This is a genomic window from Ruegeria sp. N7, assembly GCF_056531345.1.
Genome location: NZ_JBQFLR010000017.1, coordinates 1 through 88,868, shown reverse-complemented (window position 1 = coordinate 88,868; position 88,868 = coordinate 1). Strand labels below are relative to the sequence as shown.

Sequence of the window (88,868 nt, the reverse complement as noted above, 5' to 3'; positions counted from 1 at the left end):
ATTCTGGGGCATAATAGCCAGTCGGATTGGACTGTAACTGATAATGTCTTGATCAAGCCCACGGAATACGACCAGCACTTTACCTATCAGGCCACGGCGCAGACGGATGGGTACAATCAATATATCGTCATACCGGGAAGCCAGGCAGATTTGTTGGGTGCAGGTTCTGACCTCGCAAACAGCATTTCTGGCACTTACTTCGATTGGCTGAATGGTAACGGATATTCCGGGACCAACACCGGAGCGAGCCAACCCAATATCGGGTTAACCCCACCACCTGATACCGGAGGCGATCAAACCGATACCGGGACGAACCAGCCCGAGGCAGGAGGCGACCTAACCGATACCGGAGAAACTCAAACCGAGACAGAGACGAGTATCCCTGCCGCCGAGCAGCCTCAAACCGGGGCTGAAACCGAAGTCGGAGACCCCATTAACATTGTCGAACCTCAAGGAGAGTTGGTTGTCGACATAAGCAATCAGGACAACCCGGGTGACACCGCACAATCGCCTGCTTCAGAGACCGAGGATACAAGCACTGATCGGTTTGTGTGGAAAAACTCGGGTTTCGGCCCAAAAATGTTCAAAAAGGGAAATCAGGCTGCAAAAATCGATGACGATGACGGCGGGTCCGACAGCAGTTTCATTCAGATGTTTTTGAACCGTGCTGATACCTCACATGAGACTGGAACGGCTTCCGATTCTGAGGGCAGCGGTTTTATTGCCGACAGCACCGACTCTCTGACAACCGGGGGTGATGTGGAATTCTTCGACTCTTGGGCTTCGAATCTATACGCGGATTTGTTTGCCTAATGGCGACAGCCGCCCCCGACTAGAATAACTGTTAATCAAAGCATGGGCGGACCTCTAATTTGAGGCCCGCCCATGCCTTTTTCAGGCCAGCACACTGCAGGACATGCAAAAAGGGTTTGGATAGCACTTGGGAGTTTTTCGCCCCGTATTGTGGCACGCCTTTCAAGACAGGGAGACCCGCAACCAGAATGCAGCAGCTTGGCATTTTATTGTGAAAGAGTATTTATCTCGACACATGATCCTGCATCGGCATCATATATGACAGACAGACGGGCCATGACCTTGCTTACGAGTGAACTTTATTCAATTACAGGACCACGAAATGAAACCTGAGAAAATGCCGGTGACCGCAGCAAGCTATCAAGCTTACCTGAACAGCCCGTACAAAAGCAGCAAGCATTCGACTTACTTCGATGTGTATGACAAGCTTTTCTCTCCCTACATCGGCAAGCCAATTACCTTCGTCGAAATCGGGGTTCTCAGTGGCGGCTCTTTGTTCATGTGGCGCGAGTTCTTCGGGCCGCAGGCCCGCATCATTGGTGTTGAACTGAACCCCGGCGCAAAACGCTGGGAGCAGGAAGGTTTTGAAATTTTCATTGGCAGCCAGAGCGACCCGGCCTTTCTGGAGAAACTTGCAAAGGAGGTTGGTGAAATCGACATCGTCTTGGACGATGGTGGTCATACCTATGAACAACAGATCATAACAACCGAGTGTCTGCTGCCGCATATCCGCGATGGAGGCATGCTGGTCGTGGAAGACACGCATACATCCTACATGGAGGGCTTTGGCCCCAAGCGCCGTTCCTTCGTAAAATACGCCATGAGCATGGTAGATCGTGTAAACCGGCGCTTTTCCAAACTCCTCACAGATGCTGCGGAAAAGCGGGTTTGGTGCATCCGTTTCTATGAATCCTTTGTTGTATTCGATGTGAACCTCAAGGCGACCTCTGTCGTGTCCGTACCAACCGACAACGGCGGGGAAGACCTGAACGCAAAAGACTTCCGCCACGCGGACAATCAGGCCTATGAAAACTTCCTGAAAGCGTCCAAAAGCCTGTCGGCCCTCAAGGTCATCCCCGGTACACGATCCTTGGCCAAGCTGGCCCGACATGCGATATCGCTGCCATCGAACCTGAAGCATGCCCGGAAACTGAAAGAATTTTTCTGAATTTTGACCGCCTTTCCGGCTGAGCGCGTCGCTGATTTGGGATCAGCAACGCTCCAGATCCGTCAAGTCGGGGCGCCGAAGATGCTGCGTTTTGCCACCGGCAAAATAACCCGCTGCAATAGTCAGGAGAACGCCCGCTTCATCCCTTTGGTGATGGGCTTTTCCACCAGTGAAAAAACCAGGCATCCCGCGGCGACGCTGCTGGCCAGACACAAGATGGACAGAACGTCACCATTCACAGGTCTAAGGACAATCGAAGACACTTTATAAAAAGCGGGAATGGTGAGTATCTGGACAAGGTAGATGCTGTAGGATGCATCCCCGAGATAAACCAAAAACCGATTTGAAATCTGCGTCGCAAACAGCAGCCCAAAAACGATAAAGAACGACGGTACACCCCAGATAATGACACGGTTTGTTGGGTCGACCTCAAGTTCACTCGACAGAGAGGCGCATAAAAGAAGCATCCCGAAAACAAATATCAAGACCCCTGTCTTTTCCCTGATTTCAAACCCTTTGTTGTAAAAATACGCGACAGCCATCCCAAACAAGAACTCAAGCGATATAAAATCACCGGACGCCAAGGATACCCCGGCTAGAACCAGGCTGACAACCAGGAAAACATGGATCCACGACCTCAAGAAGAGAGACAGTCCAAAAACAAAATAAAAGAGCATTTCCCATTCCAGGGTCCACCCAACATACACAATCGGCGGCTCACCGAGCACCAGAAGCGAAGAAAATAGGAGCGATGACAATATGATGGTTCCTGAAAGCTCCATGGACCTGAAGATTCCGGGAACAGCGTAATAAACCGCCACAACAAAAAGTGTGATCAGCCAATAAATTGGCACGATCCTTAGAATTCTCGATTTCAAGAACGCGCCTGTGTGCCGCTTTTTCTGCATTTGAGTGTGCAGCATGACAAAGCCGGATATCACGAAAAAAATATCGACCCCATTTGCACCCCACCCGGCCAGGAAGGATAAATAATCGGTGCTTTGTCCATATGTTGATGCCGTCTTGATGACATGGAGGAAAACCACATTTATGGCAGCAAAGGCTCGTAAGGCTTGAATATTATTGATCATCTGTTTCGAGTTTATTATCCGGATAAAATTCTGATCGAACTGGCACGTCACGGATTGAAATGCTGTGACTGCCTCGTCCCTCAGCATTCACTGATTCAAGAGTTATCTGTCCTCCAAGCGACAAATCGATGGTGGCGCATCCTGTCGCCAATGAACGGCCCCATTTCGGCGGTGGACCCCCTGTCCGATGGGCAAGAACCCCGCTGAAAGAATGCCGCGTTCCGACGACAAATTACTGTCACTGCAGTCAATATAAATACGCGTGGTCCCCTCTTCTGCCAGCGTGCGGCACACGTGCTTCAGAATTTCCACATAGTACCCCCGCCCCCGCATATCAGGAACGGTAAAGCAGTGAGAGACCAGAGCACAGTGCTCGGTCATCGGGAAGAAATATACGTTCACGTTTTGCCCGGAGCGGGTTTGCGCAATGGTTGCCGGAACCCCGTCGGAAAACCCGATCCAGACAGACATGCCTTCGTCTAGGTTTCCTTGGACATCCCAGTGGATCTTGTCCTGATTGCGTTTCAGAAAGTCTCTGCTTTGGTCATCAAAATCGGACCAGCTGCGAAAACACTGTACGGTCAATGTGTTTGACATGCCGTCGATCTTCCGGGCTTTGTCGCCACTCATGGCGAAGAGCAGCCTATGCTGTCCGACCACACGGTCCCTAAAAAGCATCCACATTGTCTTGAATCCACCAACAATCCCCACCCGGCGAAAGGATCGCAAGACAAGATTGAGTCGGTGGAAAGATGCCATCAAACGCCCCTGCCTGGTTTTTTCACCTGGACAGCAACAGCACTGGGCTTTCGTTCAATTTCAAGAAGTACGGGCCGCATCCTCTGCAATCTTCCAGAGTAACCAGCGACTAAGAACATACGTTCCACTAACTGCGAACAGGTTGATAAAAGTTCGTTTTCCGGCACTCTGGCAGCTAGGTGCACGGGCGCTCCAAGAGCGTGGGTTCTTTTGAAACTTGGGGTCTTCGAAGCAACTTCTGGACCCTGCATGGAAATACCAAAATTTCCGCGCTTTATCCGCAGGCAAAGTGCTTCCACCCAATCTCGTATTTTGAACGCCACGCATCACCTTTTCATTCTAGCACGAACCTTCCTCAATCAGTGTGGGATGTATAGTACTCTGTATCATCAGTTTGATGAATAGTCGGTCATTTTTTGTATCTCTTCGGAGGCGCGTGTCTAGCAGATCTCATGGCGGCCGCTGGAAATGTCACTATCATCGATGCACGCTGTAAGGTACTTAGTCACGATGAGGAGACACTGGGAATTGAAAATTTGCACGCCCATGCGAAACTTTTTTGAGCCCGGGCAAAAATCATGATCACCTGTGTCCTAACGCACGGGAAAAGGTACGCGTTATGACGCTGTTAAACATGGGCACACCCGCATTTCCGTCTCGAGGAAAGAGACCGGACCAAGGTGCTCCAACTTTGAGTGTCGTTGTTCCTATGTTCAATGAACAAGATGTTCTGCCGGTTTTGTTCAAGCGTTTAGAACAGTCCCTCGACCATCTTGGAGAAAGTTATGAGATCATCTGCGTGAACGACGGCAGCACAGATGCAACTGCCAGACTTCTGGCCGCCGCGCATGAACGCGACGACCGTATCAAGGTGCTGAACTTTTCTCGCAATTTCGGCAAGGAAATAGCCTTGACGGCAGGGTTGGATGCAGCAGCAGGTGAAGCTGTTGTTCCGATTGACGCGGATTTACAGGATCCGCCGGAACTGATCGAAAAATTTCTTGAAAAGTGGCGTGAAGGGTTCGATGTCGTCTATGCTATCCGGCGTCACCGCGACAGCGATACCGCGATGAAACGCTGGTCGGCACTGAAATTCTACCAGGTCATCAACCGGCTTTCAGGCGTACCGATACCCGCCAATACCGGAGATTTTCGCCTTATGGACAGGCGGGTGGTTCAGGCTGTAGGGCAGCTGCGCGAGCACAACCGCTTTATGAAGGGCCTTTTTGCCTGGGTCGGGTTTCGGCACACTGAAGTGGCATATGACCGCCCCGAACGTGCCGCGGGACAAACCAAGTTCAACTACTGGCGCCTTTGGAACTTTGCGCTGGATGGTATTACCGGTTTCAGCACGGTACCGCTCAGGATTGCAGGCTATGTCGGAATGCTGACTGCGTTGGCTGCGATCATCTACGGTACTTTCCTGATCTCGCGCACCCTTATTTACGGGGTGGATGTGCCTGGCTATGCCTCATTGATGGTTGCTGTGCTGCTGATCGGTGGCCTGCAGCTTGTCGTGCTGGGTGTGATCGGGGAGTATCTGGGACGGCTTTATGCAGAGGCTCAGAAACGCCCGCTTTATATTGTCGAAAGTAGCCTGGGATTAGGGGATCAGACTCACTTCCCCACCGATAGGCGACCCGATTAATCTGCAAACCGCATAGGTTCATCAAGCGCGGTCATATCCCCCAAGCCGGACCACCAGAAAGGTACCTCGGGATGGTCAATTCCCGGCATCGGGTTCGAAAAGCTCGGCGCTGGCTCGCAATCTTTTGATTTTGAGGGCCCGTTTATAATTATTCAGGACCTCACGTCGCACATCGGCAACGTTGGATTGCCCAACATCGGGCCATGTAATCAGCCAGACTCGAGCATCGGGGTTACGGCGCAGGGCCTCTCCATAATCCTGAACAATGAATTGCCCATCATTGATATAATAGAACAGTGGCGTATCAACCCAATCGCGGTCCCGCAGGAAAACAAGATCACTGCCCGTCATTTCTAGTCGCATGGCCTTCGCAATACCCTGATAGTCGTTAGGAGAGCCCGGCTTACCAGCAGCGTAGGGAATACTGGCTGCAAACACCAACACACACAGGCTGATCAACGCCAGCCTGAAACGGTGATCCTTGAACAGCCAGACTGCACCCGCCGCGCACAGGATCAGCAGATAAGGCACGAAAAGAAGAAAAGCCCTGGGGGCAAGGATAGAAACTTTGTAGGATATTGCGAACAAGATCAGCGGAGAGCCAACCGCGATCAGCAACAAAAGCAGTGTCCGTTCCTGAGGAAAATACAGTGTGTTCGAGGGCAATCTGGGCACAATAACTCCCCATATATTGCCCAGAACGGGGATGAGCAGCGCCAGAAAGGGTAAAACAGACATCGCCATCAGCGCTTCGGTTCTGCGATGGGCGATTGAACCCAGCCAAAGCATAAAACAGGCCGAACAGACCGCCGCCGACACCAAAACCCATATCGAGATTTTTTGCTGTGGCCCCATCACTGGCGCTTCGCGTTTTGGAGCTTTCAGGCTTGCCACTAAGAGCAACAAGCCGAATCCCAGAACCACCCATGACCAGACCGGTTCGGTCTGCAACGGCGGAGCTGCAAAATCATCTTTTGCAAACAGAAACCCAAAAGAAAAATATTCGAACAGAAAGTCAGGCGAAGGATCAGGAGCCGCACCTTTACGCGCACGATACACCGCATGGGTCAAAGCCGGGGCAGACAAGATAAAGGCAAACGCCTGCACTTGTAGCAACCGGGGGGCCTGCCTCAGACCGATCCGATGTCGGAGTCGCGAACCGTCCGCTCTTGGTAGAGGCAGGACCAGAGCTACCCAGAACACTTGGATCATGATCAGGGGCCAGAATAGCTCAACCGTCAGAACTCCCGCAATAACCGAGATTACATAAGAAATCTCGAGGCCCGGGCGCGGCTTGCGCGTTCTGACAAGACACAGCAAAAGCCACGTTGCCAGCAATGACAGGAAGGCTCCGGCGACGTACATGCGGGCCGTCTGGCTCCAGAACACATGAAAACCATGAAGTGCCAACAGTAATGCAGCCAGACATCCCACAGTCGACCCGAAGATGTTGCGGGCAATCAGAAAAATCAGTGGGATCGAACCTAAGGCAAACAATACGCCGGGAAACCGCAAGGCAAAATGTGACGTTCCAAAAACCTTAGTCCAGCCTAGCATGGATACATACCAGCCCATTGGATGCGGTTCATCATGGAAATGCCACCAGATAGTTTCGGCAAGGTTATGGCGCGGTGGCGGCTCGGAAATACCGGAAACCAAATCTATACCGGGGACATAGATTTCCGGATGGGACATACTGCGTAGCTCAATCCCCCAAAGTCGCAGTATCAGCGTCAGCAAAACTGCAACCAGCAACCCGAGAAAGACAGCACCTGTCCGATACTCTCGCATGCCGGGAAAAACCGAACCTTTTTCTGACATCTTCATAAACAATCCAACTTCTGGCGCGCTACGATGCCACAGAACCAATCAACTTGAGCTAAATTCCCCCTCCAGACCGCTCTGCCGAGGTATATTTGCGCCAACATGAAACATAATTGCATATACTTGGAAATTGTTTCGTTAAACTGCGAGCATCTACAGAATTAGTTCCTGCTAACCCAAAAATTGATATGAGTGAAAAGAAATGAGAACTTTGTCGTATTATCGACATAAGTAGAGTGGGTTCTGCAAAACTCCGCAAAGCGTTCGGGGCATAGTTGGATGGTCAGGTTTTCTTTTGGCGTTTTGACGGGGGTGGCGGGTGTCATATTGGGACTGCTTTTACCAGCCAGCCTTTTTACCCAAGTGCTGCGCGGCACAGATACCGTAACTGATCCAGCCTTTGCTCAGGGGATTTGGCTATTCAAGGCCGGGCTCATCATCATAGGAATATATCTTCTGTTATTGCGGTTTCTGCCGATTGGTCGCCCACTGTCCCCACAACGCTGTGAGATTTCCCCCGCCAGTTCAACTCAGACACTGATCTTTGGCCTTCTGTTGGTGTGCGCTACCGCTTTGCGGCTTTATCGGCTTGATACTGGCATCTGGTATGATGAAATTCTGACATCCGTAAATTACATGCCCCTCACAATCGGGCAGATCGTCAGCACCTATCACGATGCAAACAACCATGTCCTGTTTTCGGTGCTGGCCCGCCTGTCCTTGTCGGTCTTCGGTGACGGTGTCTGGGTCTTGAGATTGCCTGCGGTCGGTTTTGGCATTGCTGGCATTGCCGCTATTTACTTTTTTGCCCGCCGTGTCGGCCCGACTCGCGAGGCTCTGTTTGCGGCAGCACTGCTGGCGTTTTCCTATCACCACATCTGGTTCAGCCAGAATGCGCGTGGTTACACCGCATTGCTGTTCTTTGCCCTGCTTTCCAGCACTTGGTTTCTGGACGCCATGCGTCAGGGATGCCCCCGCAAATGGGGGCTGTATTGCCTTGCCGTGGTACTGGGAGCATATGCGCACCCAACCATGGGGCTGATGGCGCTTGCGCATTTTGCAATCTGGGGCACCGCCTGGTTCCAGCAAAACGAGCAATATAAGCGCTATCGCTGGAACGGGTTGTTTTGTGGTTTCATCCCGGTGGGTCTGTTTACGTTTCTGGTCTATGCTCTGGTCTTGCCCAGTATGGTCGGCGGGGCGCTATTGAATTCTGGACTGAAGGGCGAAGACAACGAGTGGACCAACCCTTTTTGGGCGTTGGCGGAACTGTTCAGCAGTCTGCAGATCGGGTTGGCCAGTGCTGGTGTTGTGATAGCCGCCGGCCTTGTCTTTACGATTGGTGCCATCAGCTTTGCCCGAACGCGACCGGCCGTTGTGGCGTTGTTTCTGATCCCGGTTGGAGTCGGGTTCATGGTGATGACCAGCATCGGGTATACTCTGTTTCCACGGTTTTTCTTTTTTGCCTTTGGGTTTGCAATCCTCATTGTGATCCGCGGGGCCTTTGTGACCGGCCAGTTGGCGGCGCACGCGGCGCAATTACCCACCCCGGCCATGAAATGGCTGCCAGCACTGTTGTGCTCGGTTATCTTGGCCGTATCTCTCTTGTCCCTCCGGCACGTGTATCTGCCAAAACAGGACTTCGGTAGCGCCATCGATCTGATTGAAGGCGACCGGCAGCCCCAGGACACGGTTCTTGCTGTCGGGATCGCAGGATTTCCGTTCAATGCATACTATGACAAGGGATGGGATGTCATCGAAACGACCGATGATCTGGATCGCCTGGCCTCGCAGTCAGGCAGAACCTGGTTGGTCTATACGATGCCGGTGCACGCCCGGACCACATATCCGAGAATACTGGAGAGGGTCAAAAAGGAATACGCTACCGTTGCGCGGTTCCGGGGTTCGCTGGGCGGGGGAGACGTGGTGGTCAACCTAGCAGATCCGACTAAGGCCCATGCCACAGAAAAGAGTGCAAGTACTGTAAAGGATAACGATTGAGATGTGCGGAATATGCGGAATCCTGCAGGTCGACCCGGCGGCTGATCACCCCGAAAAAGAATTGATCACGGCAATGGCAGCAACGTTGGCCCATCGTGGACCCAATGATGATGGCGTCTGGCTGGACGAGGACGTTGCGCTGGGTTTTCGGCGTCTTTCGGTGATTGACCTATCTTATGCCGGTCATCAGCCAATGACAAACGAGGACGGCACTGTGGTGATTGTCTTCAATGGTGAAATCTACAACTTTCAGGAACTGAAAGAGAAATACCGCCTTGAAGAGCGCAGCCATGTCTTCAAGTCTCGCACGGATACCGAGGTTCTGATCCATCTTTACGAGGAAATTGGACTCGACATGATTCCGGAACTCAATGGGATGTTTGCATTTGCGATCTGGGATACGCGCAGTAAATCATTGCACCTGGCACGCGACCGCTATGGGATTAAACCCTTCTTCTACCAGAAAGATAATCACCATTTTCGCTTTGGCTCTGAGATCAAGGCGATCATCGCCGATGACCGGGTTGTGCGGAAACCATCGATGCAGGCCCTACATGATTTCCTAACCTTCAACTACATTCCAGGAACCCAGACAGCCTTTGACGGTATTTCCGAAATACCGCCGGGGCATCACATGACTGTCACCTGCGACGGCGCAGTAACGACGCAGCGGTATTGGGATCTGAACTTCCACGTTGATCCCGGCATAACCGAAGAAGTGGCGATTCAAAGGTCTTATGACCTGATGGATAAAGCTTTGCAGCGGCGCCTGGTTGCAGATGTGCCGATTGGCGTGTTCCTGTCAGGGGGGCTGGATTCCAGTACACTGGTCGCACTCATGCACAAACATGTGGATGAACCGATCCACACCTATTCCGTCGGGTTCGAAGATCAGAGTTTCAATGAGCTGCCCTATGCCCGAATTGTGGCCGAAAAGTTTAACACCAAACACCGAGAGGTGACGGTCACGGCCGATATGGTGCGGGACATGTTGCCAAGGTACCTGAGCTTCATCGACGAACCATATGGGGACGGGTCTGCAATACCGACGTATTTCATCAGCGAACTGGCCAAGGATGAAGTGGTTGTCGTTCTATCGGGTGAAGGCGGCGACGAGGTCTTCGCCGGCTATGATACACACGCAGCCTACAACATGTACAAACAAGCCCGGAAGGTGCCCGGTTTCATTCGGAACGGCGTGATGAAGCCTCTGGTGAACTGTCTGCCCGTGTCGGACAAGAAACTCAGCTTTGAATTCAAGGCCAAGCGTTTTTTAGGCGGGTTGGATCTGCCGCCGGAAGAAGCACACCTGTGGTGGCGGATTGTCTTGGGAGAAGCTGAAAAACTAGACCTTTACGCAGATGGTTTGGCGGGCACCGAATCTTTGCAGCCTTCGGTGCGACATTTCCAGGCGGCTTACGAACACTGTGGTGCGGAAGAGATCCTGTCACGATTGATGTATATCGATTCAACCATTTTCCTGCCCGACGACCTGATGATCAAAAATGATCGGATGACCATGGCGCATTCTCTTGAGGCCCGGGTGCCCTTTACCGATCCGGAACTGACCGGTTTTATGGCTACAGTCCCTTCACATCTGAAAATGAAGAACCGGCGCAAGAAGCATCTTATGCGGCTGGCAATGGAGAACGATCTACCCGACAGCATTCTCAACAAAAAGAAAGTTGGGCTTGAAATGCCCTATTCCCGCTGGCTCAAGACCGAGCTCAAGGATCTAATGATGCGCTATCTCGGACCCGAGAATATTCGGCGCACAGGCTTGTTTCGGGTTCAGGCATTGCAGACGCTGATCGATGACCATCTAACCGGAAAACGGGATAATGGCCGCCCGCTCTGGGGTCTCTTGAACTACATGATGTGGTACGAGCTTTACATCGACACCTAGCCCGGTTTGCGAAACACCCAGAGCGTCGAAACCACATAGCTGACGACAAAAGACACTCCGATCGCAATCAGCAGGATGAACCAGAAAGGTAAAGCCGTCACATATCCCAGAACCGCCACTACAGTGAGGCGGGCCAGCAAAGATGACAAAACCGCAATCAGATACTTACCATATCCCCGGAGCGAGATTGTGCCTTCGTCGGTGTGCTCGTAGCTGAAGATATTATGCCCGCAGTAATTGACAAATGAGCCCAGCACAAAGCCGCATATCGAGGCAAAAATATAGGGGGCCGCAAAACCCAACACGAGCAGCAGCGCCAACAGATAATCCGCAGCCGTACCCAGAACACTGATGCTGAGGAACCTGAAGAACAAGCCTTTATCTTTGAGCTCTGAAATCATGGTTTTGAATCTTCAAAATGGTCATTGGCTGGACATAACAGGTCAAAATGGTTTCCATTTAAATAAACTATCAAGAGCAAAGTTAATCCGATGGAAATCTGAGAGCGGTGTATTGCTCAAATCTCCCTCGTTGAGTTCTTAGGGCGTATGACAGGATAAGGTGGTTGTGTTACAAAATAAAATCTTAACTCACTATCTGGCTTTAAACAGAGCCTAGGCGGGACCTTTGTGCTTACAAACGAAACACTCATCCCCTCAGAGCCGGTATGTCTCATAAATCCAAGCGACCCATGCTTTGAAAGCGTTCGATACCAGTCCGACAACCATAGACGCTTCTTGTACGATATATTGGTGCGATAAACCGACCTCGACCTGTATCGTCCTGTTTGCAAACCGGATAATCCGCTCCACATCGTCACGGAGGTGCAAGCAACTAGGGCGCGCGGGCAGTTTTGAACCTTTGTACCGAGGCACTAAAATGCTAACGTTCGTGACGATTGCAGGGCTATTGCCCCGCTGCCGTGTATTCATATGAGTTGAAGGTTGGGATGATCATCACCATGCGTATTTTAGTTCTTTTATCCGGGTTCTTTATCATGCCCACGGTCGCAATGGCTTATATCGGACCTGGTGCCGGGTTAGGCGCAATCGGCACACTTATCGCACTTATTGGCGCTGTGCTGCTCGCGATTGTCGGATTCGTATGGTACCCGATCAAGCGCATGATACGACGGCGGAAACCTGTAGACGGGGCATCCGACAATGACCCGAAATCAAACACGTGATCATAGCTGTCGGATTGACCGCCGTAGCTGCCTTTGTGCTAGCCCTAACCGTGTTGCGCCTCATACCGACAGCAATGTCAGCAATTGGTATTGCTTCTGGTGCCGCTGCGGCTATGCGCGACCCTAACCTGAACGAAGAAGCACGCGAAACAGCGGTGCAACGCGCATCGCTGCGCCTATTCGGTTGTTTCGGACAAATACTCTGGCGCTTTCTGACAATCCTCGCCATCAGCGCGGCCCCAATCCTGACGGCGAATGCCTTAGGGCTTGCCGAGACTGAAGCCGTCACCGCCTGGCTTTTGCGATGGGATGTGATCATCATCCTGTCTGTTTCTCTGATCGTGCTTTGGTATTTGAAGGGGCGAGTGTGGGCTTCGAGGTAAGATACAGCCGGTCCGAACGGATATTTCACCGGTTGGCTTTTACGAGCCCGTCGGTCCAAATGGTCGCAGCTGATATCGAAGACAGCACGCTGATCCGGCATTTTGAGGGCGCCAATGATCGCAACCCTGTGCTTATTACATCGCTGGCCCGTGCCGGAACAACACTGGTACTGGAGCTTCTGTCCCAACATCCGGACCTGGCCTCTCACACCTATCGCGACATGCCGTTTATTCTGGCGCCGATTTTCTGGGACCGGTTCTTTGGGCGCTTCCGTCGGGACGGAGAAACCCGCGAACGCGCTCATGGCGATGGGGTGCAAATTGGGTTCGACAGCCCCGAAAGCTTTGAAGAAGTGTTCTGGAAGGCACATTGGCCCGATCATTATCGACGTGCACAGCGTATTCCGCTTTGGCAACCACATCATCACGATACGGAAGCGACAGCATTTTTTCGCAAACACATGCAAAAGATTGTGTCCCTCAGACGCCCCGGGAACAGCGCCACGGCACGCTATATCTCAAAGAATAACGCCAACATCGCACGTATCGACCTTTTGACAGAGATGATGCCCGATGCTCATATTCTGGTTGTCTTGCGTCATCCGCTGGAACACGTGGCCTCGCTTTTGCGTCAACATCGAAATTTCGCCGTGCAACAGGCCGCAGATTCGTTTGTCACGCGGTATATGGCGGATATCGGCCATTTCGAGTTTGGAGAACTGCACCGCCCATTCGGATTTTCCGGGCTGTCAGAGCACACAACACCAGACACACACGATTATTGGCTGGCCTATTGGATCGCCGCATTTCGACATGTCGAAGAACGGTGCGAACACGTTCAGATACTACCCTATGAGGCGCTTTGTTCTGATCCCGAACCGGTCCTGCGACAACTGTGTCTGACGCTGGATCTGGATCCGGATGGATTATCCGGAACGACCGAGATGATCCGCCCACTGACACGCAAAACCGATCCCGGGCAGTTTTCACCGGCACTGGTCGCGGAGGCCGAGGCGATCTATGCCTCGCTTGCCACGCGCTCCGGCTACCCGCAGGCGTGTAGTGATCAGGAACAGACCCAGACGGACCGGTTGACATAATCTAGCGGATAGCGCCGTGCCTCTTCTACGAGCGCAGCCGAGCGGGTTCCGGCCACAAACACCATAGACCAGACAAGCTCTCCATCTGGGGTGATTTCGAAAACACGGCCAGACATGCTTTCGGTCACAAGGATATTCCCATTAGGCAAAGTCTGGTGCGTGCCCATTATGAAGCTGAAAAACAACTGATCCTCTGTCTTCGGATAAATCGTCTCGGTCAGACCGGTTGCAGGATCAAACCGAAGAATACGTGCCCCGGCGAAATCGCGCCCAGGCACCATGGCACCACCGCCATTATCAAAAACCGTGATGGTCCCGTCAGGCGCGATGTCCGGATCATGCTGCTGCACCCATGGACCGTGCTGCATCCAGATAATCTTGCCACTGGCTTTGTTAAGCACAGCCAGCGCGTTGAGATTACGCATGGACAGTAGTAAGTCGCCGGCTTCCGAGCCAGGAATTCGCACACTCAGTGCAGGGGTGACAACTTCGATATCATTGAGGTGTACGGGATCTAGATCTTCCGGATTAAGCCCGTAGATGATGTCAAACTCCTGGTGCTCGGCCAACCAGTCGATTGCCGGTTCAAGGATCGGGATATCTTCGATAACGCGGCCCTCCGGATCAATCCGCAGGGCTGAATCGGCATAATAATTGTCGGAATTCAGGATCGCCTCGACTGAGGCACCCGGAAGCATGTATTCCGAAGTCAGTGTTGAAGGATCGCGCTTACTTGGAATCCAGTAGCTTCCATCCGGGTTTTCTGTGATCGAGTGGTGGGTCATCTGGTCAACGGTCCAAATAACATCACCACAAGGGCCAAGACGGACAGTGCCACGCTCTGCGAAGTTGACAAGGACAGAGCCGTCTTTCTCCAGAGAAATCCCTTGCGTGTGATATCCTCCCGATCCATGGGGGATTGCGCTGGCAGGCACGATATGGGTCGGATCAGGCCAGATGGTGTGAAAATCAAGCGGCCACTCACGCAGAAGCGTACCATCCGCGTCGTAAACCCGCGCCTGTATGCCTTCGTCGAACATGCCCTGAACGATCGTAAGCCCGGCCCAACTGCGTTCAGTGTCATGCTTTACCAGGCCAACACCTTCATACCGGCGCGGCATCCACCGGGGGTCACGATACCACGGACCCCGGATCAGTTCTTCTGCCGTATCCTTAACCTCGCGGATTAAAGCTGTCGGTGGCAGGTTCAGAACTGCGACCGAAACGCCCGTCAGAAAAGCGAGTATCGCACCGCTTGCCAGAAAAATGACAAGCCCAAATGCATTCCTGCTCTCCATTACGACATACTCCCGTTAATTGACTGTATCGAATATTTCCCTCAGAGGGCGTGCATCCTCAATGTCATGTTCGATCATCCATGCCGTTTCGGACGCTGACAACTTATGCTCGATCCGCAAAGTCGAGAGCGGCAGGTCAGCCGTCTCGGCAAACCGATAGCAAAGGCCGTTCATCTCGGTAGCTTTAGCTTGCCAGTAAAACTGACTCGATCTTATCCATCGCCCGGCTTCATCCAGTTGGGCTGCAACTATCTGACCAGTACCGGGATCAATGTCGGCGCAGGTCTGGCCGATCAGAACGGCCATCCTATCCGAATAACAAATCGCACCGCGCGCATCCTCCCTCAGTGGAAAACAGATGGATTGAGCTGGCAAAGGTTTCAAATCTTCGAAACAGACAAACAATGTATCCTCGACCAAAAAAACCGATCCCTCTGCCGGAAATCCCATGCATGCCCGCGGTGGGGTCAACACCGACCCGGCGTAGTCAGTCGCACCATAGCGAACCTGAAAAATGGAGTTCATATCCACACCACGATGAAACGTACTTTGGGTTTGAAAATCGCCGAATTTCAAAGACGGGGACCAGGGCTCACCGACGGATCGGATCGGTGTAGATCTGACATCGAATTCATCCAGTGTCCGGGCCCGTTCTACGATAGCGTCCGCCAATTCAATGTCCCGCTCCGCCGTTTGGTTAAACAGGGGCCAGATATGTGATGAGGCAACAGCCTGACTTACGCCAAAAACCAAACACAAACCCATCACTCCAGCCTGCACCAGACGTGATACAGGCATCCCATCTATCGCTTGCGCGATAACCGTGGCCGAAGCCAAAACAGTGCCCGCGAAGATGAACCCGACAAACCCGATGCTACGCCCGATCAAATAAGGTTCCGGATAGAGAAACCAGATCAGAACCGGCAAGATGAAGAGCGCACCTAGCCCTCCGACTAACACGCGCAATCCCCCTATCCAACCACCAGCAGCAAGCCTGCTGGCGGCAAACACGGATATCGCCGCCGCACCCATAACCAAGATGCAGGCGGCAACTATGCTCAACAAAAACAGGTGCCTAAAAAAAGACGGCACCCCAAGGAGTCCACCGCTATGTATCAACCTCTCAATCCAGTAGAGGGCCGACAGCTTATCGGCAAGTACAGCAGTATCCACACCACCCGAGAAACGGAAATCTGCCTTGAGATCCAGAGCGTAAATCGTGGCGTCACGTTGCAGCTGATACAGGATCAAAGCGGCACCTGAGACGACCAGTACCCTCAACAAAAAAAACAGGCATTTCCGGTGATCAAACCGATCAACCCGGATCAGAACCAGGGCCGGGATAAGAAACCCCAACAAAACATAGCTTTGATAAAAACCAATGGATATGGCCAGCAGTTCGGCGGCTACGGCCATTCGCAGAAACAGTCCAGACCACGACCGTCCACCCGGGGGCTCAACCAATACCATGGCCCCAACGGATGCGAGAAGACCAAGACAAAACCACGGTGCCAGCGTTTGATAGTGCAAAAGCTCGGTCAGATAGATATGCGAAGACCCGGCCAGAAAAACTGCAAGGATAGAAGCTACGACCATGGCTGACCCCGTCATCGCAACAGCCTCACGTGCAATCAGAACGGCAGCCCCAAATAAAGCCGCAAAAATAATGAAAATCAGGGTGGCAATCGACGCACCCTGTTCAAAAAGAACCTCGTGAGCCCAATGCGTCGCCCAGCGACCGTGAACTTCAGCGAACACACGCTCAAGACCAGCTGCAAACCGCCATTCATCCGGATTGAAGCCAGATCTTGCGATGCCGATCCCGGCAGTAGACAGAAAAAAAAGGGCTGCAATGATCGCTGACACAAACAGAAGCCGTGCCGGTATCCTGACTTTGGTCATAAAGAAGTCCAATTAGGAACCACACAAACCAATGTCACCCTACAACACCTTTCTTCGAACTCCGACTTTGTTATTAGTGAATCTCCTGTCTTTTGTCATCCGACGCTCTGAAGACGAGCAATAAGGGAAGAAACTGTTTCCGAAACGCACACCATTGCACTGAAATTATTTTTTTATCCAATATCTGAGGTCAAAAACCTTAATCGTCGCGCGGACCGGAAAGAGTTATTGTAACGATGATCAAAGTACAAAAATCGGATACGGAAGAACGGATGGAACAGGCCATCGTCAGCTTGTCAATCGTAGTGCCCTGCTTCAACGAAGAAGCGGTTTTGCCGGAACTCATTCGCCGGGTCAGCGCCGTCGCCGAAACATGCGTTGGATCATCCTGGGAACTCATCCTGGTCGATGACGGGTCCACCGACTGCACACGGGACATGATTACAGAGCTTGCAGAAACCAGGCTCAATATCCGTGCAATTATCCTGTCTCGAAACCACGGGCATCAGAAAGCGCTTTCAGCCGGGCTGACGTATGTACGCGGTGCAAATATTCTGGTGTTGGATGCGGACCTACAAGATCCCCCCGAGCTTTTGCCCGAGATGCTGAAGCTGATGCAGAACGGAGCTGATGTCGTTTATGGGCAACGTCGGCAGCGGGCAGGTGAAACGGTAGCCAAGCGGATAACCGCAGCTGCGTTTTATCGCCTGCTGGATCAACTGACCGATGTCAACATTCCGCTCGATACCGGTGATTTCCGCCTAATGTCCCGCACTGTAGTCGATTACCTGAATACTATGCCGGAAGAAGATCGTTTTATTCGCGGCATGGTCAGCTGGCTAGGGTTTCGGCAAGTAGCGTTGTCGTATGACCGGGCAGAACGCTTTGCCGGGGAAACCAAGTACCCGTTTAAAAAGATGCTACGCTTGGCTGTTGATGCCATCACCGGGTTTTCCATTGTTCCACTACGCCTGGCGACATGGCTGGCACTTTTGACCACCGTACTAGGGCTCGCATTGATCGTCTGGGTTCTATTCCAATGGTTTACCGGGGATGTCGTCTCAGGCTGGTCCTCGGTGATGGTGGTGGTGCTGATGGTGAGCTCGGTTCAGCTTCTGACGATTGGTATTCTTGGCGAGTATATTGGCAGGCTCTATCTGCAAAGCAAACGACGCCCTCACTTTGTGGTGGAACGTGTCGTTTCAGGTCTGGACGAGCACTCGTGAAACCCTTTGATCTAAGAAGTATCCTGTCCTTCGGGGTTGTTGGTTTCCTCGCGACGGTCACTCATGCTCTCGTTGCGATTGCATTGATTGAAACCTGCGACCTGCATCCATTCTCAGCCAACGCATTTGGCTTTGGAGCTGGGTTTATAGTGTCATATTTCGGTCATCACCGATTCAGCTTTCAATCCAAGGCTGGTCACAGGCAGGCTATGCCACGGTTCCTGGCGGTTGCGAGCTTTGGCCTGTTTCTCAACCAGGTGATCGTCTACTTCATGGTCAATCTAGCTGGGCTGGACTATTTTCTTGTGCTTAGCGTGATTATCGTATCCGTTCCGGTGATTACTTATCTGACATCCCGCCGGTGGGCTTTTGCCAAGTAGCTTCAAGGATGTGAAGGTGTTGTCTAATCACGCGCGGCGCGCTGTCCAAAGGCCACACAAGAGGCCAACCTTCCACAATGCAGAAGCAGCCAACCCTGCCCACACCCGCCGCGCAAGCGACGAGAAAATAAGCACTCGGGGCAGAACGAAAACGGGGCAGGTCCGGTTCCAAAGACAATTTGACAAAATACGGATTTCGAAAATCACCGGGGTTTCGTCTTGGAGAGTATGACAGGATAAGGTGGCTGTGTTACAAATCACAAGTACAACTAAATATTGATTTCGAGTTGAGCGAGAGCAAACCCTCTGACACCACCGTTTTTTTGTACGTTTGCCCGTTGATGCGCTGGAGTGTTTGGAAGCGGCGATGCAATCGCTCAATGCAAAACTGCAATCAGATCATTTAGCAGCGTCGGGACCTAAAGGCAATGATCATTGCAACGCGTCGGAATCAGGAGCCGGAGGTGGCCATTCGTCATCAACTGGCTCACGGTGCCAGATCCGTTTTGATTAGGATCACCAGTCGTCACGATCAGCGCGAAAAACGATCACAGGGTCTGTCGGCACACACGGGACTGCGACAAAACTAAGCTGAAAGCGTAACTGATAGACTTGTTGAAAATGAATAAATTGACCCAATAACGCAGTTTCTCATCCAATCCAAAGTTGTTTCGAAAAACTGGAGCCAAAGCGCTCTGTCGCGAGCTTTTGGCGATTACAATCTCCCCTTCCCGTCTTAATTACGCGCATAATTGTAGCTTTTCGCTCACTACTTTTGATACATCGTAAATTCCTCTTCACACCCGATAAGTATCGCTTATCATGATTGATTGATTTCGCCGGAAAATGCGCACAGAATGTGCCTCATCTTGCGCCTTATCTTCCCACCGCCGCTCCCGCCCTCTCCGCTGAAGATCAGGAGGCGCTCACCGATCTTTATGTGCGCGGCACGCCAGCCAATACGCTGCGCGCGTATGAGCGCGACCTGCTCTACATCACCGCGTGGAAGGCTGCGCGCTTTGGCACGACTCTGGACTGGCCCGAAAGCGAAGCCACCGCACTGGCCTTTATCCTCGATCATGCGCGCGACCTGACGGGCGCGCCTGTGGACGATCGCGCCCGCCAGACGGTCGAGATGTTGATCGCGCAGGGGTTGCGCAAGTCGCTGGCCTGCCCGGCCCCCTCAACGCTGGACCGGCGCATCGCCTCCTGGCTGGCCTTTCACCGGATGAAGAACCTCACCAGCCCGTTTGATACCCCGCAGGTCAAGCAGGCCCGCGCCAAGGCGCGCCGCGCCGCCGCCCGGCCCCGAAATCCGCCCATCCCATCACCCGGGACGTGCTGGAGCAGCTGCTGGCCACCTGCCGCGGCAGCCGCCGGGATTGCCGCGACCGGGCGCTCCTGATGCTGGGTTGGGCCTCGGGCGGGCGGCGAAGGTCCGAGATCACCGGGTTGATGCGGGAAGATGTGTCCTTGAAAGAGTTCGAGACCAAGGGCCTAGTGTGGATCTCACTGCTGGAAACCAAGACCACCCAAAAGGGGGAAACACCGCGGCTGGTGCTCAAGACCCGCGCGGCACAGGCGCTGGTGCATTGGATCGAGGTGGGCCAGATCGGGGATGGGCCGCTCTTCCGCCCCATCTCCAAGGTGGATCGGGTGCTCAAGCGCCGGCTCAGCCCGGATGCGATCTACCAGATTGTTCGGCACCGGTTGAAACTGGCGGGACTGCCCGAAGGCTTCGCCTCGCCTCACGGGCTGCGCTCGGGGTTTCTGACGCAAGCCGCGCTGGACGGTGCCCCGATCCAGGCCGCCATGCGCCTGTCCCTGCACCGCTCCATGGCACAGGCGCAGAAATACTACGATGACGTCGATATCGCCGAAAACCCGGCCGCAGACCTGTTGGGGTGAAAGAAAGAGCGGTTTCGCGCGCGAAACATCAGGTACTGCGTGCGTGTAGCCAGGTTTTCAGTTCCATAAGAAATTCTTCAGACATCCCTTGGCCGGACAGGGTGACTTGTGAACCGTTTCGACTCTGTTTCAAGTGAATGTCACCGAATGTCTCTTTCGAGGCCGTCTCGGAAGCGGGCGATTTTGCATCCCTTGATGACAGGCTGTTTGCCGCGCGGGTCAGAGCCGATATCTCAGTTTCCGATGTCTCGGGCGCGACCCCTTGCAAGGCTTTGGCGATCAAAGCAGCCGCTTTCGACTCCTCCTTCAAAACCTTCGCAATCGACAATCCCAACCGCTCAGGGATGGCCGAGGCAAACCGTAGATGATCGTCCAGCGCGTGATAGATCGCGATGAAGGACCCGATCTTGGATCGTTTGGCCCGGCTGGCTGAGGCAAACAGCCCGCGCAGGGCGGCGGCTTCGTCCGGGTAAACCCCCTGCTCTGCCGCGCGTGCCACGATCCGGGCGCGCTCATAATAGCTCAGCCCGACGCGGATCTCATTTTCCTCGACCATGGCCACGTAAGCGTCAGATGCACTCTGTGGTTGCCTGAGAAAGGCACGCACGGTTTCAAAGCGGGCCTCGCCCATGTCCTGCGCCAAGGCCCGCAGCGCTGTCATCCGACGCCAGCCAGAGATCAGCCCATAACGCCCTTCCGGCAGCTCCACGACCTCAATCGGGGTTTGCTGACCGCGCGCTTTCAGGCTTTCCTTCAACGCCTCCATATCCGCGTCATCAGCCGCCAGCCGGTCGCGCACCAGATAGGTTTCCTCGATTGAATCCAGCGGCAGGTCCTGCACCAACCGCCCCTCGGCACGGGCCGCACACAATTCTCCGGACAGCTCCTCCAGTGCCGCCTGAGCCGCCGTGGCTCCGGCCACCTGTGCAACCGGAGGCGCAGCGCGGGGCGTATCCGCAGGGAACATGGGGTTCAACCCGGGGGCAGGGCGGGTGTCTTCCAGATAATCCGGCCGGGCAGGGGTCAACCGTTTGCGTTTTGCCATCACTTTCTCCTTTTCCAGCGCGGATCAGACCCTGTTTCGGGCGCCACTGATGTGTTTCGCGCGCGAAACATGATCACCTTAGCGCCAGTTCCGGCGTTCCCGCCGCTTCGGCCTGCTGCGCCAGTTCCTCACCTCGCCAGACGCCAATCAGCAGCTTCTTGAATGAGGCATAGGTGGCATCAAAGGTTTCCCGCCCGCGCACATAGGTCTCGCGGTTGAAATCGCGGTAATCGGCCTCGTAGATACCGTTGACCTGTTCCCCCGCCTGCCCGATCAGCGCCGTGTAGCCCTGCCAATGCGGCGACAGGGTGCGGCCCAAATAGGCTTGCATCAGCCCGGCCAGCTCGGCCTGTTGGCTGCCGTCATAGCGGGTGATGATTGTGCGCACTGCGTCCCACTGAAAGGCCATCTCGGGCCGCCCCAACGCGCGGGCCGCCATGTTCTCTCCGTCTTCGATGGACTGAAACGTGGAATGCAGCATGTCAAAGAACCGCCCGGTGGAGTCGAATTCCAGGAACGAGGCCCCCATGGGCACCAGCAGGATATCCGAGGCCGCAAGCCCATTGATCGTCAGATAGCCAAGGGCAGGGGGGGTATCGATGAAGATGATGTCATAGTCGTCCAGCACCCCATCCTCGTCCAGCGTATCGGTCAGCGCATCCCACAGCTTCCAGCTGCGGCCCTGCATCCGCCAGACCGGGATCTGGAACTCGGCCCAATACAGGTTCAGCTGCGCGCCAATCAGGTCGATATTCGGCCAATGCGTGGTCTGGATCAGATCGCTGCTGCGGACCTTCAGCGCTTCGGACAAGGTGTCGTCGATCGGGTGCGGTGCCTCACCCCGATCAAGCCGGCCCTGATTGTCGCGGCGCAGATGGGTGGCGTAATGACGGGCGAGTAAGGGGAACACCGTCTGCCATTCATCGCTCACCTTGCCGCCAAAGATCGACGTCATCGAACCCTGGCTGTCCAGGTCGATGACCAGCACCTTGTAACCGTCCAGAGCCGCCGACATGGCCAGATGCGCGCAGGTCGAGGTTTTGCCAACACCGCCCTTGAAATTGGCCACGGACACGATCTTGGCAGGTAGCCCGTTGGGCCGGTAAGGGCGGTACTCCTTGGCTTTGGACCCCTCCGAGGCAAAATGCGCCCGCAGCCGCAGAACCTCATCCAGCGTGAACCACTTGGCACCGCCTTCCGTTTCGGACTGTCCCTGCGGCAGATCCGGGTTGCCCTTCAGGACCCGGCGAAAATGAGCAGGCGCGACAGGGATCAGATATTTGGTGATTTCCCAGGTTGAAAACAGGCGCAGCTTTTTCTGACCGTTTTCTTCCAGCCCCCGGCTCGCCAGGTCGCTACGCCCCCGGGCACAGGCATCCGCGATTTGTGAAAACTCACCCGTGCCGGTTGGATTTCCAAGTTCAGCATAAGCCAGATCCGGATCGATATTGAAATAGGGGGGAAGCCCCTCGGAGGTTGCTGCTCGCATTGAAAACCTGCCTATGTGCTATGTTTTGATTAATATACCACAAAAGGAAGCATGTGGAAGCATTATGAGCATAAAACCGGATTTTCTAAGCAAAATTAAGGGGTAACTATCGATTGAAACACTGGTTTTGAGTGTCCGGCAAAAAAATATCCAGTTAGAATCCTGTTATCTTATTAGTTACGGAGAAATCCTGATGCTTTTAAGTATAAGAAAAAAAAGAGGTTTTTGTATTCTTGAGCATTCATAGTGAATCTGATCCCACGTTCAAGCGACTCTGATCCCACGTTGGAGTGACTCTGATCCCACGTTTCGGCGGCTTTACGCTTCCTGTGGATAACTCTACGGTAGGCGTCAATAAAACCACGAACAAAGATTCGGGCAGGACATATGGGCAGGGCAGTATGAGCGGGTCAGGGGCGTTGTTGCCCGACCGGCACCCAACGGGTGATTTTTTTGTATGCGATATCTTCGATGCGCTGCCCAAGACAGATATGGGCTCGATGGAGCATCCGATGTTTTCGCTCTCGACCCGGCCGGATCGCCGGATCCTCAATTACGAGCATAACGGGGTCGAGATCACGGTGACGCCCTCGGTGCGGGGGCTGGCGACGATCCACGACAAGGACATCCTGATCTTTTGCATCAGCCAGTTGATGGCAGCGATCAATGCGGGCCGGACGGTCAGCCGGGTGTTGCATCTGAAGGCGCATGATCTGCTGGTGGCCACCAATCGCGAAACCAGCGGCGATGGCTACAAGCGTCTGCGCGAAGCGTTCGAGCGGCTGGCAGGCACCCGGATCACCACCAACATTGTCACCGGCGAGAAGGAAACCACCACCGGGTTCGGCCTGATCGAAAGCTGGGAAATCGTCCGCCACACCCGGGCGGGCCGGATGGTCAGCGTCAGTGTGAAACTGTCGGACTGGCTGTTTCGCGCGGTTCTGGCGAAATCCGTGCTGACCCTCAGCCGCGACTACTTTCGCCTGCGCAAACCGCTCGAGCGGCGCATCTATGAGCTGGCGCGCAAACATTGCGGTCGTCAGCCCGAGTGGCGGATTTCGGTCGAGGTGCTGTTGAAGAAATCGGGCTCGGCCTCGCCCCGGCGGGTGTTCCGCAAAATGATCCGCGACATGATCGCAGCCGATCACCTGCCCGATTATGAGATGATCGAAGAGCCCGGCGACCTGATCCGCTTTTCGCGCCGTGGCCAGGTGGTCGAGGGACCGGACAAACCGATCCTGCCGTCACAGGCGCTGGAGGAAGCCAGGGCAATGGCACCGGGCCGGGATGTCTATGCGTTGGAGGCGGACTGGCTGGCCTATTGGGCCGCATCGGGCCGCCCACAGATCAGAAACCCGCAGCGGGCGTTTCTGGGCTATGTGGCCAAGAGGGTCGCCGGGCGGGATTAGGCGCTTAGCTGGAATAGGCGGGGTTTTGTTTCTGCACGCGTGTCTTCACGGCTTTGACAGCACCGATGACGATGAGAGCGGCAATGATGAACAGCCAGCCGAAGAGGACATAGCTGCCCAGAGCCATAAGGATGGACGCACCGGAGAACAAAGCAAACCCGCCGGCGCACAAGCCGACAAGAATGGCTATTCCGATAACTCCGATCATGTTCTCCAAGTCCTCCGGCTATGGTCTTGGTCTGGCCAGCCCTCAAGTGGTTGCAGTTCAGCCATTGGGCAGATGCCCATAATGATTTCGCGGTGAAATCATGGCAAAACTTTGAACTACAGAGGGTTAAAATTTGGTTATTTTTACCGGGAGGAGCTTTGCTCCACTACTCGTGCCACACCGCTTTATAATTTATTGAGACATGGGAGTGTCTGAGAGGATAGTTTCTCAAAACTTTTGCGACAGCAATATGGAACGCCCGCACCCCTGAAAATGTGCAAAGGTTCGCCTATGGCACCGCTCTGTCAATCCGCGGTTGCTTGGATGGAATGCCAGATGAGCGTGCGTTTCGGTCACCGAATGTCAGGGGGCTGAGGGGGTCACATCTTGACCAGCCGTCCGTCTGCCACCCTGATCCCCGCTTTTTCAAAAACATTGCGCGTATCAAAAACCAGTGTCGCCTCGCGCGCGACCAGACCGTAATCCGGGGCGCTGTGATCGGTGATCACGGCCACCGCCGCATAGCGTTTCAGGTTGTCCGCCGTCAGCGGCTGGGAGGTTCGGCCTGCAAGTTGCGGATATTCGCCGCCTTCGGGCAGGCGGGGGAAATAGGGGTCGTGATAGTCGACCTCGGCCCCCAGTTTTTCCAATTCGTCCAGCAGCACCAGCGCGGGGCTGCGGCGGGTATCCTCGACATCGCGCTTATAGGCGATGCCCATCAGCAGGATGCGCTGTCCGGTCAGGGGCTGCCCGGTCTCGGCGATGGCCGAGCCGTTACGCGCCGCCAGTTCGGCCGCCATCCGTGCCGCCAGCATGGATGGCACGGCGTCATTGCTGGTACGGGCCAGATTGATCAGCGGCGTATCAGATCCTGCATCCGCGGCGCGCCAGGCCAGATAGGCCGGAGACACCGGGATGCAGGCCCCACCAATTCCGGGACCGGGATAGAAGGGCATGAAGCCAAACGGTTTGGTGGCCGCGGCCTCGATCACTTCCCAGACATCCACGTCCATTGCTTCAAGCGCGGTCTTCAACTCGTTGACCAGCGCAATATTGACGGTGCGAAAGCTGTTTTCGACCAGCTTCACCGCTTCGGCTGTGGCGGCCGAGCTGACCGGAACGGCGCTGGTGACGATAGCGCGGTAGAAATCTTCGACCAGTTGCCGCGACAGCGGATCGTCGGCGCCCACCACCTTCGGGATGCTGTGCGTGTCGAACTTGTCATTGCCCGGGTCTTCGCGCTCGGGCGAAAATGCCAGGAAGAAATCACTACCCGCGCGCAGACCGCCCGCCTCAAGGATAGGCTGAACCAGTGTGGTGGTGGCGCCGGGCCAGACGCTGCTTTCCAGCACCACCATCTGACCGGGGCGCAGATGCTGCGCGATAGTTTCGGCGGCGGCGGCGACAAAGCGCATGTCCGGGTCTTGTGCATCGGTCAGCGGTGTCGGCACGCAGATCAGGATGATATCGGCCTCGGCCAGTGCCGCGGCGTCCTGCGTTGCGCGGAACCTGCCGCTGTCTACCGCTTGTGCGATCCGGTCTGACGCCAGATACGATATGACCTGATCGCCCTGATTGATCCGTGCCACCCGGTCAGGGTTGAGATCAACGCCGGTGGTATCGAACCCCTCATCATAGGCAGTCAGCGCCAGCGGCAGCCCGACATATCCCAGCCCAACCACAGCAACCCGCGCATCGCGCGCCGCGATAAGCTGCTTGAGGGACTGTTGGTGCGAGGTTTCGTAGTTCATAATCTATCCTGATCGTACAAAGTCACACTGAATTAAAATTAGCTTAGCAGATTGGAAACCTTCTCTCTTCATCGGATAGGACAGATCGGGAACGAAGCCAACCAATTTGTCGTTCCCGGCAAAGACCCGGAATGGGTGTTTCCAAAAACAAGGCAGTCTTGAATCAGCGCACCGATTGTTTCCGCATGTGCTCGATCCATTCGTCGAAGGAAACACGGGGTGCATAGCCGATCTGATCCTGTGCATGTCGGGTTGAAACCTCTGGCTGACCGGCAAAAAGCCTGCGCCCTGCCATGTCAGGCATCACGGGCCAGGGTTTCGCCAGCCGGGCCTGAACGGATCGTGCCCAGTCCGCGGCGGCCTCGACCCGGCGGCGCCCGACAAGGCGGCGCAGATGCGCGCTGAGTTGCCCCGCCAGAGAGGGGCCTGCGGGCGCATTGCCATTGGGCGGCGGGGGCGGGTTTGCAGCCGGATCAATCCGAACCTCTCCGCATCCGGCAAGGCGGGCATAGCCTTCGAAAAACGTCTTCCATCCCAGCGTGTCCGGGCCGCTGATCAGGTATCGCTCGACCCCGGTCTGGGGCGATGAGGCCGCGCGCAGGGCGGCCTGTACCACGTCATCGACATGCACGGCCGGACACTGCCCAGGTGGGTCGGGCAGGATGATGCCACCCCTGCGCATCATGGCCAGTGGCGCATTGGTCCAGAGCGCGCTGCCGGGTCCGTAGACGATGGTTGGCTGCAAGATGGCGGCGTCGCATTTCCCCTGTAGCAGTCTCTGTTCCATCACGATTTTGGCGCCGCGATAGCTTTGCGCATCTTCCGGTGTGATCGGGTTATGTTCGGCGATTGGCCCGTTGGGCCAGCTGTCATAGACCACAGCAGAGCTCAGATGCACGATGCGTTTGCAGGACCCGTCTTCGGCGGCTGTAATGAGCGCGTCAAAAGCCGCAAGGTTTTCCGCGCCGGAGGCCCTAAAATCATAGGCCAGATGAAACAGAACCGCCCCGCCACCCAACGCCTGCGTCAGGGTTGGGCCGGGGAGCAGCGGGCAAACCAGTGTCTTTACTCCGGCCTGTTCCAGTGCGGCAGCCCCATGGCGCGTGCGCAGCAATGCGGTCACGTTACATCCCAGCTTCAGCAGGGCATCAATCAGGCGCTGGCCGATAAAGCCGGTTGCGCCGGTCACGATCACGCGCTGGCCTGCAAGGCCGTAGCCGGGGCGGGGGTCCATGTGGTTTTCGATCATCTTCGCAGGTTCAACATTCCTGATGCGTTGTGCAACAATTCAGCCCGTTTTCCGAAACTGTGCAGGTCCGGCCTGTCAGCGCACCATAGCGCTATCTACCATTTGGTGGCCACAGATCCCTATGCTAAGCCTGTGGCATTAGAGTGGATTCTGTTGGTACGAGGGTTTTTCATGCAAATATTGATCACAGGCGGGGCCGGTTTTATCGGATCACATCTGGCCGAGCGTCTGATTGGCAATGGGCATGAGGTGACGGTGCTGGATGACTTGTCCACCGGATCGCTGCAAAACCTGTCTTCTGTTCAGGATCATTCCGCCTTTCACTTTGTCGAAGGCAGCGTATTGGATACCGGTCTGGTCGAAGAACTGGTCGGGGCTGCAGACGCGGTGTTTCATCTGGCTGCCGCTGTCGGGGTGAAGCTGATCATGGACCAGCCCAGCCAGTCGATTGCAACCAATGTCGACGGTACGCAGAATGTGTTGCGGGCTGCCCTGCGCCACAAACCTCTGGTCTTCATCGCCTCCAGTTCCGAGGTTTACGGGAAGGCGTCGAAATTCCCGTTCAACGAGGATGACGATCTGACGATCGGTGCGACCAGCGTTCTGCGCTGGTCCTATGCCTGCGCCAAGACATTGGATGAGTTCATGGCGCTGTCCTATGCGCGCGAGGTTGATCTGCCGGTGGTCGTGCTGCGATTTTTCAACACGACCGGCCCGCGCCAGACCGGGCGTTATGGCATGGTTGTTCCGAACTTCATCGAAGCGGCTCTGGCGGGTCAGCCAATTCAGGTTCATGGCACCGGCGAGCAATCGCGCTGTTTCAGCCATGTGGCCGATGTGATCGAGGCGCTTATGCGTCTGCTCGATGTCCCCGAAGCCCGGGGTCAGGTTTTTAACATTGGAGGTGAGCAGGAAGTGACGATCCGGGGGCTGGCCGAAAAGGTAATTGCCGCCACGGGATCCGCGTCCGAAATTCGCCTGGTGCCCTATGAAGAGGTCTATCCGGAAGGGTTCGAAGATATGGCCCGCCGCCTGCCGGATGTCTCGAAGCTGCGGCGGTTTACCGGTTTCAGCCCGGCACGGACGCTGGATGATATCATCGCCGACATCATGGCCGAGAAACGCGCCAAAGTCTACGCATGAAGAGCCGATCACGATGACACCGGGACAAAGAGTTGAAAAGTTGGTGCGCGACACCGCGACTGTGTTGCTGCCGGAACGGCTGCGCAAATGGATCCGCAAACAGCAAAGGTTGCACAAGCTGCAATCGACCCCCGTGGGGGCGGTGGATTTTGGCGGGTTGCGGCGGCTGTCGCCAATCAGTGCCGTTTTCGGGCAGGATCGCGACCTGCTCACCATTGAACGCTATTACATGGAAGAGTTTCTGCAAAACCACAGCGACGACATTCGTGGCCGGGTCCTGGAATTCGGTGATCCGGCCTATACGAAGAAATTTGGCGGTGACCGGGTCATGCAGGCGGATGTGCTGAGCTATGTAGAAGGTAACCCTCAGGCGACCATCGTGGCAGATATCACCGACGCGCCGCATATTCCTGACAACAGCTTTGACTGCATCATCATCACGCAGACCTTGCAGATGATTTTTGAGGTCGACAAGGCGATTGCCACGCTGGAGCGTATTCTGAAACCGGGCGGCGTGGTGCTGTGTACATCGCATGGTATGACCCGGGTGGCGCGCCGTGAAGGTGTGGATGACTGGGGTGAATACTGGCATTTCACCAGCCAATCCAAGCGCCGCCTGTTCCGGGCGGTCTTCCCGGTAGAGAATGTCGAGGTGTCGACCGTTGGTAACGTCTTTACCTGCATCTGCAACCTGCACGGCCTTGGGGCCGGGGAAATCGCCCCTGAAGAACTGTCCACCCATGATCCCAACTATGAAATGCTGGTTCTGGTCCGGGCAGTAAAGGCGAAGTGAGCGATCTTGTCATAGGGTCCGGGCCCGCCGGGGTTTCCGTCGCCCGGGCCTTGCTGGCGCGAGGGCGAAACGTCACGATGCTGGATGCCGGGGTGGAACCAGGGCCCGGGGTCACGGATCGGGTGCAGCAGATGTCCCGAACACGCGCCGAAGACTGGAGCGCCGAAGCACGCGCAGCCTGGATGGAGCCTCAGTTTCAGGCCCCGGAGGGGGAGGTGTGGCGCTATGGATCCGGTTATGCACTGGCCTCACCGGCCCGCACACTGGCTGACGGGGCGGATTGGTTTGCCTTGCGTGCTTCGCGGGCGGCGGGCGGGCTGTCCAATGTCTGGGGAGCTGCAGTCTTGCCATATCGGCAGGCGGATATCGATGATTGGCCCATAACTGCCGACGACCTTGCCCCACATTACAAAGCGGTTACGGAAGTAATGCCTGTGTCCGGGCAGAAGGACAGGTTGCAGCATCTCTTTCCCGCCTGTGACATGACAGGCCGAACACCCATTCCACCAACCGCGCAAGCCGAGATGCTGCTGGCCCGTTCTGAGCGTCAGGCGAAGGTATTGCAGGGGGTGGGGATGCATGTTGGACTGGCGCGTCAGGCAGTTGGCCCGGGATGCCAGACCTGTGGACTGTGCCTGCACGGATGCCCGTGGTCACTGATCTGGTCCGCGGGACAGACCCGCACGGCGTTGCAGACAGAGCCAGGGTTTACCTACCGTGCGGATCACGTGGTGCGGCAGATACGCGAGGAAGGCGACGAGGTTGTCGTTACCCTGGCAGATGGTAGCAACGTCCGTGGAAGCCGGGTGTTTCTGGCTGCCGGAGTGCTTGAGAGCGCCCGGATTCTGCTGACCTCACCCGGATTTCAGAGCAAGGAACTGACCCTGAAGGACAGCCAGCAGGCCTTTCTGCCCATGCTGCATCGCTGGCGTGCGCCCCGACGACCCGATGTTTTGCCTTATCAGACGCTGCCGCAGCTTTTTGCGGAACTGGACGACCCGGTCGTATCGCAGCGGCTGGTTCATGCTCAGATCTATACCTGGAACGAGTACTACGCCCGCGATCTGAAACAGAACTATGGCCGTCGGATACCCGGCAGTGGGCCGCTGCTTGAGGCCATGGCCCGTCGTCTGATCGTGGCCCAGGTTTTCCTACATTCCGATCATTCGCATAAGGTCGCTTTGCGCCTGGCAAAGGATGGCCGGTTGCAACCCGAACTGAAAAAAAACCCGCACACCGAGGTGACGATGCGCGCAGCGCTTGCGCGTTATGGCCGGGCTTTGCGGTTGCTTGGCCTGATCAGCCTTTCTTTTGCGGCACGGTTCGGGGCGCCAGGAGCCAGTTTCCATGTCGGGGGTGATCTGCCGATGTCAGATAGTCCAGGTCTTGGGGAAAGCGATGTTCTGGGGCGACCGCATGGCGCGACGCGTACTCATGTGGTTGATGCCTCTGTCCTGCCAACCATCCCGGCAACAACAATTACCTTCAGTGTGATGGCAAACGCCCATCGGATCGGAACGCTTGCGCCCTGAGACCGATATTCAGTTAAGGGGCAGCACCTTGCTCAACCCACTCCGCACGCTGCGCATCATTTTGCGGGCCGCCAAATAGGACCCGCCGCGCCCGGCAAGATGCGCCTTCCAGCGGGCGATGTTGTTGAAATAGAACATCTCGAGCCGGGGCAGGTCGTGCATATCATCCTCCGCTTTGGCCACGCCCAGCCTTGTGCCGACCGAGGTGTCGTAATGCTGCGCGATCTGTCTGAGAACGCCAGAGTTCGACGCGCCATAAGGTGGTGCGAAATGCCGGGTGGGCTGGCCAAGCCGGGCTGCAATGTCCTGACCGGATCCACTGACTTCCTCTTCCAGCATGAGCGCATCCAGCGTGGTGAGATCGGGATGAGTGACACTATGCGCGCCAAAACAGACTCCTTCAGCTGCCAGCGCCTCGACCCTGTCCCAGCTCATCAGCGGGCGGGCAGGGATATTGCCTCCGGCCCAACTGTCGCTGCCGCCCATCAGGCCCGAGGGCAAATAGACGATCGGGCAGAAGCCGTGATCGCGCAGGATCGGCCAAGCGGTATCGGCGAAATCCTGGAACCCGTCATCGAAGCTGATGATGACCACACGGGGGGCAGGCGGGTTGGCCAGCGCGTTCGGCGTCACCACCGGCAGGCCGGACGCCGCCAGCGCCTGCATCTGTGCCGCAAAGACGTCGGGCGCAATCGAGGTCGGCCCCGGCGCATCCGAGATCGAATGATACATCAGGATATCGGCCTGCCAGGCGGGCATGGGTCAGTCTTCCACCACATGGGTGGCAAAGACCTCGCGATATTTGTTCCATTTCGCGCGGTCGACATGGCCCTTGTCGTCGATGCAATCCGCCGCACCGTAAGCCATGGCAAAGGCGTGATGGGTATTATCGTGGGCAAACAGGCCCTGCCGTCCGAATACGAGCAATCCGTCCAGATCTGAGAGCCACTGATCCACCGTATCGAACCGCTCTTCATAGCCCATATCGTAAACCGGATAGGCGTGGCTCAGCCGCCGGGTTTCACAGCGGCGCACCGGAACCGTGACTGGCAGACCCAGCTGCCCCAGCCATTTGGTGAATTCCTGCCCCAGCTCCTCGTCGGACATGGACCACCATTTCTCATCCGGGTCGCAAGGCAGTTCGGCGCACAGCACGGTGACGCCCTTTGGCGTGCCGCTGGCGTTATAGTTCTTTGGCTCTGACATCCGGCTGATCGGGATCGACAGTTCCGGGAAGTAATGTGCATCGAACTCGGTGAACTGGTCTGTCTCCAGCACCAGGTACAGCAGGATCATGCCGCGGAATCGGATCGCACGGGCGGCTTCGACCACCTCGGGCGGGGGCGCGCCGATCAGGCGGGTCAGCCCGGTCAGCGGGATGGTCGACAGGATCAGATCGCCGGTCAGGCGCCGTTCGTCCTCGTCCTCGCGGATCGTCAGGCCGGTGATGCGGGTGCCGTCCCGCTCAATGGCAGTGATTTCGGTGTTGAACAGGAAAGTTGCCCCGTTGCTTTCCGCGCTGTCCCGCATCGCGTCCGAGATTTGCCCGAACCCCTTGCGCGGATAAAAGAACCGCCCGGCGGTTTCACTGCGCAGCCCCGGCAGCAGGCGCAGCATCTTCATCAGGATCTTGCCGACCGATCCGCTGCCGACCCGGCGCTCGGCCAGTTTCACGGCCAGCTTGTCCGGGTCCAGCCCCCACAGTTTGCGTACGTAGGGGAAATAGAAATTGTCCGAAATCGTCGGCCCCAGCCCGTCATAAAGCACGGTCGAGAATGTCTCGGGCCCGGTGCTTTTCTTGCGGAACGGCTTCAGCACCATGTCTCCGATCAGTGACAGGGCAAAAGGCTTGGGCAGGCGCATCAGCGCGTCAGTCAGTTTCAGCGGGAAGTGGATCCATTTCCCACCCAGCCGGATGCGCCCGTGGCGCGGGCGCAGCAGCAGATCGTCCCCCAGCAGGGCTTTCACATCGGCCAGAACCTCGGGCTCTGCCGCCGGGTGAAACCGGTGCGAGCCATAATCGCAGATCACGCCCTCAATCGGGAAGGAAGCTGAATTGCCGCCCGCGATAGCGGCGCGTTCGATTACCGTTACGCGGGCCTGCCCGGTTAACGCATGGGCCGCGGCCAGCCCGGCCGGTCCGGCACCCAGTATGATGATATGGGGCTTGTCGTCGCCGTTGGGTCGGGAAACATCCGTCACGTGTGCATTCCTTTACTGCTTCGGAAAGTTTGTGCCATGCCCAATCAGGGTCTGAGATGCAGCCGTGAGATCATGTCGGCGATCAACCCCAGGGACCAGATCATGATCGCGGCAAGGAATGCAAACACCGTGGTTCCGCTGAGGTTCAGATAGGTGAGGTCGATAAGGAACTTCACTGTCCCTAGGGCAAAAAACACCAACCCCAGAGGAATGAACACCCGAAGCGGGTTGAACAATGTGCTGATGCGCAGGATCAGGATGATGAAGTTAATGAAGTCAACCGGACGGATTTTCGATTTTCCCACCCGTTTGCCGTATTCGATGGGCGTATAGATCATCCGCTTGCCATTCGAGGTCATGCACAGCGTGATCGTGGTGGTGAACGAAAAGTTCTGCGGCAAAAGCGGCAGGAACGGGATCAGCTCGGATTTGCGGAACACACGCAGGCCCGAGTTCAGATCGTTGATCTTGCGCTCAGCCAGGAACGACGCAAAGGCGAACAGGAATTTCTTGGCCGGCCTGCGCAGCAGCGGCACGTTTTTCATCGCCGCCCCCCGGTCCCCCACCACCATGTCCTGATCGCGGCACATGGCCAGCATGCTTGGCAGATAGCGCGCAGGGTATGTGCTGTCGGCATCCAGAATGGCCACATATTCATGCTGCGCCATCCGCACCCCGCGCTTGAGGCTGGCCCCATAGCCGGAATTGACGTCGTTGAAGGTAACGGTGGCACCGCTGGCCTCGGCTTCGGCGCGGGTATTGTCCTGGCTTGCGTCATCCACCACGATAATTTCGTAAGGGATATTCAGCGGCTCAAGATGGGCGCGTACGTCCTCGACAGTATGGCGGACGGCGTTTTCCTCGTTATAGGCGGGGATGACCACGCTCAGGCTCATGCCGGCGGTTTCCGATGCGATCAGCTCTTCAGATGTGGTGCTGTTCGTCACCATCGGCTCTGCGACTTTGTTCATGAAAATGAAAACCTTTTATTCACTTAATAGTCCCAGCCCCAGCCCCCGCTGCAAGATTTGCGTGGCGCATGGAACGTAACGGGCATAATTCCCTGTATTGCGTATAGTATTCGAACACGTACAGACTGAACATAGACAATAAATTTGACCAAATTCGACCGTTAAGGCGTCAAGTTTGTAATTACGTATACTGCACGCAGCAGGTGCAAGTGTTTGAGGCATGTGTCGCCTGGAACATGGCGGGGTGCGGGCAGCAGGAAGGAAACGGATGTCAGGGCGGCAGAGTTTCAGCAGCGGAGTTGCCTGGATGTCGGCTGGTATCTGGGTCGAACAGGCGTTCAACTTCATCATTTTTGCCATTCTTGCCCGTATTTTAGGGGTCGAAGCCTTTGGCCTGCTGGCGATGGTTGCGGCCTTTGTGCTGTTTTCCGAATTTCTGGTCCGCGAAACGATTTCCGACATTCTGCTGACCCGTGATGCGCTGTCACCAGAGCGGTTGAATTCGGTTTTCTGGTTGCTGGCGCTGCTCGGGGGGGGGTTGACAATTGCGCTTTATCTGGGGGCAGGGCTGGTCTCGAAATTCTACAATGAGCCGATTGCGGGCGAATTGTTGATAGGATTGTCCCCAACAGTGCTGATGATTTCGCTGACGGCAGTGCCTGTGGCGATCCTGCGCCGGGAAATGAAGTTCCGTGTTCTGGCCATCCGCGCAGCACTTGGCGCGGCGGTCGGAGGGGTTGTGGGAATTGGCATGGCGCTGACCGGGTACGGGGTCTGGAGCCTGGTCGGTCAGCGGCTGGCGATGACAGCGACCAATATCGTGATGGCCTGGGGCGCGGTATCCTGGCGTCCGGCTTTTCACGCGTCGCGGGATCACATGCGCAGGATTTTGCATTTCAGCCACCGGATTCTGGGCCTGCGCGCGGCGGAACTGGCGGCGGTGCAATCCCCCGCGGTGATCATCGGCGCGATGCTGGGGCCGGTTCCGGCGGGGTATTACGCAATCGCCTGGCGCGTGATCGAGACCGCCTCGTTCCTGATTATCACACCGCTGCGCACCGTGGCGCAGCCTGCCTTTGGTGCGGCGGCGCGCGATGGTGGTCAGGTGACGGATTTGCTGATCGACGTCATGCGCCTGACCGGGTTTCTGGCCTTTCCGGCCTTTGCCGGGTTGGCGGTTCTGTCGGAACCGGCGCTGGTGCTGCTGTTCGGTCAGAAATGGGCTCCGGCGGCTCCGGTCCTGAGCCTGATGTCAGTGTTCGGCATGTATCTTTGTGCCGAAAAGGTGCAGCAGACCTTTTGTCTGGCGGCCGGTCAGGTCGGGCGTCTCGCGATCCTGTCCTGGGTCGAGGTGGCGCTGGCGGCGGCAGCGATTGTAGTGCTGGCCCCTTATGGCTTATCGGTTGTCACAGCTGGTTTCGTGGCGGTCTTTCTGCTGATCTGGCCGCTCAAATTCGCCAATCTGGGCCATATTGCAAAGCTGCCCGGCCCGGCTTTGATGCTGCAGCATCTCGCACCGTTTCTGCTATCTGCAGGAATGGCTCTCGCAGTGTTTGGAATTGTGCGGCAACTGGACGGGATGTTCCCGGCGCTGCTTCTACTTGTTGGCACAGTGGTGGGCATCCTGACTTATGGCTTTCTGGCTTTTCTGTTCCAGCATGACAGATTGCGCTTGCTGGCTTCGATGTTGAGACCGCAAGGAGGGCATCTGCCCGCAGCCGATGCCCAAGGGGCTGAGAGATAGATGAAATCGTTACGCATTCTGATGTTCACCACGTTTTACCCGCCATACTCCTTCGGCGGCGATGCTATTGGTATTCAGCGCATGGCCCGGGCGCTGGTGGCGCGGGGGCATGACGTGACGGTGGTGCATGACGAAGACAGCTATCTGATCCTTGGCGGAAAACCACAGCCCGAAGGTGCCCCTGATGGTGTCCGGCGGATCGGGTTGCGCAGCCGCAATGGTATGATGTCGAACCTGCTGACCCAGCAGCTTGGCCGCCCGATTGTCCATGCCGCCCGCATCCGCGAGATACTGGCCGAGCGGAAACCGGATATCATCTGGCACAACAACACCTCGCTGATCGGTGGGCCCGGCCTGTTGCCGATGGGCGAGGGGTTGAAGATCTATGAGGCGCATGAGCACTGGCTGGTCTGCCCCACCCACGTCCTGTGGCGGCACGGGCGCGAGTTGTGCGATGACCGCCAGTGCCTGCGCTGCGTGCTGAACTACAAACGCCCACCGCAGCTGTGGCGCTATACCGGTGTGCTGGACCGGGCATTGGATCACATGGACCTGATCATCGCCAAAAGCGAATTCAGCCGGGCCAAACATCGCGAGTTCGGCCTGCGGCAGGAGATGCAGGTGCTGCCCTATTTCCTGCCCGATCTGGACCAGGACGCTTTGCCGGAACCCGCCGCGCATGACCGTCCCTATTTCCTGTTTGTCGGACGGCTGGAAAAAATCAAAGGGTTGCAGGATGTGTTCCCGGCCTTTGATCGTTACCCGGATGCCGATCTGCTGATCCTCGGTGATGGCGATTACGCGGATGAGTTGAAGGCACAAGCCGCAGGCAATGACCGGATCAAATTCCTGGGCCGCAAGGCACCTGACGAGTTGAACGCCTATTACCGCGGCGCGCTGGGGCTGATCGTACCGTCGGTCTGTTATGAGACCTTCGGCATCATCCTGATTGAAAGCTTCCGGCTGGGCACGCCGGTGATCGCCCGGCGACTGGGTCCGTTCCCCGAGATCGTGGAGCAGGCAGGGGGCGGGGAACTGTTCGAAACCGAAGATGACCTGATCGCAGCCATGCGCCGTTTTCAGGACGGAGGTGTCGCGCGGGATCAGATGGCGGCAGCGGCGCGGCAGGGGTTTGAGGCGCTCTGGCGCGAAGATCAGGTATTGGGCCGGTTTGGCGCGGCTTTTGCGCAGGCCGCGCATCGTGCAGGGCGGGCCGATCTGACCCTTGCCTTGGAAGCTGGTGCTTTTGAGAACGGCGCGGCGGACTGACCGGGGGTTATCCCCGCCCGGCCAGTTGCCGATACAGCTTTTCAAACCCGCTATGCACATGGGCTGGCGAAAACCTGTCTTCTGCACCGCGCGCCGTGGCATTGGTGCTTAGCCGGTCATATTCGGCGCGGTCGGTGCAAAGATCGCGCAGCGCCTGAGACAGGGCATCAAGATCATCGACCGCACACAGGCGCCCGACATCGCCATCCACCAATTCACGCACACCGCCGCAATCGGTGGCGATCACCGGCAGCCCGGCGCGGAACGCCTCGACAATTGAAATCGGCAGGGCCTCCCACCGTGAGGTCAGCATATAAAGATCAGAGGCCGCGAGATAGGTGGCGACATCCGAGATCACCCCAGGGAAGCGGATGATGTCGGATACTCCGGCCTCATCGGCCCAGGCTTCGACTTGACCGCGCAGCACACCCTCGCCCCCGACAACGATCCGCAGGCCGGGCAGATCCTGCCGCACACGCCGGGTCACTTCGACCATTGCATCAAGGCCCTTTTGATGATCCAGCCGGGATAGCGAAAGAACCAGATGTGTCCCGCCTTCACCTAGCAAGTCCTGTCGCAGGGCTTTTGCTGTGGCAGAGTCGGCTGGTGGGTTGGGTTGGACGCCCAAAAGCATCACCCGCGCCTTGTCGGGATCGACGTGGCGTTCCAGCAGAGATTGCATAACCGTTTCGCTGGGGCAGATCGTCAGGTCCGCCTGTTTCCGACAGGCACGCGCCACGCTGTCAATCCGCCCCGGAGAAGACCCGTGATAGGTCATCACAATGGGGATCCCCATCCCCAGGCTGGCTAGACGGGCTGTCAGAAGCGGGGCAGTTTCATGTGCATGGATGATATCGACCTTATGTGCTTTGAGCGCGTGCCGCAGGGTCCGGGCTGAAAGAGCCAGCCAATAAAGCCGGGTTGCAAGACTAAGCTGACCGTTTGCAGCATGATCGCTGACACGGTCGAACCGTAAGGGCAAAAACAGGCTGCCATCATTGTGTGCGCTGGTTTTGCCCGGTGCTCCGGCCTTTATTACCCTGTGTCCGCGTGCCATCAGTGAGGCACTGAGGTCATTGATGTGGCGTTGAATGCCGCCACCAAAGGAGAAGAATGAACAGGTTTGCAGAATGCACATTCTGCGGGGATGCGTCTCCTTGTTGATCAAAAGTGGTGGAGCTTCGCTTACCACAGAGGTTGCCCTAGTCGGAATGTAACGGTTTTTGTGTCTGCATCCGTTTTTTGTAGGTGGGCAATAATGGTGTTTTCCGTGTTTGAGGGTAGTAGTTGGAAAGGTGCTATGACAGTCTCGCCCATCTGCGTGATCTCAAGTGATTGCACCTCTTTCCCATTGATTTCAATGGAGACGGTGTTGACATCGGGATCACTTATCCGCAGTTCGACATCAAGGAGTATGTCACGTCTGAGTGGTGCATGCATAAACATCCAGACCACCGAGGGTGGGGCATCGACAGCAAACGCACTGGTTTTGGCATGAGAACCAGGGCCGAAGCGGGTAACAGCGACCGCCAAAACACCCAGTACGAGTAGTAAATACACCCACCGGGTCCATCCCATACCACACCAGATACGTCTGAGCGGCCCATATTGCGTAGCTTCAGGGGCAAGTCGACCTGCAAAAATCAAAGCACCGGTGACAGCAAGGCCAGTCGCGATCAGCCCGAGTATGACCCACAGCGCCATCGAAAACGCCTCACCCCAGGTGCCAAAATGCAGCATGTCCATAAGAGGTTTCCAGTAGGCGAGCCCGCTAATCTCATCTGGGGTGTAAGCGCCCAGAACCTCGAGCGTCACCGGATCAATAGATACGTTACTCGGTCCAAAAAAGCCCGAATGCCCTGCGGCATGTCCGGTGAACCCGAACGACCCAGTTGGTTTATCAGGCAGGAACATGATGAAGGGCTCGAACCCGGGTAAGGCGTCACGGGCGCGGGCTTCGGCCTGGTTGATAAGGTCGGCGTCGAAATTTGTCGGCAGGATGGTTTCACGCGGCACTGGTGGCTTGGGCTGTGGTCGGGTGCTTTCAAACCCCAGACTGCCCAGCAGAAAATAGAAACTGGTCACAGCGGTCAAAATCAGCAGGGGTGCTGACCAGAGAGCGGTCAGCCGGTGTGTGCTGCCCGCCCATGCGCGCAACCCGCCCGCACGGCTGGGCCAGCGGAAAAACCCTTTCCAGAAACGCCGATAGGTGATGAGGCCGCTGATGATCTGAAACAGCAGGATCACAGATGTGGCACTGACCAGCATGAAAACAATCCGCTTCTCGGTCAGGAAGGTATCATGCAAGCCTCGCAGGATATCTCGAAATCCATTGGGTCGCGTTTCTCCGACGACGGCACCGGTTACGGGGTCTGTCCAGAAACTGACATTTTCTCCCCAGCCCGTGCGACCAAATGTGCGATCCGCAAACCAAGGCGTTGGACGCTTGATCATCAAGAAGATGCCACTCTCGGGATGGGCCGCTTTGATGCCATCATAGATCATGCCAAAGCTGGCCGTGCGCTCTTCCTTGTCGATCGTGTTCCAGATGCCCGGACGACCGATTGATTCAAGTTCGAACCCGGCGACCAGCAGTGTGCCGGTCAGAAACATGAATGCGAAGAAAAGCGACAGATGCAGCCCCAGCCAGGTGTGGAGTTTGAAAAGTGAATTGCGGATTTTGCGGTTCATCTGAATGTTTATCTGTCTACAATATCTGGGAACACTAAGCCGAGTAACCGTGCTGGAAACAATGGCAAGATACTCTTGCCGCAGAAGAGGGGCGAATTGGGCTTTTGATGTTGCGATGAGCACACGTTATTTCATGGTATTCCCGCAGGTTAGATGTTGTGCGAATCCCGAACTTCGCGGGATGATATAATTATACCCGGGTATTGTTGGGGTAAGCGGTGCTGTTTGATGTTAAATAGAGCTATGAAAACAATTTCCATTGTCTCGCCATGCTTCAATGAAGAAGACAACGTGGCGAATTGTTATGAAACCGTAAAGTCGATTTTCGACAAGGAACTGCCGGGCTACAGGCGCGAGCATATTTTCATCGACAATGCCTCCACGGACCGGACCGTGGATATCCTGCGCGAGATCGCCGCAAAGGATTCGGACGTGAAAGTGGTGGTCAATGCCCGCAATTTCGGGGTGTTCCGGTCAACCTTCAACGGGTTGCGCTATGCCACTGGTGACGGGGTTGTTGTCATGCTGCCTGTTGACCTGCAGGACCCGCCTGAGCTGATCCCGGAGTTCGTCGAGTTGTGGGAAAGCGGCTATGACGTGGTGGCCGGTGCCCGCAGTACCCGAGAGGAAGGGTTCGTGATGCGCAACGCACGCGGCCTTTTCTATCGGATCGTCAATGGTCTGTCGGATGTCTGGCTGGAACCATCGGTCGGAGAGTTTCAACTGATTGACCGCAAAGTGCTTGAGGCAGTGCTGGCCCACAATGACCACTACCCTTATATCCGTGGCATCATTGCCAGCTGCGGCTTCCGCCGGATCATCAAACCTTATGTCTGGCAGGCGCGGAAAAGCGGCTTGACCAAGCACAGCTTGATGGCGCTGACCGATCAGGCGCTGAATGCTATTTTTTCTTTCACGCGTGCCCCGATGCGGTTCTGCACGATCAGCGGACTGGTGATTGCGGCCGGCTGTATTCTGTTTTCGCTCATTTCCGCGGTTCTGTTTTTCTTTAATCCCGATCAGGCACCACGCGGGACGACAACCATCATCGTATCCCTGTTTTTCCTGTCAGGTATCCAGATGCTGTTTATTGGAATGTTGGGGGAATACATCACCTCGATCCACAATCAGGTACGCGGCGGCCCCATCGTGACCGAGCAGGAGCGCATCAATATTGAAGGTCCTGCGCGGGACCCGGCACTGACTAGAGACGAGCATCTGGCATGATTGCCGGTTTGAGCCGCGGCAAATGGTGCGGCCTTGCGCTTGTGATGGCGCTCTGCGCCAGCCCGGCCTGGGCTGTTGACGCACCGATTACCAATGCAACTCTGCCCGAGCTGCGCATATGGTTTGGGTGCATGGTGGTGGCCTCGGTGTTTTTTCTGGGCTTCTTCTGGCTGCGTGGTCAGGTTCTGTTTGGCATTCTGAGCGCAATAGCTCTCTTGGGTGGCGCAGCCCGGCTGTGGCTGACGCAACCGCTTTGGTTTCCACGCCTTGAGATTTCTGCGGACCCGCCTGAGAACCTGATCATGCTGGCGATACTGGCGATGCAGGCGGCGGTGATCGGCGTTGTTCTCATACGGCCCTCAGGGCGCGCAGCCATCGGCGGTCTTTTCGCCAAAGCGGGGATATTTCGCCTGTTTCTGCTGATGGTTCTGGTCGCGATTTTCAGCCTGTCGGCAACTCCTTATATCGCCTATGGCTATCATGTGGCCTATGGCTTGCAGATCGGTGTTGGCGGTATGTTGTCACTGGTTCAACTGGCCATGCTATTGGCCATGTTTGTTGTCGTCGGGCCTGATCACATGCCGCGTATCCCGGCGGCTGGTTTGGCGGTGTTTGCGACTTTGGTCAGCGCCATACTGGCTTGGACGGCGTTCGATCAGGTGCCCCATGTCGAGGATGAGCTGGCCTATCTTTTTCAGGCGCGGACCTTTGCGGCTGGCACGCTCTGGGCTCCGGCCCCGCCCGAAGCGGCACACCCCGCACTGGAATATTATCTTCTCGAAATACATGAGGGCAAATGGATCAGTGTTCCGGCACAGGGCTGGGCCATCGTTTTGAGCCTTGGGGTGCTGGTCGGGGCGCCATGGGTGATCAATCCGATCCTGACCGGGATATCAGTTTGGCTAGCTCATGACATTGTCCGCCGGGCTGTCAGCCGGGAACGCGCGGATATGGTCGCGTTGCTTATGGCAACCTCACCCTGGGTGCTGGCTGTCGGGGCCACGCTGATGAACCACGCGCTTATGCTGGTGACGATCTTACTGGCCTGGTGGTGTTTGATCCGGGCCGGAGAGGGGTCTGCCCGCCGGGCGGTATTCCTGGCATTTGCCGCCGGGTTGGCCTTGGGATGGGGATTTGTCACCCGACCGTTGGACGGGTTGATCGTGGGTGGTCTGACAGGCCTGTGGGTGCTTCGCCGACTGCCTGCCGGGATCGGGCAAGTGCTTGCCTGTGGTGTCGGGGGCATCCTGTCCGGGTCTGTCGTTTTTCTGGTCAATCAAGCGATCACGGGCGATCCGTTGTTGACCGCACAAGCCGACTATCTTAGCCGCCTGTGGCCGGATGCGCGAAATGCGTTTGGGTTTGGCGAGAATGTAGGGCCGCCCGCCCAAAGCTGGGGGGCGCTGGATATCTGGATCGGACACAGCCCCGTCGAGGCTGTGTTGAACCTGATCAACGCGATTGCCTCGCTTAACCTCGAACTTCTGGGCTGGACATTCGGATCGCTGGTTCCGTTCTGGATCGTCTTTATCTGGCACAAAAATCTGACCGGGTTTGACCGTGCGATGCTGGTGATCTTTGCGGCCCTCGTGGCTGTTCTGTTCTTCTATTGGTTTACAGGCACCTTCTACCTCGGACCGCGCTATTGGCACACGGCATTGCTGCCTATCCTGGTTTTGTCCGCGGCCGGGATCGAGGCGATCAATGACCGGTTGCCCGAGCAGTATCGCGGCCGCCTGCATTGTGTTGTTCTGCTGCTCTGCGCCATTTCGGTTGTCAGTTTCACATCCTGGCGTGGTGTTTCGAAATATGACGGATATGGCGGGTATAGCGGTGACATCAGGCGACAGGTTGAAGCCGCTGATCTGGGCAATGCGTTGATTTTTGTCTCGGCAAAAGGAGACATCGGGTCTGCGCTTTATCTCAACGATCCGTTTCTGCCACAGAACAAACCAATCTTCCTCAATGATCTGGGGCCGGATCAGAACGCGGCTATTATCGCTGCCTTCCCCGGACGCGAGGTTGTTTACCTGCGCGACGCAGACTGACACGCCCCGGGTCAGTCGGGTTTTCCCGAGCGCAATTACTCAGCAGCGTGCTGGTTTTCGGCGGCCACAAAGTTGCGTCTGAAATCATTGGCAAACATCGTGCGCGTGAACCGGCCCAACCCCGAGGCATGCTCGCCAAAGGTGTCGATCCGGGACAGCAGGGTCGTTTTCACACGAGGATCGACCTGCGTCTGGAACTCACGCGGGGTGTCAAACTGATAATCACGCAAGGAGCCTTCATACCCCGAATTTCGCCAGGCCTCGACATCGAATGACGAACTCCAGACCGGTTCATGCTCCAGACTCTGTGAAAAGGGAGCATGCAGCATCACGGCGCTGTAATAGTTGATGATCGTATCAAGCATCGCATGCGCTTCGTTATCACCTTCATCCAGCAGGTCCGAGATGGCCCGCTTCAGGAAAACAAGCGCTTCGTCCAGTACAATGAACCGGCCAATCATCGAGTATTTGCTGAGCAGATTGCCCCCCAGTTCACCGCTGATCAGGTCATCGTAATTGTCCTGCGCCCAAGCCACGCAATCGGCGCGGGTTTCAAACAGCTCAGCCTGGTTCTCTTCCAGATAACCAGCCAATGCATTGCGGAACGGCTCCGGTGCCTGATCCAGAATCTTTTGCATATGTTTGATGATTTGGAACGGTCGGATGTCCAGAGAACGCGCCAGCCGGAAGGCTTCTTCGAAATTGTTTTCATAATAGAAGATCGTCAGAAGCAGATGGAAAACACGGGTGTCCAGATAATCCTGGAACGAAAAATTCTCGGACTGGACCACCATTTCCTCGGTCTCGACCACGGTTGGGCCGTTATATTTGCCCAGGCATCGGGCAACGACCCGGTGCAGGGTTTTGAAACCAAATTCTTTGCGGCTGTCAGGATTGGCCAGTGGCGCGCCATGCAGGAGCATCAGCTGGTGTGCCGCCACCCGGCTGACACCGGTTTCGATCAGCTTGTCGACCGCATCCATAAAGGATTCCTTGGTCTCACCCGGCATGCACAGGATCAGCTCGCCATAGGATTGCATGCCCTTTGAATGAAGCTCCTGCTGCACCTCGGTATAGGTATCCAGGCTGATGTTGTCGCGTTTGATGTTCTTCAGAACTACCGGATTCAGGGACTGAACCGATGAGGTCATTGGCAACCGGCCCTTGGCCTTACGCATCACCTTGATGATCCGGTCGCCGCGGTTTTTTCCGGTGGTTGTCCGGATGTATTTGGGCCAGTCGTATTTATCCATCAGATGGCCCAGATAGTCGGCCACTTCTTCGTCCTGCACATACATGCCGAAATTATCGTCAGCAAAACACAAGGGGCTGGCATGGTTGATGCGGGCCACGATGTAATCCAGATCGGCCTTGGTACGCTCGAACGAATGGCGGAAAACTTTCGAGTTCGATTTGACCGCCGAGTTGCAGAATGCGCAGGTGAACGGACAACCGCGGGCCAGCTGCATCAGTGCAAACAGGCCGGTATCAAAGAACTTGTCCATCAGCCCGGCAAGATAGGGTGACGGGATTTCGTCCAGATCGCGGATGCGGGGCGGCTCGCTCCCGCGCAGGATCTCTCCGGTTTTCGGATGCACGTAAAGCGCGCCATCGACGGCCTCTTCCCACATGCCTTCGCGGCGGGCGCCGACATCGATGAACCGTTGCAGCGTGCTGAGGAATGCACGCTCGCCCTCATAGGTGGGGCCGCGCACATGCATGTCGATCTGTGGCATGGTCCGGATCCAGCTGTCCTGTTCTTCTTCGGTCAACGGAAAATTAGGGCCGCCCATGAGGGTCAGAACATTGGGATTGATCGCTTTCACGTAGTCGGCAAAGGACAAGGCCAGGTGGTGGTTCCAGGAATAGCTTGAGAAACCAATGATGTCGGGTACCGCCGCATCAATGGCTGCCTTCAATTCCTGAGGGTCGCGGAAGATTGCAACCTCCAACGGTGTCGGGCTTTTGGCATAGGTTTTGGCAAAAGTAGCAAGATTGCCGACACCCAGCGGATAGGTGTCCGACGTAGCGGTAACGAGGTTATGGCCGAGATCGGCAAGGTAAAGACGCATTAGTTAACTATCCTCGCGGTACAGTTCTTATGTCAAATTTTAGGCTCCACGGTCGGTTTGGACTTCGATGGCCAATGTGCCGGAATGTTATTTTTAATCATCTTCAAACACTCTGCTGCCAAGGGAAGTGACCCGTCAACACCCTGGAGATCATGATGAAGGCCAGGATGGCGGTAGGCAAAACAAGTAACCCCTGCGCGATGATCGGTTGCAGACCAGCGGACAGCAAACCCTCAAGCGAAAGGGCGTTGAACGCGTAGACGAACAGATAGGACAGCACGTAATAGGGCAAACGCCCAAAACCCTTGGTGTCGAAGACAAGCCGGGCGTGGGTCATGAAGTTCCACAAAACTCCACCAGAAAACGAAATCGCCAGTGCGGCTTGCGGTGGCAGGCCTGACAGGCTGAGGCCGGTAAACAGCGCATAGCCAAACGCCGTATTCAGTACCCCGACCAAAGCGAAGCGCATGAATGATTTCTTTCGGGGGATAAGCAGCTTTTTCATACGCGGGCCCCTTCTGTACAAAGAATGTCCGCCACCCCTGAGACGATATCATGTTGCGGGGTAAATCCGGCTTCCTTCCGCAGCCGGGTTACATCCGCTGCCAGCCGGTCGGGATCATTTGCCGCGCGGGAGATAGCCCCCAGCCGGATCAGGTCAGGGTGATGCATCTGGTTTGCGACCTCTTCAATCAACTGCCGGACCGGGACGGCGGTGCCGCTTGCTATATTGATCGCGCCGGTGACATTGGTTTCCAGCAAAAGCGCCAGCGCGCGCGCCAGATCATCGACATGCAGGAAATCCCGTTCCTGTCGTCCATCGGTGCAATCTACGGGCTCGCCTATCTTCAGATTTGAAATCAGATCGCCAAACAACCGGCCCGGCGGTTCATCCGGTCCGTAGACAAAGAAGATGCGGGCCCAGGCCAGAGACAGGCCAAGCGCATCCTGGCCTGCGCACAGCGCCAGACCGGTCGCAGCCTTTGCGGCCCCGTACAGGGTCCGGGGCCGCAAAGGTGTTGCTTCGGTCAGCTCCGGCACCGACCAGTCATATTCGGCACAGCTTCCGGCGCAGACCACACGCCGCCCGCCGATGCGCGCAAACTCCCGCACCAAGTGCAGCGTGGCGGCCATCCAGTCCAGATTGGCCGGGGAAGCCCAGCGGTCGCGTGGTCCGTCATGCCAGGCCAGATGAACCAGATGGCTGGCGCGAGCTGTTTCAAGAGCTGCTGTGGTGGCGCTGGGGTCCAGCAGGTCACAGGGGATGTCGCTTGCCGGGTTGCGGCCCAGCGTCACCACCTCATGGCCCGCCTGTGTCAGAGCCGGAACCGTCGCGCGTCCGATCAATCCGGTTGCGCCGGTCAGCAGAACCCGTGCCATCAGCTGATCCTGACTTCCGGCACGGCGGTCACGAACCGTACCTTCAGGTCGGACAGTTGCCCGATGACCTCATCCCGGATGTTCCAGGGCAGGATCAGCACGTAATCCGGCGGCGCCTCGCGCAGGGCTTCGACTCCATGCACGGGGATATGGCTGCCAGGCAGCAGCGTGTTCTGCTTGGCCGGGTTGCGGTCGACGCAGTAAGAGATCAGATCGGGGCCGATCCCGGCATAGTTCAGCAGCGTATTGCCCTTGGCAGCGGCACCGTAGGCGGCAACCGTGTCGCCCCGCGCCTTTGTTTCACGCAGGAAGGCAAGCAACCCATCGCGCAGCGCTTCGACCTGAGTGGTGAAATTCATGTAACCTTCAGGCCGGTCGAACTGTGCCGCAGTCTCATCCGCGCGGACCTTGGCCAAGCCCGGCCCTTCGGGGTGGCTGGCCCCTTCAAGGCAGGCATAAACCCGCAGCGATCCGCCGTGGGTCGGCAGCTCTTCGACGTCGAAGACGCGCAAACCCGCCTTGGCAAAGATTGTCTCGACCGCCAGCAGCGACAGATAGGAATAATGTTCGTGATAGATCGTGTCGAACTGCACGCTTTTGATCAGGTTCAGAAGGTGCGGGAATTCAACTGTATAGACCGCGTCCCCCGTCAGCAGGGTGGCGATGCCAGCAACGAAATCGTTGATGTCAGGCACATGCGCCAGCACATTGGCCGAGGCGATCAGGGCCGGGGGTTTCTCGACCGCAGCAACCTTTCGGGCCAGCGCCTCACCGAAATAATCGACCAGCGTGCGCACACCCCTTTCCTGTGCCGCCGCCGCCACATTGCCTGAAGGTTCGATCCCCAGAACCGGGATGCCTTTTTCAACGAAATACTGCAGCAGATATCCGTCATTCGAGGCGATCTCGATCACCAGATCATCCGGCCCGAGATCGAACCGGTCGACCATTTTTTCCACGTAATCCCGGCAATGGGCCAGCCAGCTGTCCGAGAAGCTGGAGAAATAGGCGTAATCGGTCGAAAAAATCTCTTCCGCCGGTACGACATCATCCACCTGAACCAACCAGCATTCGGTGCAGACGCGGGCGTGCAACGGATAGACCGGGTCCGGTTTGTCCGCTTTCGCGGGGTCGACATAGGAATTGGCCAGAGGGGACAGTCCGAGATCGACAAGCGTCATCTCAAGATCCGCGCCGCAATGGCGGCAGGTGGGATGGGTCGTGCCGGTCATACCTGTCTCATGCTCAGTGTTTCGAATTCGGCAATCTGGGCGTGGCACAGCTCGGTTGCCGGAGTGCCGCGGGCCCAGCCCGCATACCAGTTTGCCGTCAGCCTGACGGTGTCGTCAAAACTCAGGACCGGGCGCCAGCCAAGAAGTGCACGCGCCTGCGATACATCCAGCCGAAGCATCTTGGCCTCATGCGGCGCATCCGCCGGGGTGTCGATATCGATCCGGCCCTGCCCAAGCGCCTTGATGACCGCCTGGGCCACATCCAGAACCGGGCGTTCATCGTCACGTTCGGGGCCAAAATTCCATCCCGCTGCGAAGGCACCGTCCTGTTCGAGCTTCTGGGCCAGCATCATGTACCCCCTGAGAGGTTCCAGAACATGTTGCCAGGGGCGGATTGCGTCGGGATAGCGTAATACGACGCGTCCTTCATCGCTCAGACAGCCGCGCACGATATCGGGAACCAAACGGTCTTCGGCCCAGTCGCCACCGCCAATGACATTGCCCGCGCGTGCGCTGGCAATCCGGGCCGGATGTGGATCGGCGGCATCCGGTGAATAATAGCTGCGCCGCATTGCTGCGACCGCTATTTCGGTCGCACCCTTCGATGCGGAATACGGATCATGCCCGCCCATCGGGTCGGTTTCGCGATAGCCCCAGACCTGTTCGACATTCTCGTAGGCCTTGTCAGAGGTTGCCACCACCACCGCGCGCAGGCTCGGGGCTGCACGCAGTGCGTCCAAAAGCTGAACTGTGCCCAGAACATTGGTGGCGAAGGTCTCAACCGGAGTGCGATAGGAGCGCCGGACCAGGGATTGCGCCGCCAGATGAAAGACGAATTCAGGGTCGGTGTCCGCGATGATCCGGTCCAGGGCCGCACGATCATTCAGGTCGCCGGTGACCGACCTTATTTTGCGCTGATCCAGCAATGCCCAGAGATTGGGTTTCGTTTCGGGGGCAAGGGCGTATCCGGCGACTTCTGCACCAGCCTCGGCCAGCCAGGCAGCCAGCCAGGCGCCTTTGAATCCGGTATGCCCGGTTACAAGCACCCTGCGTCCGGAAAACGCGCTCGCACTCATTCCCAGATTTTCCACGGCGCATTGCCTGTGGCCCAGTGTTCTTCCAGTTCCTGGCGTTCGCGAATAGTGTCCATGGGCTGCCAGAAGCTTTTATGTTCAAAGGCCATCAGCTCGCCATCGCGCGTCAGGTTCATCAGGGGGCTGCGTTCCCAGGCGGTATCGTCGCCATCAATGTAATCGCCCACTTTGGGGGACAGCACGAAAAACCCGCCATTGATCAGCCCACCATCCCCGACGGGTTTTTCAGAGAAATTCAGGACCTGATTGCTCTGCAGCTCGAGCTGGCCGAAGCGGCGGGGCGGAGGAACTGCCGTGACGGTTGCGAGCTTGCCATGCGCCCGGTGAAAATCGATCCCGGCCCGAATGTCGATATCACCAACACCGTCGCCATAGGTCAGGCAGAACGCCTCTTCATCCTTGAGCAGATGCATGACCCGGCGAAGTCGCCCACCAGTCTGGCTGTTGTCTCCGGTGTCGATCAATGTCACGCGCCACGGTTCTGACTTGCTGTTTGCAATTTCAAGACCGCCATTGGCCAGGTCGATCGTAACGTCCGAGTTGTGCAGAAAGAAATTCGCGAAGAATTCCTTGATGACATAACCTTTGTACCCCAGGCAGACGATGAAATCCGTGACGCCATGGGCCGCGTAGATTTTCATGATATGCCAGATGATCGGCTTACCACCAATCTCGACCATGGGTTTTGGTATCTTGACGGTTTCTTCGCTGAGCCGCGTGCCTAAGCCGCCGGCCAGAATAACGCACTTCATAAAATTGCTCCCTCGTTAACAACGAGACTGGCTACCAATACACTCGTCTTAACCCGGATCTGGGCATCCGGGTTATTGCAAACATTCGCACGCATTAGGACGACAGCGCCGCCACCCTGTCAAGATTCACAAAGCCACGAGTCGTGTGGCGCTGAATTTCCTGTTGCCTTGGCGCTCAACCATACACAATGGGGAGAAAGAGACGATATTGTTGACGCGCCCTTTCGGGCCGTCGATATAGTGAAGGACATCACAGACGCAGCCTGAAAAATGCGTTCAAGATTCAGGTAGAGCGCCGAGCAAGAGGTGTGTGGATTCAATGTATGTTTCGCTTCCGGACGGGGAGTCTTGGTTGGCTGTGCCAGTCAACAATCATCGTTATGTTTCAGGGTATTGTGGAAAACGCGTACTGTTTCGGGCGGTGTGAAGGACCGTCGGCCTCGCACAGCCGGGACCGACTTTCGGCACAGGCAAATCGGTTTGGGTCTGACATCGATTTGCAAAGAAGGACGCAAGTGCGGTTCGTCAAACTGGATGGTTGATTTTCTGCGCGGAAGGGGTGGAGCTCAAAGCGCAGGAGCCCCGTTTCGGGAGCTGACAGGATTTTGTTGTGAATCCCAGATAACCTCTTGTAGCCTTAGGTCAGTGTTTTGGTATGGGTGTTAGTCATTTGAAAAAAGATATTGTTCCCGTTGTCATCATCGGTGGTGGCCCTGCAGGGCTAACAGCTGCCTATGAACTTCAAAAACTGAGCGACGCACATGTTCCCCGGGTGTTTGAATCCTCGGACATGGTTGGTGGCATCTCGCGAACTGAAACGCATAAGGGCTACCGCTTTGACATAGGCGGACACCGGTTCTTCACCAAAGTTGGCGAAGTCGAGGATATGTGGCACGAAGTGATGGGGGACGATTTCATCACCGTGCAGCGCATGAGCCGCATCTTCTACCGCAACAAGTTCTATGATTATCCGCTGCGGATCTTCAACGCCCTTGGCAACATAGGCCCTTACGAGACCTACAAGATCATCGGCAGCTTCATCAAATGGAAGATTCGGCCCAAACCGCAGGAAGACACCTTTGAAGAATGGGTGATCAATCGCTTTGGCGGACGGCTTTACATGCATTTCTTCCACAGCTACACCAAGAAGGTCTGGGGTATTCCACCGTCGGAAATCCGGGCCGACTGGGCCGCGCAGCGGATCAAGAACCTGTCCCTGCCCAAGGCGGTCTGGAATGCGATTTCGGGTGCCAATGATACGGCCAGCCTGATCGAGGAATTCCAGTACCCCCGTCTGGGTCCTGGCATGATGTGGGAAAAGACCCGCGATCTGATCCAGGAAAAGGGCGGTTCGGTCGAAACCCGTTCCGAAGTGGTCCAGGTGAACCGTGATGGCAATCGCGTCACTTCGATCGATGTGCGCCACTGGACTGAAGATGGCGAAAAACACACCGAACGGGTGGAGGGCGAAGAATTTGTCAATTCGATGGCCGTTCGTGATCTGATCCATGCTTTTGATCCGCCGCCGCCGCCCGAGGTCGTCGAGGCGGCAGACCGTCTGCGATATCGTGATTTCCTGATCGTGACCCTGATCCTGGATCACGCCGATCCGTTCCCGGACAACTGGATTTACATCCACAGCCCACAGGTGAAGGTTGGTCGCATCCAGAATTTCCGAGCCTGGTCTGCAGAAATGCTGCCCGATCAGAATACAGCCTCGATCGGGATGGAATATTTCTGCCAGAAAGGTGACGGGTTGTGGTCGTCAAGTGATGAAGATCTCAGGCATCTTGCCAGTGAAGAGCTTGAAAAGCTTGGTCTGGCCAAGGCCAGAGACGTCATTGATCACGCGGTTATCCGGCAGCCCAAGGCCTATCCGGTCTATGACAGCGAATACAAAGAGGCACTGGACACGGTCAGCGACTGGCTGAAGACGCTGGAAAACTTCCAGACCGTGGGTCGCAATGGTTTGCACCGCTACAACAACCAGGATCATTCCATGCTGTCGGCGATGTATGCCGCCCGCAATATCATGGGCAAGAACTATGACGTCTGGGACGTCAATGTTGAGCGCTCTTATCACGAAGAGTTTGAAGCCAAGCCCAAGCAAAAGAACCAGACTTCTTCAGAGAATCTTAGTAACAGGGCGGCGCTTTGAGACGGGACGACACCATCTCGGGCAGAGCGAGTAATCTGGTGTAGGGATTCGGTGCGTTGTGCAAGGTCGTGCGACGTACCGTTCAAGGTGCGCTTCCAAGCGTGTAATATGGAACTGAAAACAGATCAGCTTGTTCCGACATATTTCCGGAACCAGCTCTGACACCGAGTATTGAGGCGCTTCTTTTGTTTTCGATAGCCCGCCAATGCTGTCTAATCTGCTGTATTGATGTCGCATCACACGTGTAATGCACCTATTCGGTAAAAAACTGACAGCACAATATGACTTGCATGTTACCAATACATTGGTGGTCGAATGGAACGATATTCGGCATTGGGTAATGTTCACCTGCTACATTTTGACGAGTTCATATAAGATGTGATGGTATTGCGCCTTTCTTTGTTTTTGATTGCACTAGCCGGTATTTTGCTGGTCGGACAGGATATTGCGGCAACATTGTCTGCAAAAGCCGCTTTGGCGGACGGAGCATCCCCTTATTTCGTGGCAGATGACGCGCTATTTCTTTACATCTGGGTTCCCCTAGTTGCCTTGTCGGCTTCGGCGTTTTTTCTGGCCCCCGGTCTGATTTTGGCATGGGGAATTCGCACGTCCGGGGATCGGTTTGAACATTGGCTACTTAAAGGGTTTACACTTTCACTGTTTGGTGTCCCCGCCATCGCGGCGCTGGTTCAGGTTGTCAGCAGTGTTCAGATGACCGAAACCGCTTTCATAGTGCTGATCCTGCTGCTTTGCCTGATGGGTCTTTACCTGTTTCCGAGCGGTTCTGAACCCAAGATATTTCAGGGCAGAGGCTGTGATATAGCAGGCATGGTCCTGCTGCCTCTGGCTGTACTGTTGCTGATGTCTCCTAAATTCTATTGGGAGGTGCTGAACGATGACGGCGCACACAGCTTTCTGAACGCAATGCTGTTTATAACTAGAGGTCTGCCATTCTGGCCTCCGGAATCCGGTGCAATCGGAGGGTATCCAACCCCTAAAATGATGACGGAAACATTCCTGCAGGCCGGGTTTATGCGGATATTCGGACCGTATGAAATCTCTATTCGCCTTGCCTATCTACCGGGTGTTTCGATCTTGTTCGGGGTTATGCTCGCTTTTGTGCGCCCCAGCGAAACGCGTGGCGATGTGCGGGCAGTGCTTGGGCTGGGTATGGCTCTCCTTTTGTTTTCTTTTGTGATGGCATTCAACCCATCCTACAATCCGTATTTCGCTGACATCGCACTGCCCATGGCGCGTGAACCGATGATCCTGCTGGGGGTGCTGGGTTATATCCTGTTCTTCAACGAGCGCAGGTTCGGTTGGATGGCGGTTGTATCCACTTTGACCTTGCTGACTGCGCCGAACGGTCTTCTTCTGATCGGATTTTTTCTGATATCCTATTTTCTTCTAACCCGCCCTTTCCCGTTCCGACAGGTGATCATTGGGGGGGGGATTGCTCTGGCCATCTTGGTTTTGGCATCGCTGTTTGAAATGCTGTTGGGGGTGGTGGGAGTAATAAGCCTATCCACAGAGTTCAATACCAGCAGCATCCTGAAGCGCCTGCGCTTCATTACGATATTTGATACCGGGCGCATTCTGTTCTGGTTGTTACCCAGTGGAATTTTGCCCGGCTTAGCTTTACTGGCTTGGCGCTGGCAGGACAAGTTGTCCAGAGTGCTGACGCTGTCTGTCATTGCGTATGTTTTGTTCTTTTATGTACAGGCTTACCGCATTCTGCCACATCATTTCGCGCCTGCAATGATCATACCGCTGATCATATTCTGGCGCCTGCGTCCGGTTCAGGCGGCTCCTACGCCAGCTCTTACCTGTGCACTGACCGGGCTGGCGATCAGTCTCTGGATCAGTTGGCCTGAAACGCTGCGACCGTTCACTTTGACCCGGGATCTGGCCGATCGTATCGCGTTCGAAGTCGATGCTGGGCCATTCCCCGATCCAAAAGAAATCGGCGCAGTTCAGGCACTGATCGACGAGGCCTTTCCACCAATCTGGACACAGGCCGAGTTGGAAGAACGATACATGGCCGGTGCGCTGTCGGTTTACGTGTATGCTAGGATGTCACCGCGGAAAGATGCCGCGGCGGACTACTTCATTCGAGCAACAGATGCACCGTTGCATGCAGGTGAAAGCATAATTGGCAATGCAGTTGACAGTTGGGTGCTGGTGACGCGGGACAGTGCGGTCTACGAAAGCGATCTGCACAACACTGGGCAGCCGATCAGTATCGCACCAGTTTATCATGTGCCATTTGATATCATTTTCGGACGCGGTGCGCGTGAGATACCGCACCCGGTGTGGGACATCGCAAGGGTTGCCGGACTAAAATAGCCGGTAGCTGTGGAACTATGTATTTGCCCGGAAGAACGATAACGGGCAGTTAAATGGAGAACTCTATGAAGCAAAATCTTGCAAAACTGGTTGAATCATACCCGGTCCTCCAGAAGCCTGCCTATTTCGCCTATATCGGCGTGGTCAGCGCCCGGAATGTCAGCCGCCGGTTCGCCATGAACAATCTCGGCTACCTGCCCAAACGTGTGTCTGACAGGGGCCAGGACATGTGGGTGATCAACGAAGTCTATAATGGCAAGCGCAATGGTTTTTTTGTCGAGCTTGGTGCCGCCGATGGATTCTCAGACTCAAACACGTTCGCTCTGGAAAAGCATTATGGCTGGACCGGTTTGCTGATCGAACCCAACCCGGTCAATTACCATCGGATTACAAACTGGCATCACCGCACGGCCACCCCGGTTCCGCTGGCGGTTGATCCCGAACCGGGAAAGCTGGAGTTCATGATTGACGGCCAGCGCAGCAGCCTGCTGGTGGATGAGGCCGACAATATGACCGAGCGACGCGCTTCGAAACTGGCCCGGTTCCGGGAAAAGGGCAAGGTTGTTACGGTTGAGGCCGTACCTCTGGATGAGGTGTTCGATCGTTATAACGCGCCCAAGGATATCGATTACTTCAGCCTGGATGTCGAAGGGTCGGAAACGCGGATTCTGCGCAATTTCCCATTCGACAAATACCGTTTCCTGGCCATGACAATCGAACGCCCGACGCCGGAGCTCAACGAGTTGCTGTTCGCCAATGGCTATCATTTCGTGCGCAATTCGCTTTACGACACGTTCTATGTACATGAGAGCAACCCGCGCTTCGATCAGGTTGAGAAATTACCGTTCGAACAACTCCCCGCGAAGCAGTTCTGAACCTGCCTCTGGCACGCCCCATGTCGCGCGAACAGTCAGTTCCGCGTGACATGGAGTTTCTGTTTCTGCCCCAGCACGTGATATTCGAACAGGCACCAGACATAGATGGTGGCCGAGTAGACATAATAGACCTGGTGATAGAGCAGGCATTTGAATGCGAACCACGGTCCGCCATGCCCGGACATGGCGCGCACCAGATCGAAATTGGCGACAAAGGCGGCTGCAAGCAGCAATAAGGGCAGGGGCCATGCCCCCGGCCAGAATGGCAGGACCAGAAGCGACAGCAGCAACAGCCCCGCAATTGCAGCCCGCGCCCGCTCGGCCATTGAGGTGTTCAGGTCATCCGTCAGCCCCTCACGCGAGATCATCAGCCGGGCCCAGGGCAGGGCGCGGCAGAAAATATCCGTGCTCAGGCTGTTGCGGATGGTCCAGACTTTCAGGTGTTTACCCTGCAGCTGTGGCTCGACAAGGATACGGCGACCGGTCCCCGCGATCCGGTAACCCAGTTCGATATCCTCGATCGAGGGGACCTCATAGGTTTTCACATCAAAGCCACCGACCTCAAGAAACACGTCGCGCCGGATGGCACCACATCCGGCCCAGAAGGTGCGCGCCTCGCGGCGGGCGCGCTGATGGTGATAGCGGTGCAGAAGGTTCTTGTAACGCGAAAACCACGATTGCCCATCCGGCGCGTCGTCATAGGATCCGAACACGGCGCCGACATTATCCTCGGACATGGCACGGCGGATATGCTCCGGGCCATCGGGCCAGGCGATGACGTCGGAATCGACGAACCACAGGATGTCACCGGTGGCGTGTTCGGCGGCCAGGTTGCGCGCAGCCCCCGGTCCGCCATTGACTGGCGTGGTCAGAACCGTGGCCCCCATTTCGCGGGCAAGGGCCGCAGTCCCGTCCGGGGACTGGTCATCGACGACCAGAACCTGCTGCACCTGGCCGGTGTTCAGCATTTCAATCAGGGGTGTCAGGACACGGGGCAGCAGACGCTCGGCCTTGTAGGCGGGCATGACGACGCTGATGGAAAGGGTTTGATCTGAAGTCACGAGGTTTCTCCGGCCGCGCCTTGCGACACTGACGAACGCTGAACAAGAAAAAGAAAGGCAGCCGTAAAGGGCAGTAGCCACATCACGCGCGCACCATATCGGTCTGCGGGTTGCGAGACCCCGCCACAGACCAGCGCATTCACTGCAATCCCGATCAGAATGAACAGGGCGAATAGTTTTACATCCCGCGATACGCTACCCGACCTTACCAGAATAATTACAATAAAGATGAACGATGCAGCATAGATGATACCGTGCAGAAGATCGACGGCTTCGATCCAGGATCTGTCTTGGGCTAGGTTCCCTTTCTGAATCAGATCGTACTGAGCCTCATCGAGGCGGGCCAGGCCGCGCGCGTTGGTTAATTCCACATCCGTCGGAATTGTCATGGCGATGCTATAGCGCATAATCTGGTGATAGCCGTTCTTGGCCAATGCGAAAGACGTCGCAATAGGTTTGGATAGGAAGACCGCCTTGGCAAAGTCCCGCTGCGCCAACGCTACTTGTTTCTGATCTTCTAGCGACATCAACTGGAACGACCCCAGCCGGGAAGAGCGTTCGAAAATGATATGGGATGGGGTTAGCCTGTAGGGATCATCCGACCATGTAAGTGCTTCGTGTAGCGCGCAGGTTGGTATATCTGCATCCGGACAGACATCATCCAGATAGTCCATCCCGGGCCCGTCAACGATAAGCCGAGCAGTGATATGCGGGGTATAGACAACTTCCTTGTTCATCTGGGCTTCAACGGTGATCTGGAAGGCCTTGCGCTCGGCCGCCGCAAGCGTCAGGAGCATCACCATCAGGACCGTCGCGCGCCAGCGCCCCGGCATCCTGCGACCCAGGGCCGCCAGAGCGACAAAGGGGATCATCAGCCCTGTGATCGCCAGGTGCGATGGATGCAGCACAATGCAGAACAGAGCCAGCCCCGAGATCAGAAAAAGCTCCCAAAGGCGCATTGTCTGCCCAAAGGCGGTGAGTGCCGCAATCGCGATCAGAAGAATTGGTGCGAATATGTCCGGCATCATATAGGCGATGTAAAACGGCAAAGAGGTGCTGGCCGCCGCCAGAAGCGGGATTGCGGTCATCAGCATTGTGTTCTGCGCACCGTCCAGAGAACGGCCAGCCGTCCGCGCCAGCATCCAGACCGCAAAAAGCGTGGCTGCCAGATGGATGACCGGAACAGCGAAAAGGGCGTCGGCGCGAAAAAACGCCGCTATGATGAGGCCATAGATCAGCGAGCGGGAGCCGGTCGCAGTCCCGTCGTCATCTGCGGTGTAAGTGCCGCCCGTCGTGCTGGTTTCGTTCACCGGCGGCAGAAGACTGTTGAGGGCCACGCTGCCCTGCCGGATATAACTGCCTGTGTCGAAATAATAGAGCGGACCGCCGTTGATCAGAAACACGGACAGACAGGCAAGAACCGCCAGCGTGGCCAGCAGGGCCGACCGGGTATGAAAGGCCAGTTTGTCCGAAGGTGCCGATACGCTCATGTCATTTCCGCAGCATTTGATCCGGTCGCGCGGGATGCAGCCACGCCTGAACTGGGCCCGATGTCCGGGCGCGGGTCATTGAAATTTGAAACAGACGTGTTCATCAGCGTTCCTGGCGCCTCCGTCCAGCGGGCTTTGGGGCCGAATTCCACTGTGGCCGCCGTCCGAAATCGTGCTAAGCAATCATTTGATAGCAAGAAAACCTTCAAAACAAATATACTTCTGAATACTCATCACATCCTTGAAACCGGCCCGGCCCAGTAGATCCAGATTGCCCTGGGTGGAAAACGGCTCCAGCACGCTTTTCAGGCTGCGCGCCTTTTCGACGATTTCCTCGCTTGAGAAGCCGTTGCCGATTTTGAATTCGTTGTAGAGCTGAGTCACAAGATCCTGGAACCGCGCATCCGGCCCCCGGACCTTTTCGAACATGACAAACGCCCCGCCCCAGTTCAGGGTGTTGTAGATCTTGGTGAACAGTTCCTGCCGGTACCGGGGCGGGATGAACTGCATGGTATAATAGCTGACGATCATGTCCGCCTTTTCCATCTCCATATGACGGGCATCGTCATGAAGAATGGAAATGTTCGGGACATCCGCGCAATGCGCTTCGGCGACCTTCACCATTTCAGGTTCGACATCGATGCCGATCCAGCGTGCGTCAGGCTTTCCCGCATTATGTTCTGCCAGCTTGCGGATCAACTCTCCGGTCGATGTGCCGATTTCATAGCAGAGACTGTCATTGCGGACGAAGAAATCGGAAACCTGACAGATCAGGCCGTGACCCATTTCATAAAGAGGAACAGACAATTTGATGTGGTCTACAAACGTATCGGGAACACTGCCCCCAAAGGTCCAGTTCGCATTCTCAGCGGCTATGTTCTGGCCAACGCCCATGCGCAATGTCTCCTCGCTAAATAGGCAGGCACTCGAAACAAACGGCTAAACTGCAACTTCCGATTGATAATGCGTGCCTGAACTTGGTACAATAACAAGCCAAAGCTACACGAAACTTTCTGGCCATCGAAGGAGAAATACGGCTGAGTTCAGCTTTCTTCCATTTTTCCGTTCAGATGCGGTTCGCAGATATTCCAAATTGAACAATTAGGCCAAATAGTTGGGATTGTTTCGCAGCTTTGCGACGGATAGTTGCCTGCCATGTGAGTAAGGCAGTTTCGATTCCACCTAAAGACGGATTGGTTTGGTGCGGGTTTGCATCAAGGAGCCCCGAAGACTATGTCTGGAGCGGGACGGAGACCTCAGAAATTTTGGAAGTCCACCGCGCTCTCCCAGACGCAGATTCGTCTTATTCAAACGATTCCGGTTCTCAATGCGGAAACAAAAATAGTTACATTCGACTATTGTGCTGCGTAAAGCAGCTCAATGCCCAGAAAAAGACACATTCTTTCGAAAAATCCTTCGCAATCAAATTGAAATGAATTATGAATGACTTCAGTAGGTGCCCTGCCGGGATTTCGAGCGGGTTGTGTGTATAAAAATCAAAGGTGGGACTTTGCATGTTTAGAAGTTTGAAAATGATGGCGGCGGGGATTGTTGCTGCTGTGATGATGGCTGGATCGGCCAGCGCGCTGACCTCGGTGACGGCAGGCGGCAGCTATGACATTAAATCGGATACGGCCTTTATCGGATCTGTCTCCACACTCGGTGGGCCTGGTTCGTACTCGGTCAACTTCACATCTCCGGTTGATCCGCTAATAGCGACGGCAAATGCATCGGTCACCATTCGGGTACTGGGTGCGTTCACAGGTCTGACCATGAGTTGGGTTGACGCGGCAAACCCCGGCAACGTTTTGGCAAGCACAGCGGTTCTGGGCGGCATCCAGACCACGCTCAGCACATTGTTTAGCAGCGTGAGCCCGAACTCCCTGAGCCAGAACCTGGTGTTCAGCTGGGCTAATGCGCAAGCGACGACGAATGGTGGTCCGATCAGCTTTGACTTTGACGTAGCTGCGGTTCCGCTGCCCGCAGGTGGTCTGCTGCTTTTGACTGCGCTTGGCGGTTTGGCCCTGACGCGCCGCCGCAAAGTAGCTGCCTGAACGGGCGCGCAAACCCGACAGATTAAGACAAGGGGCTGTGTTTTGCGGCCCCTTTTTGTTTGGCAAGCTCAGATGTCGCCACTCGCTGCCTGGCGCAGCATCCAGATCATCCTCTGACATCTAAGCCGGAACAACGTGGCAATCGCCCGCCAGGTTTCTCCTGTCGAGGCCAATTTGCCGCTGGAGATGACTTTTGGTGCATGCACGATCGCACTGGCAGGCATGGCCAATCCACGGATTGCCCATCGCAGCCGCGCGCCGGGGTTGGTGCCATGCAGCAGATACGCCTCTTGTGTCGTACGCTGCCACTTGGTTTTGAGCGCGGCCCAGTCCTGACGGGACGGATGGCTGACGCGAAAGTCGTCCCGGTATTTCAGGCTGTAACCGCGCGCGACCGCGCGCATGGTCCATTCCCGATCTTCCGATACACCGTTGACGAATCCGCCGATCGCATCGAACACATCCCTCCGGGTCAACAGGTTTCCTGCGCCGGAAAACCCCTGAACCTCGATATACCTGCGGAAGTTGAATGCAAAAACAGCCTCGAACGCTTCTGCGCCGCTGCGCGGGGGTGGCGTTTCGTCAAAGACATCTACCCGGCCACCAATCAGATCGGCCTGATCCGCGATCTGGCGCCCGACGGTCAACCAGTCCGGCGCGGGCACACAATCAGCATCGATGAAAAACAGTCGGGGCGCTTTGGTTTCGGCAACCCCGCGGTTGCGGGCATGGGCCGCGCCCTTTTGGGGTTCCACAACAAAATGCACCTCGGGAAAGGTCTGGCGTATCGTGTCCAGCGATACCGGAGAGTTGTTGTCAACGACGACGATTTCCGTCGCCGTCAAATCATTCTCTCTGAGAGCCTGAAGGCACCGTTCCAGCCGGGGCAAATCGTTATAATGGGGAATAATTACCGCATCAGTCGGTACAGCGTCAGTAGGAGCCGTACTCATTGCCAAAAGTCCCGCTGATGTACCGACATTTATTCAACACAATACCCATGACGCTGGTCAGTTCTGCCAGTTGCCGCTCGGCCACGTCGATATGATCAATGCTGGTCTCTTCGGCTGCTGCCAGAAGCAGGGCGCAATCAACATTCCTAAGAAATCCGTGGCTGTCATCGCTCATCATCAGGGGGGGGGTGTCGAACAGAATGATGTCGGGTTTGTATTCTGCTTCGAGTTGTTCGAGAAATTCGATTGTCCGGCGGCTTTGCAAGACTTCCGCCGGGTTGCGGGTGGACGTGTAATTAAGTCCGAAGATGACGTTCTTGCCATAACGCTTCGCATGTTCGTGAAACGGTACGGCCCCCTGAATGACGTCAGCCATGCTGTAGCTGCCGGTTTGCTTCAGAATCTCAGCCAGCCCCCTGCGCCGCATATCGAAATCGATCACGATCGTGCGCAAATCTTCCTGCCGCCCCAGGCTGAAGGCCAGATTGGCAGCTGTCGTGCTTTTGCCGCATCCACTATAAGGGGAAGTCAGCGCTACCCGATGCCAGTTATTGGAAAGGGTCTGCTGCAGCATCTTGGTGCGCAACATGTCATAGGGCGTGGCGTCCGCACCCCCATGGAATGACATCAAACGGTTGCGAGAGACAAAGCGTTGCTCGATCTGTATCTCTGGCACAGCCAGCCAAATATCTTGGTCACCGCTTTCTTGCGGTGCCGGGGACTTCTGTATGTCTGCGGGAGGCACAGGCTGAAGCTGCTGCCGGCTGTTGCGTTCTTCACGCGCTTTCTGAATAGCTTGCTGAAGACGGTCCATTACAAATCCACCAAATCAATCGAAACAATACTCACCAGAATGTCTCCAGTTTATCCATGACCCTCTCTGCGATAAGATCGAGGGGCAGATAATAGGTGTGCACCGTCCAGACCGCAGCGGGAACCCCGACTAGAATGGCTAATATGATTCCACCCCATACGGTTCGCTGCAGGATAACTTCACCCCTTGAAGGGGCATAGGGAATGGTGGCAATCGGCCAGACCTCAAGCTTGCTGATCAGGTCTTCCGGCCGACGTACAGATCGGTTCAGGATTTCCAGCAGAACCACAAGCCCCAGCCCCAGTGCGATGCCAAAGGCTGCTCCGCCTCCGGCAATCATCAGCCGGTTCGGCTTGGCCGGTTCGGTTGGCGTGGATGGGTGTTCAATGACGGAAATACGCTGCCCCTGGGACGTGACTTCGATCCGTTCTCCGGTCGAAGCATCGGCCAACCGACTGACAGCGACATTATACTGGGTTTGAATATTGTCGTGTTCGCGCTGCAATTCTGCAAGTGTGATGGCATTGGCCGGGGTCTGGTCAATCGTCAGGGTCAGTGCGTCAAGCCGGTCCTGAAGCACGCGGCGTTGGTCTTCGAGTGCCGCAATCTGCGAATCGACCTGTGCCAGTTGCAGGTCAAGGGACGAATTGCCCGTCTGTACGTCAGGTTGCGTCGGGGCTGTTGCTTGTTCGGCAGCCACAACCTGCTCAAGCTTTTCGATTCTTGCGCGGAGCAGTTTGATCTGCGGGCTGCTACCGGAATAGATCACAAGCTGGTTGTCGAGCTGATTTTGTAACTGACTTAGTTGTTGTTGTGCCGGGGTCTGATTTTGCGGCGAAACACCGACAACCTGACCCGTAGAACTGAAGATGCTTATGAGGTTTTCCCGTTGCGCCTGGAGGGAAAATATCTGCTGGTCGGTCTGTTCAAGATTGGTTTGTAGCGCCCCTTGTTGAGCCAGCCTGAACTGTAGGCTGTCAGGTAGCGCATCAGAATTGTCATTCTTGAATTCAAGAATGCGAGCGCTGCGCTTGCTCAACTCATTACTCAGGCGGTCGACTTCCAGTTGGAAGAAGGCCAGCGTGTCAGTGGCACGATCCTTACGATACGAGACGTCCAACTTCTGGATTTCCGTCAGATACGCATTCAATACGCCAGAGGCAATCGGGCCGGTCCGAGCCTCGAAACTGATTGTCATTAGGTTGGCCTGATTGAGGCCACTGGAAATCCAGATCGAAGTGTTCTTACGCATGGCTTTGACAATCTGATCAGGGCTTGCCTCATCCTGGTCAGCTAGAACCTGAAACTCCCGGGCGATTTCCAGAAGGATCGGGCGGGTCAGCAGGCGCTGCTCGATGATCTGAAGCTGTTCCGCCGCAGGTGTCGTGACGGTACTTGCCGCCAAATTTCCCGGAATCTGCGGCGATTCAACGATCAGGCGCATCGTTGATACATATGTAGCGGGTAGTGCTCTGGCGACAATGAATGACGCAACAGACACAACTAAGGCGACGACCAGAAAATACGGAAACCGCCGCAGGAAAATGGAGAAATAGTAGCGTGCAGGACCCATCTTAGACCGTCAGCTCCTTCTCAAGTGAGTTTCCGCCAAAGAACACGCCATCATCGATCACCTGATTGATGATGGTTTCGTCGACCTTATCCGCTTCATTTGTCCAGGCATAAAGCAGGGCAAAGTCGCAGAACTGATTGACCAAGCGCGGCACACCGCGGGTCTGCTGAAAAATCACCTTGCAGGCGTCTTCTGTAAACTCACCACCGGACCCGCCGGCCGTTTTCATTCTGTGCCTGATATAGGCTTCGACGGATGACTCATCCATCCGTTCCAGGTGAAAACTTGCGGCCACGCGCTGCGTCAGCTGGCGCATCTTGGGGTCCAGAACCATGTCGCGCAATTCAGGTTGACCAACCAGAACAAGCTGGATCAGTTCGTCCGTGTTCGAGTTGATATTGGTCAGCATACGGATTTCTTCCAGACCTTCGACTGTCAGGTTCTGCGCTTCGTCAAAGATCAGGACCACCCGCCGCCCTTCGGCATATTCCGCAACCAGAAAATCCTGCAGATCCCGGAACAGCTGAACATAGGGGGCGTCGTTGTTAATTGGCAGGCCCAACGCATGCAGAACCCATTGCAGCAGCTCTCCGCGGCCACCTTGCGCATTCGAGATCAGCCCAACGGTGATCGACTCTTCCATTTCACTCAGAAGATGCTGCACCAGGGTTGTTTTCCCAGCCCCGATCTCGCCTGTCAGCACTGTAATGGGTGCACAGCTCATAATACCGAATTGCAAGACAGAATAACCGCGCTTGTGCAGCGGTGACCAGTACATGAATCCGGGGTCCGGAAGCAGTGTGAAGGGCCGCCGATCGAGCCCGAAATAGTCTAGATAAAACCCGTCACTGGACGCCATTGCACCTCGGTTGCCTTCCGCCTTGTCAAACCTCGTACCGGCCCCCTGGAGATTATCCAAACTTAAACTCTGAACCACCAGAAATCCCTTACATAAAGAACACGTCACATAAACAAAAAGTACTTGGGTACTAGTTTGTCACAAAATCAAGATAGCAGGCACCACTAAACTGCACACGCGGTGAATTGACCTTTCCGCTTTCTCAATCTGAGGTGATCGGCGCGATTGTTTCCGTTGCGCCCTTATTGGGTTGACCGAGAAAGAGGCGACCAGAACCTGGTGTGATCACACATTAAAAGAGATTCTACGGGCGGGAATCAAACCTAAAGGATGAAATTCTTGTTCATTGTGTCCCGCGGGGAAACGAAACTTCATGAATTTGCGGCCGATCAGCTGGTCGCAGCTTTACGATACTGTGAAAAAGCACCTGTATTCAGCGACCAGAGAACACGTTTACCAGCATTAATGTTTTGCAAGGCAGGTGGAATTTGTTAACAGTTGGATACGGGAAAGCGGCCTCGCAAGTGAGTAAGTGCAGGGTCGAAGTGGTATAAAAATATAAGATTTTAAGTATATGTAGTTGAGGTCGAGCGTGTTCTGTTCCTGAGTTTGGTAAGTGGTTCGTGAGTATTTGTGTGTGTTGGGGGTTTAAATAGTGACAAGTCATTCAAAAGAAGTGGCCAACGCTGGCGCGGGCTACTCTAGCATCTCTGTTATGCCGACCTCAGTTCAGTATCCGGGGTTTTACAGAGGTGTGGGAAAACGCATCTTTGATATCGCGTTTACACTGCTTGCAGCGCCGTTCGTCGTTCCGATGGTTGTGCTTCTGGCCGTATTTCTGGCCAGTCAGGGCGTAACACCGTTTTACCGGCAGGAGCGGGTCGGAAAAGACGGCAAGGTTTTCAAGCTGCTCAAACTGCGCACCATGGTACATGACGCTGAGGCCGTGCTGAAAGAACATCTGGCAGCCGATCCCGAAGCCCGGGAAGAGTGGAACCGCAACCAGAAGCTTCGCAACGATCCACGCATCATTAAATTCGGCACATTCCTGCGCAAATCCTCAATGGATGAATTGCCGCAATTCTGGAACGTTTTTGTGGGTGAAATGTCTCTGGTCGGACCTCGCCCGATGATGGTGAACCAGCAGGATCTTTATCCCGGCAAATTCTACAACGCGATGCGCCCTGGCATTTCCGGGTTTTGGCAGGTGTCCAAGCGCAACCAGTCTTCATTTGCCGAACGCGCTCATCACGACACAAATTACTGGAAAAGCATGTCGTTCGGCACAGATGTGTCAATCCTGATCCGGACTATCTCCGTCGTCCTGCGCGGCACCGGGTGTTAAACCCGGAACGCGTGGCCGGGTAAAACTGTCGGCTGCGTGCGATTTCGTAACTTTTGCGGGAGTGCAGCATTGAGCAGAGCCGGGACCTCTATCAACAAATTACTGGCTAGCGCCTTCTTGGTCGCAGCCCTGTTATTGAGCGCGTGCGACTCGGCCGAAGAGCGCGCGGAGGCGCATTTCCAGGCCGGTCTGGCTCATCTGGAAGCTGGTGACGTCGAGCGCGCATTGGTCGAATTCAGGAATGTCTTCAAACTCAACGGTCAACATAAGGAAGCCCGCCTGACGTTTGCCCGGCTAGAGCGCGAGCGCGGCAACATCCCTGTTGCATATGGTCAGTATCTGCGGTTGGTGGAACAATATCCAGACAACCTTGAAGGTCATCGCAACCTTGCTGAGATGGCTCTGGAAGTAGGTAACTGGGAAGATGTCAGGCGCCATGGCGCATTGGCGAGCGCTCTGGCGCCGGATGATGCCGAAATCAAATCTATCAACAATATGTTGGCTTACACCGACGCAGTTCGGGATGGCGATTTCGCAAGTGTGGACTTTCTCGTACATACGTCCCGCGAAATGATCGAGAGCAATCCGGAACTGATGACCGCGCGCCAGGTCGTAATTGACCACCTGGTCCGCGATGAGGACTGGCCCGGCGTTCTGCAGGAAACAGAGGCGGCAATAGCCATCGATCCAATGGAAGCAAGTCTTTATGGAATCCGGCTCCGCGCCCTTCAGGAACTGGATATGCCGGCAGAGATCGAGGCTTTGCTCAGGCAGATGGCTGTGACATTCCCTGACGATGAAGGCGTCGAGCAGTTGCTTGTACAGCATTATATCGACCAGGGGAATCTGGATGCGGCAGAACAGATGCTGCGGGCTGAGGTGTATCCTCAAGCCGAAGATCACATGCCAGCGCAGCGGCTGATTGCCTTTCTGAATGACAACCGCGATTCTACAGTGGCAATTTCCGAACTGGATACGATCATCGCCGAGGGTGGTCCCAACACGTTCCATTTTAAGACGGTGCGTGCAGCGCTGAAATTCAGATCAGGTGATGAACAAGTCGCAATCTCCGAGATGCAAGCACTGCTTGAGGGGGCGGAAAGAAACATACAGACCCGGGCCAGTGAGGTGGAGTTTGCCCTCATGCTGTTCCAGTCTGGACGACCCGATGAAGCCCGGGCTTTAGTCGAAAAAGTCCTGTCCGAAGATGCAGCCCAGGTTGGTGCGCTCAAGTTCAAAGCGTCCTGGTTGATTGATGAGGACAAGACTGGCGATGCGATTGTGCTTTTACGCGAAGCGCTTGGTCAGGCACCCCGCGACCCACAGTTGATGACTCTGATGGCTCAGGCGCATGAGCGTAATGGAGACAGGGAACTGATGGGCGAAATGCTGGCGCTCGCGACGGAAATGTCCGCCAATGCACCGGACGAAACGCTAGGCTATGCCCGGTTTCTGATGGCAGAAGGTGATCTGGAAATCACCGAACGTGTTTTGACCCATGCCTTGCGCCAAACCCCGGAACACCCCGAACTTCTGTTCCTGCTGGGTGACGTGCTTCTGAACATGCAGGACTGGGATCGGCTGGGCACCGTCCTTCTTGCCATTGGGGATCTGGACAGCCCGGAAACACGACGTGTCGCCAACGAGCTCAGGGCCCATATGCTGGCAGCACAGCAGCGCACAGAGGAGCTGACCTCTTTCCTGAACGAGTTGGCGGATGATCCCGAGTTTGGCCTGCCCGCCGATATCGCGCTTATTCGCCTGATGCTTACAAAAGGGCAGACGGCAGAGGCATTCGCCCATCTTGACCAATTGCTTTCTGAGGACCCGAATTCTTTGCCAATTCGCCTGATCAAAGCACATGCTCTGATCGGTGAAAACAAACGCCGCGAGGCCGAGCAGCTTTACCGCGCCATTCTCGAGGATTATCCGAACACAACACGGGCGTGGACTGCCTTGCACGAGTTAGCAACGGAACGGAATGCCCCGGATCAGGCCAGCGAAGTTTTAGCCAAGGCATTGGCTAATCTGCCTGAAAGCCCGGACCTGCTCATGCTGCAGGCGGCGGAATACGAACGCACTGGGGACCTGGATCAGGCAATCGAAACATATGAAAAGCTTTATCCGATCACCAATCGGTCCCTGGTTGTGGCCAACAATCTCGCAAGCCTGCTGACGACGCACCGCAACGATGACAACAGTCTGCGGCGTGCACAGGTTTTGGCGCAACGTTTGCGCGGCACACAAGAACCCGTGTTTCAGGAAACATACGGTTGGGTGGCCTACCGGATGGGAAATTATGAAGAGGCGGTCACCTATCTCGAACCTGCGGCGGCGGCATTCCCTGAACATCCCCTGGTTCTGTACCATCTTGGGAAAACATACGTGGCCTTAGAGCGGAGCGAAGATGCTCTGCGTTTGTTTCATAAAGCCAGGACTTTCAGTGGCGCTTCAACGGAAGTTGCATCATTGGTGGACGCTGAGATTGAACAGCTGAATGCTGCACCGGACACCAGCCATTAGGAGGGGGCGGATGACGCCGCTGCATTTCTGCCGCATCTTGTATGTATCAGACTCCCTGCAGATTGTTTTGTATCCTGTAGAACGGCATAAAGAAAAAAAGTGAGAGATTTGAATATGCGTACAGTTATCGGATCATTGATCGCTCTTGCCCTTACCATGATCGCGGGCACCGGAGCATGGGCGCAATCCTATCAAATTCAGCCGGGCGATGCGTTGCAGGTTGAAGTTCTCGAAGATCCCACCCTGAATCGGACCATTCTGGTTCTGCCGGACGGATCCATCAACTTTCCGCTTGCCGGCTCGGTCCGGGCTGCTGGCCAATCTACCAGCGGATTGAGCTCGTCTCTCTCATCGGCGCTGGCCTCGAACTTCAATGCGCCGCCAACGGTCTTTATTTCGGTGGCGGCGCTGGCTCCGCCGCCGCTTCTGGGCGGGCAGGCCGCATCCGGGCCAACCATCGATGTTTTCATAATGGGTGAGGTCAATGTACCCGGAAAGCATCTGGCGACCGAAGGTACAACCATTCTTCAGGTTTTGGCTCAGGCCGGCGGTCTGACCAATTTCGCGGCTCGCAAGCGCATCGAATTGCGCAGAGCTGATAGTAAAACAGGCGTGATGAACAAATACACTTACAACTACAACGGCTCGGGCGGTGGCATCCAAGGCAATACAGTGCTTAAACCCGGAGACGTTGTTGTCGTACCAGCACGCCGCTTGTTCGAATAGGGGCTGATACAGGTGGGGAAATCCAGGAGCAGGCTGTCCACCATTCTGGGGGGCGGGATCGCTGTCATAAGTTCGTTTACACCGGCCGTCGGGCAGCAGGCTTCGACACAGCAAACGACTACGCAACAAACGCAATCCTCGACACAGCAAACATCCGTGCAACAGACAACAGTCGCATCGACGATTGTGCAGCAAACACCCAGCCAGCAATTGATCGCACAACGGGCCCAGCGAAACCCGGCCCGAAGGGTCGGTCTTCCGACCGGTCAGCAGGTTGGGACCGGTACCGGCCTGAGTGTGACCCTGGATTATCTTTCATCGCTCAGGCACGATAGCAATCTTCGCCTGACCGACCCTTCGCTTGGATCCACGACCTGGTGGGAAAATACGTTGGCTCTGGGTATTCTGAAGCAGACCTCGGATTCGAGACTATCGTTCGATCTTTCCGGGCTGTACCGGATCGCCAATGAGCCGATTATTGGAACGGAATCCAGTTTTTCAGACCCGTCTGCCCGACTGTCGTATCAGCGGGCACGCCTTAACAGTCAGCTTGACCTGCTATTGGATTACCGCGAACAGGATCTGGCCTTTAACCGTTCACTGACCGACACCAATCTGGATGGCAGGATTGATGCCGCCGATGTAACCGGAACCATTGGGGATCAGGTCAACACCCTGGGCAACCTGAATTGGCAAACCGGCCTGAATGACCCAATCGGGTTCCAATTCATCTACAGCTATCGCGAACGCACCTATACAAACACAATCGATCCGAACCTGTTTGACAATAAATCAAGCGATTACTCGGCGATCACGACATTGCGGGTGTCACCGGTTTTTCAGGCAAACTTGCGTCTCGGCTACACCGACTTCTCTGCAGAAGACAACGTGCGGACCGATCAGCAAACGACGGTTGTGACAGTAGGGGGGACCTATAACGTATCTCCCGTTACCACCATCAGTGCGAATATCGGCTACAGTCAGGTGGATGAAACGCTGCGTACGACCAATACCAACACCGTGACCGAGGATTTCGTCTGGGATTTCGCCTGGAACAAAACCTTGCCTGACGGCTCGGCGGATTTCCAGATTGACCAGACATTCGGGGTTAATGGGTCGCGGATAAACGCAACCGCCGGTCGTAGCTTCCAGCGCGCAAATGGAGTGTTGAGTTTCAATGTGGGCCTGTCCAGAGGGCCATTCGACGAGGTCACGCCGATCGGGCAACTCGACTACAGCTACCAGCTGGCCAGTTCTCGGATCGGGGCGACGTTACAACGCCGGGTCGGCACCAGTACGCAGAGCATAGAAACACGCGAAACACTGGCGTTTCTAACATATGACTATTTCATCAACCCGGTATCGGGGCTGTCTTTCAGCATCGATTACATTGATCAGGAAGATGAGGGAACCGGCCAGCCCAATCCACGCCAGCGTGGTACGTTCAGTGCATCCTATACACGGGCTATCACAAAAGACTGGGCTGTAAACGTGGGGTACCAATATGAAATGGATGACCAGAACGGCTTTACGGCAACGTCGAATTCGGTCTTTATGACTTTGGGCCGGCGCTTTTCTCTCAAACCCTGACTTTCGTTTGCGTGACTCACGATATCAACAATCAAGATATTTTGAGATCAATGTTTCGAATAATGATCGAAAATGTCTGAGCTTTGGCCGTCACAATTTCAGGGCCTCTCATATTATGCATGATGGTTTGTGATGCATCGTCTCGATTCGAACGACAGCCGCAGCAAAATGCTTGAGACGGCCCGAACCGCCCTGCCTGCCATCAACGCTGCGGGGCTGTTCTGGTTTGCCCTGTTGCTGCTGGGGTCACTTCCCGTTTTCTGGATCGGCATTGTCTCGCTGGGCGCGGCGTGGAGCACGCCGGAATACAGTCACGGACCGCTGATCCCTATCATCTCGCTGTACCTGTTCCTGCGTGAACTACGCGACATGCCGCCGCCCAATCCCATCGTGCGCGACCGTTGGCCTGGCGTGGCCGTGATTGCCGGGGCCCTGGCCATCGCCATTCTGGGAAATCTGGCCCGAATTCCGGATATCGTCACCTATGCGATGATCATCTGGGTGGGCGGCGTCATGGTGACCGTCTTCGGCTGGCAACGCGGGAAATACCACCAATTGCCCGTAATCCATCTGATCTTCATGCTGCCCCTGCCCCAGTTCGTCTACTGGAAGCTCACGATCTTCCTGCAATGGATATCGTCCGAGCTGGGCGTCTGGTTCGTGCAGCTCGCCGGTGTTTCGGTCTTTATCGAAGGCAATGTCATCGATCTGGGGGTCTACAAGCTGCAGGTGGCCGAGGCCTGTTCCGGGCTACGCTACCTGTTCCCGATCCTCAGCTTTTCATACCTCTTTGCCCTGCTCTACCGCGGTCCGATCTGGCACAAGGTGGTTCTGCTGGTCTCGGCCGCGCCGCTGACCGTTCTGATGAATTCCATCCGCATCGGCATGATCGGTATTCTGGTCAATCAGCATGGCATCGAACAGGCCGAAGGGTTCATGCATTTCTTCGAAGGCTGGATCATCTTCCTGCTCTGCGTCGCCATTCTGTTTCTTATGGCACTCGGCTTGCAGCGTCTGGCCCCCGATCCGAAACCGTTCACCGAGGCAATCGATCTGGATACCGAAGGGCTGGGTACCGTCGCATTGCGTATCTTTGCCATCCGTGCCTCAGTCGCGCTGGCTCTCGCGGCGCTTTTGACGCTTGCGGTCTCGGCCGCGTGGACACTGCGCCCCGCCTCCGAGGTGACGCCCATCGAGCGGGACCCCTTTGTCCTCTATCCGCGACAATTGGGCGACTGGTCCGGCTCGACCACCAGCCTTGATCCCAATGTTGAACGAACTCTGGGCGCCAGCGATTACCTCCATGCCACTTATATCGACAGCGGATCGGGTGATTTCGTGAACATGTTCGTGGCCTTCTACGACAAGCAAACCGAAGGCGAAGGCATCCATTCACCCGAGGTTTGCCTGCCCGTAGGTGGCTGGGAAATCTTCAGCCTTGAGCCATATGAGATCAATCCGGGCGACACCCCCTACGGCAGCTTTACCGTCAACCGTGCGGTCATCCAGAAAGAGCTGTCAAAGCAGCTGGTCTACTACTGGTTCGAACAGCGCGGCAAACGCATGGTCAACGATTTCCGCGCCAAGATGAGTGTTATTCAGGACGGGTTCACCATGGGCCGGACCGACGGCGCATTGGTTCGATTTGTCACCCCCATCCTGCCCGGCGAAACCGAAGCGGATGCGGATGCGCGACTCCAGCGGTTCATGGAACCCAGCCTGAACCGCCTGCCGCGGTTTGTGCCGTTTTAACATCGCATAGGCCTCTACGCCTTCGCTGCCAAGTTATTGCGGCCCTAATTTCGGATAACGGCGATACCCAAAACAGATTGCGCAATGATATGTTGCTGATACCTGAAGTATCAGGTTTTTGGCTTTTAGTGGATGGGCAGAAATGATCACAACACTTCAACGCCGTCCATTGTGCCCAGTTCTGGCGCTGACCCTGCTTGCCAGCCTCGTTCCTCTGTGCGTGACACCGGTTCTGCCGTTGACGGACTTCTACGCCCACGTCGCCCGTTATTATATTCTGGCAAAGTTGCCGAACTCAGCCATGCTGCAACAGAATTATGAAGCTGCCTGGCAACTTCTGCCCAATCTTGGTCTAGATGTTCTGGGCACAGGCGTCATGAAAGTGCTGCCCCCGCTTTTGGGCGCTAAATTGATCGCCGGTCTGATCATTGCGGCACCTTTCGCAGGCATTTTGTACCTTGCACGCGTTCTGCACGGCCACCTTTCGGTGCTAACCGTACTTCTTGCTGGCCTGGTGGCGTATAACCATATTCTGATTTGGGGGTTCTCGAATTTTCTGCTGGGATTAGGGGTTCTACTGTGCGCAACCGGCTATTGGATTGCGACACAGGACCGGCCTGTCCGGCAACTGGCCGTTACAATATGCGTAGGTGTGCTCTTATTTTTCATTCATGGGTTGGTCTTTGCGCTGTGGGGACTGTTGTTGGGCATGGTTGAGTTATCGCTTGCTCTCATATCTGGCAATCCAGGCATACGCGCACTTCTCTACAAAGCCGCAAGGCTTGCGTTGGTCGCTGTCATACCAACCCTTCTGTTTGTTCAAACGAAAACCATAGGTGCAGGGAGTTTTCTGCCGATAGAAAGCCTTTTCACCCATGCCGAGCAGGGAACACTTTGGGCCCGACTGAGCACCGAAACCTATCTGAGAGTCGACGGCTTCCTCCGTGTGGCCGAAACAACATGGCAGTCAGTCGATTGGGGATTTGGCAGTGTGTTGTGGGGTGTGCTGATCGGCGGTCTCGTGACCGGGGTTTGGAGAATCGACAGACGCATGAAGCTTGCAGTGGCCCTGTGCGTGCTGCTGATCCCGATCACGCCGCCAGCCATGTTCGGTGTCGGGCATTTGGGTGAACGTATCCCACTTCTGCTTTTGGCGCTTCTGGCTGCAAGCCTGTCTTTGGCTCCCGATGCGAAATCGTTGTTTCGCAAAATAAGTATTGCGATGATCGTCGGGTTGTTTCTGGTACGAAACCTGATGCTGAGCATCGGATGGTATCAGGATGGCAGAGTTTACGCCTCTTATCTTGATGCACTGAACCGCCATGACACGCGCGGCCTGGGCGCAGGAGCTTATTTCGAAGACACCAGAGAGCCACGTTTTTTTCGGACTAACTGCGGCCCCCTTTCCTTTCTCATGATCTTTAACGGCACTGCGATCCCCACATTCGCCGATCCCACCCAGCACCCACTGCACATAATCGGGCCGCTGGCCCATGTGCAAAACGCGGCTCAGGACGTTGCCTCGGACGCAAGTCATACAGTGCCGTCTGCAATAGCCACATTGTCAAACGCCAAAGCTGACACAATTGTCGTTTGCTCGACGGAATCGTTTCCGCCCCAGATCCAAGGATTCAATATTCTTGCGACAACCGCACCATGGATATTGTATCAAAGATCAGCTTCCAAATAATTGTGTATCCCATGATAGTGCCAGTGACCCAGAGAACCGCAGATGAGTGAGCATAATGTGAATGTGATCTCGGGGAAGCCTGCGCTGTTTATCGCAGATCGATCAGACGGGCGGGATAACAATTTCAATCTGATCCGGATCATCGCGGCCAGCCTTGTGCTGGTGGCACATGCCTATCCTCTGAGTTTGGGCGCCGAGTTCGGGCAACCGTTTGAATCCACACTGCATGGGCTGTCGCTTGGTCTGATGTGCGTATGGGCTTTCTTTGCAATTTCGGGGTTTTTCATTACGCGCAGTTTCGACCGTAACCCGTCTGCAGAATCATTCCTGATCGCCAGAGCCCTGAGGTTGTTCCCAGCGCTTGCCGTGGTAACCGTGATCACCATTCTGGTTGCCGGGCTTCTGTTAACACAAGCGCCCCCTTCTAATTTTTGGGGCGAAACCGGCAGCTACTTCATACGCAATATGCTGTTGTTCAAACTGCAATACACATTGCCGGGCGTGTTCGAATCCAACCCCTATGGTGCTGCGATCAATGGCTCGCTCTGGTCTCTTTCATACGAGGTCACCTGCTATGTAGGCGTCCTCTTATGTGGCTTGCTTGGATTTCTGGGAAACAAAAAGATTTTTGTGGGTCTAACGCTGTTGTTCCTGTGTTTCTATACAGTCATCGTCGTATTCATTGACGTGAATCCAAGGGTCGAGGTCCTCATAAGGCTTGGTCTGCCTTTTCTGTCGGGAATGGTTTTTTACATCTGGCGCCGGCACGTACCATTGTCCTGGTCGCTGCTGGCCCTGTCCGCCGCGTTGTCCTTTATGGCCTGGTTCACACCACTGTTTCTGCCTATCTTTGCCATCAGCCTGTCTTATGCCGTGATTTTTGCCGGCTATGCCAAAATCCCGCTTCTTTTGCGCTACAACAAGCTGGGCGACTATTCCTACGGGGTCTACATCTACGCGTTCCCAATCCAGCAACTGGTGGCGCAGTCTGGCGTCACGACGCCAGTCGTCAACATGGCGATGTCTTTCCCCCTCACCCTGTTATGCGCGGTCCTGTCATGGCACTTCATTGAGGCTCCGGCCATGAAGCTTCGGTTTCCGAGGAAAGCGCATGGGCAGGCAGGAACAAAACAAGTAGCGAAGTAGCGCTCTGGCCGATTACCCCTTCCAGATCCGCTTATACGCCGCGATCAGCGCGGGGACCTGATGGGGCCAGGCCATTTCCGCCTCGACCCGGGCGCGGCCATAGCGGCCCATGGCGGCGCGGCGGCCGTCATCTGCCAGCAGCTCGGTGATCTTGTCGGCCATATCCACCGGATCGTTGGCGCGCGCGTAAAGCGAGGCCTCCTGCGCCGAGAACCGCCCTTCGGTCACGTCGAACTGAACGATGGGTTTCTCGAACGCCATGTATTCAAGGATCTTGTTCATGGTGGATTTGTCATTCATCTCGTTCACCCGGTCCGGGTTCACGCAGACATCGGCGGTCGACAGGATCTCAAACAGATCATGATCCGGCGCGCGACCGGTGAAGGTGACATAGTCCGACAGGCCCATATCAGCAGATTGTTCGCGCAGCTTGTCCAGGCTGGGCCCCCCGCCCACAAGGCAGAACTGGATGTCGTCGCGCCCCTGAACCTGCACCAGATGCGCCACGGATTCCAGCAGCAGGTCGATCCCTTCCTGATCGCCCATGACGCCGACATAGCCCACCATGTATGTCCGCCCGTTGCGCCACGCGGGGTTTGGCGGCAGGTGCTGCAACCGGCTCAGATCGGGGCCCGAGCGAACCACAAAGACATCCTCGGGCGCCATGCCGCCGCGCTCGATGGCGATCTTGCGATAGCTTTCATTGGTGGCAATCGACACCCGTGCCGAGGCGAAGGTCAGCCGCTCGAACGTCTTCATCAGCTTCCAGAAGAAGCCGCGCTTGTCGAACTTGGCCTCGTAAAGTTCGGGGTTGATGTCGTGGTGATCGAACAGATAACGCACGCCAAACAGCTTGAAGGGCAGCGCCACCAGAAAAATCAGATCGGGCGGGTTGCAGCCATGGATGACGTGAAACCCACGGGTGAACTTGATCTTCAGTGACAGCCAGCTTTCCCAGAACAGCGCCGCGCCATATTCCAGCAGATACCCCAGCGCCCCACTGGCATCCAACGGCAGCGGGTGGCGGTAGACCTTGATGCCTTCATCTTCCCAGACACGTTCCTCATGGCCCTTGCCGGTGGGGCAGATAACCGAGACTAGCGCGCCTGCGGCAGCCAGCGTGCGCGCCTCCATCCAGACGCGGCGGTCGAAGGGCACGGGCAGGTTTTCCACCACGATCAGAACCTTCAGCCCTTTCAGCGGCTGGCTCTGGCGCAGCTCGTCGAACGAGATCGGCTGAACGGCGGACACAGGGCTAGTCATATTCATAGGTTCTTATCACCTCTGCATCGCCAAGGTTCAGCTCGTTCACGATCCGGTTCGATCCGACCACCAAATCCCATGGCCCGGCCTCGGCCGTGGCGCGATCAACCAGCAGGCGGCCCACATTGGGCAGGTGGGTAAAGGCATAACCCAAGTTCTGCCCCCGCAGATCGGCAGGCTTGATGGCCGGATCATAGACCGACAGCTGATACCCCGCCTGCAGCAGCCGCCGGGCAATATCGACATTGGGGCTTTCGCGCAGATCATCAGTTCCGGCCTTGAAGGCCAGTCCCGCCATCAGCACCCGGCCGCCTTCGGGCAGCCGCGCCATGATGTCCTGCGCCTGATAGGTCTTGTGCGCCTGATTGGTCTGCAACAGGCTGTCAATCAGATGGGTATGGGCCCCCACCTCGCCGGCGATATGCTGCAGCGCACGCACATCCTTGGGCAGGCACGAGCCCCCAAACGCACCGCCCGGGCGGGTGTAATAGGCCGAGATGTTCAGCTTGGTATCCGAGACAAAAATCTCGTGCATGGTTTTGGCGGACACGCCCATGCTGTGGCAGATACGGCCGATCTCATTGGCGAAGGCCACCTTGGTGGCATGCCAGGTGTTGTCGACGAATTTGGTGATCTCGGCCTCTTCAAAAGCGGTGTAGAACACCGGCGCGTCCAGACCCTCGTGCATTTCGTCCATCACCGCCGAGCGATTGCCATCGGCTGTACCAACAACGATCTTGGGCGGGTTGAAGAAATCATCCACCGCCGACGCCTCGCGCAGGAATTCGGGGTTATAGACGATCTCGACCGCCTGCGCCGTTCGCTCGCCCAGATAGCTTTGGAAGATCGGCTCGATCAGCTGCCGCACGGTGCCCGGTCGGAAGGTTGACCGATACGCCACCGTCAGAGGCCGCGCCCGATCCGGCGATACGGTTTCGGCGATCTGGCGCGTCACCTCGGCCACAAAGCTCATGTTATGCGAGCCGTCAGTGGAACTGGGCGTGCCCACACAGACAATGGCCAGATCCACATCCCCGAGATCCGGCATCTCGACCACGGCCCGGATCAGATTTTTCCCAAGCGCCTCGGTCAGCAACCCGGCCACCTTCGGCTCCTTGATCGGGGGCTGGCCTGCGTTGATTTCGGACACCTTGTCGGCATTCACATCAATGCCGATCACCTCGTGCCCTTCACGGGTCAGACAGCACGCTGCCGTGAACCCCACATACCCCAAACCAAAAATCGCAATCTTCATACTGTCATACCGTCTTGAAAACAGGCGCCGGGTCCAGAAAACACCGGGCTCTTCTACTTGTTACCCTTGCGCAGTCAGAATCCAATCTGAGACACTGAGGCGAAACTTCATTTTGCTATGTAATATTCTGTGCCGACTCGCCGCGACGGTACTGATTGAAACATGGTGTACCTCTCTGAAACTGGAAAAACATGCGATTTCAACACAAAAATATACTTACAGGTTTGACTAGCAGCCAGCCGACCAAATTCCTAGAACAGCAAGTGCGGGTTTTTTGAAGTGACACCGAGGGTAGTCAGATTAGAAACATTGGTGCGTTGATAAGGTTTTTGTTCCGAGTATGGAAAGGCAATGTTTTTGAAGCCTCCAGTTAAAACAGGCGTGAATATCGCCCCAGGCACACCCGATCACAGCGCGACCCTTACCAGGGGGGCCGCAACATTATTTGCATCGGGCGTTTTCAGCCAGTTTCTAGGCGTTTTGACATTGGTTGTGACAGCCCGTCTTCTGACGCCAACGGATTTCGGGATCATTGCCTATTTCATAATCGCGGCCGCGTTTCTGGAAATCGTCCAGCGGGCCGTTTCCATGATTCTGATCCGCCAGCCCGAAATCACTGACGATCACCTGAACACCGTGTTCACGATGCAGGTGCTGTTGGGCATCTTTTCGGCACTCCTGATCTGGGCCAGCGCCCCTCTGATGACATTCTTCGGGCTTGCGGAACTGACATCGCTGATCCCCGCGCTTTGCTTCATTGCCATCGCAAGTTCCATCAAAAGCACACGCTTCCCACTTTTGGAAAGAGATCTCCGGTTCGGTTTCATCGCAGGCGAAGAAACGACCAGCCGAATTGCATACACATTGATGGCCATCAGCCTCACATGGATTTGGCGTGATTATTGGGCCATCGTGGTCGCCAGCGTCATCACTCAGGTCATCAGGGTCATCTGGAGCTTTTCCGTTGCCCCGATGCGACCCAGGTTAACGCTCCGATGCTGGCATGACTGCATTGATGTGTCATCATGGTCACTGGGGGCCCAGATCACCCAGTTTCTGATCAACAACATGCCCCAGATTGTCATCGGCAGCATGCTGGGTCTGGCCGATGCAGGGATTTTCAGGGTCGGCTATCGCCTTGTGATCCTGTTCACCAGCCAGATCATCGGCCCGTTGGAACGAGTGGTTTACCCAAGCCTTGCCAATGCCTCCCGGACCCAGGGCTCCAGCCGGGAAGCCTTCGAACGGGCCAACGCCATCCTTCTGGGGATCATCGTTCCAGCCAGCGTCGGCATGGCCCTGGTTGCCAATCACCTGATCATTGTCGTGGCCGGTTATCAGTGGCTGGCCGCCGCACAGGTCATCTGGGTGCTTGCCCCTTTGAAGGCGATCGAGACACTGCAGGCCAATGTCCGGTCTGCAAGCTATGTCGAAGGTTCTACAAAGCGCCTGTTTCTCCGCAACACGATCCTGCTGATCGCCACAACTGCACTGATGGTGCTGGGATCAAACTATGGCTTTATCGGTGCGATCCTCGGAGCCGGAGCCGGCAGCCTGTTTGCGATCGGTCTGGCGCTGATCATGGCCAAGGATTTCGGAACTGGCGGATTTCTGGCGCCGATCCTGATAGCCTGGCGTACATTTGCGTCAACCTTTGCCATGTTGCTTGCCGTTCTATTTGTCAGCAGCGCCTATGGCAGTGGCGACGCAGTGGGATGGGCTTACGAGACAGCGGAAGACCTGCCGCTGCTGCGTATCCGGTTCTCGGTCAAAGTTCTGGTCGGCGTTTTTGTCTATGTCGGCACGCATCTGCTGCTCTGGCGCCTTGCCGGGAAGCCGAAAGGGTTCGAGAGCCTAGCGCTGGAGCTTGCCGCAAAACTCAAACGCAAGCTGTCCAGGGCGGCGTGATGGCCCCGGTTACGCTGGCCTCACTCTGCATAAACCGCCCGCCTGATCAGGCCACAAGTTCACTTTTGAGCCGCACTATTATGTGATCAATATGCGCAGCCGAAAGGTACTGGTGCACCGGCAAAGATACGGCATTGTCTTTCAGGGCCATCGCCTCGGCCTGCCCTGACCAGTCGAGATTGCGGTTGAAGCCCGCCCACCAGGCGGTGGCACCAATCCCGCTTTTTTGCAGCGCCCGTACGACCCGGTCACGCCCCGCGACCATGATCGGCATATTCAGCGGACAGGCATCGACCGGAAGCTCCGGAACAAGCATGCGTATCTCGGGCAACTCGTTGAAAACATCCCGGTACCGCTGCCAGTTCGACCGCCGGATCGCAATAGTTTCTGCTACGGAATAGGCCCGCAATGGACGGGATGTGAAGACGCTCATCTGTGCGCCGCGCAGCGCCGGGTCGAAATAATAGTGCCCCGGAATGTCTTCCGGTTGATCCCCGTCACTGTGGGGCGGCGGTTCTTGTCGGCCGCGTGTCTTCTGAAGCATGGCCTGCATACGAGACGGCCCCAATACGGTTGCCAAACCAGCGCGCAAAAGTGTTTTGACCACGGCCTTGCCCGGAGCAGGCCGCGGAAACAGATGCTTGGCGCTCAGATCCGGCGCATTGATGACCATGGCCCCACCACCCAGAACAGGCACAAACTTGTAGAAGCAGAAAACCGATACGTCTCCGGTGCGGCCTTCTGCCGGTGAAGCACCGCTGAGAAGGCTCAATGCACAATCTTCGATCATCCGCAGCCCATGCTGATCACACAAGGCCCGCAGATCCGCCAGGCCTGGCTGCAGCACACCAAAATAGTGGATCACATATATCGCCTTCGTCCGCCCGGTAATAAGCGCCGCAATCCGTGCAGGATCGGCGCGCAGGTTTTCCGAAACCGGATACAACCGAACCGAAAGACCTGCATCAATCAGCGGATCGACCTCGGAACCGCAATTATAGGCAGGGGCCAGAACTTCATCCCCGGGCTGCAACCCCAAAAGATCACAAGATGCCCGGATCGCCACGCGGGTATTGTAACTCCAGAACACCGACCGATCCTGAAACAGAGCCTTGTACCCGCCAGCCGAATCCCGGCGGAACAGGTCGGACAACCGCATGACAGGATCACCGCAATACAGCGCATTCCCACGGTCAGTCATTCGATGCCAAACCCAGAGAGCAAAATTTGCCCGCACCCGATCTTGATACAGTTTCGTCTTTCAAGGATTCACACCGTCAAAATATTACCTTAATATACTGATCTAAATAATTTGACTTTTATAGCTACTTTTCGACAACAACGGTCCCCGTACGGTCACGTTTAAAGTGTTCACAGAATGTGGCAGTGGTTAAAGATTTGGAATGTAAGTGGTTAACGAGAGCAAAGCATCATGGTTTCATCGCCGTCCGGCACGAGTACCGAATACGCTGTATCTATCATTATCGTGAACTGGAACACCCGGGAGATTCTTCGGGATTGCCTGGCGTCCATTGCGCATGAGACCCGGCTGCCGCACGAAATCATTGTTGTCGACAACGCCTCCAGCGACGGCTCACCTGAAATGGTGGCCAAGGAATTTCCCCAGGTCCGGTTGATCGCAAATACCGAAAATCTGGGCTTTGCCGCCGCCAACAATCAGGGGCTCGAGATTGCCGCAGGCGCCAAGCTGCTGCTGCTCAATCCCGATACGATCATCCTGGATCGCGCGATCGATGTCATGAGCAACTGGCTCGACGCGCACCCGGATGTCGGATGCGTCGGCTGCCAGATCTTTGAGGACCCTGAAACCATCCAGCTAACCTGCTTTGCCGATCCCGGACCCCTTAGCCTGGCGGTGATCGAATTTGGGCTGAAGCGGCTGTTTACCTGGCCCGAATATGGGGGCTGGGACCGGACAACACAGCGCGACGTGGATGTCGTCTCGGGGATGTTCATGCTGGTACCACGCCCGGTCTTCGAAAAAGTGGGCCTGCTGGATGATGCGTTCTTTATTTATTCGGAAGAAGCTGACTGGTGCCGGCGTATCCGCAATATTGGCAAACGCTGTGTCTTCGCTCCCGAGGCGCGGATTTTGCATCTTGACGGCGGCTCGAAAAGCACCGCGCAGATCAAGTCGCGCATGTATGTGCAAAAGCAGAAAAGCAAGACGATCTACGCCAGAAAGCATTATGGCCGCAGTGGTGAGCTGATAACGCGCACAATCTTCCTCAGCAGCGCAATGTTGCGCGGGATTGCCTTTGGCCTGATCGGGCTTTTGCGGGCCACACCTGATCGCAAGGCCCGGCTGCGCCTGTCCGGAGCGGCAATCCGATATCATCTCTTCGGTCAGGAACCAACGGCATGAGAGATGCCATTTCCAGCAATGCGGATGTTGATCTTGAGTGCATCGAAGCGCCTGCACACAAGCTGAGCACACAAGCCAGCTGGGACAGTTTTGTCTCGGCATCCGGTGCCGAGATATATTTCCTGTCTGACTGGCAATCTGCCTGGTGGGATCATTATGGCAAAACGTTTACCGCCAGCCGGCATCCCGTCAGCTGTATTCTGCGGGACGGTTCAGAGATCGTTGGCGTGCTGCCTTTTTGCGTTGAAACCCTGTGGGCCGGTCCCGTTCCGGTGCGCGTCGCCCGGCTGGCGGGCGTGGATCCTAATTTTGCGGTCATGGAACTGCCCATTGCCGCCGGTTACGAAAACACAGCTCTCAGGGCTGTCATCGAACACCTGACCGGCAATTTGAAATGCAGCGTCGTAAGCCTGTCGCCCTTTTCAGAACGTTCGGGGCAATTGGAAAACCTGCGGGCCCTGAAAGGGTATGGCATATCCATTTTGCGTGATATCAGCACCCGCGGACATACGCTTATGACCCTACCTGATAGCTTTGATGCGTTTATGGCCTCGCTTTCGAAAAGCCGTCGCCGCGAGGTCCGGCGGGACATCAAACGCCTGACACCGGCGGATGAGACCTTGCGCACTGTCAGTTCCACGCCCGAAACCGTCGATACAATGATGGATCGGTTCATCGCATTGCATACGCGACAATGGGAAGCCGCCGGGAAGGGAGGGCATTTTTCTGACTGGCCGGTTGCAGCAGCGTTCTATCGCGCCCTGATGCAGCGCCTGAGCCCGAAAGGCCATGCGGCAATCGATGAACAGTGGCTGGATGAAACGCTGCTGTCCAGCCAGTTGCGTTACACCCTGAACGGCAAGGTGCTTTGGTGGCTCAATGCACGGGAAGTCGATCCTGAATTTGCAAAGACTGGACTGGGCCGCGTCGGTCTGGTCACGCGTGTTGAAGAGCTGATCAATCAGGGTGCGCACCTGATTGAGGCTGGTGCCGGAGAATATGAATATAAACTGAGCTACGGTGGAGATCTGGTGCCGCTTTTTAATATCGTTCTGGCACCTGACCGTGCTTCCGCGCGATTACGAGCCCGCGCTCTGCTTTTATGGGCGGATGCACTGCATTTCTTTTACTACCGTGTCTGGTTCCTGAAAGTCCGCCCACGACTGGGAATCCGGCCAAACAGCCTCTGGAGCAGTTGGATACGGATGCAATTATGAACACGACCTTCTCGTTTCAGACAGTCACTGCGGAAGAATGGCCCCGGATCAGTGCCGGTTTTCATGATCTGACATACGAACAGACCCTGACTTATGCGCAGGCAGCGGCACAACGGATCGGTGCAACGGCTGAGTTCATCACCCTGTCGGATCAAGCAGATCAATTGACCGCTGCCGCCTGCCTACGCGTAAAACGCGTGCCTAGCCTGAGGCGCGGCATCGCCTGGATCGCTGCTGGCCCCATGATGTATCACCGCGAACTGCCAGAAATCGACCAGAACCGGCTGGATGCCACATTTGCGTCATTGCGTGCATATGCTCAGGAAACTGGCTATATCCTTCGGTTGCGGTTTCCTGCCTTGCCCTTTTACGACGTACAAACAGTGGATCAATCTGCTGCCGCAGTGGGTTTTCATCCCACCGATCGCTCTCCATCTTATCGGACAGTCATCATCGATTGCGATCAGGACGAAGAAACGTTGCTTAAGGCGCAGCACGGCAAATGGCGCAATCATCTGCGCAAAGCGTTGAAAAGCGATCTGTCACTGGAAAGCGCCCCAATCTCCGAGGCCTCGGGCAGATTTCACAAACTCTACCGTCAGGTGCAGGCAGCCAAAGGGTTTGAGAAACCCAATATCCCCCCGGAATTCTACTACTCGCTTCAGAGCGGTGATTTTTCTCATGAAGCTCTGTTTGCCCAAAAAGATGGTGCCGACATAGCTGGCATGATAATCGGCCGGGCAGGGAATTTCGCGGTCTATCTGTTTGGCGCGACGACAGATGTGGGGCGCCGCTGCAATGCCGGCCATTACCTGATGTGGGAATCCATTTTGAGGCATCGGGGGCGGGGCATAAAATGGTATGATTTGGACGGTATCGACCCTGACATCAACCCAACCGTCACAGAGTTCAAACAACGGACCGGCGGAACGGACTTGCTGGCTGCCGGACCTTACGAATATCGGCCTGCCGGGTTGGGTTCCGCCTTGATAGGCACCGCCGAAACGCTTCATTCCCGTTTGAAAAAAGCACGCCAATGACCACTGGAACGAGCATAATTTTCCACGGCATCGGCACACAGGAGCGTGCCCTGGAGCTGGACGAGGCCCCTTACTGGCTATCCGTCAGTCAATTTGAATATGCGCTTGACCGGATCGCCCAGGCCCCCGATCCAGGCCATTTCACGATCACCTTCGACGATGGCAATCTGTCGGATTACAGCATTGCCCTGCCCGCCCTTGCGGCCCGTAACCTCCGGGCGCGTTTTTTCGTACTCACCGATCGGATCGGACAGGCGGGTTCGCTGGATGTTGAGCATCTTCATACCCTGCGTGACGCTGGCATGACGATTGGCAGTCACGGCCTTGCTCACACGGCGTGGCCCACCCTGGAGGATGCGGCACTTGTTGAAGAGCTGAGCGCCTCACGCGCAGAGCTTGAAAAAATCTGCGGACACCCGGTGACAGAGGCGGGCATCCCCTTCGGGCGCTATGATGTAAGGGTCCTCCGGGCCTTGCGCGATGCGGGGTACACCGCTGCTTGGTCAAGCGATGGTGGCAAATGGCATACAAACAGTTTTCTGCGACCGCGAACCTCGTTGCGTGGTGACATGTCCATACACGAGATAGATGCCACTTTATCCGGTCAAATGTCCCCCCTGAGCCGTTTGCGGCGGGCTCTTGGAATGTCTCGGCGGCGCTGGATGAAGACTGGCTGAACCGGATCTGGCGCTTCGTCTTACTGTTAGCTCACCCGGGGCAATCTGCGGAAACCGCGTATAGCGCATTTTCCTGCCGTCGACTAGTGACTGTACCCTGTCGCCGTCCTGACTTTCCTGATCATCCGTATCAAGAAACCAGATCCCCGCTCCCAAAAGAAACATGAAAAAACAGAAGGTGGAGTCCCACAGATGCACCGTGATGGCGGAAATGCACAAACCCAACAGCGCAATCAGATACCCAAGACGGGCGTCTGCGAGGGCTCCGCTCAGATTCCTGTTGCCGACTTGTAAAAAGATAACCAACACCGCGCCCAGAAGCAGGAACAAGCCGGGAAATCCGTGCCGCAATGCTATCACCAGCCAGAAATTGTCCACCGTGGTCAACATGGCCATCCAGTGGGGTCGCGTATAGTCATTCAACCCGATTCCAAACAGTGGGTTCTGCAGAACATCGTCGGAGGCGAAAGTGAAAATATTGATCCGCGTAAATGCGGTGCCCGGAGTCAAAGTGAAGTGTGTTGCGAAGATCTGAAACATAGTCCGATTGGAACTGACTTCGCCGACGAAGTACAAAAAGGAGAAGATATAGAGAAGAATTTTCCACCTATTCTTCAGGAACCAAAATATCCTGTTCCACGCCATCAGCATCATCTGAAGAATGACATTCATGAAAGCACCCGACGACAGGGAACAGAAGACGGTGCCCCCAACGATGGAAACGAGACCAACCCTTTTGTTAAAGGGTTTATTCCATCCCAACACATACCAGGTAAGTGCAAAAGCCGGTGCACAGAACACTCCGAACAAAATCGGGTGCGGCATCGTTGTCTGAGCGCGCAGCAATCCCAGTCTCGGCGGAAAATACCACTTTTGATAAACACTCATCACCTTCCCAAACAGATTGAGGAGCGGCATCTTACCCGTGACAGCTTCATAAGCGGCGAACGGTAAAAGAACCATAATCAGGATGAAGAGGCATTTCACAAAGAACCGGAACGCATCCAGATTTCGAATATAGGTTCGGGCGATGAAATAGGGGGTCAGGGTTTCAATCATGAACATCCCAATGAACTGCCACAATTCCTGAATGCCGTGATTGACGGCCAAAGTCAGGCTGGCCCAGAAAGCAAAGCCTATTACTAAGAAATCGACCGCCCTTATTTTACCTGCTTTGCCGCTCAGCCATCCAAAAACTGCGGGGAACATATAGAGGAGGAGGATCACGCGATAGCCATTGAGTTTCAGTCCGCCGAGGAAGAAATAAAATGGCATCGCAAAAGATATGACGAGCAGCATCAGGACAAGCGGTTTTGCCATCTGCTCTCTCGTTTTGGCTGATGACACAGCGATCATTCGAATTTCCTGCCCTTAACTCAAGTAACTCTTCAAAAACCAAAAAACCTGGTGACTTTCATGACCACGCCCTTGCCATTAAACACGCCAGCGGAAATCATCCATGTCAGTTTTCATCGAGTGGGATAGTTCTTTGCCAGCGTCGATCCGGCATTCAGGCGATCCATGAGGCTGCCGGGACGCACGCCAAACTCATTGTACCCCCTTTTCCGCCCCAACGCATGGTAGATGAACTGCTGATCATAATACCCTTCCTGAGACGGGTTTTGATCCTGAATCATGGCATTGTTAAGAAGCACCCAATCTCGCTGGTTTTCATACCCCACGATATTTGCCGCTGCGTTCTGTTCGATGACAACGGATGTGGAGTCCGGTGAGATATTGATCACCGGCACAGAATGGCCACCGGGCACATTGATCAGAGAGTTTTTTCTAACCGAAATGTTGTCGGAACCGTAGATAGAAATGCCGTGGACATGGCCGTTATAAATCATGTTGTTTTCAATCAGCACGTTCCGATGCCGCACCTCGGGGTCTCCGATGTCCTTTCCGTCTCCGCCCGCCCAAATCGTCTGTGCAAAGTCGCCCGCACCCACATCGAAAACATTGTCCCGGATCGTGATATTGGCGCTCCCGCTGTTATTGGCCCGTTGAATCTGGATCATGTCGCGGTGATCGCCGACACCGTCGGCCCCGCCGAAGTTATGGATGTGGTTATTCTGAACCAGAATGTCATCGACATTGTCGAACACCAGCCCGTCCGAGCGAATTGAATGCACGTCACTGCCGGTAATCTTTATGCCGTCCGTATTAATGGCGATGACTGCCTTCCACCAAGTAAGGAACTCGGAGTTTGAAATATCGACATTGGCTGCGCGGAATACCAGCAGGCCCGTTCCATATCCGGCTCCATCTTCTGGTGTTCCAGTGCGACTGGCGACATCTCCGCTGAACACTGAGTTGGAGATGGTGATATTCCGGCTATTGCGGACAACAAAGTTAGCGAGGTGATACGGATCTGTGCTTTTGAATGTATAGTCGAACCTGATGCCATCCAGATGGACATTCTCGGCCCCGTCAAGAATGGCGACACTGAAACATGCGAGGTTGGCAGGATCAGCCGATCTGATCACCACCGGCGACGGGTAAGCCTTGCCCAGTTTCAGAGTACCATAGTTTCCGGGTGCAAGCAGATAGACCTCACCGCCACGGGCATTCTGTAAAGCACTTGCCAGCGCGGCTGCGTCGGAAATGGCCTGACCTTGGGCCTGGGCCGTGAATCTGGGTTTGAATTGCTGCCTGTCGCAAGGGCTCTTTGCATGCAAGGCAGGGCTAACGAACAGCAGGATCGTACCTGCCAGCGCAAGAATACGTGATCTGGACATGACGTACCTTTCTGATCTGCGACCGCTCGAAAGCTTAGTCGACCCCCCGCATACTGTCTATTGTGGTGCCCCTCGGATCGCATGACATTTCCGAGCCACCCATCGGTGCTTTTCCGGGGTGGTCCCAATTAAATCTGCAAGTTGTCGTAGCGGCACCGGGCAATTCATTGCCGACACCTACCAGAGATACGCAAGGACGCGCCGGAATAGTGGCAATTATGTGTTCATTGTTGATTAAAGGGAATCAATTACTCAAACAGGCGTCAACCGCCAAGGGAAGTGGAACAATTCCCGGTATTGAGTATCGAGTTCACTCGGAAATGAGCGCACGGGGGCAGGATTGTCCCGATACAGGCAACAGTTTCCAAACATAGCCACATTTCGGCCACTCTGCCGCCTTCGGGCGGCTGTTCCATCCGTCCTGGGTGTGCGGGATCTCGTGCGCTGCCACTCACAGCGCCTATGAAACAGAAGGTGAAATATGTCGACGACAATTACGGTAACCTCTGCGGCAGAGCTGAACCAGGCCTTGTCACAGGCGACAGGTGGGGAAACAATATTGCTTGCGGCAGGCGACTACGGCAAGCTCAGCCTGAACGGTACGCAATTTTCTTCAAATGTAACAATCAAATCCGCTGATCCAAATGCGATCGCAAGCTTCTCTGAAGCGCATCTCAATGGAGCATCGAATGTAACATTCGACACGATCAAATTCGATTACACGTACAGTGCTGGGGACTATCACTTCCAGAACAAATTCAGCGTCACTAACAGCTCGAATATCACATTTCAGAACTCAAACTTTGACGGTGATTTTGCCAGCGGAACCGGAACATCTGCGGATGGCACTGGATATGGTACAGGCCTGATGATCTCCGGATCCAGCAATGTCAATGTCGTCAACACAGAGTTCTCAAAATGGTGGAAGGGCGCCATCTCTCTTAACTCTGACGGGGTGAATTTTTCGGGCAATGACATTCATTCGATCCGTTCGGATGGGCTGGTGTTCGACAATGTCGACAACATCCTAGTCGAGAATAACTACATTCACGATTTTGGTGGCGCGGCAGGCGCGGGCGATCACCGTGACATGATCCAGATCCAGCGCGCAAACGGTAGCGGTAGTGACAACATCACCATCCGCAATAACGTTTTTGATATGGGGCAAGGAGACTACACCCAGACCATCTGGTTTGGCGGCGACGGCAAGGATCTCAGCGACCCGAATGTCATTCATCACAACGTCCTAATCGAAGGAAACCTTATTTACAACGGTCACCTGCACGGCATTTCGGTTTACGGCGTCGACGGAATTACCATCACCAAGAACTCGGTTCTGCACGTAGATGAGAAAACACAAACGGGCGGCATCGAGATCCCACTCATCTTTGTCTCGAACGGCTCCAGTAATGTCACGATCACCCAAAACATCACATCGCAGATTCTGGGGCATAATAGCCAGTCGGATTGGACTGTAACTGATAATGTCTTGATCAAGCCCACGGAATACGACCAGCACTTTACCTATCAGG

Annotated in this window: 71 protein-coding genes; 37 read left to right on the top strand and 34 right to left on the bottom strand. The window is 55.7% G+C overall.

The window, feature by feature from the left end:
* Both ACR0ES_RS16625 and ACR0ES_RS16620 read left to right on the top strand, forming a co-directional pair.
* The coding region (locus tag ACR0ES_RS16625) for a hypothetical protein (protein ID WP_480871358.1) at nucleotides 1-813 on the top strand (813 nt) is incomplete at its 5' end.
* Between the two features lie 322 nt (nucleotides 814-1,135).
* A complete protein-coding gene (locus ACR0ES_RS16620; RefSeq protein ID WP_480871357.1) occupies nucleotides 1,136-1,981 on the top strand; it encodes a class I SAM-dependent methyltransferase in 846 nt (281 codons plus the stop codon).
* Between the two features lie 122 nt (nucleotides 1,982-2,103).
* Here ACR0ES_RS16620 and ACR0ES_RS16615 read toward each other — a convergent pair whose 3' ends face one another.
* Entirely contained in the window at nucleotides 2,104-3,072 is a 969-nt protein-coding gene (locus ACR0ES_RS16615) for an acyltransferase family protein (protein WP_480871356.1), read from the bottom strand.
* 102 nt (nucleotides 3,073-3,174) lie between these two features.
* Complete coding sequence (locus ACR0ES_RS16610; protein WP_480871355.1) at nucleotides 3,175-3,750, bottom strand: GNAT family N-acetyltransferase; 576 nt, start codon at nucleotides 3,748-3,750, stop codon at nucleotides 3,175-3,177.
* A gap of 700 nt (nucleotides 3,751-4,450) precedes the next feature.
* Here ACR0ES_RS16610 and ACR0ES_RS16605 point away from each other — a divergent pair.
* Nucleotides 4,451-5,479 (top strand): glycosyltransferase family 2 protein, encoded by a 1,029-nt coding sequence (locus tag ACR0ES_RS16605; RefSeq protein ID WP_480871354.1) that lies wholly within the window; start codon nucleotides 4,451-4,453, stop codon nucleotides 5,477-5,479.
* Between the two features lie 75 nt (nucleotides 5,480-5,554).
* On the opposite strand, the gene ACR0ES_RS16600 is transcribed toward ACR0ES_RS16605, so the two are convergent.
* A complete protein-coding gene (locus tag ACR0ES_RS16600) occupies nucleotides 5,555-7,306 on the bottom strand; it encodes a glycosyltransferase family 39 protein (protein ID WP_480871353.1) in 1,752 nt (583 codons plus the stop codon).
* Between the two features lie 276 nt (nucleotides 7,307-7,582).
* On the opposite strand from ACR0ES_RS16600, the gene ACR0ES_RS16595 reads away from it, so the two are divergent.
* Together ACR0ES_RS16595 and asnB are read left to right on the top strand one after the other, a co-directional pair.
* Nucleotides 7,583-9,304, top strand: coding sequence for a glycosyltransferase family 39 protein (locus tag ACR0ES_RS16595; RefSeq protein ID WP_480871352.1), 1,722 nt, complete (start codon nucleotides 7,583-7,585; stop codon nucleotides 9,302-9,304).
* A 1-nt stretch (nucleotide 9,305) separates the two neighbouring features.
* Nucleotides 9,306-11,210 (top strand): asparagine synthase (glutamine-hydrolyzing), encoded by a 1,905-nt coding sequence (gene asnB, locus ACR0ES_RS16590; protein WP_480871351.1) that lies wholly within the window; start codon nucleotides 9,306-9,308, stop codon nucleotides 11,208-11,210.
* Here the strand turns inward: asnB and ACR0ES_RS16585 are convergent.
* Complete coding sequence (locus tag ACR0ES_RS16585; RefSeq protein ID WP_480871350.1) at nucleotides 11,207-11,611, bottom strand: GtrA family protein; 405 nt, start codon at nucleotides 11,609-11,611, stop codon at nucleotides 11,207-11,209. The genes asnB and ACR0ES_RS16585 overlap by 4 nt on opposite strands.
* Before the next feature lie 560 nt (nucleotides 11,612-12,171).
* On the opposite strand from ACR0ES_RS16585, the gene ACR0ES_RS16580 reads away from it, so the two are divergent.
* From ACR0ES_RS16580 to ACR0ES_RS16570, 3 genes are all read left to right on the top strand, one after another.
* The gene (locus tag ACR0ES_RS16580) at nucleotides 12,172-12,396 is read left to right on the top strand and encodes a hypothetical protein (protein WP_480871349.1); all 225 of its coding nucleotides are present in this window, start codon (nucleotides 12,172-12,174) and stop codon (nucleotides 12,394-12,396) included.
* Between the two features lie 113 nt (nucleotides 12,397-12,509).
* On the top strand, nucleotides 12,510-12,779 hold the full coding sequence (locus ACR0ES_RS16575; RefSeq protein ID WP_480871348.1) for a hypothetical protein: 270 nt from the start codon (nucleotides 12,510-12,512) through the stop codon (nucleotides 12,777-12,779).
* Nucleotides 12,780-12,838: 59 nt separating this feature from the next.
* Entirely contained in the window at nucleotides 12,839-13,879 is a 1,041-nt protein-coding gene (locus tag ACR0ES_RS16570; RefSeq protein WP_480871347.1) for a sulfotransferase family protein, read from the top strand.
* Here the strand turns inward: ACR0ES_RS16570 and ACR0ES_RS16565 are convergent.
* Together ACR0ES_RS16565 and ACR0ES_RS16560 are read right to left on the bottom strand one after the other, a co-directional pair.
* Nucleotides 13,846-15,177 carry an arylsulfotransferase family protein gene (locus ACR0ES_RS16565; RefSeq protein WP_480871346.1) on the bottom strand — a complete coding sequence of 444 codons (1,332 nt, stop codon included), beginning with the start codon at nucleotides 15,175-15,177 and terminating at the stop codon, nucleotides 13,846-13,848. The two genes, ACR0ES_RS16570 and ACR0ES_RS16565, sit on opposite strands and share 34 nt — an antisense overlap.
* A gap of 15 nt (nucleotides 15,178-15,192) precedes the next feature.
* A complete protein-coding gene (locus tag ACR0ES_RS16560) occupies nucleotides 15,193-17,079 on the bottom strand; it encodes a hypothetical protein (RefSeq protein WP_480871345.1) in 1,887 nt (628 codons plus the stop codon).
* Nucleotides 17,080-17,315: 236 nt separating this feature from the next.
* On the opposite strand from ACR0ES_RS16560, the gene ACR0ES_RS16555 reads away from it, so the two are divergent.
* From ACR0ES_RS16555 to ACR0ES_RS16540, 4 genes are all read left to right on the top strand, one after another.
* On the top strand, nucleotides 17,316-18,305 hold the full coding sequence (locus ACR0ES_RS16555; protein ID WP_480871344.1) for a glycosyltransferase family 2 protein: 990 nt from the start codon (nucleotides 17,316-17,318) through the stop codon (nucleotides 18,303-18,305).
* On the top strand, nucleotides 18,302-18,685 hold the full coding sequence (locus ACR0ES_RS16550; RefSeq protein ID WP_480871343.1) for a GtrA family protein: 384 nt from the start codon (nucleotides 18,302-18,304) through the stop codon (nucleotides 18,683-18,685). The genes ACR0ES_RS16555 and ACR0ES_RS16550 overlap by 4 nt, the downstream gene beginning before the upstream one ends.
* An 826-nt stretch (nucleotides 18,686-19,511) precedes the next feature.
* A complete protein-coding gene (locus ACR0ES_RS16545; protein WP_480871342.1) occupies nucleotides 19,512-20,090 on the top strand; it encodes a hypothetical protein in 579 nt (192 codons plus the stop codon).
* The gene (locus ACR0ES_RS16540) at nucleotides 20,024-20,593 is read left to right on the top strand and encodes a tyrosine-type recombinase/integrase (protein ID WP_480871340.1); all 570 of its coding nucleotides are present in this window, start codon (nucleotides 20,024-20,026) and stop codon (nucleotides 20,591-20,593) included. The genes ACR0ES_RS16545 and ACR0ES_RS16540 overlap by 67 nt, the downstream gene beginning before the upstream one ends.
* A gap of 28 nt (nucleotides 20,594-20,621) precedes the next feature.
* Here ACR0ES_RS16540 and ACR0ES_RS16535 read toward each other — a convergent pair whose 3' ends face one another.
* Entirely contained in the window at nucleotides 20,622-21,638 is a 1,017-nt protein-coding gene (locus tag ACR0ES_RS16535) for a ParB/RepB/Spo0J family partition protein (protein ID WP_480484466.1), read from the bottom strand.
* 73 nt (nucleotides 21,639-21,711) lie between these two features.
* On the bottom strand, nucleotides 21,712-23,127 hold the full coding sequence (locus ACR0ES_RS16530; protein WP_480871339.1) for an AAA family ATPase: 1,416 nt from the start codon (nucleotides 23,125-23,127) through the stop codon (nucleotides 21,712-21,714).
* 401 nt (nucleotides 23,128-23,528) lie between these two features.
* On the opposite strand from ACR0ES_RS16530, the gene ACR0ES_RS16525 reads away from it, so the two are divergent.
* Entirely contained in the window at nucleotides 23,529-24,536 is a 1,008-nt protein-coding gene (locus tag ACR0ES_RS16525; protein WP_209507478.1) for a replication initiator protein A, read from the top strand.
* A gap of 4 nt (nucleotides 24,537-24,540) precedes the next feature.
* Here ACR0ES_RS16525 and ACR0ES_RS16520 read toward each other — a convergent pair whose 3' ends face one another.
* The 3 genes from ACR0ES_RS16520 to ACR0ES_RS16510 form a co-directional block, all read right to left on the bottom strand.
* A complete protein-coding gene (locus ACR0ES_RS16520) occupies nucleotides 24,541-24,744 on the bottom strand; it encodes a hypothetical protein (protein ID WP_480484468.1) in 204 nt (67 codons plus the stop codon).
* A gap of 380 nt (nucleotides 24,745-25,124) precedes the next feature.
* Nucleotides 25,125-26,495 (bottom strand): nucleotide sugar dehydrogenase, encoded by a 1,371-nt coding sequence (locus ACR0ES_RS16515; RefSeq protein ID WP_480871338.1) that lies wholly within the window; start codon nucleotides 26,493-26,495, stop codon nucleotides 25,125-25,127.
* 163 nt (nucleotides 26,496-26,658) lie between these two features.
* The gene (locus ACR0ES_RS16510) at nucleotides 26,659-27,729 is read right to left on the bottom strand and encodes an NAD-dependent epimerase/dehydratase family protein (RefSeq protein ID WP_480871337.1); all 1,071 of its coding nucleotides are present in this window, start codon (nucleotides 27,727-27,729) and stop codon (nucleotides 26,659-26,661) included.
* A gap of 186 nt (nucleotides 27,730-27,915) precedes the next feature.
* Here ACR0ES_RS16510 and ACR0ES_RS16505 point away from each other — a divergent pair, with 186 nt between their 5' ends.
* The 3 genes from ACR0ES_RS16505 to ACR0ES_RS16495 are packed head-to-tail and all read left to right on the top strand — an operon-like array spanning nucleotide 27,916 to nucleotide 31,212.
* On the top strand, nucleotides 27,916-28,887 hold the full coding sequence (locus ACR0ES_RS16505) for an NAD-dependent epimerase/dehydratase family protein (RefSeq protein ID WP_480871336.1): 972 nt from the start codon (nucleotides 27,916-27,918) through the stop codon (nucleotides 28,885-28,887).
* Between the two features lie 13 nt (nucleotides 28,888-28,900).
* Nucleotides 28,901-29,680 (top strand): class I SAM-dependent methyltransferase, encoded by a 780-nt coding sequence (locus ACR0ES_RS16500; protein WP_480871335.1) that lies wholly within the window; start codon nucleotides 28,901-28,903, stop codon nucleotides 29,678-29,680.
* A complete protein-coding gene (locus ACR0ES_RS16495; RefSeq protein WP_480871334.1) occupies nucleotides 29,677-31,212 on the top strand; it encodes a hypothetical protein in 1,536 nt (511 codons plus the stop codon). Before ACR0ES_RS16500 ends, ACR0ES_RS16495 begins: the two co-directional genes overlap by 4 nt.
* A gap of 9 nt (nucleotides 31,213-31,221) precedes the next feature.
* Here ACR0ES_RS16495 and ACR0ES_RS16490 read toward each other — a convergent pair whose 3' ends face one another.
* The 3 genes from ACR0ES_RS16490 to ACR0ES_RS16480 are packed head-to-tail and all read right to left on the bottom strand — an operon-like array spanning nucleotide 31,222 to nucleotide 34,385.
* Nucleotides 31,222-31,971, bottom strand: a complete 750-nt coding sequence (locus ACR0ES_RS16490; protein ID WP_480871333.1) for a polysaccharide deacetylase family protein — start codon at nucleotides 31,969-31,971, stop codon at nucleotides 31,222-31,224.
* 3 nt (nucleotides 31,972-31,974) lie between these two features.
* A complete protein-coding gene (locus ACR0ES_RS16485) occupies nucleotides 31,975-33,414 on the bottom strand; it encodes a protoporphyrinogen/coproporphyrinogen oxidase (RefSeq protein WP_480871332.1) in 1,440 nt (479 codons plus the stop codon).
* A gap of 44 nt (nucleotides 33,415-33,458) precedes the next feature.
* Complete coding sequence (locus ACR0ES_RS16480; protein WP_480871330.1) at nucleotides 33,459-34,385, bottom strand: glycosyltransferase family 2 protein; 927 nt, start codon at nucleotides 34,383-34,385, stop codon at nucleotides 33,459-33,461.
* Between the two features lie 307 nt (nucleotides 34,386-34,692).
* On the opposite strand from ACR0ES_RS16480, the gene ACR0ES_RS16475 reads away from it, so the two are divergent.
* Both ACR0ES_RS16475 and ACR0ES_RS16470 read left to right on the top strand, forming a co-directional pair.
* Nucleotides 34,693-36,129 (top strand): lipopolysaccharide biosynthesis protein, encoded by a 1,437-nt coding sequence (locus ACR0ES_RS16475; RefSeq protein ID WP_480871329.1) that lies wholly within the window; start codon nucleotides 34,693-34,695, stop codon nucleotides 36,127-36,129.
* Complete coding sequence (locus tag ACR0ES_RS16470; protein WP_480871328.1) at nucleotides 36,130-37,398, top strand: glycosyltransferase; 1,269 nt, start codon at nucleotides 36,130-36,132, stop codon at nucleotides 37,396-37,398. It abuts the gene before it with no gap.
* Between the two features lie 7 nt (nucleotides 37,399-37,405).
* Here ACR0ES_RS16470 and ACR0ES_RS16465 read toward each other — a convergent pair whose 3' ends face one another.
* Together ACR0ES_RS16465 and ACR0ES_RS16460 are read right to left on the bottom strand one after the other, a co-directional pair.
* Entirely contained in the window at nucleotides 37,406-38,536 is a 1,131-nt protein-coding gene (locus tag ACR0ES_RS16465) for a glycosyltransferase family 4 protein (protein WP_480871327.1), read from the bottom strand.
* A gap of 47 nt (nucleotides 38,537-38,583) precedes the next feature.
* On the bottom strand, nucleotides 38,584-40,089 hold the full coding sequence (locus ACR0ES_RS16460; protein ID WP_480871326.1) for a PepSY-associated TM helix domain-containing protein: 1,506 nt from the start codon (nucleotides 40,087-40,089) through the stop codon (nucleotides 38,584-38,586).
* Between the two features lie 243 nt (nucleotides 40,090-40,332).
* On the opposite strand from ACR0ES_RS16460, the gene ACR0ES_RS16455 reads away from it, so the two are divergent.
* Both ACR0ES_RS16455 and ACR0ES_RS16450 read left to right on the top strand, forming a co-directional pair.
* On the top strand, nucleotides 40,333-41,316 hold the full coding sequence (locus ACR0ES_RS16455; RefSeq protein ID WP_480871325.1) for a glycosyltransferase family 2 protein: 984 nt from the start codon (nucleotides 40,333-40,335) through the stop codon (nucleotides 41,314-41,316).
* Nucleotides 41,313-43,364: a glycosyltransferase family 39 protein gene (locus tag ACR0ES_RS16450; RefSeq protein WP_480871324.1), complete on the top strand. Its 2,052-nt coding sequence runs from the start codon at nucleotides 41,313-41,315 to the stop codon at nucleotides 43,362-43,364. Before ACR0ES_RS16455 ends, ACR0ES_RS16450 begins: the two co-directional genes overlap by 4 nt.
* Nucleotides 43,365-43,399: 35 nt before the next feature.
* Here ACR0ES_RS16450 and ACR0ES_RS16445 read toward each other — a convergent pair whose 3' ends face one another.
* The 6 genes from ACR0ES_RS16445 to rfbF form a co-directional block, all read right to left on the bottom strand.
* The gene (locus tag ACR0ES_RS16445) at nucleotides 43,400-45,436 is read right to left on the bottom strand and encodes a B12-binding domain-containing radical SAM protein (RefSeq protein ID WP_480871323.1); all 2,037 of its coding nucleotides are present in this window, start codon (nucleotides 45,434-45,436) and stop codon (nucleotides 43,400-43,402) included.
* A 103-nt stretch (nucleotides 45,437-45,539) separates the two neighbouring features.
* On the bottom strand, nucleotides 45,540-45,941 hold the full coding sequence (locus ACR0ES_RS16440; protein ID WP_394389142.1) for a GtrA family protein: 402 nt from the start codon (nucleotides 45,939-45,941) through the stop codon (nucleotides 45,540-45,542).
* Nucleotides 45,938-46,816 (bottom strand): NAD-dependent epimerase/dehydratase family protein, encoded by an 879-nt coding sequence (locus ACR0ES_RS16435; protein WP_480871322.1) that lies wholly within the window; start codon nucleotides 46,814-46,816, stop codon nucleotides 45,938-45,940. The genes ACR0ES_RS16440 and ACR0ES_RS16435 overlap by 4 nt, the downstream gene beginning before the upstream one ends.
* Complete coding sequence (locus ACR0ES_RS16430; RefSeq protein ID WP_480871321.1) at nucleotides 46,816-48,048, bottom strand: methyltransferase domain-containing protein; 1,233 nt, start codon at nucleotides 48,046-48,048, stop codon at nucleotides 46,816-46,818. Before ACR0ES_RS16430 ends, ACR0ES_RS16435 begins: the two co-directional genes overlap by 1 nt.
* Nucleotides 48,045-49,124, bottom strand: coding sequence for a CDP-glucose 4,6-dehydratase (gene rfbG / locus ACR0ES_RS16425; RefSeq protein WP_480871320.1), 1,080 nt, complete (start codon nucleotides 49,122-49,124; stop codon nucleotides 48,045-48,047). Before rfbG ends, ACR0ES_RS16430 begins: the two co-directional genes overlap by 4 nt.
* Nucleotides 49,121-49,894 carry a glucose-1-phosphate cytidylyltransferase gene (gene rfbF / locus ACR0ES_RS16420; protein ID WP_480871319.1) on the bottom strand — a complete coding sequence of 258 codons (774 nt, stop codon included), beginning with the start codon at nucleotides 49,892-49,894 and terminating at the stop codon, nucleotides 49,121-49,123. The genes rfbG and rfbF overlap by 4 nt, the downstream gene beginning before the upstream one ends.
* Nucleotides 49,895-50,564: 670 nt before the next feature.
* Between rfbF and ACR0ES_RS16415 the strand changes: the two genes are divergently transcribed.
* The 3 genes from ACR0ES_RS16415 to ACR0ES_RS16405 all read left to right on the top strand — a co-directional run bounded on the left by ACR0ES_RS16415 (nucleotide 50,565) and on the right by ACR0ES_RS16405 (nucleotide 55,273).
* Nucleotides 50,565-52,052, top strand: a complete 1,488-nt coding sequence (locus ACR0ES_RS16415) for an NAD(P)/FAD-dependent oxidoreductase (RefSeq protein ID WP_480871318.1) — start codon at nucleotides 50,565-50,567, stop codon at nucleotides 52,050-52,052.
* Between the two features lie 381 nt (nucleotides 52,053-52,433).
* Nucleotides 52,434-54,398, top strand: a complete 1,965-nt coding sequence (locus tag ACR0ES_RS16410) for a hypothetical protein (protein WP_480871317.1) — start codon at nucleotides 52,434-52,436, stop codon at nucleotides 54,396-54,398.
* 65 nt (nucleotides 54,399-54,463) lie between these two features.
* On the top strand, nucleotides 54,464-55,273 hold the full coding sequence (locus tag ACR0ES_RS16405; protein WP_209507445.1) for an FkbM family methyltransferase: 810 nt from the start codon (nucleotides 54,464-54,466) through the stop codon (nucleotides 55,271-55,273).
* A 35-nt stretch (nucleotides 55,274-55,308) separates the two neighbouring features.
* Here the strand turns inward: ACR0ES_RS16405 and ACR0ES_RS16400 are convergent, their stop codons facing one another.
* The 3 genes from ACR0ES_RS16400 to ACR0ES_RS16390 form a co-directional block, all read right to left on the bottom strand.
* Nucleotides 55,309-56,334 (bottom strand): glycosyltransferase family 2 protein, encoded by a 1,026-nt coding sequence (locus tag ACR0ES_RS16400; RefSeq protein WP_480871316.1) that lies wholly within the window; start codon nucleotides 56,332-56,334, stop codon nucleotides 55,309-55,311.
* Nucleotides 56,331-57,824: a hypothetical protein gene (locus ACR0ES_RS16395; RefSeq protein ID WP_480871315.1), complete on the bottom strand. Its 1,494-nt coding sequence runs from the start codon at nucleotides 57,822-57,824 to the stop codon at nucleotides 56,331-56,333. The genes ACR0ES_RS16400 and ACR0ES_RS16395 overlap by 4 nt, the downstream gene beginning before the upstream one ends.
* A 183-nt stretch (nucleotides 57,825-58,007) precedes the next feature.
* Nucleotides 58,008-58,718 (bottom strand): methyltransferase domain-containing protein, encoded by a 711-nt coding sequence (locus ACR0ES_RS16390; RefSeq protein ID WP_170347013.1) that lies wholly within the window; start codon nucleotides 58,716-58,718, stop codon nucleotides 58,008-58,010.
* A gap of 620 nt (nucleotides 58,719-59,338) precedes the next feature.
* Here ACR0ES_RS16390 and ACR0ES_RS16385 point away from each other — a divergent pair.
* The gene (locus tag ACR0ES_RS16385; RefSeq protein ID WP_480484434.1) at nucleotides 59,339-59,878 is read left to right on the top strand and encodes a VPLPA-CTERM sorting domain-containing protein; all 540 of its coding nucleotides are present in this window, start codon (nucleotides 59,339-59,341) and stop codon (nucleotides 59,876-59,878) included.
* 68 nt (nucleotides 59,879-59,946) lie between these two features.
* Here ACR0ES_RS16385 and ACR0ES_RS16380 read toward each other — a convergent pair whose 3' ends face one another.
* The 4 genes from ACR0ES_RS16380 to ACR0ES_RS16365 are packed head-to-tail and all read right to left on the bottom strand — an operon-like array spanning nucleotide 59,947 to nucleotide 63,996.
* Nucleotides 59,947-60,831, bottom strand: a complete 885-nt coding sequence (locus ACR0ES_RS16380; protein ID WP_480484435.1) for a glycosyltransferase family 2 protein — start codon at nucleotides 60,829-60,831, stop codon at nucleotides 59,947-59,949.
* Complete coding sequence (locus ACR0ES_RS16375) at nucleotides 60,812-61,645, bottom strand: CpsD/CapB family tyrosine-protein kinase (RefSeq protein ID WP_480484436.1); 834 nt, start codon at nucleotides 61,643-61,645, stop codon at nucleotides 60,812-60,814. Before ACR0ES_RS16375 ends, ACR0ES_RS16380 begins: the two co-directional genes overlap by 20 nt.
* A gap of 31 nt (nucleotides 61,646-61,676) precedes the next feature.
* The gene (locus tag ACR0ES_RS16370) at nucleotides 61,677-63,218 is read right to left on the bottom strand and encodes a GumC family protein (RefSeq protein WP_480871314.1); all 1,542 of its coding nucleotides are present in this window, start codon (nucleotides 63,216-63,218) and stop codon (nucleotides 61,677-61,679) included.
* Between the two features lies 1 nt (nucleotide 63,219).
* Nucleotides 63,220-63,996 (bottom strand): ExeA family protein, encoded by a 777-nt coding sequence (locus ACR0ES_RS16365; RefSeq protein WP_480871313.1) that lies wholly within the window; start codon nucleotides 63,994-63,996, stop codon nucleotides 63,220-63,222.
* A 796-nt stretch (nucleotides 63,997-64,792) separates the two neighbouring features.
* On the opposite strand from ACR0ES_RS16365, the gene ACR0ES_RS16360 reads away from it, so the two are divergent.
* The 7 genes from ACR0ES_RS16360 (at nucleotide 64,793) to ACR0ES_RS16330 (ending at nucleotide 74,849) form a co-directional block, all read left to right on the top strand.
* Complete coding sequence (locus ACR0ES_RS16360; protein ID WP_209599274.1) at nucleotides 64,793-65,422, top strand: sugar transferase; 630 nt, start codon at nucleotides 64,793-64,795, stop codon at nucleotides 65,420-65,422.
* A 69-nt stretch (nucleotides 65,423-65,491) separates the two neighbouring features.
* Nucleotides 65,492-67,945: a tetratricopeptide repeat protein gene (locus ACR0ES_RS16355; RefSeq protein ID WP_480871312.1), complete on the top strand. Its 2,454-nt coding sequence runs from the start codon at nucleotides 65,492-65,494 to the stop codon at nucleotides 67,943-67,945.
* Between the two features lie 114 nt (nucleotides 67,946-68,059).
* Nucleotides 68,060-68,671: a polysaccharide biosynthesis/export family protein gene (locus ACR0ES_RS16350; RefSeq protein WP_480871311.1), complete on the top strand. Its 612-nt coding sequence runs from the start codon at nucleotides 68,060-68,062 to the stop codon at nucleotides 68,669-68,671.
* A gap of 156 nt (nucleotides 68,672-68,827) precedes the next feature.
* The gene (locus tag ACR0ES_RS16345; RefSeq protein WP_480871310.1) at nucleotides 68,828-70,261 is read left to right on the top strand and encodes a hypothetical protein; all 1,434 of its coding nucleotides are present in this window, start codon (nucleotides 68,828-68,830) and stop codon (nucleotides 70,259-70,261) included.
* Between the two features lie 132 nt (nucleotides 70,262-70,393).
* Entirely contained in the window at nucleotides 70,394-72,013 is a 1,620-nt protein-coding gene (xrtD, locus tag ACR0ES_RS16340) for a VPLPA-CTERM-specific exosortase XrtD (protein WP_480871309.1), read from the top strand.
* Nucleotides 72,014-72,155: 142 nt separating this feature from the next.
* Nucleotides 72,156-73,703: a hypothetical protein gene (locus ACR0ES_RS16335; protein WP_480871308.1), complete on the top strand. Its 1,548-nt coding sequence runs from the start codon at nucleotides 72,156-72,158 to the stop codon at nucleotides 73,701-73,703.
* A gap of 42 nt (nucleotides 73,704-73,745) precedes the next feature.
* A complete protein-coding gene (locus ACR0ES_RS16330; RefSeq protein ID WP_480871307.1) occupies nucleotides 73,746-74,849 on the top strand; it encodes an acyltransferase family protein in 1,104 nt (367 codons plus the stop codon).
* Nucleotides 74,850-74,861: 12 nt separating this feature from the next.
* Here the strand turns inward: ACR0ES_RS16330 and ACR0ES_RS16325 are convergent, their stop codons facing one another.
* Together ACR0ES_RS16325 and ACR0ES_RS16320 are read right to left on the bottom strand one after the other, a co-directional pair.
* Nucleotides 74,862-76,118, bottom strand: coding sequence for a glycosyltransferase family 4 protein (locus ACR0ES_RS16325; protein WP_480871306.1), 1,257 nt, complete (start codon nucleotides 76,116-76,118; stop codon nucleotides 74,862-74,864).
* Entirely contained in the window at nucleotides 76,105-77,367 is a 1,263-nt protein-coding gene (locus ACR0ES_RS16320; protein ID WP_480529090.1) for a nucleotide sugar dehydrogenase, read from the bottom strand. Before ACR0ES_RS16320 ends, ACR0ES_RS16325 begins: the two co-directional genes overlap by 14 nt.
* Before the next feature lie 351 nt (nucleotides 77,368-77,718).
* Here ACR0ES_RS16320 and ACR0ES_RS16315 point away from each other — a divergent pair, with 351 nt between their 5' ends.
* Nucleotides 77,719-79,275, top strand: a complete 1,557-nt coding sequence (locus ACR0ES_RS16315; RefSeq protein WP_480871305.1) for an oligosaccharide flippase family protein — start codon at nucleotides 77,719-77,721, stop codon at nucleotides 79,273-79,275.
* Between the two features lie 46 nt (nucleotides 79,276-79,321).
* Here the strand turns inward: ACR0ES_RS16315 and ACR0ES_RS16310 are convergent, their stop codons facing one another.
* A complete protein-coding gene (locus tag ACR0ES_RS16310) occupies nucleotides 79,322-80,476 on the bottom strand; it encodes a DegT/DnrJ/EryC1/StrS family aminotransferase (RefSeq protein ID WP_480871304.1) in 1,155 nt (384 codons plus the stop codon).
* A 231-nt stretch (nucleotides 80,477-80,707) separates the two neighbouring features.
* Here ACR0ES_RS16310 and ACR0ES_RS16305 point away from each other — a divergent pair, with 231 nt between their 5' ends.
* The 4 genes from ACR0ES_RS16305 to ACR0ES_RS16290 are packed head-to-tail and all read left to right on the top strand — an operon-like array spanning nucleotide 80,708 to nucleotide 84,595.
* Nucleotides 80,708-81,661, top strand: coding sequence for a glycosyltransferase family 2 protein (locus ACR0ES_RS16305; protein ID WP_480871303.1), 954 nt, complete (start codon nucleotides 80,708-80,710; stop codon nucleotides 81,659-81,661).
* Complete coding sequence (locus ACR0ES_RS16300; protein ID WP_480871302.1) at nucleotides 81,658-82,878, top strand: GNAT family N-acetyltransferase; 1,221 nt, start codon at nucleotides 81,658-81,660, stop codon at nucleotides 82,876-82,878. Before ACR0ES_RS16305 ends, ACR0ES_RS16300 begins: the two co-directional genes overlap by 4 nt.
* Complete coding sequence (locus tag ACR0ES_RS16295; RefSeq protein ID WP_480871301.1) at nucleotides 82,875-83,918, top strand: lipid II:glycine glycyltransferase FemX; 1,044 nt, start codon at nucleotides 82,875-82,877, stop codon at nucleotides 83,916-83,918. Before ACR0ES_RS16300 ends, ACR0ES_RS16295 begins: the two co-directional genes overlap by 4 nt.
* The gene (locus ACR0ES_RS16290) at nucleotides 83,915-84,595 is read left to right on the top strand and encodes a polysaccharide deacetylase family protein (RefSeq protein ID WP_480871300.1); all 681 of its coding nucleotides are present in this window, start codon (nucleotides 83,915-83,917) and stop codon (nucleotides 84,593-84,595) included. Before ACR0ES_RS16295 ends, ACR0ES_RS16290 begins: the two co-directional genes overlap by 4 nt.
* Here the strand turns inward: ACR0ES_RS16290 and ACR0ES_RS16285 are convergent.
* Nucleotides 84,515-85,951 (bottom strand): O-antigen ligase family protein, encoded by a 1,437-nt coding sequence (locus tag ACR0ES_RS16285; protein ID WP_480871299.1) that lies wholly within the window; start codon nucleotides 85,949-85,951, stop codon nucleotides 84,515-84,517. The two genes, ACR0ES_RS16290 and ACR0ES_RS16285, sit on opposite strands and share 81 nt — an antisense overlap.
* A gap of 113 nt (nucleotides 85,952-86,064) precedes the next feature.
* Nucleotides 86,065-87,336: a right-handed parallel beta-helix repeat-containing protein gene (locus ACR0ES_RS16280; protein ID WP_480871298.1), complete on the bottom strand. Its 1,272-nt coding sequence runs from the start codon at nucleotides 87,334-87,336 to the stop codon at nucleotides 86,065-86,067.
* 481 nt (nucleotides 87,337-87,817) lie between these two features.
* Between ACR0ES_RS16280 and ACR0ES_RS16275 the strand changes: the two genes are divergently transcribed.
* On the top strand, nucleotides 87,818-88,868 hold a 1,051-nt coding region (locus ACR0ES_RS16275), incomplete at its 3' end, for a right-handed parallel beta-helix repeat-containing protein (RefSeq protein ID WP_480871297.1).

Coding starts and splice junctions, on each gene's coding strand:
- ACR0ES_RS16505 (WP_480871336.1), top strand. CDS start 27,916: ATGCAAATATTGATCACAGGCGGGGCCGGTTTTATCGGATCACATCTG.
- ACR0ES_RS16575 (WP_480871348.1), top strand. CDS start 12,510: ATGCGCGACCCTAACCTGAACGAAGAAGCACGCGAAACAGCGGTGCAA.
- ACR0ES_RS16280 (WP_480871298.1), bottom strand. CDS start 87,336: ATGTCCAGATCACGTATTCTTGCGCTGGCAGGTACGATCCTGCTGTTC.
- ACR0ES_RS16315 (WP_480871305.1), top strand. CDS start 77,719: ATGTTTTTGAAGCCTCCAGTTAAAACAGGCGTGAATATCGCCCCAGGC.
- ACR0ES_RS16600 (WP_480871353.1), bottom strand. CDS start 7,306: ATGAAGATGTCAGAAAAAGGTTCGGTTTTTCCCGGCATGCGAGAGTAT.
- ACR0ES_RS16430 (WP_480871321.1), bottom strand. CDS start 48,048: ATGACCGGCACGACCCATCCCACCTGCCGCCATTGCGGCGCGGATCTT.
- ACR0ES_RS16410 (WP_480871317.1), top strand. CDS start 52,434: ATGGTATTGCGCCTTTCTTTGTTTTTGATTGCACTAGCCGGTATTTTG.
- ACR0ES_RS16530 (WP_480871339.1), bottom strand. CDS start 23,127: ATGCGAGCAGCAACCTCCGAGGGGCTTCCCCCCTATTTCAATATCGAT.
- ACR0ES_RS16605 (WP_480871354.1), top strand. CDS start 4,451: ATGACGCTGTTAAACATGGGCACACCCGCATTTCCGTCTCGAGGAAAG.
- ACR0ES_RS16310 (WP_480871304.1), bottom strand. CDS start 80,476: ATGACTGACCGTGGGAATGCGCTGTATTGCGGTGATCCTGTCATGCGG.
- ACR0ES_RS16460 (WP_480871326.1), bottom strand. CDS start 40,089: ATGAACCGCAAAATCCGCAATTCACTTTTCAAACTCCACACCTGGCTG.
- ACR0ES_RS16285 (WP_480871299.1), bottom strand. CDS start 85,951: ATGATCGCTGTGTCATCAGCCAAAACGAGAGAGCAGATGGCAAAACCG.
- ACR0ES_RS16350 (WP_480871311.1), top strand. CDS start 68,060: ATGCGTACAGTTATCGGATCATTGATCGCTCTTGCCCTTACCATGATC.
- ACR0ES_RS16615 (WP_480871356.1), bottom strand. CDS start 3,072: ATGATCAATAATATTCAAGCCTTACGAGCCTTTGCTGCCATAAATGTG.
- ACR0ES_RS16585 (WP_480871350.1), bottom strand. CDS start 11,611: ATGATTTCAGAGCTCAAAGATAAAGGCTTGTTCTTCAGGTTCCTCAGC.
- ACR0ES_RS16375 (WP_480484436.1), bottom strand. CDS start 61,645: ATGGACCGTCTTCAGCAAGCTATTCAGAAAGCGCGTGAAGAACGCAAC.
- ACR0ES_RS16510 (WP_480871337.1), bottom strand. CDS start 27,729: ATGGACCCCCGCCCCGGCTACGGCCTTGCAGGCCAGCGCGTGATCGTG.
- ACR0ES_RS16330 (WP_480871307.1), top strand. CDS start 73,746: ATGAGTGAGCATAATGTGAATGTGATCTCGGGGAAGCCTGCGCTGTTT.
- ACR0ES_RS16390 (WP_170347013.1), bottom strand. CDS start 58,718: ATGGGCGTTGGCCAGAACATAGCCGCTGAGAATGCGAACTGGACCTTT.
- ACR0ES_RS16565 (WP_480871346.1), bottom strand. CDS start 15,177: ATGGAGAGCAGGAATGCATTTGGGCTTGTCATTTTTCTGGCAAGCGGT.
- ACR0ES_RS16525 (WP_209507478.1), top strand. CDS start 23,529: ATGAGCGGGTCAGGGGCGTTGTTGCCCGACCGGCACCCAACGGGTGAT.
- ACR0ES_RS16395 (WP_480871315.1), bottom strand. CDS start 57,824: ATGAGCGTATCGGCACCTTCGGACAAACTGGCCTTTCATACCCGGTCG.
- xrtD (WP_480871309.1), top strand. CDS start 70,394: ATGCATCGTCTCGATTCGAACGACAGCCGCAGCAAAATGCTTGAGACG.
- ACR0ES_RS16470 (WP_480871328.1), top strand. CDS start 36,130: ATGAAATCGTTACGCATTCTGATGTTCACCACGTTTTACCCGCCATAC.
- rfbF (WP_480871319.1), bottom strand. CDS start 49,894: ATGAAGTGCGTTATTCTGGCCGGCGGCTTAGGCACGCGGCTCAGCGAA.
- ACR0ES_RS16405 (WP_209507445.1), top strand. CDS start 54,464: ATGAAGCAAAATCTTGCAAAACTGGTTGAATCATACCCGGTCCTCCAG.
- ACR0ES_RS16295 (WP_480871301.1), top strand. CDS start 82,875: ATGAACACGACCTTCTCGTTTCAGACAGTCACTGCGGAAGAATGGCCC.
- ACR0ES_RS16620 (WP_480871357.1), top strand. CDS start 1,136: ATGAAACCTGAGAAAATGCCGGTGACCGCAGCAAGCTATCAAGCTTAC.
- ACR0ES_RS16385 (WP_480484434.1), top strand. CDS start 59,339: ATGTTTAGAAGTTTGAAAATGATGGCGGCGGGGATTGTTGCTGCTGTG.
- ACR0ES_RS16360 (WP_209599274.1), top strand. CDS start 64,793: ATGCCGACCTCAGTTCAGTATCCGGGGTTTTACAGAGGTGTGGGAAAA.
- ACR0ES_RS16480 (WP_480871330.1), bottom strand. CDS start 34,385: ATGAACAAAGTCGCAGAGCCGATGGTGACGAACAGCACCACATCTGAA.
- ACR0ES_RS16325 (WP_480871306.1), bottom strand. CDS start 76,118: ATGAATATGACTAGCCCTGTGTCCGCCGTTCAGCCGATCTCGTTCGAC.
- ACR0ES_RS16445 (WP_480871323.1), bottom strand. CDS start 45,436: ATGCGTCTTTACCTTGCCGATCTCGGCCATAACCTCGTTACCGCTACG.
- ACR0ES_RS16440 (WP_394389142.1), bottom strand. CDS start 45,941: ATGAAAAAGCTGCTTATCCCCCGAAAGAAATCATTCATGCGCTTCGCT.
- ACR0ES_RS16450 (WP_480871324.1), top strand. CDS start 41,313: ATGATTGCCGGTTTGAGCCGCGGCAAATGGTGCGGCCTTGCGCTTGTG.
- ACR0ES_RS16455 (WP_480871325.1), top strand. CDS start 40,333: ATGAAAACAATTTCCATTGTCTCGCCATGCTTCAATGAAGAAGACAAC.
- ACR0ES_RS16465 (WP_480871327.1), bottom strand. CDS start 38,536: ATGTGCATTCTGCAAACCTGTTCATTCTTCTCCTTTGGTGGCGGCATT.
- ACR0ES_RS16490 (WP_480871333.1), bottom strand. CDS start 31,971: ATGCCCGCCTGGCAGGCCGATATCCTGATGTATCATTCGATCTCGGAT.
- ACR0ES_RS16475 (WP_480871329.1), top strand. CDS start 34,693: ATGTCGGCTGGTATCTGGGTCGAACAGGCGTTCAACTTCATCATTTTT.
- ACR0ES_RS16380 (WP_480484435.1), bottom strand. CDS start 60,831: ATGAGTACGGCTCCTACTGACGCTGTACCGACTGATGCGGTAATTATT.
- ACR0ES_RS16580 (WP_480871349.1), top strand. CDS start 12,172: ATGCGTATTTTAGTTCTTTTATCCGGGTTCTTTATCATGCCCACGGTC.
- ACR0ES_RS16560 (WP_480871345.1), bottom strand. CDS start 17,079: ATGACCAAAGTCAGGATACCGGCACGGCTTCTGTTTGTGTCAGCGATC.
- ACR0ES_RS16370 (WP_480871314.1), bottom strand. CDS start 63,218: ATGGGTCCTGCACGCTACTATTTCTCCATTTTCCTGCGGCGGTTTCCG.
- ACR0ES_RS16300 (WP_480871302.1), top strand. CDS start 81,658: ATGAGAGATGCCATTTCCAGCAATGCGGATGTTGATCTTGAGTGCATC.
- ACR0ES_RS16435 (WP_480871322.1), bottom strand. CDS start 46,816: ATGGCACGGGTTCTGCTGACCGGCGCAACCGGATTGATCGGACGCGCG.
- ACR0ES_RS16335 (WP_480871308.1), top strand. CDS start 72,156: ATGATCACAACACTTCAACGCCGTCCATTGTGCCCAGTTCTGGCGCTG.
- ACR0ES_RS16320 (WP_480529090.1), bottom strand. CDS start 77,367: ATGAAGATTGCGATTTTTGGTTTGGGGTATGTGGGGTTCACGGCAGCG.
- rfbG (WP_480871320.1), bottom strand. CDS start 49,124: ATGAGTGCGAGCGCGTTTTCCGGACGCAGGGTGCTTGTAACCGGGCAT.
- ACR0ES_RS16555 (WP_480871344.1), top strand. CDS start 17,316: ATGATCAAAGTACAAAAATCGGATACGGAAGAACGGATGGAACAGGCC.
- ACR0ES_RS16610 (WP_480871355.1), bottom strand. CDS start 3,750: ATGCTTTTTAGGGACCGTGTGGTCGGACAGCATAGGCTGCTCTTCGCC.
- ACR0ES_RS16365 (WP_480871313.1), bottom strand. CDS start 63,996: ATGTACTGGTCACCGCTGCACAAGCGCGGTTATTCTGTCTTGCAATTC.
- ACR0ES_RS16290 (WP_480871300.1), top strand. CDS start 83,915: ATGACCACTGGAACGAGCATAATTTTCCACGGCATCGGCACACAGGAG.
- ACR0ES_RS16515 (WP_480871338.1), bottom strand. CDS start 26,495: ATGAACTACGAAACCTCGCACCAACAGTCCCTCAAGCAGCTTATCGCG.
- ACR0ES_RS16570 (WP_480871347.1), top strand. CDS start 12,839: ATGGTCGCAGCTGATATCGAAGACAGCACGCTGATCCGGCATTTTGAG.
- ACR0ES_RS16500 (WP_480871335.1), top strand. CDS start 28,901: ATGACACCGGGACAAAGAGTTGAAAAGTTGGTGCGCGACACCGCGACT.
- ACR0ES_RS16520 (WP_480484468.1), bottom strand. CDS start 24,744: ATGATCGGAGTTATCGGAATAGCCATTCTTGTCGGCTTGTGCGCCGGC.
- ACR0ES_RS16595 (WP_480871352.1), top strand. CDS start 7,583: ATGGTCAGGTTTTCTTTTGGCGTTTTGACGGGGGTGGCGGGTGTCATA.
- ACR0ES_RS16535 (WP_480484466.1), bottom strand. CDS start 21,638: ATGGCAAAACGCAAACGGTTGACCCCTGCCCGGCCGGATTATCTGGAA.
- asnB (WP_480871351.1), top strand. CDS start 9,306: ATGTGCGGAATATGCGGAATCCTGCAGGTCGACCCGGCGGCTGATCAC.
- ACR0ES_RS16305 (WP_480871303.1), top strand. CDS start 80,708: ATGGTTTCATCGCCGTCCGGCACGAGTACCGAATACGCTGTATCTATC.